Genomic DNA, 115343 nt, shown 5'->3' with positions numbered 1-115343 from the left:
GCCATGGTGCAATTAGGACTTCTCGGCTATGCCCTCGTCTATCTTTTTCAGATGCAACACCCCGCTCTGCTCTTTTTTGTCCTTTTGGGGATGGTGACGTTCGGAGCCTATACCGCCAAAAAGCGTGCACCTCTGGGCGAACACAGTTTCAAAATTGCTCTCTTTAGCCTCGGGGCCTCTTCAGGGATCGTCTTTTTATCAATGATGGCGTTCGGCGTTATTCATATAGTGCCTCATGAGATGATCCCGATCGGGGGGATGATTATCGGCAATGCATTGAATGTCTATTCTCAGAGTATCGAGCGGTTTCGTGCCGAGGTAAAAAATACGATTGAGACGATCGAGGGGATGGTCGCACTGGGTGCACCTCTAAAAGAGGCTCTATCATTTGCTTCAAAAGCCTCCGTTAAAGCCTCGATGATCCCGACACTCAATATGCTCCAAACGGTCGGGATCATCCATATTCCCGGGATTACGACGGGGATGCTCCTCGCCGGCGCCGATCCGCTCAAAGCGATCTCCTATCAGCTCGCCGTCATGTACATGATGGTCGCTGTGGCGCTACTATCAGCGGTATTTAGCGTGATGTTCTCCTATCGCCTGATTGTAGGTGCAGCGTTTGATAAAAGCAAAAGTTAATTTCTTTCCCATTATACTCTCCGCTCTTTATTAAGGGTTGTCATTGAAGCTTCATTGGTTAAATTATTGGATGATGATACACGCCGGACTTTTTTGGGTCATCATCTATTTTTGTATTTTCAAAATATTAGGCCACTATGAAGTGGAATGGGCAACACTGTTCCAATGGTGGTGGTGGAATTTATTTGCATATCTTTATGTCGCTTTTATGCACTTCATCACGATTAATAAAAAAAAGTTTTCCAAAAAATGATTTTTATACCGAATCGCTAAATCGTTTCGCTTTCGGATGAACAAAACAGAGCTTTTCCCATCCGCGATTCGGACGGATCAGTGTAACACGGTGTGCCGATACGGAGCGTGATAGTGCCACATAAAACTGCGAGGGGGCAAAGATCTCATTGGTCTCGATCACATAATCGGCTAAGCTCATCCCCTGCGATTTGTGGATCGTGATAGCAAAGGCTAACGTGATCGGAAACTGGCTGAGGCTGATGAGTTTCTCTTCGCTAGCCGTATTCCCTTTTTCAACCCACCGTGTTTTAATCGTGTCGACCCGCTCCACTTTGACACTCACTCCGTCAGATTTTTTCACCCAGATGACATCCTCCTCGATGGAGGTGATCATTCCCCGCTCACCGTTATAGTAATTCCATGCGTTGCGGGTAAAGAGGATCGGGGCACCCACTTTTAATGCCAATGCGGGTTCAATGCGGCTCTCAACCATAAACCGCTCGATATCGCGCTCCTGCATCTTCTTATCATGAATCGTCACATAGGTGGAGAGTTCGACGATATCACCGTGCAAATGTTCCAACTGGGAACGGTTGTGGTTCTGGGCACTGATATTTTTGCCGAACAACAACGTAACCGAACTCATATCTTCACTCAGCGGTTTCACCAATTCATCCAGTGCATTGATCGCCGCTTCATCGATGCGTGCATGACGCACCTGTTCCAAAAGGCTCAAAAACTCCGCCTCATGGGTACGGTATGACCCTTCCAAATGGATCGTCTCAAAACCGAAACGCTCCCAGCTCGGAGATTCAAACGCAAAGTAGATCGGCTCGATTCCCCTCGTCACAGGGGGGAGCTGTAAAAAGTCCCCCACGACGATAAGCCGTCCGCTAAATTCCGCCTGCAGCAATCGCAGACGGATCATATCCAGGAGTTGCGCACCTACCATCGAAATCTCATCGATGACGATGATCTGCATGGATCGGATCAGTTTGATGATTTTTTTAGCAGGCTCTAGTTTTCCGTTACGCTCAAGTTCCTGCTGAGAGTTCGCAATCCCCAAATCAAAAAAGCTGTGAAGTGTCTGCCCCCCGATGAGTGTCGCCGCCATCCCCGTCGAAGCAAGACGGGCTACCGATTTTCCCTTTTGGACCGCATCGTCGATCAGTGCGCGGGTCAACGTCGTTTTACCCGACCCCGCACCGCCGGTAATGAAGAGGTTGGACGTTTCTAAAATCTTTAACGCGTTTTCAACCATTTTCATCCTTTAGTACGACCACTCGTCCAAACGGCACATCTGCCAGTTGGGGTGCTATCCAAAGAACCTCGTACGGCGGTTCATAGAGGGGAAATTTACCATCCAGATCGGTAAAATACAAAAGAACTTTCGGACGCTGCATCCACGACTCTATGAGTTCGAATACCGCCCTAAAATCGGTCCCCCCTCCTCCGTTCAAAACATACTCGATATGTTCACCGTTTTCAAACCGTGTATGGCTTCGGATCCGATCATCACACACCAGAAGATCGATAGTGTACGAGCCGAACGTCTCCATAATCGACTCTACCTCGGCGATAAAGCATGAGAGCAGTACCTCATCCACCGATCCCGAGCTGTCGATCGCAATGGCGAGTTCCAAATGACGGGACGACGATCCCGGCAGATATATCCCCTCATAAAGAAGCTTTTTTGATGGCGGAACAAGGGTGTAATCGCTGATGTAATGCCCGCCGATACAATCGCGTAATTCGCTTCTCCAGTCGATCCGACTTTTTGAATGTATCCCGAATTGACGCGTAAATGCTTCACAGAGGGGATCGTCTTTTTCCATCGCTTCGCGTGTACGACGTTCACGCTGGGCACGCGAGAGTTTTTCATCGGCACTCTCGCCGTCGCGCCGATCATCCGAGTCCCGGTCATTTTGTTCCTGATCCAAAAACTCCATTGCAAGCTCAGCATAAATCTCTTCGGCACTGAGATTTCCAAACCGCTTGTCGTAGGTTATTTTAGCTGGAGGGGTAAAACCGTTGTCGATGAGGAGCGCATTGATTGCATAATCGCACGCCATTGACCACAGCCACGGACTCCGGTTTCCGCGCCGCAGCGTATGGGATAGCGCTTCATGCAATGCGCCGTTACACAAAATAAACAAACGCTCGTTACTGCTCAGAGGCTCAATATAGCCTTCACGGTACTCGATCGTGTTATCCCGCACGGCAAAGCTTTCAATGTTGTCATTGAGTACCATCTCCATCCCCGAAGCAATCGTCCCGAAAAACGGGTATTCGAGGAGAAGTTTGGCTTTAAGAGGAGAAAAATCGATCATAATAAATAAGCGTATGCCTCAACCCATTCGCCGAACGCATCGAGATGCTCCATCGCGACCCCTTGACGCTGAAGGTCTTGAATAATCATCACCGCAAACTCGTTTTTGAGTTTCAAACTATAGCGCAACAGATTGGAGAGCGCCTCATCCGAGGAGGATACCAAAACCCGCGATACCAGTGCTGATGAGAGAGCGTAGAGGGTGGAGAGATCCTCGCTCACCTCCGCATCTTCGCCTTTTAAAATCGCATCCACATCCGGAAGCTTATCCATAACCTGACAAAAACCTAAAAAATCTACAGCGGCATCTTCACCTACCGCACCGCCAATTGCTTCCAGCCACAACGTTTTGGATAATGAGCTGTTTACAATCGTATGCACCGCTTCCCAGCTGCGCGGCGTTGCAAAACTCCGCTCATTTTTCAGCGGATCAAATCCGAACAATGCGCTGTTTTTAAATCCGATGTAGGCGACGACTCTCTCATCGATCCCTCGGCTTAGTGCCCAATCACGCCAATCGGCGGCATTCACTTCCATCTCGATATGAACAAAACGGTTTGCCAGCGGAGAGGGAAGACGGTAGACGACCCCGCGATCCCCTTCACGGTTGCCCGCAGCGACAATCGCCCACCCCTCAGGCAGAGTATACTCCCCCACTTTACGATCTAAAATCAGCTGATAAGCCGATGCCTGTACCGCAGGGGCGGCTGAGTTGAGCTCGTCGAGAAAAAGGATCCCTCTCCCATCCCGAGGAAGAAACGACGGTGGGGCCCATAACGCACTGTGAGTGTCTCTCTCGTAAAACGGTATCCCTTTTAGATCGGTCGGATCCATCAACGACAGACGCAGATCGATACATTCGATGCCGTTTTCATGAGCGATTTGTTTGATGATGGACGATTTCCCGATTCCGGGTGCTCCCCATAAAAAGGTCGGTATCTTCGAATCAATCAACGATCGCATCGTCTCTATCGTATCTTTGGTTCGCATCAGCTCCATCCTATGTTGTGGGTTTGTATATATTTGCCGAAAGCCGGATTGGTTTTAACCCTCCGCTCAAATCGCTGGTCCAAAGAGAGTTGATAGAGTATCTCAATCGGAGTGGAGACATTAGCGGCGAGCGCCGATAAAACTTCGCTCTCTCCTCTTAAAAAGAGTATTTTGATGTTTTCCTGCGAAAGTGCGCTGTTCTTTGCCAACTGCATACTGAATCTTCCTGATTCAAAAAGCCGATCCAAAATCTCACGCTGAATTATTGGATTGGAAGCAAGTACGTCCAAGACATTCCCATCTTTTGATTCAAAAAGACGCTGCTGCATTGCCGGAGATAAAGAGGGGTTGGAAGCAAGATAAGAAGCATATTTACCGATTAATCGATCAAATCGGGTGTCGCATAGTACCGTATTGGACGCGATAAGATGAGGGTGGGAAGCTTCAAGAACATCCGCACCCTCTTTTGAGAGCGTCCTATTTTGCGAAAGAATTGTATTTACCTCTTCATCCCCCAACATCAGCAATTCATTTTCAAGTCCTAACGGTTCCCGATGTGCTAAAAGTTTGGCCCGCCCGCTCATCAACAAACGCAAAATCGGCTCAGAGGTGTCACTGTGAAGTGCCATTGCATCCAAAATTCCGGTTAATGACCGATCGGATGGATTTTTTAATTCACGTGATATAGGAGAGATGTCTGCAATTGCGTCGATCAAATCCGCATTTCCGTAGCGTTCGATCAGATGTGCCAGCCCGCTCATCGCATACTGAACATTATGATTTCGGTCCAAATCTTCATAAAAACGTCCGATAATCGATGCAGTCACATCACGGTTCATGTCATTATCAAATAATCCTTCATTCTGCCAATCGTAGAGTTTAAGCAGTTTGAAAAACAATGTATCCGAAATATAGGGGTTTTGCAAAAAATCAACAAGCCGTTCCTGATTTCGGGAAAGTTTAAGACTCATCAGCAACCGATTAGGCTCAATACTTCGGCAGAGCCATTCTTCAATAGTGGACAGTTCGACGATAGGGATCTGTTGCGTTTCATACAGATGTGCCAATTCTTCCTGTTCATAAGGGTTCATCATACGCCCTTCGATAATAAGGGCAACATCATGATTGCAGTGTTCCGCACGTTCGATTTTATGCAATTTCAATAGGGTATCAAATTCCTCCGCGTTTAATGCGCGGGTTTTCCCCAACAGTAAAATCGATTTTCCGGACAGCTCATTATAGTTCATAGCGCGCATTATAATCCATCAGCCTAAAAAAATTCAGCAACGCTATAATGTCGTTAATAGTTTAAAAGGATTTTAACGATGGATGACCTTTTTGCGGGGATTGCCGCCTACGACGCGGGAGATTATACAAAAGCACATGAAATTCTCTACCCGTTAGCCGCCTACAAACGTGATCCTGAAGCGCAGTTTCACATGGGAATGATCTATTTTTACGGCGAAGGGGTCGAAAAAGATATCGATAAAGCGATGGAATGGTGGAAAAAAGCAATGCGCAACGGGCATGTCGATGCTGCATATCGCCTCAGCGAAATAGCGACATCGACTAAAACGACTTTTTGAGCGTTAACGTTTAAAAATATGTTACAATGTATTCTGTCTTGCGCCCAAATAGGTATTTTCAAAAGGTATAAATCATGATAGATGCTCTGCAAGAACATCGGCTACATTATCAAGAAACTTTATTTAATGCGGTCAATCCTTATCACTACCGATTTACTCGATATCATGCCAATTATTCGGTTGTTTTAGCCTATATTTCAGAAGAAAGCGGGGATTTAACTGCCTGCGGCGACTATCTGAGAGGAAGCGATTCAATTATCTATTTCCGATCTAATTTTTGCGCCATTATCTTTGACAGTACCAATGAAGAACAAGGTATTAAAGCAGCGAACAATGTTTTCTCACGGGTTCAGGCCCGTTTCTTTTCCAAACATTTTTATATGACGGTTATCACTGCCACCGATGAGAAAAGCGAATTTCAAATGATTCATGACCTGTTTGACCTGATGTCCTATGCCCTTGAACATAATATGGATAATCTTGTACTCGATTCATCCCAAGTCATCTGACCCCTAAGAATCTTTAAGAAGTTAAAACCCGCTCAATTGAATAGCGCATATCCTCATCCAGACTGTCCATATTCCCTAGCATCCAATTTAGATATCCTTTATCCATATCCGCAATCTCGGTAAGTGTTTTGCCTTTATATTTTCCGAATTTTAATGCCCGGGTATAAAAAACGGGGGTTTTGGTCAATTCGACCATCTTGTCGATAGGATTTGCCCCCTCATAGCGTTCTTGAAGCCTTTTTCTTAGCTCGGTAAGAAACAGTTTTAACACCAATACGTCACCGATCGCATCATGCGCCTTAACTTCAATCCCCAAAGACTCGGCTTCATCCTGCTCGATTTTATATAAGCCTAAACGGTAACGAAAATATTGCAGACGATGTGACTCTTCTTCGTCAAACAGATGGCGTGCACACCGAAGTGTGTCGATCAGCCGCATTTGAGACGAAAAGTTTTCTTTCGTAAGCATTCCCAAATCAAACGGTGCATTATGAATGATCAGTACGTTATCAGACGTATTGAGTTCACATAATTTTTGAAAAGCGGATGTCTCACGGCATGAAGGTTTTCCTTCAATCATTTCCGGAGTAATACCGTGAACTTCCATCGCTCCGTAGCTTATGGCAACTTCCGTTGAACACATTTCGTTATAGACTTCAACGTTTTTGCCGTCCAGAACCATATACCCTAACTGAATGATTCGATCATCATCCCCGGCACCCGTCGTTTCCGTATCCAGTAAAATATATTTCGCCATTAATACTGGTTGTCTTCGTCTTCAAGGTCGAATTCATCGTAGTCGTCTTCGTCTTCATCCTCTTCGTCGAAGTAGTCGTCATCTTCATCCCCTTCGCCCTCACGCATGGACGTCAATTCGGTGTAAAGCTGCTCGGCCTCTTCTTCATCGATATCGCCGCTGTTAAGCTCTTTGAGTAAATCTTTGTATTCATCGCGAAGGGCCTGCATATCTTCAAGCTGCGCACGCTCTTCGACAGTTGCATCTTTTTGGGATGCAATGGATTCGAATATATCATCAATGTGTTCTTCAACATCAGGAATCAACTCGTTTTGTATCAAATGTTTTAATTGTGTAATATAGGCCATATTTAATCCTTCTTGCTTGTGATTTGCATATCTCATTATACTTCAAAAATGTGACAAAATTGCAATTAAAAAGAGAACGATTAAGAAGAAAAATTTGGATTTATAAGGGGTTGAAGAAAAAAAAGATGGTGCGGACGGGGGGATTTGAACCCCCACACACGTAATGCGCTACCACCTCAAGGTAGTGTGTCTACCGTTCCACCACGTCCGCGTAATTAAAAGGTGTCAGCCGAAGCTGACTATAGAAAAAGTCGAAACTTACGCTGCCAAATATGGGTTAGCGTAAAGAGCGATAAGAGCGATAACAAGTGTATAGATAACTTGTGCTTCGATCATTGCAAGAGCGATGAACATAGTAGTCATCAATTTACCGCCAAGACCCGGGTTACGAGCTGTACCAGCGATAGTTGCAGCAGCAGTGCTACCCATACCGATTGCTCCACCTAGTGCAGCCAAACCAAGACCAACACCGGCAGCGATCATAGAATACGCTTTCAATGTTTGGTTAGCAACATCCGCAGATGCAGCAGCTACAGCAGGTGCAGCTTCAACAGCAGTTTCAACAGCCGCTACCGCTTCATCAGCACCGAATACTGAAGCAACAAGAGCAAGCATAAGAAAAAATACTTTTTTCATGAGTAATCTCCAAAATTAAATCAAAGTCCGTTCGGATAGTGTCCCTACTTATCACTTTGTGGACGGAATTATAGTTTTAGAGAGCTAAAAAATTACTTAGCTCTCCCCAACCCGATCTTATTTCCTTTGAATTCAACGATTTCGACCATCAATTCGTCCCCTTCATTCACAACATCGCTTACACGGGAAACATGTCCGTCTGAGAGTTTAGAGATATGAATCAATCCGTCTACGCCGCCGGGAAGTTCAATAAAGGCACCGAAATCGACGATTTTTTTCACTTTACCTTTGACAACATCACCCACTTTGTATTCCACTTTTTCAACCGGAGTCGCGCCGCTGACGATCCCCTCGATATGGTCGCGCGCTCCGCGTAAACCGTCACGATTTTTTCCGGTCAGTTTGACGGAACCTTTTTTCTTATCGATATCAATCGTCACATCAAAACGCTCGATAATTTCACGGATCGTTTTTCCCGCCTGACCGATAATATCGCCGATAAAACTCGGATCGATATGGAAAAGATCGGTACTCGGCAATGTCCCCTCATTCAATTCGATCTTATCTTCGCTGCTGATCATAATATCGATAATGTGAGAGCGTGCCTCTTTGGCTTGATAAAGAGCCTCTTTGAGAACATCCAAATGGATGCCGCCCAGTTTGATATCCATTTGCATTGCGGTAATCCCGCCTTTAGAACCCGCTACTTTGAAATCGAGATCGCCGTCATGATCTTCAAGCCCCATAATATCGGTCAAAATCGCATGGCGTGAGCCCTCTTGCACCATTCCCATCGCAACACCTGCGATAGGATCGGCTACCTCGATGTCACCGGCTCGTAATGCCATATATCCGCCGCACACCGTCGCCATCGACGATGATCCGTTCGATTCTAAAACCTCGGAAACCAAACGGATCGTTTGGCCGTTACGGACACATGCTCCTTCCAAAGCACGTTTTGCCAGGTTACCATGCCCAAGTTCGCGGCGTCGCGGAGCACCGATCGGAGATGGTTCTCCGACACTGAATCCCGGAAAATTGTAATGAACCATAAATCCTTCATTTTGTGTCCCGCTGTCGGTCAAATTTTCAAACATCTGTGCATCTTTGGCTCCGCCGAGCGTCAATACGACTAAAGCCTGTGTCTGTCCGCGGGTAAACAATGCCGAAGCATGGGCACTCGGCAACACATTGGTTTCGATGCTAATCGGACGTACTTCATTCAATGCGCGGCCGTCGGCACGGACTTTCTCATCCAAAATCTGTGCACGCACCATAGATCGTTTTACCGATTCAATCGCTTTTTTAAGTTCATGTTCGTTCCACTCCGGCTTCTCTTTGAGAATCGTTTTACGAATAGTGCGCAACGCCGTAGAGCGCTCCGTTTTTGCCATTTGGTTGATTCCCCGTTTCAGATCGTCCGTATGCACACTTCGGACATATTCAATCATCTCGCCGCTTATTTCACTGACGATCGTTTGTAATTCAAAAGGGGGTTTCGCGTACGATTTAAATGCACTTTCATAAGCGCTGTTTGCTTCACTCAAAGCAATTTGTGCCGACGCAAGAATACGAATCAACTCGTCTTCGCTCATAGCATTTGATCTACGAACGGCTACAGACGGTGTGCTCATTGCCGGATCAACCAACGGATCAATGATTCCGATATCGAGTATTTCAACCTCATCGCTTCCGAGTGTCTGCATCTCGATCATCAGCATATCTTCTTTGCTTCCCGCCAGATACAAATCGAGGGTACTTTTTTGAAGCTGACTAAGTGTCGGATTGAAGACAATCTCGCCGTCAATTTTACCGACACGTACCGCACTCACCGAGTTAAAAATATCGATATCGGAAACGTATAATGCCGCTGATGCCGCATTGAGCGCCAATACCTGCAAATCGGCTTCACGATCGGCACTCAGTACCATTACTGTGATTTGCACCGGATTGGCAAATCCTTTCGGGAATAAAGGGCGTAATGATCTATCGACGATCCGTGACGTAAGTGTCTCGAAATCGCTCGGCTTGGTTTCACGCTTGATGAATCCTCCGGGAAACTTGCCTGCAGCGTAGCTTTTTTCAATATATTGAACCGTAAGGGGTAGAAAATCCTCATCGACGAAATCGGTCTCATCGATTACGACTGTCGCGAGTATAACCGTATCTCCGCATTTCAGCCATGCGGCACCGTTGGCTTGTGCAGCTACCTGATTAAAAGCGTACGCTTCGGTTTTGTTTTGTAAAGTTAATTCAACGTTATATTTCATTCATTCTCCATTTTTTTATCGCTTCATCGAAGAAGCACCGCCGACAACGTATTTCAAATCGTTGTCAATAAATCGCAAGCCTAGTCCTAAGAAAATATTTTGTGACTTCGGATTCAAGAAATCATCCCATCCGCCGTAAAGTTCAAGATGTTTCAACATTTGATACCGAACTTGCGCTTTAAGGTGTGCCCGTTCTGATCTATAATCATTGACAGAATTGAAATCAAACGCTTCGGCACTGAGTTTCAACTTATCGTGATTCATGAAATAATCAACCCCTATCCCGCCTGTTGATTCAATCGCCCCGAAGCGGAGTAATGTGTTATCAAACCGCTTACCGTATTGAAGTGAATAGAGGGTATCGCTTTTTTGATGTTTTTTCGGAGGATTATTGGCATCCGAATAGTCATCGGTACTGATTAAATCAAACATATAATAGGTTTCGGGATTCGGGAGATAATTGACACCTAAGTACACTTTTCCGTACTGATCACGCATCATGTAATCGGTATGCATTGCCACTTGCAATTCACTTGTCGTGAAGCTGCTCAACATTGAATCCACTTTACCGAAAGCCTCTTCTCCGCTTTTGAAGAATGATCCGGCTGACTCCAGTGTTGTTTTAAGTGTTGAGCGGTTTTCTGCCAAAATTGTACTGACATTATCTTCGATATTCGTAAATTTATCTACTGCCGTAGGGAGCTTGCTATCCAGCTGTGCCGTCAGTGAATTGATCCGTGCCATAATTTCCGGAAGATCTTTGTTAACCGTATCGGCCGTTTGAGTGAATCCGGCACCCATTGCTCTAAAATTTGCAATTGCCGCATGCAAATCATCTCTGTTTTCGACGATCACGCCATCGAGATTAACACCGACATTACGGAATGCGATAATAGCTTCCTGAATGGCTTGACGATGCTCATCATCCAAAATCGCATGGAAATCACGTAACAGAGATTCGAGCTCTTTTGCCGCCGCATTGACCGAATCACTGGTTTGATCAAATGAGGCAAACTGCTTGGATTGAGAAAGTGTCCCTCCGTCTGCTATTGAGGATGCTGAATCTCCCACAGTGATATTAAGGACTTTTGAGCCCAATAACGATTCTTGCGCGACAATAACCGATGAGTCAACCGGGATTTTAACCCCTTTGTCAATCATGAGCTGTAATTTGACCCGTTTGCCTTCTATCGTAATCTCTTCGACATCACCGATGGTGACTCCGTTCATTAGAACATGGGTATGTTTTTCAATTCCGGATGCATCATTAATATATGCTTGAATGACATATCCCTCGCTTCCCCATTTTCCGAGTGAAGTGACCTGAGTTGAAAGAAACAGCAAAGCACCGAGTGCCATAACGACAAAAAGACCGATTTTAGCTTCCAGTTTCATGAACGATCCCCTTATTAATTATCGGTGAGTTTATAGTTAAACTCTGATCCGCCGATCGGCTTTAAAACAACTGTTATAAAGATATACGAATCGTTGATGGAATCGCTTCCATTGGTATTCGTTAATATCGGCCGCCGGTTCTGAACATATCGGACACCAAAATCAAAGCACCGTTGAGAATAGAGCAAACCGACCTCGCTCCGTTTTAACAGAGCTTCTCGGTAATCGTATGCAACTTGTCCAAAGAATCGGTAATTGCGACTATACTGATACGCTGCATCTGCCGTCCAATAGGAAGCATAGACAGGTGTATCGTTACGAAGCTGATCTGTATAATAATGGCTTATGCCGGCCAAAAAAACTCCGTCATTATAGCGAATGGTGTTTTGTTCTTTCGTAATGCGATCGCGATCGTAATTATACGCCGTTTGATTGTAGTAAGAAATTGCTCCGGCAATCTCCAATTCTAACTCATTTTGCAGTTCACCATAATAGCTTCGCTGATCGTCATACCGAAAATTCTGCGAGAGTCTATCCACAAGAAGCTGCTTTCCGTTTTCAAAAAGATAATTGTTGATCCCTAGTGAAAGCGTATCGCTCGGTGCAGAAAGGTTATAAAATTCGCAAGGGTATCCGGCATATGACTCGCTCATATTACAGGAGTTACGATAGGTTTCATAGTATCCGCTGTAATATCGGCTCCCCGCTGCCGTATAGCTCACTAACGGGTTAAATACGTGAGTAATATTGTTGTCATACGATTTGACCAATGTCGATCCGATGCTTAATGTATGATCGAGCTGAGCATATTTGCCTTGTTCATACGTACTTCCCGATTCGCCGTTACGTTCATTGGCATAAAATCCGATCACTTTTGCAGAGGCGTTTGCCGTATAGCTGATATCGATGTAATCATCTAATATGGATGTCTGAAGTGTCGCAGGGATATTAAAATTTCCCTCAACGGCCCTTTTCCCGTTCGGCCGATAATAGTGTGTCGCTGCCGCATCTGCGCTGATTAGAAGATAATTGTCTAAAAAACTCTCCAGATAGCGGTGATACTGAAGGGTCGGAAGTGTTTGAATCGTCGTACCGTTGCTGGCCGAATTTAAATATTGATAATGTTTAAAATAGGCTCCGAAATAGTTATCTTCACTGCTGTAATAACCGTTAATGCGAGACATTACCTGATTCGCGGTGATATTTCTTGTTTCATCGCTTTGCTGTAAATTTAAGTAATCGACGTCATTCATCCATGAACCGTCGATATAAATCCCAGATTCTCCTTCGAGCGTTGAATCAAACCATTCCCTCAAAGGGGCGGAATGACGATACTTTACATCATACCCGTAATGCTTTGCGTGAGCTAAATCATTTTCAATTGCGTACCGGGACTGTTCTTTAAAATACCCCATTCGAATGGACCCTTGGGATGAGGGGGTATCCACAAAACGAAAATCGGTATAAAGTCCTGACCCCCGAGCGGTACGAATCTGCGGACGAAGTTCTAAATCCCACCAATTCTGAGGTGCAAAATATATCGGCTGCTGATAATAAAATCCTTCGGAACTTGACCATCCGAAGGTGGGAATCAATAATCCGCTTCTACGGGTAGAATCGGTAGGATATCCGAAATATGGGAGATAAAATACGGAGATATCTCCTATTTCCAAACGGGGGTTATAAAGATTTACCCACATTTTATCGGTATCATAATCGGCGCTGCTAAAACGAATTTTCCACAACGGATCGCTGGAATCGCATCCCGATATCGCACCGCTGGAAAGATCTATTAAATTTTTACACGCTTGCGCTTCAGACGTACTTACCCACAAACCGGTCGACTGGTCTATAGCAAAATAAGGGACCGAATAACGCGTTTCATCAAGAAAGTTTATTCTTGAGTATTCACTCATCACATGCTGTCCGTCTTTGAACACATTGACTGAGCCTTTCGCCTCCATGATGCTCGTATTGCGATCATATGTCACTTTATCGGCACTCATGATCTGATCTTGATATAAAGCTATCGGATTGCCTTGCGCCGTCGCTACCGATCCGTTGGAATCCATATTCGTTCCAAACAGTTCGACACGCTCATTTCCCAGCAATGCTGTTGAAGCGATCAGGCTTATCCAGTAAAACTTATGCATTGATTACCAATGTCCTTCCGGTGCGGTCGTGCCAGCTTCGATGATACGGGTCCAGCATTGCCCAGATAAATCCGAGATAAAAAAGAATTTCACTCACTATGCGAAAAACGCTCCGATTAAACGCACTCAAAAAATTCGGATTTGAAAGAGTCGAAATTTCAATTACACGAATTTTCATAATGATTTTTCCGATACTCGCACCGTACTGCATCGTAAAAAAAGTCTGATAAATGATTTTGATCGACATGTATTCCAATAAAAAACTGTTTGTTACCGCAATCATATTTTCCAATGTGTGGGCGGCAGCTATCGAGTCCCATAAAATAACGATCATAATTATCGACAAAAGAGTTTCATCGATTCCAAATGCAGCGGCACGCTGGCGTATCGAAGCGAGTTGCAGATGTTCCCGCTGTATTAGAGAATCGAGGCTTTCATCCATTATCTAAGGGCCTGATACGCAATATCGCTGCGAAGTTTTTTCCCCGCGAAATGGACCTGACCGCAGAGCATATAGGCACGATCACGCGCTTCTTTAATACTTTCGCCCACTCCGACGCACACCAGGACCCGACCGCCGGTAGCGTAGAGTTTCCCATCTTCGGCCGCTACACCCGCATAAGCGATATGAGTGTTTTGTGCAATCTCTGCGTGATGAATCTCATCGACGATAATTTCGGCGGGTTCGGAATTGTCATACGGATAATTACGGCTGGCCATCACAACGCCGACGGCATATTTGTCATAAAATTCGACGTTAAGGGTATCCAGCTGTTTCGTTGCCGCTTTATAAAAGAGTTCGCTTGCCGGCGTTTTCAAAAGCGGCATCAAAATCTCACACTCCGGATCACCGAAACGGACGTTGAACTCCAACGTGATCGGCTCACCGTTAACGATCATAAGCCCGATAAAAAGGACCCCCTCAAACGGTGCTCCCTCTTCCTGCATCCCTTTAAGGGTAGGACGGACAATCCGGTCTTTTACTTTTTCATAGATGACATCGTCTACAAGCGGTGTCGGGGCATAGGCACCCATTCCCCCCGTATTCGGCCCTTCATCATTATCCAAAAGACGTTTATGATCTTGCGCCGCAGGGAGGAGAATAAAGTCTTTCCCGTCACACAAAGCAAACATTGAAAGCTCGTACCCGTCCAAAAATTCTTCGACAACAACCCGTTTACCGGCATCACCGAATGATTTACCGCTGAGCATTTCAGAGACGGCGACTTTGGCTTCTTCATAACTCATCGCTATGATAACCCCTTTGCCCGCACATAACCCATCCGCTTTAACAACGATCGGAGGGGTCAACGATTCGATAAATTTGAATGCATCCCCGATATGATCGGTTTCGATGTAACGTGCTGTAGGAATGTTGTATTTCGCCAAAAAGTTTTTCATATAAACTTTTGAGCCCTCTAATTGTGCCGCCGCTTTTGAAGGACCGAAAATGACTAGCCCTTTTGCTTTAAACACATCTACCACACCGTCGCTAAGTGGTCCCTCAGGCCCTACGATAGTCAAATCTATTTTGTTATCCAATGCAAATTGCGCCAATTCGCCGTAATCTTTGATAGCGACATTTTGTCCCAACATTGTCGTCGCACCGTTGCCCGGGGCGAAAAAAAGTTCTGTTACCGCACTGTCTTGTTTCAGTACCCGCCCGATTGCAAACTCACGTCCGCCGCTACCGATTACCATTACGCGCATATATCACCTTGAAAAAAAATTTAATTATCTTATCTCAAACCCCAAACGGACTTTTAAATAAAACAAGTTTTGAGTCTAGATGGAGGGATTATTCCTCTATCATTCAATTAATAAAAAGCCCGGGCGGGCGTTTCGCAGTAGCTTTGGTTCTCAAAGCCGAAAAAAGCCACTCGAGCGTCTTTTCCGGCGGCAATCTCTCACGTAAAAATACGTTCAAACGAGACCACCGACACTCAAAGACGACTACGGCTGTGACTCCAAGAATATGTAGAACCCTCAAAATGCGATTACTCGCTTCGCCCAGAATTAATAATTATAACCCTAAAATCTTAAAAGGGTGATGAATTTTATCCCTCTACAGCGATTTGACGTGCCAAATCGACGGTAGCTTCAATACTCGGAACCTCACTAAGATACGATAACGTACCTGCAGGAAGGGCATTTTTAGTCGTTTCCCCGATGACAATGACATCATGGGTCGGAAGTATCTTATGATTTTGTAGAAAACATCGAATGGCTGAGGGGGAAGTAAAAATTAATACCCCCTCTTGTGATACCGGAAAATTACTCATTTCTTCGTTACAAACAGATTCATAAACAATCGCTTCATCTATCGTGATTCCTCTATGACGTGCACTCTCGACCCAATCAGACGCAACTACTTTAGGTCGGAGGTAGAGCCATTTCCCCCTCCGTTTTTTCGCACCTAAAATATCGGGGATAGAGTCTCCGTATCCATTCGCGACTTCCACATCAATCGCCCCGGCTTCACGGGCATTTTTCGCGGTCGATTCCGAGACACAAATGCATTTGAGTCTATTCCAGTCGGGTAGATAGTTTTGGAGCGACAAGACTCCCTGCTTTGAGGTAAAAACAACCCCTTCATAGTCGGAAAAATTGATGTCGGGAGATAAAAAACGGATAGTGAGGATAGGGATATGAATCACTCCCTCGTAGGGAGTTTTAGAGATCAGGTAGATGGGACGCAAATGCGTACCCCTTATTCCCACTCGATCGTTGCAGGCGGTTTTGAACTGATATCATAGACGACACGGTTGATTCCGTCGACTTCATTGATGATGCGGCGGCTGATACGTTCAAGCAATGTATGCGGAAGATGGGCAAATGTAGCCGTCATACCGTCAACCGCTTCGACGACACGGACACAAACCGTGTTGTCATAGGTACGGTTATCACCCATAACACCGACCGATTTTACGTTAAGAAGTACCGCAAATGCTTGCCATGTTTTGGTGTAGTAGCCGCTTGCTTTAAGTTCGTCGAGCAAAATAGCATCCGCTTCACGAAGCAAATTAAGATCCGGTTTATTGACCTCACCCATAATACGGATCCCGAGGCCCGGCCCCGGGAACGGATGACGGTTAACAAGTGAATCCGGAAGTCCCAGTTCAAGACCGAGTTTGCGTACTTCGTCTTTGAATAAATCACGAAGCGGTTCGATCAATTCGAAATCCATCCAATCGGGCAATCCACCGACATTATGATGCGATTTGATCGTAACGGATGGACCGTTTACCGAAACCGATTCGATAACGTCAGGGTACAATGTCCCCTGAGCGAGGAATTTGATTCCGTCGTGTTTTTTCGCTTCCGCTTCAAATACTTCGATAAACGTATGTCCGATAATTTTGCGTTTCGTCTCAGGATCGGTCACACCCGCAAGTTTACCGAGGAAAATTTCCGATGCATCGGCAACAACGAGAGGCACTTTGAGGTGAACTTTGAAAATATTTTCGACCGATTCACGTTCTCCTTTACGAAGTAGGCCGTTGTCAACGAAAACAGGGATAAGCTGGTCGCCGATCGCTTCGTATAACAATGCCGCAACAACCGAAGAGTCTACCCCGCCGCTAAGGGCACATAGTACTTTCCCCTCACCCACTTGGGCGCGGATTTTGACGATTTGCTCTTTAAGGAAATGGCCCATATCCCATTTTTCGGTGATGCCACAGATTTTGCGGGCAAAGTTGCGAAGCATCAAATACCCCTCTTCAGAGTGGTTGACTTCCGGATGGTACTGCATCGCATAGACCATTTTTTCTTCATTTGCGATTGCCGCATACGGAGAATTCGGAGAATAGGCAATCGGAACGAAACCTTCCGGCAATACGTCGACTTTATCCGAATGGCTCATCCATACCGTACGTTCATCTTCACACCCTTCAAAAAGAACAGAATGCTGCGTCATATCAATAGTCAGTTCCGCCTTCCCGTATTCGTGATGATCGCTTCGGATAACCGAACCGCCGAAATCGACCGCGATGCGCTGCATCCCGTAACAAATCCCAAGTACCGGAATACCGAGGGCATAAACCCCTTGATCTACTTCGTACGCATCTTTATTGTAAACCGAAGAGGGACCGCCGCTGAGAATGATCCCTTTCGGATTTTTAGCTTTGATGGCATCGATTTTTGTATGATACGGAAGAACTTCACAATAGACTTTGTCTTCGCGCAGACGACGGGCAATCAGCTGTGTGTATTGGGAACCGAAATCCAGAACGATAATATTGACATCTTTCACGGGTGAGCCTTTAGGTGCAAGATTGAATGATTTTAAGTGCAAAAGGATACTGTAAACTTGTTTAAGATTTAATACAAGAGCCGCCTCTAATAAAAAATATCCTGAATATATGCCCAAAAACGAGGAAGAGTCCTCCAAATTGTTTACTTATTTTCTTTACAATGGGAAGGTCTCTTAACACATAAGCCGAATGCTTTCAGACACTTTTTTCAATAAAGGAATTGCACTTATGCCAACCCCTATCCCATTAGACGGTATTGATCTCTCAACCCACCCTTTCGGATGGCTGTTGCTTTTTATTTTTATCGTCGGTTATTACTTCATCGCAACGGAGGAAAAATACCATATAGACAAGGCAAAACCCGCATTGTTTATCGGGACGTTAATGTATATTATGATCGGCGGGTTCTATGCCTTCTACGGACTGGATTTCATCCCATTCAAAAATGAAATCACCCATTTGGTCTTTGAAATCGCCCAAATTTTCTTTTTCCTCTATGTCGCTATGACGTTCGTCGAAGCACTGATCGAGAGGGGAGTATTCAATGCCCTGAAAGGAAAGCTGATTGCCAAGGGGTACAATTACCGCGAGCTCTTTTGGATTACAGGATTTCTTGCCTTTTTTCTCTCGCCGATAGCGGATAATCTGACAACGGCACTGATTCTATCGACCGTATTGGTGACGATTGAGAAAAAAAACAGAGCTTTTTTGATTCCCGGTGCCATTAATGTCGTAGTCGCTTCTAATGCCGGAGGAGCGTGGAGCCCGTTCGGAGACATTACAACTCTTATGGCGTGGACGGCGCAAAAAGGGGAATTCAGTGATTTCCTCTATCTTTTTCCGGCATCATTTTTAGGGTGGATTGTAACCGCCTATCTACTCAGCCGCTATGTCCCCGATTTTGGTCCGAACAAAGAGGGCAATCCGGGAACTGCGGATAAAATCGAAATTCTCAAAGGGGGCAAAATCGTTATCGCCATAGGTATAGCCACAATCGCAATTTCGGTTATCGCCAAACAAATGATGCAATTGCCTCCGATGTGGGGGATGCTGTTTGGACTTTCCGTCTTGCAGCTTTACATGTACTCGCTAAAACGCTACCATAAACAAGATGTCAATATATTCAGATCGATCAGTAAAATCGAGAACAATACCCTGCTCTTCTTCTTCGGTATTTTGGCAGCTGTGGGTGCCCTCTATTTCGCCGGATTTTTAGGATACGTTACTAAGCTTTATGATACCGTCAATCCGACCTATATCAATATCGGAGTCGGATTCGTCTCTGCAGTGATCGATAATGTTCCCGTCATGTCGGCGATATTGAAATCAAATCCCGCCATCGATTTTTCACAATGGATGCTTCTCACTCTGACCGTAGGGGTAGGAGGATCGCTCATCAGCTTCGGAAGTGCGGCAGGGGTGGGCGTAATGGGGAGAATGCACGGCATTTATACTTTTGCATCCCATATGAAACTGGCATGGACGGTACTCATAGGGTACATTGTTTCCATAGCGGTGTGGTATCTTCAGTTTATAGTTTTAGGTATTGATTAATAAATATGAATTCATTTATTGATGATTTACTTATTTGATAATATAATAGCGTATTGTGTTTTTTACAAGAGCAAAACACAATGGAAATTTTTTTCATTCTCCTTAATTCATAATTTCTGTACCTCTTTCTCCGATAAAAAAGTAGATACAGACATTATGCCTGTTGCACCGATACTTAATCAACCCTCGACAATATAGTGAACTCCGATCGACTCAGTTCTCTTTTGTGCTGAAGCCACTATGCTTTGAGCTGTTAACAAACGCAATTTCAACAGTCTTCCTACTTCACCCTCAAGCATCTCATTGATCGCTTCATACGCCGCGTTCAAACCATCGGGAGTCCGTTTGATCGAGACATTTTCCCACATAATCCGTCGTAAACGATCTTTTTTCTCTTTGTCCCCTTCTATTTCTAACGGCTCATCACCGATACAGAAATCTCCGCTGCAACTGTGAAGCGGATGTTCAAGAATCGACTCTGCCGCTTTTTTTGAAAAAACCAAACCTTCCAATAGCGAGTTGCTTGCCAGACGATTTGCCCCGTGTACTCCGGTCGAAGCCGCTTCTCCTGCGGCATAAAGCCCACTTATGCCCGGAACGCTTCCATCAAGATTCGTTTTGATTCCTCCGACGGCATAGTGAAAAGCGGGAGAAATCGGAACCCTCTCTTTAGGAAGATGAAATCCGAGATCATTGAGTGATTTATAAATATTCGGGAAACGCTCTTTAAAATATTCGCTCTCAAAATCCTCACATGAAAGATAAACCTGTTTGCCGCTACGCTGGCGGTAATCAAAAATAGCACGGCTGACGATATCACGGGGTGCCAACTCTCCGCGAGGATCGTATTCGAATAAAAAGCGATAGCCGTTTTCATCAACGACATGCGCTCCCTCACCTCTGAGCGCTTCGGATAGGAGCTGTTTACGCGCCCAGTCATTGGCGACAAATACGGTGGGATGAAACTGCATCATCTCCATCGATTCGAGTTCAATCCCTTTTTCGATACAGATGCCGTGAAGGTCCCCACTGATCGTAGAGGCATTCGTGTGAAATTCATACAGCGATCCCACTCCGCCGCTGGCAATAATGACATTATCTGAGAGAATCGTTTTGCGTTTCCCCTCGCTAAACACTTCCACACCGCAACATTGGTTGTTCTCAATCAGCAAATCAACAACCGTCGCATCACTGAGCATCGGGTGGGAATTTTGGTTGAGCAAAAAGAAATGAAGGTGTCTACCCGTCGCATCCCCTCCGGCATGAAGGATCCGGCTGCGCGAATGGGCTGCCTCTTTCGTATAGAGCAAATGTCCCTCATCGTCTTTATCAAACTCAAACCCGCGCTCAATCAGATCACGGATTACTCCCTGCGAGCTTTCGCTCATGAACTGTACAGCGGTTGCGTTGCACATTCCTGCCCCCGCATCCAGGGTATCTTGTACGTGAGAGGGGATATCCTGATCATTGTAGGCCGTCGTTACGCCGCCTTGTGCATAATAGGTATTGCACTCCCACGGGTTCGATTTATTGATGATTAATACTTTTAAATTTTTCGGCAATGCGATCGCCGCATACAAGCCGGCAACCCCCGAACCGATAATCACGACATCATAACGCAACGGTCGATTCCTTTGCCGCGGTTTGTTTCTCATAATAAGGAGGAGCTTTATAACCGCATCCGTTCAAAAATAGTATTACGGCAACAATGACGCTAAACAGATACATTTTTGACATTCTTCCCCCTTTTTCTTTAATGACGGATGTTATAATAGCTACCATAAATTATTCATTAAGAGTTTACCGATGATAGAGCAAATTCGGGGTCTCCCGCATCAAGCGGGGATCTATCAATATTTGGATGAGAAAGGGAGGATTCTCTATATCGGAAAAGCCAAAAACCTCTCCAAGCGGGTCAAAAGTTATTTCAATCTTACCCCTTCACTCAGCCCGAAAGCGACCCTCTCTTTACGCATTCAAAAAATGCTCTCCGAGACAGTAGGGCTGCACTATATTATTGTCGAAAACGAGCACGATGCCCTCATATTAGAAAATTCTCTTATTAAACAGCTCAAACCCAAATACAATATTTTGCTGCGCGATGATAAAACCTACCCTTATCTCTACGTCGATATGGATGAGACATATCCCCGTTTCGAACTCACCCGCAAAATAATCAAAGGGAAATCGATCCGCTATTTCGGCCCTTTTTCGGTGGGGGCGCGTGATATTCTCGACTCGCTTTACGAACTGCTCAAACTGGTTCAGAAAAAAAGTTGCCTAAAAGGGAAAAAAGGGTGCCTTTTTTACCAAATGGAACAATGTCTTGCCCCATGCGAGTTTCCAATCCCTCATGAAACCTATCTGCCAATGGTGACTCAGGGGATCGAATGGATCCAAAATAAACGTAAACTGATTAAGCAGCTCGAAGCAAAAATGGAATTTTATGCCGAATCGCTCCGCTTTGAAGAAGCACTCGTCTTACGGGACCGGATTGATCGAATTACCAAAAGCGAACTAACGTCTCAAATCGATCTGGCATCCACAGAAAATTACGATGTATTCGCCATTGCGCTGAACGAAGTACGTGCCTGCATACTCCGCCTTTTTATCCGTGAGGGCAAAGTAGCGTCTTCAACCCACGACTTTATCCCGATCACCCCTTATTTCTCGATTGATGAAGCATATGAGCGAACCTTGATCGGATTTTACGGAAATGAAAAACCTCCGATCATTGCCCCCATATTGACAGCACACCCGTTTGAATCGAACGATTGGGTGCAGGAACATCTCACAGAACTTTTCGGCAAGAAAGCCAAAATTGAAACGCCTCAGCGCGGAGCCAAAAAAGAGCTGATCGATTTAGCCCTCACCAATGCCAAAGAACTGCTGCGTACACCGCAGCCTACGAATGAACATCTCCTTCACTCTATCCAAGAGCTGCTAGCCCTTGACTCTCTCCCGAGACGGATTGAGGTGTTTGACAATTCCCACCACGGCGGTTCAGCCACCGTAGGCGCTATGATCGTCTATGAGAACGGCCGTTTTGACAAAAAAGCTTACCGTACCTATCATCTTCATGAGCGAGATGAATACGGGCAAATGAGAGAGATGCTCACACGCCGCATCGAAGCCTTTGAGAAAAATCCGCCGCCCGATTTGTGGGTGCTGGACGGAGGAGCGACATTGAGATCCCTCGCGACCGATCTGCTCGGTTCGCACGGTATCCATCTCGACGTTATCGCCATCAGTAAAGAAAAAATCGATGCCAAAGCTCATCGGGCCAAAGGTTCCGCCCGCGATATACTCCATTTTGCAGAAGAGCCTTTGCGTCTCGAAAGCTCGGACAAACGTCTTCAATTTATCCAAATGCTCCGTGACGAAGCCCACCGAAGTGCCATTACCTTTCACAAAAAAACAAAGCTCAAAATCGATCAAACCTCAAAACTTTTAGCGATTCACGGTATCAGCACACCGAAAATTCATCGGCTTCTTGATTATTTCGGAACATTTGACGCCATTGCAAAAAGTGATTTTAAAACCCTTTCCGAGCTTATCGGCGCAAAAGATGCCGAAAATATCCAAAAATATTACAGAGGTAACATATCTAAGTAATCTTTTATGGAGTTTATGCCATATTCCACAGATTATGTTTTCAACAGTTTTTTAGCAAAAGGGTCACATGATGCAAAAACCTACTCCAGTGGATGAAGAGTACTTATTCGATGGACGCGCAATTGTCAGTGAAACGGATCTTAAAGGGGTCATAACATTTGCCAATCGAAAATTCTGTGAAATTTCAGGCTATACCGTCAATGAACTGATAGGTGAACCTCACAATATCATACGCCACCCCGACATGCCCAAAGCAGCATTCGCTCAAATGTGGCAAACGATTCAATCGGGAGCTCTATGGCACGGTTTGGTCAAAAATCTCCGCAAAGACGGGCGATACTATTGGGTAGATACTGAAGTGACTCCCATTTACGATGAAAACGGAAAAGTTAAAGGATATATGGCGGCACGCAAACCGGCGTCACGCAAAAATATTGAAGAGACCGCGGCACTCTACCAAAAAATGATTGAGCAAGAGCAATAAGGGGGATGAGTGCTATTTTATAACCATAAACAGGAATTTATCGGAATCGATGCAGAGGGACTCAAACTCTTAAATTATGCAACATTGGAAGATTTGCTAAAGGTATGCGATGACGTAGCAGACCTATTTTCCAAAGAACCCGGATATATTCACAATTTTAAAAGTTTCGGATGGATAGATTTTTTGCTTCATGCCGACTCCGATGCACGCTCAGCCATTGTTCATGGTAACGGTCGCACCTTTTCGTGTACTTTGCAGGTAAATGACCTTTTTTTATGTGACGATCCCTCTGCTTCCGGCTATATCATCGATATGCTCCATATTCAATCGCTCAGCGGAGATGAAATCAAGCCTCACAGCATTCCTCCAAAAGCAAAATCGGATAGTAGACCTCCGGTTTTTGAAACTCCTATTCCTGCTGAGACGGCACCTTCCGTCTTACCGAATTACGATCATATCACCCCGACCCCGCTCAGTGAGCCGGGAGTTCTCGATGTTCCTTCATACAGCGAACAGGAAGTCGAAGAAGAACCGATTGAAGATTTATTTACAAAACTATCGCTTCAGCATGACGATGAAGATTTGGAAACAAAATATGTGATTCCGGAATCGACCTTCTCTGACAAGTCTGATATTAAAGCCGAACAGGAAGTTCCGCATCAAATATCTGAAGCCGTCAGTTTTAGCAAGGCGGAAAAAGAGTTTATTGATGCCTTAAAGGTTGACAAATCATACCGCTTTGATCCGAATGTTGCCGCTCAAGAGCTCGGTTTGCCTGTCGATTTGATCCAAGAGTTTATCGGCGACTTTATCCAACAAGCCCATGAGTTTAAAGAAGAACTTTTCGAAGTGGTTCTGAAAGGGGACATGAACAATCTAAAAATACTGTCCCATAAACTCAAAGGGGTAGCGGCAAATCTCCGTATCGAAGACGCTTTTGAAACACTCAGCAATATCAATACATCGAACGATCCGGTCGAAATTGAGGCCAACCTCAAATATTTTTACAGCATTATTTCAAAATTGGAAGGGAAAGAGAGTCCCGCAGCGGCAACCGATGAAACGGCTAACGATGAGGAGTTCCTTCTCCCTCCTGAGAAAGCGTTTGACTTTTCAGAAGACGAGCCGTCCAGCCCGCCTGATGATGATATTTATGCATTTGATTTCAAAAATGATGCGTTTGCGGTACCGGAAGAAGAACGCACTCCGGCCTCTTCGGCGGATGAAGATTTTGACGATATTTCGTTTCCTTCAGAAGCCGTTCTTGATCAAGAAATATCCGCGGAATCTGCCCGAGACGATGACATTTACACTTTCGATTTAAAAGACGATCATGAACCGTTCGTAATGGAAGAAGCGGTTCAAACGTCTTCCGAAAATAAAGAGGTCCCGACATATCTTTTAGAAGAAAAGTCAATTGAGGAAGAGCCTCTGCCGATTGAAGAGAGCAATCTAGAGGAAAGCAGCCCGGCAGTAGAACCTCCGCAAACTCTTCACTTTGACAAAATATCTATTGCCGGTCAGTTGGGCATTCAACTTGACTTTTTCGACGAATTGATCGAAGAATATAAACGTGATTCCCTCCGTGCCGGAAGCGAGATCAGTGCCGCTATCAGTGCATTCGACACCCATGCCTGGAAAAAAACGGCCGGTCAGCTTAAAGGGATCAGCGACAATCTGAGATTGAATGAAATTTCCGATGAATTGGCAATCTTGTCCCAAACAAACGATGCGCAGGAAGCAAACAAAGCTTCAAAACGGCTCAATAGCTTTCTTGAACAATTATAAGTCATAAGAATATACAGGAGACCCAATGCAACTAGGACTAAGAAATCGACTTCGCCTCATCAGTCTCTTACCGATCCTGATACTTTTTACCCTTGCGAGTTACTACGTTTATAATGCGTATATCAGCTACAAAGGGGCAGAAGAACTACAAATACGGTTAGAGGGGAATAAACAACTTAATGACTTGATTAACAACCTTTCCCGAGAACGCGGAATGACCGTTATGTATATGGGCAACGCTTCACCCGCAACTCTCAAATCCCTTCATGCCCAACGGGCCATTGTTGACCAAAAAATCGGGATTTATCAAGAGCATCTTGCACGTCTTGAACATACGAACGGGCCTGAAGCGGCAAAAGCTGCCGCTTTATCAAAACTCATAGTTGATCTGGAACGCGGTATCACTCAATCAAGGCCTTTAGTCGATGGCGGTACCGCTAATTTCGATAAAATTTTTACCGATTTGTACAGCAAATCCGAAGAGCAGCTTATCAATGAGCTAACCGACCTTGCGACCATCCACTTTGATGAAGAGGTCAACTCCCTCTCATCCAGCTATCTCTCATTGGTACGTGCAAACGAATACAGCAGTATCGAGCGTGACTACATCACCTATGTCCTCTCACGTGCGACTCCGCTGGCCGAAGAAGAACTGAACAAATGGGTTTCACTGATTGCCAAAGCCGATACCTTCAATCTTGAGGGAATGAATAACAAACCGATCCAATCAAAACTTCAAGCATCTCTCTACAGTGAAGACAACACCGACCTTTTTCTTGACATAACGACCGAACGTACCGCGATTCTGCAAGCCAGTACAACCGGAAAATACGAAACGCAATCGGGTATTTGGTTTGCAATGATTTCTGAAAAAATCGATGCGATTAATGATGCCGAAAAAATTCTGATCGATGCGATGGATGAGCGCGCTTCCATTGTCAAAAGCCAAGCGGTTCAAGTCCTTGCCATCGCCATCTCTATTTGGATACTCGGAGTTATCATCGCCATTTTGGGTTACTTCTTTTCGGCTGAGATCACAACCAATATTAAAAACCTCGAATCGGTTTTAAAACGGGTTGCCGAAGACACCCATGACAATGAAGCCGAAGCCTTAAGACACACCATCAATCTTGACACGGCGGCAGGAACGGCGCAGGCATATGCGCTACTGGAACGGATTATCGAACAGACGTTGAACGATAAACAATACGCGATGGAAGCGTCTGAAGCCAAATCAATGTTTTTGGCCAATATGTCCCATGAAATCCGTACTCCGCTGAACGGAATCGTCGGATTTACCGAACTTCTTAAAGATACCGAACTGCATGATGAGCAGCGCGAATTCATCGATATCATTGAAAAAAGTTCCGAGAATCTTCTCGAAATCATCAATAATATCCTTGACCTCTCAAAAATCGAAAGCAATAAGCTCGAAATCGAAGAGATTGTCTTTAATCCGATTGACGAATTTGAAAGTGCCGTTGAAGTGTACGGTGTACGTGCTTCCGAAAAACATATCGATCTTGCCTGTTACGTCGATCCGAGTTTGGAACGGCCGCTCAAAGGGGATCCGACCAAAATCAAAGAGGTTATCATCAACCTCCTTAGCAATGCGGTCAAATTTACCAACAGCGGCGGAGCTATCAGTGTCGATATCCGACGTATAGAGTGCGAGATTCTTAACCGGACACGTATCCGTTTCCAAGTCAAAGACAACGGTATAGGTGTGACCAGTGAGCAGCGTTCGCGCATTTTCGAAGCTTTCTCCCAAGCCGATACCTCTATTACCCGCAAATACGGCGGTACGGGGCTGGGTCTGACAATTTCAAGCCGTTTTGTCGAATTGATGGGAAGTAAACTCGATCTTGAAAGCGAGCCAGGCAACGGCACCAGCTTCTTTTTTACCCTAGAGTTTGAAGAGATTGAAACACTCAACGAATCGCTTAAAGGATCTTTTTCCAATATTAATGCAGTCATTTTGGAAAATCATTCGAAGAAAAAACTCCAAAATACCTATCTTAAAGAGTACCTTGACTACTTTGGAGTCAGCTACACAACGTTTCATGAGCAGAGTGAACTCAAAATGCTCGAACGTCAAGTTAATTATGATCTGCTGTTTGTAGATAATGACTATACCAACGATGAGGAGATGGCTGCTTACGCATCGTCCCAAGAGCAGCTGGTACTCATTACCAAATCGTTTTATATGAAAAAAATCGATTCGATGGGGATCGATATTTTCAAAGTGCTGTACGAACCGTTGAACAGCTCCAAAATTCGGACTACCCTCGATGCCTATGATGCGGAAGCATTCAGTAACCGCAAAATCAAAGTTTCACGCCGCAAAAAATTCGATGAGAAAAATTCCCGCTTTGCGGCAACCGCACTTGTGGCTGAAGATAATATCATCAACCAAAAACTGATCCGTCGAACACTCGAAGATCTCGGACTGGAAATTACAATTGCCAACAACGGTCTTGAAGCGTTTGAAAAACGTAAAAACGGCAGTTTTGACATCATATTTATGGATATTCAGATGCCGGTTCTTGACGGTATCGAAGCGACTCAGGAGATTTTAGATTTCGAAGAGGATTACGGACAAAACCATATTCCGATCATCGCTCTGACCGCCAATGCTCTCAAAGGGGATCGTGAACGGTTTATGAGTGCAGGGATGGACGAATACACAACCAAACCTCTGGTACGTTCGGAAATCATCTCGTTGCTCAACAACTTCCTCTCTCATAAAATTGTTGAAATCAATCCCGTTCCAAAATCAATCCATGAGATTGCAGCTCCGTCTGAAGAATCGCTGCCTCTGTCGAGCGAACCTGACATTCAGCCCGAGGTACACGAAGAACCCGTTCATGATTCCGAATTTCCGATTTTATCAGAAGAAGTAGAATCATCGGAACCTGCGGAGGAAGAAGGTCTCGTAGAATACGATGCCGATATTCTGATTGCTAAACAAAATGCCCTTGAATCAAAACTCTTTTGCCATATCCTTAACGATCTGGGGTATACCTATAAAAGTGTAGCCTCTGCAGATCAGCTCAAAGACGAGCTTCACAATCGTCACTATAAACTCGTTATGTTTGATAAAACGCTAAGCGGCTTACATCTCAAGGATCTGTATGATATAATCCATACTAAGAAAAGTGATACTTCTATCGTTATGCTGATTGATCCAAATGTTTCAGAAGAAGCTGATGACGCAATGTATGTTCACGAAATTATCAAAAACATTATCAACAAAGATCTTTTGCGTCTTGTTTTTGAAAAATTTATCTAAACAAATGGGGAAATTTTAAATGGATGAGAAGAAACTAAAAGTTCTTGCCGTTGATGATGATCTTATTAACCTCAAGCTGCTAAAAACGATGTTGATGAAAACCCCGAATGTTTCTGCTGTCGTAGAAGCAAAAAACGGTGCCGATGCGATCGGTATCCTAAAAACGCAGAATGACATCGATATTATCCTTCTCGATATTATCATGCCGGTGATGGGTGGAATTGAAATGCTTAAAGTGATACGCGCCGACGAATCGCTCCGACAGCTCCCCGTCATCGTCCTCACCACCGATGAAACCAAAAAAGGGGAAGCCTTGGAGTGCGGTGCAAACGGATTTTTGATGAAACCGGTCCGCGAAAAAGATGTCCTCACCAAAATTGCCCAACTCGCATTTTAAGCTTCACACGCGCGGTATCATCCGCACATAAAAATTTCTTTTTTACAGCTTCTGCCACGTCCTTTTATGAACCCGTATCGGTTCGGTGCTGAGATTATGATCCGTTACTGTCACGTCCAATAATATCATCGTATCTTTCCCCGTATTATCAGCTAATCTAGTGCAGGCATCATTAAATCCAACTACAACGGGATTACGAAATGAATAAGCTAACGATACATTCACATCGTAAGCGGATATTCCAGAAGCATCTTGCACCGTAATATTAAGATTGTTGAGACAATTCCCTCCCGTATGGTCAAATCCCTGTGCCCGCATCACGGCAAACTCGGTCGCACTGTCGGCTAACAGTTCCGCCTGCACCTTGAGATAGTTATCTCCGACCGATTTACTTCCAGTTGCAGAACTTCGAAGCAGCAATACCCCTCCAAGTGCTACCAGTACAACAATAACTATCGCCAGAATCATCGCAAATCCGGATCGTTTAGTAGCGTACATGCACTCTCCTTTCACGACAAATCTGTGATTCACGCGCATCCGTATCGTTTAATGAACTGTCCAAACCGCGTATACAAACCTTTAGCCTCCATACCAAACCTCTGTCTGAAACATTGGAATCGTTTTGAAAATCGGTTGCGTTGTAATCGGCATAAAAATGGGCGACATTTTGACCCAATATATTTTGATTTTGTGCCGCAGTATAACGTTCGCCCAACCACGGACGGAAGTTACTGTACATCGTAAAGTTGCCGTTATTTACCCGAAATGCGTACCCCGTCCGAAGCAGATATTTGCGATGTCCGTCCGTCGCATTGTTATCATCATTGAGTTGTATCACGGTTGATGAAATCGGATTGGCAACATTATCCATCCTGTGATAGCCACCTGTTCCACCCAACAAATTCCAGTTAAAGCGTGTACAAGTGTCGAGATCGACACTACCGGCATCATAAATAGCGGAATGACTTAAATCCGAACCGTTATTAAGACTAAGTGCCTGAATAATCGTATCGGCAGCGGTATAATTGGCATCCAAAGCCGTTAGCGTATTATTGGCACCCAATACGGTCTCTTCGCTCCATCCGGGACGCCCTCCTATTCCGCGTATACTGTCTTCATCAACTCCGATAAAGGCGACAGTATAATCGTTATTGTCGCCACTGACGGGAGGACCATAACAAGCCGCTGCGGCACCACCCCGATCAAGATTGACAATAGAGCTGCTGATACCATTTTCAAAGTATTTTGAAATCTGCTCCAATATCTGATCGGCCTCTGCAGCCCTTTGGGTGTACTGCTGCGTACGGTATATCCCATCATAATATTGGCGAACCGCTTCGAGTGCGAATCCACCCACGATGCCCAAAATCACAATGACAAAAAGTAATTCAATCATCGTAAATGCGGATCGTTTAGACTTCATCTAATTGCCTTTGTTCGATTTGAAAAACGAGAGGGTTATATTTACATCCGGGTTGTTAAACCGTGTAACAACACGTTTCAAATGGCTTATCGTATTTCCTGTATTCCCGGATGGGCTAGAGGGATTCATATTAGTAGATGATCCCAGTATCCACGTAGCCGTTTGGGTATTGCTTCCCGTTAACGGCGTTACAATAGAATCGACGTATGCTACGCTGTACGTTGCCGTAACATTGTATACTGTTCCGTTCGCCGCAGTGATTGAAATCGTCTCGCTTCCATTATTAAGCTGTTCAATCCCCCGGGAAATATTACCGTCTGCTTGTCCAGGATTATTTCCTGCTACCGCCGGAATGACAGATGGAGTTGCCGCCATGTTACACTTCATTGATGACGTGTTTTCATCCGACCCGATCCGATATCCACCGGTTCGAGAGCAGTTCAAGTCTTTCATACCGCTAATATTGAGAGGAGCCGATCCAGAAGCCAGATAGTTTCTGTCCCACCGTCCCTGAAACTTGTCCAATACCCATCCGCCCAAACGTTCCATCACGTCTTCGTCGATCATAACCCCTTTTGAAGCATTGTTGGCCACTGACATCATCGAGGGGATCGTTACGATACTGATCGCTATGATGACGATAGCAAACACCAGCTCGATCATCGTCATTCCAAAACGCATAGAGCCCCTCATCGGATCGCCGGAGCGTAATCTCGGGTACTTTTCCACACTCCTGCTCCATCGCTCGTAGACTTATTGGTTTTTGAACCGACATTTTGATCTTTTGAACTTCCGGTGGCCCCGACTGAGGGAACCACTGCGATGTTAAAACACGGATGGGTCGAGCAATCCGTGCCGGGATCGGCGTATGCAGATGCACTCGGTCCATACCATAGCCACGGTTTGGTCTTTATATGCGCTTTTGAACTGTACGGCGGTGTTTCCGCATTGAATTGATAAGACTCCATACCCGTACCGTTGGATATGCTTGAAACAGGCAGCGCCGTATGTGTAGCCGCAAGCACCGATGTTATATTGGCATCTCCGAACGTTACATCGTTATGCAAATGATTGATATACCACATACTCTCGTTTTTGCTGGGAGTCAATATGATTCCGTTAATTTTCGGTGCATTGAAAACTTCATACCATCCATTGGCGGAAAAGGGGACATTTCCAAATACTCGAATATCACGGGGAATAAATCGGCCGTAGACAAAAGTGGCATTCCCGATCAGTGTTCGGTTCTTATCGCCATAGACATTGTCCGCATCAACAATACTGACATTTACATCATTCCCGACACCGTTGGAACTGTTCACATCAAACGGAGAGACAACCACTCTCGGATCTCTGGAAAAATTAAACTTTGCCGCCAAAGGGTCATTAAAGACGATCGATGTACTTCCGCTTACAAAATTAGCATCCGCATTCGTTGCCCCAACCGTTTTCGGAACTAATCCCCGCGCTGTTGCAACAACCGAGGCAACATGCGGGGTAATGGTAATGGTTCTCTCATACAAATTATTGGCATAATTTTGCGTTAGCGCACCCTGCTTGTTTTGTGCCCGTATCGTCATAGGAATTCGAGCAGACATGTTCAAATCACTGGAGAGATAGGTAAAGGAGGGAGTGGCACCGTCATTATTGACAATCCTCCCTACCGAGATATTAAAATCATACGGGATAAACGTCACATTCCTATCTCCTTGAATGGTATATTCATTCTCTGTTATTCCCGTATCAGTTAGATCGACTGCCGCCCAATTACTATCTTTCAATTCCAATGTAAACTTTCCGACATCGCTATAGCGTATAGGAACTGCACCTGCACCATTACTAAAAGTTCCAGCCCCCGAAATCGTAATAGTCCCTTGGGTATTGACCGGATTTAACACGACGTTTGCATCCCTCTGCCACCATGTAGCAGGAGCACCGGCTAGATTAGCAACACTTTGATCATACTCTTGCGCGCTATTGCCATTATTGTCATATGCAATAACATTCAGACTATAATCCTCACCCGCTTTCATCTTAGCCACCGGGGCCGTAAAAGAAAAATGGTCAGGACGGATTGCGAAATTATCGGTCGAACAGCTCACTTTTCCGGCCATTCCGGCGATACATTGATAGCACCCATACGCGTTGTCAAAAGGGGCAGATGGGAGATTTCCGGCAGTATAGCTGTTCGACTGGCACGGAGGATTCGCCAAAGCGGGATTCATCCCGTGTGCCGCACCGCCCGCACACACATCTTGTGTCAATTGACCAAAAACATCTCCGATTTTATGATCTGCGTTCAAACACTGAGGAACCCCCAACAACACGGCTTGCGTGTTACTGTTGCTGCAACTGAAACTCGCGGCCTGAAAACTTGTCCCCCAGTCGACATAGTTCAATGCGATCCGTTTATCTCTCCCCGCCACCGCGCTGAGCAGCGCATTGGAGAGATCGATTGCGGGCGAAGGTTTCGTCGTGTCCCCATTGGCAAAATCGACATACGTATTGCGCGGCAACGATTCGATCTGCGTTAATTTTTCGCTATCCGAGAGCAAGCAGAGACTCGAATCTACCGGGAATAGATAGACCCTGTTTCCCGTCGGTACGGTATAAGGAGCGATCGCCCCCGCCGTATCGAGAGAGACAATGTTGAGCTGAAACGTTTTGTTGACGATCTTCGTCTTAATGGATCGATCGTTATCCGCTTCGGCAATCGACGTCTCTCGAGCGTCAAAACCGCTGGCCGGTATATTCTGTGCATACAAATACTGCCCCGCATCGGCAAGATTGGAAGAGGTTTGATCGACTGCCGCTCCGGTGAGCGCATTGTAGTACGTTGCATACATCTTGTTTTCAACTTTTACACTTTGCCCGTGTGTATCAGGATTGGATGCAATCTTCGTTTGAAACTGCATAAAGGCTGTCTCTCCCACCGCCATCGATGGAATAGAACATGCGATTTTAAACGGGCTTAAACCTACGGTACATAAACTTTTACAATCCGTATGCGAAGGGCCGTAATTACATACGACCGAATCTAAAATAGTTGTCGTATTATGATCCAATAAATCACCTAACGTCACCAATGGATTGGTGATATTGCCATCAATTTTTGTCAAATTGTTATCATCAAAATTATCATAAATAACAATGTTACTTGCCCCTTCATTTCCTGTATTTTTAATATTAGCCGTATAAGTAATCGTCTGATTTGATGTCACAGTCCCACTACTGTCTGTTGATTTTGCGATAGAGATAAACGGTTGATAGATGTCGGTGGCAAAAGCTATCAAATCAATTGTATAAAGATCCCCAACTGTACTTACTTGTATCCTTGTATTGTTCTGTGAATGATTCATGTAACTGCTGACATCAAAACGATCGATATCAATACCCAAATTATCTGTGAAATTTGGCGTCCTCGTAACATTATCAACTCCCAAATTTGTAATAGTAGAGTTAAAAACATTATTAAGCGGATTCGTCCCGTTTACAATATCTGTCAGAACACTAGAAGTATTCCATATTTTTAAATGTTCCCCAGTACTGTTTGAACCTAATTTATCCCCGTCAGCAACAAAAATAGCGAGAGAAGCGTTAATCGTTCCCCCCGATGGTGTCAAAAAGCCATTTACATTTATGTCTTGTACATCACCTGAATTTAAAACCCGATAACCGTGGAATACTGATACATTTTTAAGCTGTAATGTCCCTGTTATATCTTCATATATAACCAGCATTGCCCATCCACCAAGGCCACCCCATGTGGCAATTGTTCCTTCTGACGTACGGATATTTCCTACTGTATAACTACCGCTGCCTACTGCTTTAACATAATTTGTAACATTATAAAAACCACTATATAAATATCGTCTATCCTTTCCCCCGCTAATATCTGTAGGATAATCATAAAATACTTGTGCTGTCAAATTATAACTTGTACCATCCGGACGTCTAAAATAAACTGTATTGGCTTTACTCTTAGCATCATCATAAACAGCTGTATTATTAACACCTGTCCCGATTTTACTATTATCTGCACCACCTTCTAAATTTTTATTTACAATATGTCCTTGCCAATAAAGACCAGCCCACTTAACTGTACACCCAGCAGGTAAATCTAGAGATGAGCTAGACGAATTGAATGTCGTCACTCCATCTGATAGAACATCGATAAATTTCATGTTATAAGCGTTATTGCGATCAGTTGGTATAGATGTACTCACGTCCACGCCGTAAGCATTAGCTGCGACAGTATCTTTCCAAACAATAGTGTTACCCAATGTTGTCATATCACCATTCACATTCGTGCTATAATATGGTGTATTAAATGCTACTTCTGCACTATGTCCAAATGTAGTGCACACCATTACCATTCCAAATGTTGTCATCCACCGCAAAAAAAGTTTATTTATTTTCATTTCATCCTCCTCGGATTTTACGGCACTCAAAAACAGGGCTCGGTAGCACTGCTTATAGACCCGATACGCCCAATCGATTACTATCGACCATCATCCCTCTTTTCTTAAATATTATCGAGAGAGGACGCTATTTTTCGATTGTAGTGCTATGTTGATTAAAGCGCCATTAAAATGTGTTAATAATTATTTTAATATTCTCTTATTTTGTTTTTTTTCTAAAGCTCTTGACGTTTCGTTTTTGTGTGTTATAATCAAAATTCCTCTATTTTTATACCAAGGTGGTACCTAATCATGAATATCTCTCTCGTCGGACGCCACATCGAGCTCAGCGATGCCATCAAAGATCATCTGATGCACTCTATCGATACACTAACCAAATACCATCTCGACCTTATAAGCGTCAATGCCGTCGCCAGTGCAAATGAACGTAAAAAAGGGGTAACGATCGAATTTACGATCAATGTTGCCGGAAAAAATACTATTGTCATCACCCAACGCGACGACGATCTCTACGCCGCGATCGACATCGCGATCGACCGTGCCCAAAAAGCGCTTCGCCGTTTGCACGACCGACTCTCGGATCATAAAAACGAAGGGTTGAATGAAGCCAAATTAGCGGCATCCAATTCCATCGATCTCCATGCCGCAACCGAAGCGATGGAAGATGAAATCGTCCCTGCCGAACCGATCCTTTTTAAACCGCAAGAGGTAGCCGAAATATTAGAGAAGCTCAAAGAGAGCGGCAAAGTATTTGAAGTCTTTTATGATATCGACGGGAAAATGCGTGTTCTTTATAAACGTTCAGACGGGCGGTTCGGGCTTTATTAATGAGTTATCTTTCTTTTCTTTTTCATAAGAAAAGAAAATCGTCTCCGCAACAAATCGCTATCGGTACGCCTTCGCACTTCTGCGGGCGACCTCACTCTTTGTGTGTTGCGAAGACCTATTAATTTTTATCTAGCCAACTTTTCACTTCTCGAACTATTTTCTCATCTTCAGCAATATCCGCCCACCGGAACGCTTTACCGCTTTGGATGCTTCCATCCAGCAAATCGCCGCTTGAGCGGAATTTCAAATCGAGTGCCGCAATCTCAAAACCGCTGTTACATCTGCTAAATGATTCTAGTCTCTCATTCTTTCCGCTTTTATTGGTATAGAGATAACAATACCCCTGCAATCCGGTACGGCTCACCCGTCCGCGCAGCTGATGAAGCGTCGATAGCCCTAAACGCTCCGCCCCGACGATTACGACCGTAGAAAGGCGCGGAAGCGAGATCCCCACTTCGACGACCGTTGTAGCCAAAAGAATAGCCCCCTTCTCGCGAAATGCCATCAAAACCGCCTCTTTTTCCTTGTCTTTGCCGTGGGTAACGTAGACATTCTCGAAATTCTTTTCCCAATATCCCCGTGCTTCGTCAATACTTTGATAATCGATCATTTCGCTCTGTTCTACCAGCGGATAGACGATGAGAACTTGGTGATTTTGCTTTATCTCGGATCGGATATGATCCAACAAAGCGGAAAAATCGCTTTTATGAATGATGCGGGTCATGATATTTTTTGTAAACGGTGTCTGGACGATCAAACTCACGTCGATATGCGCCGAGTCGATCATCGCCTGCGTACGGGGAATCGGGGTGGCGGAAAATTGCAGATAGTGCGGCGAGGTGTCGTTATCGGTGAGGCGGGTAAGGGCATGGCGCTGAGCGGTGCCGAAACGGTGCTGTTCATCCACCATTACGAGACCCGCTTCAGGGAGCGGGCGATGAAGTAGTGCGTGAGTACCGATGATAAAATCAAACTCCTCCAACGGAGCTTTTTTCGTGGCATTGGTGACGAGAGCAATCCGCAGATTCGGCAGGTATTTTTGCGCCTCCTCATACAGCTGTGCGGCAAGAATCGTCGTCGGTGCCATCAAAATAGAGCGATAGGGGTGCATCAAAATGACCGAAGCCAGAATAACCATTGTTTTCCCCGATCCGACATCCCCGACGATCATCCGGCGTGCCGCATTTTCGCCCCGTAAATCAGATCCTATATCCGCTATCGCATTTTGCTGATCCGTTGTGAGTGCAAACGGGAGTGTTTTTATCCACTTTTTCACATCGCCGAGAGCGCGATACGACGTTTTGTGATAACGGCGTTTGAGACGGAGACGGCGCATATATTCAAACAGTTCGGCAAATTTAAGGGCATACGTCTGCACTTCACTCAAAGCTTTTGGGATGTCGGGAAAATGGATACCGTAAAGCTCACTGGCTATTTTCTCCGGAAGCCCGTCAGCGATGAGATTTTCAACGCTAACGTATTTCAGAATCAAACGACGCATCACATCGGCGCGAAGAGGCGTTTTATAGATCGGGACGAGGGAACCTACGGCGCTGATCTTCACCGGATGGACGATCGTCCATTTTCCCAGTTCCCACTGAGCTTTGCCGATGTAAAAAGCACGTTCGTGCTTAGGGAATTGATGGAGCATATAGGGCTTGGGGTGAAAAATTACCCCTTCGATCACACACTCCAGATTATGGGCAAAAAAAGTGATTTTAAGGGTTTTGGGGGTGCGGACAACATGCTCTACCCTCGCATCGATGACGCATGAAGCGTTATGAAAGAGTTCATGACTGAGACGGCGATCTTCAAAAGAAGCGGGGGCGATCAGAGAGAGTGCCGTAACACTTCCTACCCCTAAGCGGTGAAACTTTTCAGCGTCCTCACTTGGTAACAATAGCATAACTAAGATCGCGGATTTCGCCGTGACGCTTGATAAAATCGTTCACTTCATCAAGGGTAAGTGTGCGGATAAGCTCGAGTTCCTGAAGCGAATACCCGAGCGGTTTCCCCTGATAATATTCACTGAATGTCCGACCCAAACGCTGAGAAAGAGTCTCTACACGAAGCGGTTCGGAACCGAGCAAGAACTTGCGGGCTTGATCCAGCTCGCTTTGTGTCACTCCGTCACGGACAAATGTATCGATCACCTCGACTACCGTTTTTTTCGCTTCATCCTGCGATTCTAATTTCGTTTGAAGATATCCGCTGAAATAGGTATTGGTTTTCGCCACAGAGAGGCGTGAATAGGCAGAATAGGCAAGTCCGCGCTTAACCCGTATCTCTTCCATCAAACGGCTTCCGAATCCGCTGCTTCCTAAGATAAACATCGCGACACGCGCCTTATAAAACTCCGGATCACCCTCTTTCATCGCAAACGGCGCTCCGAAATAGAGATAAGCCTGCTCGGTTTGAGGGCGTTTGAGTAATGATTCTTTCGGCTCTTTACGCGGCTCATAATGACGTTCTTTACCGATTTTTCCCTTCTCCAATATACCAAGAAGAGATTGTGCTTTGTGCTTGGCATCGTTTAGTGAGATATCACCCCCCATGACGATGAGGGCATTGGAGAGAACCAAATGTTCTTTTTTAAATGCTTCGACATCACTTAGCTTAATCGCTTTAATACTCTCTTTGGTTCCGATATTTGGAACGGCCATCGGCGTCCCCTCGAAGAGTACCGCTTTTAGCTCATCGGATGCAACCGTATCAAAATCGGCCTCTTTGCGAGCGATGTCGCTGAGTGCCATCGTTTTGACTTTTTCGAGCGATTTTGCGGTGAAGTTCGGCTCGCGCAACTGCTCGCTTAAAAGAGAGAGCCCCGTATCAAACTCCTCTTTAAGGGATCCGAGTTCAATCACAAACGTCTCATTCCCTGCATTGCTGCTCAGTTGAATCGCACGGGCATCCAAAGCATCGGCAAAACCGACCGAACCCCGCTTTAGAGAACCCTCATTCAACATTTTGGCACTAAGACGTGCCAAACCGAAATGTTTCCCCTCATCGATACTGCCGCTGTGGGTGAATACAATCTGCATCGAGACGATCGGAAGCCGTTTGTCCTCTTCGTAGATAAAAGGGACTTTTGTCCCGTGAACGTCAATAAAATCCAATGTGCTTGCCATAAGTGCCTGCCCTGTTAATAACAAAATAAGAAAAAGTTTTTTAAAAGCGCGGCTTGCAGTGCGCGGGCTTTCCGCCGAGGAAAACTCAGCGTTAGCGTAGCCCATAGGGGCTTTGCTCCTTTGGCGTTTCAAGTTGATGTATTTCACTCAAATTTTTCCAAAATCTCATACGCCGTGTTACGAATTGCGGGAGTCTCTCCGATATCACGGATAAGTCGAATCATCTCCTCTTTCGCCATCCGAAACCCTGCCCCCGCACTGCGGACGACATTCTCTTCCATCATCGTCGAACCCAGATCGTTTGCACCGAACAAAAGTGCCATTTGCCCGATATAAGGCCCCTGCGTCACCCAAGAACTTTGGATGTTCGGGAAGTTATCCAAATAAAGGCGTGCAACCGCTAACAGTCTGAGATAGCGGTTGCTGGATTGTTTCTCAATTTCCGGATGTTCCTCCATCAATTGGGTATTTTGTCCCTGAAACGACCACATGATAAAAGCGCGGAATCCTCCGGTCTCATCCTGAAGATTACGAATCAAATTCCAATGCTCGATAATCTCTTCATCGGTCTCGACCGTTCCATACATCATCGTCGCCGTCGATTTAATACCCAGCTTATGCGCCTGGCGGTGGACATCCACCCAATCTAGCGAATCCATTTTTTTCGGAGCGATAATATCGCGTACTCGGTCGCTGAGAATCTCGGCTCCCGCACCCGGAATGGAGGCTAATCCTTTGGCATGAAGGCGTGAAAGACACTCCTGAATGGTGATATGGGAAACTTTGGCGATAAAATCAAGCTCGATCGAAGAAAATCCGTGGATAGTGATTTGAGGGTATTTGGTATGGATATGCTCTACCAGATCCTCATACCATTCGATTTTTAGCTTCGGGTGAACGCCCCCTTGAAACAAAATCTGGGTTCCGCCGATTTCGAGAAGTTCTTCGATCTTTTGATCGATCTCTTCAAACGTAAGAACATAAGCGTCTTCATCTTTTCCGTGGCGATAAAAGGCGCAAAATTTGCAGTCGACCCAGCAGACATTCGTATAGTTGATGTTACGATCGACGACGAACGTCGTAATACCGTCCGGGTGAAGCTCTTTTTTGCGAGCCGTCGCCATACGGCCGAGTTCTTTTAAATCCCCGTGACGGATAAGTTCTAAGGCTTGTTCTTTACTAAGGCGCATGATAGGTTATTTGTCTTTCGAAATAGCGTCTAAAACGCCGTTAATAAACTTAGGTGATTGTTCGCTTCCGAACGCTTTAGCCACTTCGATCGCTTCATTGATAATTACCGCCGAATCGAGTTCACCGAACATAATTTCATAACCGCCCAAGCGAAGAGTCGCCCTCTCAATCGAACCCAAACGATCAAAATCCCAGTCTTTGAGGTGTTTTACAATCGCTTCATCGATCTCTGAAAGGTGTTCCGTTACCCCTTTGAATAAATCGAGGGCAAAATCACGTTGTTTGTTACGGATCTTTTTTTCTTCGAGAATCTCATCACTGAAGTCGGCAATCGTTTGATTCCCCAAATCGTATGCGTACAAAAGACTGACAACCGCCATGCGGGCTTGATGACGCGTCGCCATTATGCGCCGATCTCAGCGTACAGATCAAGCATCTCGATAACAACGGTCATCGCCTCGAAACCTTTGTTCCCCGCCTTGGTTCCGGCACGCTCAATCGCCTGCTCGATCGTATCGGTCGTCAACAATCCGAAAGAGACCGGTTTTTTGTGTTTCAAACTCACCGTTGCAATCCCTTTTGTCGCTTCAGCCGACACATAATCAAAGTGAGGAGTCGAACCGCGGATAACCGCACCCAACGCACACACGGCGTCAAATTTACCGCTGCTTAAAAGCTGCTCGATCACCATCGGAAGCTCAAACGCGCCCGGTGCCAACACATGAGTCAAATCATCAGCGTTTCCGCCGTGGCGCGAATAGGCGTCTTTTGCCCCTTCGACAAGGCGGTCAACGATAAAATGGTTCCAGCGCGTACTGACGATAGCGACTTTTTTATCCGTGCGAACACGAAGTTGTCCTTCGATTAGTTTCATAAAATTAATTTCCTTTGACTGAATTGATTTGTAACAGCGTTTCACTTAACGCTTCGAGTTGTTCTAATTTTAGCATATTCGGCCCGTCACTCAAAGCGCAGATAGGATCGAAATGGGTTTCGAAGAAAAATCCGTCTACTCCGACGGCAGCCGCCGCCCGTGCCAAGTGAGGGACCATAGAGCTGTCCCCCCCCGTTTTGCCCGTCCCCGTCCCCGGCATCTGCACCGAATGGGTCGCATCGAAAATAACGGGGGCGAATTGACGCATGATGACGAGTGAGCGCATATCGACGACCAGATTTCCATATCCGAAGCTCGAGCCTCTCTCACACAGCAATACTCCGTATTTTTGAGACGCTTCAAAACTCAATTCGTCGCATCCGCGCGTTTTGAGTACTTTCATCACGGAATATTGCATATCGCCGGGCGTCATAAACTGCCCTTTTTTGATATTGACGATTTTATCGGTTTTCCCCGCCGCTACCAGCAAATCGGTTTGGCGGCATAAAAAAGCGGGAATTTGGAGCATATCGACCACTTCGGCAGCGATAGGAACCTGATAACTCTCATGGACATCGGTCACAATCTTGTAACCGAAATCATCTTTAACCTTTTGAAGAATCCGAAGCCCCTCTTCGATTCCCGGTCCGCGATAGCTGTCCAATGACGTACGGTTGGCTTTATCAAAACTCGATTTGAAATAAAAATCAAAACGCGGGTCATTTTGGTAGCGTTCGAGCGATTTGGCGATTTTAAAAATCGACTCTTCACTCTCGATGACACACGGTCCGGCTAAAAGTATCATAGGGCTTCCCTCGATGTTAATTGGTGTAATTGTACTGAGAAAAAATTAAAATCCCGTGTGGCATTGTGCTTTAGTTTTAGAGAGTCCATCCATCCCTTTGGTACATTGACGATGGAGAAGATAACGGTACCCTCTCATAATTACCGTTTTGATAAGGTACCCCGCAAATCCACTGAAACGAATCCGTCCAAAAAGAGAAATTGCGGCATATTTTCCCCCCAAAGCGACCATCATCCCCTCAATTTTCATCGATACACGGTCCATTTCCCGCCCCTCGATCAGTGCTAGGATATTTTTTCCCGCTTCGGTTCCGCTTTGTTCGGCGATCTGTGCCGTAGGGGGAAGAATCTTTCCGTCCGTACTTCGTATTTCGGCAATATCGCCGGCGGCAAATACCCCCTCGTACAACGGAACGCGAAGATACTCATCGATAATGAGCTGCGACTTTTTGTTTTTTTCGCTCTCTATCGTCGTCGTCAATGTCGATGCGATAATCCCTCCCGTAAAAATCATAAAATCGAAACAAATGCTCTCCTCGTTGTTTAAAATCAACGTATGCTCTTCCACCGAAGTAATACGGGAATGTCTAATGATTTTTACCCCGAGCCGGGTCAAACGCTCTGTCGCTTTTTGGATGAGATAAGGTTCCATCCCCTCCAAAACATTTTCATGAGGGATAATCAAAAAGATATGAATATTATCGCAGGTAAGGGTATTGTCCAGATGAAAAACACGAATATAATTTGCCATCTCCGCCGCAATCTCGACGCCGCTCAGTCCCCCTCCCCCGATCACCACATTAAAGGGTTCGCTGCACCATCCCCCCTCGCTTTCCATTCGATCATACAGACGCTGCTCAAACTGATGCTTAAAGGCAAGGGCACTCGGCAATGTTTTTACACCGTGGGAATGTTCACGCAGCCCCGGTACCGAAGTGTGAAAAGCGGTACGGCTTCCACTGCAGAGGAGGAGATAATCATACGGGTGGCAAGAACTTTGTCCGCCGGCACATTTGTGTTCAAAATCGATTTCGCGTATCGTATCTTTGATAAACGTTACGTGCTCGCCGTAGCTCAGACACAACGCGACCAAGTCGATCGTAACACGGGTCATACTGCATTCATTGGCGATAAGTTCATATGCTTCGGTTTGAAGATAATGATAGGGGTGCTGATCGATCAGAACAATATCACACTGACCGGAAGGGGCCAATGTTTGGAGTGCTTTTACCCCCGCATATCCCCCGCCTACGATAACGACGCGCTGACGTTTCATATTCACCCCTTTGGGGTATTAAGTATTTGATACGATTATAGCATAACGGAAATGGAGCAGACTACCGCCGAACTGAACGCCCATTGAAAATTATAGCCTCCTAACTCTCCCGTCACGTCGACTGTTTCACCGATAAAATAGAGCCCTTTGATTTTGGTACTCTCCATTGTTAAAGGATCGATCTCCTCGCACGCTACCCCGCCTCGGCACGCTTCAGCTTTTGAAAATCCGAATGTCCCCGAGGGAGCCATCGCATACTGACGGATACGGATCAGTTTTTCCCAATCTTGTGAATCCAAACGGTTGCACGCTTTATCTTCCAATCCCACAGCTTCCAAAAAGGCTTTCATAAACCGTTTCGGAAGAGGGATTGCCGTAGAGACACTTTTTTTCTCATATTTCAGGGTGTTTAGTTCGAAATCGGGGAGAAAATCGATCACGATTTCCCCTCTATGCCAATACAGCGATGCCGAAAGGACAACCAGTCCGCTGATCCCTTTGTGCGCAAAGAGCAAATCTTCATCGAGTGTTTTTCCCGCTACATGGATGCGGGCTGGGAAACTGATCCCGCTGAGCTCTTTCATCCAAAACTCTTTCGGCTGCAGTGTCAGTCCCACTAATGCCGGAGAAAAAGGTATTGTTTTAATATCGTAATGCTGTGCGATTTTCAACCCGATATCGCTCGCTCCGAGCTCTTTATAGCTCGCTCCCCCCGTTGCAACAACCACACGGCAGGCTTGAAATTTTCCTTTATCGGTCGTAACGACAAAAGGATTTTTCCCCTCTACGGAAAGAATTTTATGCCCCAATAATAAATCGGTCCCGGCAGCTTTGCCCAGTAAAATGGAGATCACCTCATCGGAACTTTTCGGGCAAAAATAGTACCGCTCTTTTCGGATTACGGGACGTAATCCGCCTGCTTTGAAATAGTCCAAAAGTTTTTTTTGCGAAAAAGTCGACAAAGCACTCAAGACCAATCTCTCATCGCCGAGAAAATGGGTCTCATCCACTTCGACATTCGTCAGATTGCATTTGCCACCGCCGCTGGCTTTAAGCTTCAGGGCAGGACGGTTATTCCCCTCGATGATGGCGATAGACAGGGAGCTGTTTTGACGGAGTTGCGCTGCACACATCAACCCGCTCGCCCCGGCTCCTAAAATGATAACATCGTAGTGTTTCATCGTTTAATCAGCCGCAATACCAGTAAAAATATCAGAACTCCTGCTGTTGAGAGGTTATCCCAAGTGATCGTTTTGTGGCTCATCAGATAGTGGACTACAATCAATACGACTGCAATATAGACGAGTCTATGCCACCCTTTGAAATTTGAAAAAAGTTTTTTCGTCGACGTAAGCGCCATCAACAAAAGGATGAGAAATGCCCCCATTCCAAAAGCGATAAACGGCTTTGTCGTCACTTCATGAATCAGGCCATCGAAATCAAACTGCTGATCAATTCCGATAAAAAGCAGTGCATGAATCAACGCGTAAAAAAAGGCGAACAGCCCCAAAAGACGACGGTATGAAAAGAGATTGATTTTCAAATAGCTTCGCAGCGGAGTAATCGTTAATGATAGTGCCAGCAGCCATAATGCACTCTCTCCGCTGAGATTGATTAAAAATTTTAACGGATCGTTAGGGAATTTTGTCAAACTCAGATGCACATATCCTTCGATAAAAAGTAAAATGTCATTGAGCCACACCGGATGAAACGCTGCGCTAAAACGAAACAGTGCAAAAACAATCGGAAGCAGTGCTCCGATCCAAATGATAATTCTCATCAACCCTCTTTTTTAATAAAACTTTTTCAAATCCATATTTTTATACAAATATGCCACATCATTTGCATAGCCGTTAAAAGCTAATGTATCCTGCTTAAAAAATTTCCCCAGTACCCGCTCTCTCTTTTGCGACCATCTCGGATGATCGACTAAGGGATTGACGTTGGCATAAAACCCGTACTCACTCGGAGCGATTTGGTTCCAGGTCGAACGGGTTTGATGTTCGCTAAGGGTGATTTTTACAATGCTTTTGATACTTTTAAACCCGTATTTCCACGGGACGACCAAACGGATCGGAGCACCGTTTTGCGGCAAAAGCTCTTTGCCGTAAAGCCCGACCGCCAAGATCGTCAGAGGATGCATCGCTTCATCGATCCGAAGCCCCTCGCGGTATGGAAACGGTATAGTACCAAAACTTTGTTTTTGTCCGGGAAACTGGGCGGGGTCAAAGAGTGTCTCAAATTCAACGTATTTGCTTTTTGATGTCAATCCCGCAGCTTTCAGCAACGATGAGAGGCTGAAACCGACCCATGGCACGACCATTGACCACCCCTCAACACAGCGGAAACGATAAATCCGCTCCTCAAGCGGTATCTTTTTTATCAGCTCATCGATATCGTACGTACGCCCCTTTTGTACCTCTCCGCCGACACTGAGTGTCCACGGACGGGTTTTAAGATTTTTGGACAGCTTGGCGGGGGACTCTTTATCGGTTCCGTACTCATAAAAATTATTGTAGGTGATAACCTGATCATAAGGTGTCAATTCCAGCGTACTTTTGCTTTTGGATTTTTCAAACCCTAATGCCGCCATCAGCGGTGATGCTCCGAGCAATGCGGCTGATGCCCCTAATTTCATTAAGGCTCTTCGCTCATGATAGACCGCTTCGGAGGTAATCTCGGAGGAATGGATCAAATCGTAATTATCTCGTCTAAGCATCTTCAACCTCCAGTTGGCTATAATTGCATTATATTATCCAAGGGTTGGTAAATGTCCAAAAAACTTCACATCGTGTCACTCGGTTGCACCAAAAATCTCGTCGATACCGAGGTAATGCTTGGGCGTCTCAAAGATTTCGAAATGACCGATGCGAGCGGTGAGGCGGATGTCATCATCGTCAATACGTGCGGATTTATCGATGCGGCCAAACAAGAATCGCTCAATACAATTTTCAATCTCGATGCGGGACGTAAAAAAGATTCCGTACTTGTCATGGCGGGATGCCTCTCTGAACGTTACAAAGAGGAGCTTTCCAAAGAACTCAGCGAAGTGGACATCTTTACGGGTGTCGGCGATTATGACAAAATCGATGAATTACTCGCCGCGAAACAGAGCCGTTTTACCCCAGAGGTTTATTTGATAGATGGAGCAGAGCGGGTTGTGACAGGATCGACGTACCACGCCTATATCAAACTAAGCGAGGGGTGTAATCAGCAATGCAGCTTCTGCGCTATCCCCTCGTTCAAAGGAAAACTCAATTCCCGTAATTTGGAGAGCATCGCCCATGAAGTCGAAACCCTTGTCGCCAAAGGGTACTATGATTTCAGCTTCGTTTCTCAAGACTCCAGTTCGTATCTGCGCGATCAAAACATTCAAGACGGACTTATCCATCTGATTAAGAGAATCGAGCTGATCGACGGTGTCAAAAGCGCCCGTATTTTGTATCTGTACCCTTCGACAACATCATTGAAACTGATCAAAGCAATCGGGGATTCGAAAGTGTTCCATAACTACTTCGATATGCCGATCCAGCACATCAACGACGAGATGCTGAAAATCATGAAACGGGGATTCGGAAAAGCCAAAACACTTGAGCTTCTGGGTGCCATGAAAGCATTGCCAAATGCCTTTATCCGTACCAGTTTCATCGTCGGGCATCCGCAGGAAACAGAAGCCATGTTCGAAGAGATGGCGGAGTTTTCGGCAACGTTTGGATTTGACCGTCTTAATGTCTTCAGCTACTCCGATGAGGAGGGGACGAGCGCTTATACGATGGAAGAGAAAATCCCTTCCAAAACCATCAACGCACGTGCCAAAAAACTGGGGAAAATTGCTTCGGATGTTGAGCTGTCCAGTCTGCAAAAGTTGGTCGGAACAGAAATTACACTTGTTATCGATGGAGAGAGTGACGAACACGAATTCCTCCTCAGCGCCCGCGCCCTCAATTGGGCACCCGATGTCGACGGTGAGATCTATGTCAATGACCGCGAAATCGAAGGTGAACTGGCCTTTGGAAAAATGTATCGTGCCCGCATCACCGAACTCGCCGAAAAACGGCCTCTGGCTACCGTAACGGGAAATGTCTAAACTTCTCCACCTTGATCGATTACGCGAGGGGAGAGTCCTCCTCGCATTCTCCGGGGGGGTCGATTCCACCGCCCTTTTTCACCTTTTACTCGAAAATAATATCGCTTTTGATATTGCTCACGTCAACTATCACACACGAGAAACAAGCGATGCCGAAGAAAAAAATGCCGAACGACTCGCAGCACGACATTCTCTTCAATGCTATGCCCATTCCTGCCGGCTAGGGGGGATCAATTTCGAACATCGCGCCCGAGAAGAACGGTACCGTTTTTTCGGCTATCTGATGAAAAAGCATGGCTATACCTATCTTCTCACCGCCCATCAGCTCAATGATCGTTTGGAATGGCTGATGATGCAAATTTGCCGAGGTTCAGGCTTGCCTGAAATGCTCGGCATACGTTCCCATGACTCACGTGACGGGATAGAAATTTTACGCCCTCTTTTGGAATGGGACCGCGACTCCATTGAAGCCTATCTGCATGAACGCAAAATTCCTCATCATATTGATGAGAGCAATGCGGATGAACGCTATACCCGCAATTTTTTTCGTCACCGCTACAGCACTCCGATAATGCGCGACTACCGTGACGCCATCCGACGAAGCTTCCGATATTTGGAAGAGGACAGTGAATCGTTGATCGAATCGATGGATTTCAAAACGGTGAATGAATTTGCGTATGCCGAAAATCCCACAAATATCCGATCACTTCTCTATGGGATTGACCGCTATTTTAAATCCCGCAGTTATCTGCTCAGCAAGCACGATAAAGAGGCGTTAAAGGGGGGGGGAGATCACATCATCGGAAGACGATTTATCGTCTCTATCGAAATGAAGTATACGTTTGTCGCCCCCTATGAGGCCAATGTCGTCATGGATAAAGGGTTTAAAGAAGAGTGCAGGAAACTAAAAATCGCAACCAAACTGCGAGGGTACCTTTTCGGTGTCCCCGAAGCCATGCGTGTTATGCGTCAATTAAAAGGCGCTCAAGAACTTCTTCGATCCGACTGACGCCGACGATTTCCAAAGCCCCTTTAACCTCGTCGGGAATATCGGCTAGATCGCGATCATAATTTTTCTGAGGGATAAGGGCTAGCTTCATCCCGGCACGATGAGCGGCAATCAGCTTCTCTTTGAGCCCGCCGATCGGAAGAACATTTCCGGTCAATGAAACTTCCCCTGTCATCGCGATATCGGCACGTACTTTTTTATTGGTCAAAATTGATGCGATGACGGTGGACATTGCAATCCCCGCACTCGGGCCGTCTTTAGGGGTAGCCCCGTCGGGAACGTGGACATGCAAGTCAAAGCGTTTATAGACCTCGCTTGCATCAACCGGAACATCACTCTCTCGCTCCGCAGGACTAAGAGGGATAATCGAGTGATCGACACTGATTTTCCCCTCATCGATCAAGGTTTTAACGACAGAGAGGGCGATACGGGCAGACTCTTTCATCACATCTCCCAAACTTCCCGTCAGCTGCAATACCCCTTTGCCGTTGATACGGATCGCTTCGATTTTAAGTACATCACCCCCGACAGCCGTCCAGGCTAGACCGTTTACTACACCGATTCGATCGACATGATCGGTACGGTCGATCTCAAATATCGTTTTTTCTAAAAACTCTTTAAGATTTTTCAAACTCACCGTTACTTTTTGGGTCGTCGGCTCTTCGAGAATCTTTTTCGCCGCTTTACGGACGATATCGGCGACACGGCGGCGAAGGTTACGAACCCCCGCTTCACGGGTATGTTTCTCGATCACTTCGGCTAATGCCGTTTTTGAGATAGAGAGTTCAGAGGTTTTTAATCCGTGTTTTTTCAGTTCCTGAGGAATCAGATACTGTTTGGCAATCTGAAATTTCTCCTGCGGCGTATACGAACTCACCGAGATAAACTCCATGCGATCGCGTAGCGGCCCGGGAATCTGACCTACATCGTTTGCTGTCGCGATAAAAATCGCTTTGGAAAGATCGAGGTTAAAGTTCAGATAATAGTCTCTGAAATGGGTATTTTGTTCCGGATCGAGAATCTCCAGCAATACTGCCGTCGGATCGCCGCGATGCGATTTTGCCACTTTATCGATCTCATCGAGGACGATGACGGGGTTCATCTTTTTAGCTTCGATTACCCCTTGAACAATGCGCCCCGGCATCGCACCGATATAGGTACGGCGGTGCCCGCGTAATTCGTTCACATCTTCCAATCCGCCCAAAGCAATCCGCACAAGGGGACGTTTAAGTGCCGTTGCAATAGAGTTGGCAAGTGAGGTCTTACCGACACCCGGAGGGCCTGCAAAACAAAGAATCGCACCGCGCCCCTCTTTATCGGCAATACCGCGAAGCTCAAGGAGTTCTTTGACCGAGAAAAATTCCAAGATCCGCTCTTTCGGTTTTTTCAATGAAAAGTGGTCTTTGTTGAGCTGATTTTCGACATCGTGAATATTAAGTGCTTTTTTCGCCTCTTCGCCGTACGGAATCTCAAGTACCCATTCGAGGTACGTCTGAATCATCCCCGCATCGGCACTGTCCGGATGCATCCGCGCAAAACGCTCCAGCTGTTTGTTGATCTCTTTGTACGCATCAGCGTGCATTTTATCTTTTTTGGCTTCGAGTTTTTTTCTAAATTCTTCGATCTCTTCGTCGCGGTGAGTATCGGTCCCCAACTCTTTTTGAATCTGCTTGAGCTGCTCTTTGAGAAAATACTCTTTGTTCACTTTTTCGATACGCGAATGGACTTTTGAACGGATCTCTTTTTGGAGTTTGTTCGCTTCGGTCTCTTCGATCAGCTCATCGATCAGCATCAAAAAACGCTTTTCAGGATCGCGTTCGATAAAGAGCTGATAGGCATTCTCTTTTTTAATCTTGATCGAACTGCAGATCAAATCGACGATACGGTTGTACTCATGATTCTCTTCGATCGTTCGGAGCAGATCAGGGGGAAAATAGTTACTCACCTGAGACAGGGCACGCACTTTTTCGCGCAGTACTTCTAAAATGGCGTCCATTTTAAGTTCATTCACACTTGTGGATTGAATCAAATCAACATGAGCACGCAGAGGGTTTTCATGTATCATCTCTGTAATATGTCCTCGAGCCAATCCCTGAAACAGAACTTTGATTCGACCGTCGGGTAATACGACTTTACGCATAATTGAGCCGATGACCCCCGCATCATAGATCGAATCACCTTCGCGTTCCCCTTCATGTTCAGGCTTCACAGGGCAAACGATCACGAGTGAATTATTCTCGATCGCTTCGGCAGCCGCCGCAATATTCTTTTCATCGTTCAAGAAAAGAGGAGAAATCATAAACGGGTATAGAAAAAGTTCATCCTCCGCAATAACAGGTAAATTAGTAGGAAAAGAGCTGTAATTACTAAGTTGCATTAAAAAACCTTATTCATAAAATTCACTCAAACCGTATACGGTTTTAGAAATGTGGAATCAAAAAATCGTACCAGCTGCCGTTATCTTGTTTTTTCGGTGATGCCGTACTCTCATTATCATCCATAGAGACGACGCTGCGAGTTTTCGGAATCATAAAAGCATACCAGCTGCTGGTACCGTCCCCTTCAAACATCTCCCGATACCAAGGGACCTCGGCACGGACGATATTTTTAGAATCAATCCATGTTACCGGTGCAATTGTACGATAAGAGCCTGCCGCCTTTGGTTTTCCCAAACGCTCATAGAGCTCTGCAATTTGTTCATTAAGGACTCCTCGAGCCAGTTGTAATTGTGTCTCCATCGAATGAACCAACGGCAAATACATTGAGTTCGGATAACTTCTTTTAAACGTTTCAACGCTGTTCAAGGTTTCATCGATCAACCCTTGATCGCGTCCCGGATTCGGGAGGGCTAAGAATTTTGCTTTAATCTTCAAAAATTCAGCATATTCACGCCCTTCAGGGGTGGCATAACGGCGGATATATTCATCCAAAAAATGCTCGCTTAACAAATACTCTTCATGTGCCATATGCGCTTGTGCCATAATCATAGTTGCTTCGGATAAAAACGGTGAACTGATATGTTCACTTTGCAGTGAACTAAAATAGCTGTCAGCTCTTTCCAAATTACCGTTGGAAACGGCCGTTACCATCTTTTCATACCAATATTCCGCAGGTTTATTAAACTCTTCGAGGTCTTTACTACCGCATCCGGTAAGCAGAATAAGTGTCGTTATTGCGATTAACCATGTTCTAATCATTGATAAAACCTACGCTCTTATTGAAATTATCGGCTATTTTACCGTAAAGAGATTAAACACCCCTGCATTAAGTTGAAACTTTTTACTTTACTGTGTTAAAATCAGACCATTGAATGATAGAAGAAGGTAATTTATGCAGTTTGATTTAAAACTTCCCCTCCTCGGCTTTGAAACGGTTTCGAAAATGGAACTCCAAAAAATTGATGAGATTTTTTTCCGTCTGGAAAGCATAGGCGAAGGACCTTCTTTTACCCTTATCAGCCCATTTGCTTTACGCGAATATTCTTTTGACATCCCCTCTTCTCTTCAGGCCTTAATGGGAATCACCCCTGAAAGCAATCTACTGATCTATAATATTATGATCTTGCAAACCCCGATTGAAAAATCGACGATAAATTTTGTCGCCCCCTTGATTTTCAATACCGACAATCAGACTATGGCTCAGATCATTGTTGATAACCGTTCCGATTTCGGAATTGCCGAACCGATCAAAAACTATCTCAAAAGTTCTACCGATGAGTAGGTCTGTCACTTTTATCGGCAACGGGAAAATGGCGCTTGCCTTAGCAAAAGGGCTGTCTACAACCCATAGCATTGAAGTGATAGGACGAACTACGGAAGCTGTGGAGCGTTTTGAAGCTTCCCTTGGAGTAGCTATTACCAAAACCCTCTACCAAAATGCCGACATAAACAACAAAAATATTATCATTTGTGTCAAACCGGCTAATCTCAGTGAAATAGCCCCTTTGTTAAAAGGGAAAGCCGAAGCCCTTTATTCCGTCCTCGCGGGAACGACATTGGAATCTCTTAAATCGGTCGATGCCCACCATTATTGCCGTGCCATGCCTAATCTTGCGGCAGAAACAGGTGCTTCTATGACCTCTTTGGTCGGAGATACGGCAATAAAAACATTTGCGCTGGAACTTTTCGGCACCATCGGCAGCGTCCTTTGGCTGAGTAACGAAAAAGAACTCGACATTGCAACCGCACTTGCAGGAAGCGGGCCGGCGTATTTAGCGCTTATTGCGGAGGCTCTGTGTGACGGCGCGGTACGCGAAGGGCTGAAACGAGATGATGCGATGACCTTGATGCGCGGGCTGTTCGACGGGTTCGGACGCCTTATTCAAACAACCCACCCCGCACTTTTAAAAGATAATGTCATGAGTCCGGGCGGAACCACGGCTGCAGGATACGGAGCACTTGAAAAAGGAAAAGTTCGTGAAGGATGCATGGAAGCGATACGCTGTGCTCATGAGAGGGCTAAAAAGCTCTAAAACGTTTATTTTTCCTCTTTTTTATTATGCACTTTCATCGTAAAACTGGAGCGTATTTCATCCCCGTCCCTCTCAAAATGGATCGGGAAATTAACGCCGATTACCCATTCACTTTTATTGATATTGTCTAAAAAATTGTAAAAACTTTGCGGGGACGTAATTTTCGAAGTCGCGTTTACTTCATACACCCTAAACGTCCCGTTGCTATCCTTCGTCGTTACTTCCGTCAAATACAAATCGGTAAACTCTTTTTTATAAAGGCGTTCAAAGCGTCCAGGGTCAAACGTTTTCTCAAAAGCCCCGATGGTATGGCGATTTTGTGCCTGAAGGTCTTTCAGGCGGTTATTGGTATTGTCAAAGCGGTTTTGAGCCAATTCCAGCTGTTGAAACTCTTTTTTGCTCTCCAAGCGAAGAGAACGGTACTCTTTCCCTTTCGGAATCAACAATAAAAATGAAAATGCAATGACACCGATCAGCAAAAAGAGCGAAAGTATGACAACCAATAACGTCTGACGCTTCATTTGATCTCCTCTACCGTCTCATCATCCAGATAGTTGGACGAAACAAAACGGTACCATCCGTTTTCGATCGGATAAAAACTCGTATAGCTGCGGTTAAAAATCGATCGCAACGGCGCATGAAGCATATATTCATAGGTATCTTTATTCGGAGTCATACCGTAAAGAATCAGCGACTTTTCTTCCAATTCAGCGCGTGAGAGAGTAATATCTTCCGGTACAAGGTCAAAAAGGTTTCGGATACTCTCTTTCATGACGGCATTGCTTGTTGTCACCTGCTCGACGATTTTCGCCTCTTTCTCAATCGTTTTGATCTGCTCTTGCATTACTTCAACAGAACGTTTGATCGATTTCTCTTTAAGTGCAACATTTTTTCGCTCGTTTACAAAATCATACGTTTTGTATTCAAGAAAAACATAGGTTCCGACCAGCATCGCAATCGTTACCGCAAAAAAGAAAAGGACGAGACGCAACTCACCGCTGATCAGCCGTTTTTTACGGGGAGCAATAAAACTGTACTTCACAGTTCTTCCTCTTCAGCCATAGCTAACGCTATAACCTCATCAGCAACATCAATATGTCGTATCGATACATTCAAGAAAAGTTCTTCTTCGAGATATTGTTTCAGTTCAGCACCGCTTCCGTAGGCATCGGCAATGAAAATCGTCTCAACAAAACGGTCATTACAATGTTCTCCCCTGTAAAACCGTGCCAATGTCCGCTGAATCAACTCAAACCGGCGATAGTCATTATTAAACATATCCATCTCTTGTTTGATTTCACTGCCGCGCGGGAAAACAATACGCTTTTCTTCAAAGGTCGGTTCATCCTCGCTAAATTCTACAATCTCATCAAGATTGTCCAAATCCTCTATTTCACTCAAATCATCCAGCTCTTCGAGAATATCCAGATCATCCAGCGATTCTATGTCATCTAAGCTGATCCCCTTGTCTATCTCGTCCTCTTCTTTAATTCCGACGGCAAAGCCCATAGTGCTGCTTTCATCTTCAAGGGTCAGCGTGTTTTTTTCCTGCATCGGATAATGGTGTGCATATTCGAGCTTCCCGTCTTCGAAAAAAGCGACACTGAATGAATCTTTTTGGGCCAACGCATAGAGGGCAAATCCGCCATGTACTTTATCTTTGAAAAAATGTTCTAAAACGGAAAAAGGGGAAAAGATAAAATCAAGTCCGATACTTTTGTATTCCGTTTGAAGCGAATCCAGTTCTCTCATCGAACTGTACAAAAGCCAATCTTCATTTTGGCAGAGGGTTTTTGCGCCGCTTATCTCTTCCATCTCCTCGTCCAGATGGTTCCTGCATCCGGGCAGTGCTCCTTGTTTTACGGCAGGATTCAATACTGCGACGTAATGAAGCGGAGATTCGTCAAGGTATTTGCCAAGATACGAACGGATCTCGTCTAGTGCTGATTTGCCCTCAAATTTTCGGCTCTGTTTATTAAGAAGCTTCCTTTTCTTTTGAACAACCACACGAACGTCATGCGCTCCTCCGTCTTGAACAATAGCGACGAAAATTTTTCGGTAAAACCGTTCTATCACTTAGAGTCCTCATGAGTTTGGCATAACGGATGCGATTGCAGGTAATGCTCCATTTTCAAAGCATTCCCGAGTTTGGTATAAATCTGTGTGGTCGCCATGCTTGCATGCCCCAATAATTCACTAACATCGGCAATACGTGCTCCGTTGTTTAACAACTCGGTCGCATATGTATGCCGCAATTGATGAGGAGTCACTTTCAGTCCAACCTTTGCAAATGCCTTAATAATGGTATATCTTAGACTATTTTCGCTTAATTTTTCACCTTTAAGTTCAAAAACATACTCTCGTGAAGGGTTGATCTTCTGATATTCCTGTACCATTGTACGAATATTATCCATCATCGGAATATCGCGTTCTTTAGACCCTTTTCCATGGATACGTGACCATCCTTCCGAGATATCCGAAAGACGCAAGTGGGTAAGTTCGGAGATACGAAGTCCCATGGTATACAGAAGTGTAATCGCCAATGCAGCTTGCGGTTCGGCATATTGCAGTGCATGGAGAATTTGTTCATGTGTAATTGGTTTCGGCAGAGTTTTAGGTGTTTTAATACTCTCATCACCTCTCAGTTCAACCGTTTTCCCTTGTGAGCGAAGATATTTGACGAAGCTGCGTATAGCACTGAGTTTGGCGGCAATCGATTTGGCTTTAAGAGAAGATATTTTTAAACGCAGCGGCATCAGATTGATGGAAAGGAGATTGCTGCTTGCATCCATTTCTGCAAAGGTGAGCATTTCATCGATAGCATCATTGTAACTTCGAATCGTCAGGGGAGAATAACCTCGTATCGTATCCAGGTATTTTAAAAACGCTTCTTTTTGTCGATAAAGTTCATTCATCTGCATCACGACCTAAAGAACATGCTCCATCAGCTTTGCTTTGATAAGAGCCTTTGCCGCTTCCATCTCCAACCCACCCAGATCGATCGGCTCGGAGGCATAAAAATCCAACCTTCCGAACGGTTTTGGAACGGTAAATCGATCCCAGCTCGGAAGCTGCCAAAATGTGGAAGGGACACAGCTGTATACGATCACTTTGGCATTGCGTTTTTGCGCCATAACTACGACACCGTCGCTCATCTCATGGCGCGGTCCCTTAGGTCCGTCAGGGGTGATTCCGATATCATACCCTTCCGAGAGCGATTTAAGCCCTTGAATAAGAACCTTGGCTCCGCCGCGAGTTGTTGAGCCGTGAATGGTTCCCAGTTTGAAATAGCGCATTATACGGGCGATAATCTGGCCGTCGAAATGATCGGATATCAAAACATTGGCCTTCGGATTGCGACGGAACTGATAGTAGAGATACGGCTGCATCAAGAGATCGCCGTGCCAAAAAGCAAAAATGACCGGTTCATTCGGGATACTCATCGGGAGATGAAACCGTTTTCGATTGGTAAGGTAGATAAGACGGATTAACAGCGTCCCGATCGGAGGGATAAGCCATAAAGCCAAAGCACGTAAAAAACGTTTACGCAATGATCTCTCCGTATTGAACCGATCGTGAGACCTCGGTGATTTTTACACGTGCGATCTTGCCGAGCCACTCTTCACTCCCTTTGACCTTTATCATGATATTGTTATCACTCCGTCCGGCAACATACCCGTCTGAGCGCAATTCTTCAAAATAGACATCATATTCTTTTCCCAACAATCCTGCACTGATGGAATCGAGAATCGTGTCCTGATAGGCTTGAAGGGTGCTCAGTCTAAATGAACCAAGTTCCGAGTCTACGACGTTCGTAAAACTTTCCGCCTCCGTAAGAGGACGGGGAGAGTATTTAAAACTAAATACCTGCTCAAACCGTACCTCTTTCATCACATCGAGGGTATCTTCGAAATCGGCATCACTCTCACCGGGGAACGCAACGATGATATCGGTACTGATACTGACATCAGGAACGAGTTCGCGCAGTTTGCGGGCACGGTTCAAGAACCATTCTTTGGTATATCCCCGTTTCATCGCTTTGAGAATATCGGTCGATCCGCTTTGCAACGGCATGTGCATCGATTTGCAGATTTTCGGATTCCGGGCAAACTCTTCGAGAAATTCATCGTCCATGTGAAACGGATGAGGAGAGGTGAATCGGATACGCTCCAATCCCTCCACCGCACTTACACGTCGAAGCAATTCAGTGAAGTTCATTTTGTCGTTTACGTCTGAAAAACGGCGCCCGTAGTTGTTGACGTTTTGACCGAGGAGAAAAACCTCTTTGGCTCCGTTCTCTACCGCTTTTCGTACTTCGGCAACAATCAAATCGGGCGGAATCGATATCTCATCTCCACGGGTTTTAGGGACAATACAAAAAGTACACTGCTTGTCGCAGCCGATGGAGATGTTGATATAGGCTTTATAAGGGCTGCTGCGGAAATCTTTAAACGCAAATTGAGATTCATCGTAATCGATCTCGACTTCGACTGCACGATCACGATGAAGGACATCGGCAATTTTAGAAACATTGCGGGCACCGAGGACAAAATTGACATAAGGGGCACGCTTGATAATCTCTTTACCCAGATGGGATGCCGTACATCCGCATACACCGATTTTGGCATCTGCTTTTTTGAGTTTGTTAAAGACACCGAGTTCGGAAAAAAGTTTGTGAACCGGTTTTTCGCGTACCGAACAGGTATTGATGAGGATCAGATCGGCCGAAGCCGCGTCATCGGTGAGTTCGTACCCCTCATGGGCATTCAACTCAGCGATCATATGCTCGGAATCGCGCACATTCATAGCACATCCGAGTGTCTCGATAAAAAGTTTCTTACTCATTCAACTACTTTCATCTACTGTGACTTATAAAGCACGCAAGCGTGCGTGAGCTCTCTGCTGAAGAGAACACAGTGTTAACGTAGCAAAAGGAATAAAATCCCTTTTGCGTTCAAAACTATAATATATGAACCTCATACATGTATTCATTTGCAGAGAGTCCGTATTTCACTTCACGCATGTAAAAACTTTTCCCTTCTCCCTCGAAATGGTCTTGAAGTGCAAGAAGGTCTTTGTGTGAGTTTTCACGGTCGAAATAGAGGATAGAAGAGTTGCTTTTCTCTACCATTTCGGTAATTTTTTTGAGATCGATTTTTTTTGGTTTTGAGTCATGTTCGCTGCGGGCGAGTTTGAGTTCCATTCTGTTTCCCTTTTTAGTTTTTAGAGTTCTTGATATTAGGGGGATTATAGCGGTGATATGATAAATATCCTATTAAGAGAAATTTATGTATAATACATACTCCTTCATAAAAAAGCTTTCCCAACCCAACCCAATTTTTTATGAGTTACCAACAATCAAGAGGATAATACTGTGGAAAATATTTTAGATATTATTGAATCTATCGCAAACGAAAAAGGGCTTAATCCGGATCGTGTTCAAGAGGCGATTAAAACCTCGTTTATCCAAACCGCCAAACGAATAATTAATCCAACTTTTGCTTTTGAAGCTGATATTGACGATCGTACCAAACAGGTTAGGCTACGACAAATCATTACCGTCGTTGCCGACGATGCTCCGGAACTTGAGGGTGAAGAGGCGGGCGCGTATATGGGTATTACCGCAGCATTGGAAATCGATGACGAAGCGGAAATCGGCGATCAGCTCCAAATGGAACACGACATCGAAAGCTACGGACGAAGCGCGTTTGCCACCTTGCACCGAGAAATCGAATTTCATATCCAGCGCCTTGTTGAAAACGAGCTTTACGACAAATACAAAAGTAAAATCAATCAAATCGTATCCGGCCGCGTTACCCGTGTAGACAGCGACCAAAATACCACCATCGAAATTGATGAGATCCGTGCGGTATTGCCGATGAAAAGCCGTATCAAAGGTGAAAAATTCAAAGTCGGCGATGTTGTGAGTGCCATCGTTCGCCGTGTCCACGTTGACAAAAGCAACGGTATTTCGATGGAGCTCTCACGAACCGCTCCGAAATTTCTCGAAGAGCTTTTGGCATTGGAAGTTCCTGAGATCAAAGACGGCATCGTCGTTATCGAAAAATGCGCCCGTATTCCGGGTGAGCGTGCGAAAATCGCCCTCTACACCAACCGACCTCAAATCGATCCGATCGGTGCAACCGTCGGGGTACGCGGTGTCCGTATCAACGCGGTAAGCGAAGAGCTGTGCGGTGAAAACATCGACTGTGTCGAATACAGTTCGTCTCCCGAACTTTTCATCTCCCGTGCGATGTCTCCTGCCATTATCAGTGCCGTTGTCGTAACTGAAAATGAAGGCGAAGAGAAAAAAGCGGTTGTTACCCTCCCAAGCGACCAAAAATCCAAAGCAATCGGGAAAAGCGGTATCAACATCCGTTTAGCATCAATGCTAACAGGATATACAATCGAGCTGAATGAAGTGGGCGGAAGCGCTCAAATGGGTGAAAAAGCTCAGGAAGAGAAAAAAGAGGGGCTTAGCTCGCTCGAAGCGCTTTTTGGAAACTAGTCCTTTCCGGACTTTTTCCATTCCTAAATATCAAATACTCTCTTTCTTTTCTTTTTCACAAGAAAAGAAACAAAAGAAAATCGCCCCCTCAACAAAACGCTTTCAATCGCTTTGGCACTTCTGCCAGCGATTGGGCTATATGTGAGTTTCGGGGGCATTATTTAATAAAATTCCCGTGATCCAATACCTAGAGCCGTTTCGAAGGCAGCAGTGCCGGAAGAAACGAGCGTTCTTGGGTCACGGTATGCTCTTTTGGTACTTTTCTAGCACAAAGAGAAAAGTACATTATCGCTTCACAAACGGATTTAACTTCAATAGTACCGCATCGGCAATCTGATTGCCGATAAGCGCCAAAAATGCACTCATCATCAAAATCCCCATTATCACCGGATAGTCCCGACTCATTGCACTCAGATAAAACAGCTGCCCCATCCCCTCAATTCCGAAAATCGATTCAAGTATCACCGATCCGCCGATAAGGCCAGGCAACGATAAACCCAACATCGTTACAATGGGAGGAAGAAGATTGGGAAGTATGTAATAGCGGATTATTTTACCTTCTCCGATTCCCCGCGAACGGGCAAAATAGATATAGTCACTTTTGAGGATTTCAATCGTCAAAGAGCGGATATAAAGGGCTAAACTCCCCACCCCGACAAAAACCATAACTGCAATCGGCAGTGTCAAATGCCACGCCATATCACTATAATACCCTATTCCCTCCGGCGGTTCGAGCGAATGTATCCCAGCAATCGGAAACCATCCTAACGCTACGCTAAGAACCATCATCGCTACCAAAGCCAGATAATACGATGGCATAGCAAAACTGAGCAGTGAAAATTGGCTGATAATCGTATCCGTTTTCTTACCATACGAGAGTGCCGCTTTAATCCCCATCCCTAATGAGAGAACAAATGTCAAAGTCAAAGCAATCATATTCATCCACAAGGTCACAGGCAGTCTATCGGCTACTACATTAGAGACTTGCGCTCCGCTGACGAATGAAATACCGAAGTTGAGGGTAACCAAATTGTCTACCCAATCGGCGTATTGCTTCAGCAGAGGCTTATCCAATCCGTAAACCGCACGCAGCTGCGAGATAGCTTCAGGGGTCATATTGGGATTCAGTTCACCACCCATAAAACTGTTGGGTGCCATATGGATTGCCCCGAAGGAGAGAACAGAGATCAAGAACAGCATTAAAAACGTATAGAGCAATGAATGGAAAAAATATTTCATAAAATGATTATAGCGAAAGAGGGAAAGATACAAGAAGGGTTCACCCCCGAGAGGGTGAGAAGCAAAAAAAACTCTTAGAAGTTAAGAGTCAAGTAAGCTTGTACAGTGTCGTAACGATCACCGGTATTTTGATCGTCAGCATCTGTAGAGATATAAGCCAAAGTCGCATCCAACGGTCCGAACGATTTAGTTGCAGTAACTGCAATTTCTTTCATATCGACATTGTCTTTTCCACCAACCGCTTGGTTGACCACATTCGTATCATCGATTGATACATCTGTATAGTATGCGCCAAGTTTAGCAAGACCTGCATCGTACTCAGCCGTTACGTTCCAAGAACGAGCATCCGGAGCACCAACGTATCCGTAGTTCCACCATGCTTCAGTGTACAATTTAGATTGAGCAGCACCAAGGTTATTTGTTGCAACGTTAGCAATTTTCAATACACCGTCTGAATCTGCTTTTGAATATGCAGCAGAAACTTTTAGATTTTGAACACCTTCATATCCAAGTTTGAATGCATATGCAGATGAATTATCGTTTGATCCGATTCCATCCAATGTTGATTCAATGTTACCTTTTGGTGACATATTTGCATATTGTGCACCGATTTTTACACCTTTAACCAATTGGCAATCGATGTCTGCTTGCAACCAGTAAGTATCAGCAACGTCAACAACGTTGTAGTACCATGCTTGGAATGTAAGAGGTTTGAAAGAGTTGTTTACCAATGCTGCTGCATACGCGCCGTCACTAGCAAATGTATCGAAGTTTGCACCAGCACCTACGATACCATCGATTCCAACAGCAGGAGTGTTGCTAGGAACACCATTCAATGAGTATGCTCCAATAGCATTAACACCATTTCCTTTTCCTACCCATGCACCTACTAGAGTTGTATCAGGGATGTCTTGGTTGATAAGAACCGCTGCGTCAAATGTGTTTGTCGCGATAGACCATTTTTCAGAGAAAGCAAATGGAGTATCTAGCTCCATGCGTCCAAGTTTTGCCGTAGTTTTCCCAAGAGTTGCAGCAACCCACATTTCACTGATCCATGCTTGGTCATCAACTTGAGCACCAAAAGATGAACCGTTTGCTTTCGCATCATGTGCACCTGTCCATGTGTTGCTTACAAGGTTGTTTTCAAGACCAAGAGTACTAACAGCAATACCTTTAACGCCGAAAGAGACACCTTTTGTCAAATCACCTGTTACACCAAGAGTAAGAGCTGTATCCGCTGCACTTGCTGCTTTGTCAAACAGACCACTTTGTTTATTACCACTGCCATCTAGATAATCAGCATTGTTTGTGTTGTAATAAAGTTTAGCATCACCGCTAACTTTTACATTATCGATTGCGAATGCGCTCGCTCCGAGCAACACTGCTGCTGCAAGACTCATTTTAACTAACTTCATTGATTCTCCTTAAGTTAAGCTTGACCTATGTTTTTGTTTCGTCGAGGTTAATTGTAACCCCGCTATTCTTAAACAATGCTGTAAAAAAATAATTTTGTTTTCTGTCCGTTTACTAAATGCAAACCCCTTAATTAGGGAATGTGACAATTTTGTCACTTTTAATACTCACCTATTTTTAGACACTATCATGTAAATTCTATGTTATAGTACGAACTAATCTGAAAAATTCAACCTTAATAGAGGAAATACCATGCGCCATTCTCTTAGCTTATCCATTGCCCTGTTGATACTCAGCGGCTGTGCCGCCAATCATATGGGAGTAACGCCGTCACAAAACACAAATCTGCAAGCCGTCTCTCCCAGCACTACCGCCGCCAGTGAAGGGGGAATAATGCAGCGTTCTCTCGACATCTGGCTCAAAGAGGAGTGGAACCCTATGATGGCAAACGAACCTACGGTGAATACCAAGCAACAAAGCGACGGCACAGTGATAACGACCAAAACCGAACCGACTAAAATGTCTGTTACCACACAAACTTCCGACGGTAAAACGGTTCAAAAAATGACAAACGCCACACAGATTACGACTACCATGAAAGCTCCCGACGGCACCGTCACAACTAAAACCGAAGTTGTCCCTCTGGATGAAGACAATACGCCGTTTACCCTGCAAAAATACGCCGATAAATGGAAATCCTATTTGGAAAAGAAAGAGAAGATGAATGAGGGAAAACCGAAAGAGCCGTCTCATATCGAAAAAATAAATGGTATGCCGGTTATCGGCAAGTAACGTTTCGTAACACAATATACTTTTCTATTTAGCCAGAAAAGTACCAAAAGAACATACCGTGATCCAAGAACGCTCGTTCCTCTCGGCACTACTGCCTCCGGAACGGCTCTTGGTGTTGGATCACGGAATTCTTTATTCAATAAATATGCCCCCGAAACTCACATAGAGCCCAATCGCTGGCAGAAGTGCCAAAGCGATTGGAAGCGTTTTGTTGAGAGGGCGATTTTCTTTTGCATACTTTTCTTTTTCATAAGAAAAGTATATTCACCATTACTTGTTTGCATCCCAAACAAAAACACTTTTTCCTTCAGCATTTTTCTCTACCGCAGCCATACCCATGATGTTATAGCCCGCATCGACATAATGAACTTCACCGCTGACCCCGCTTGAGAGATCGCTAAGCAGGTACATTGCCGAGTTTCCGACCTCTTCGATCGTCACGTTTTTGCGTAACGGTGCATTGGATTCGTTCCAGTTAAGGATTTGTTTGAAATCGCCGATACCGCTGGCCGCCAGGGTTTTAATAGGACCCGCACTGATCGCGTTTACACGTTGCCCTTTGGATGCACCGAGTTCTACCGCCATATAGCGTACGGTTGATTCCAACGCCGCTTTTGCGACACCCATGACATTGTAGTTCGGGATATATTTCGGTCCGCCGAGGTAGCTGAGGGTAATAATAGACGCGCCCGGAGCCAATACGCTCTCTAAGCGGTTCGTTAAGTCGATCAAAGAATAGACGGAGACATCCATAGCGATTTGAAACGCACTTTTTGACGTTTTCATAAACCCTTCGGTCAATGCTTCTTTCGGTGCGAATGCAACCGAGTGAACCAAAAAGTCGATTTCTCCGAAATCAGCCGCTACTTTCGCTGCGATCGCCTCCATATCAGCCTCATCGGATACATCCAATTTATAGACCGGAGAGTTGTCAAAACTTGCCGCTATCGGTTCTACCCGTTTTTGCAGTGCTTCATTAAGATAGGTAAACGCCATTTGCGCCCCTTGTTTGTGAAGCGCTTGTGCGATACCGTATGCGATCGATTTATCGTTGGCAAGTCCTACGATTAACCCTTTTTTCCCTTGCATTAACATCTATTATTCTCCTTTTTCTGTGTTTAATTCCACTGCTTGTGCGATCATATCGCAAAAATCGTTGGCACTGAGTGCCGCTGAGCCTACAAGAACGCCGTCAACGTTTTCCAAGGCCATAATTTCACCCGCATTGTCCACTTTGACACTCCCCCCGTATAAAAGAGGCGCAGTCGTTTTCATTCTTAACGCTCCGTGTAAAAGCTCTATATCGCTATTTGAAGGGGTCAGCCCCGTACCGATAGCCCATACCGGTTCATAGGCAAGAACCAGATCCGAATAGGTCAGATCAATCCCTTCAAACTGCTTTTCTATATAGGCCATGAGAGCTTCATGTCCCTGTTCTCTAATCTCTAAAGGTTCACCGACACAGTAAACGATCAAAAATCCCTGTTCGGCAAAAAACCGGAATTTAGCCGCTATCTGCTCTTGCGTCTCACCGAGGATATGACGGCGTTCGGAGTGACCGATCAGAATCGTCTTGATTCCGAACTCTTCGAGCTGCTCCAATGCTATCTCTCCGGTAAAGGCGCCGTTTTTTACCGGATAGCCGTTTTGGACTCCGATCAATACGTTGCGGGGATCATGCTCCAATGCCGTAAACGGAGGAAATACGATAATCGTATCGGTGATATCGTTTGCACTTACAAATGACTCTACTACAGCCATATAGGCACGTGTCTCTTGACGTGTTTTGTTCGCTTTAAAGTTGGCACACAATATCATGACATTCTCCTTTTTATTTCAACAACGGTTTAACTCCGGGAAGAATTTTCCCTTCAAGCAACTCCAGTGATGCTCCGCCTCCGGTAGAGATAAAGGTAATCTCTTCATCCAACCCGACACGTTGAACCAAATCAGCCGTATCGCCTCCGCCGACGACGCTCGTCGCATAGGAATCGGCGACAAAATGGGCAATTTTATTGGATCCGCGTGCATATCGATCCATCTCATAAACTCCCATCGGCCCGTTCCATAGGATCGTCTGAACATCACCGAGTACCTGACGATACAGTCTTACAGTCGCAGGCCCGATATCGAGTCCCATCCATCCTGAAGGGATCTCTTGAACGCTGCAAAGACGGCTGGCGGAATCAGGGGCAAATTTTTCTGCCGCAACGACATCTACCGGCAAATAAAACTTGACTCCCAACCGTTTCGCTTCTTCCATGATTTTGAGAGCTTCAGGAATCAAATCGTCTTCAACAAGGGAATTTCCGACGTCATGCCCCAACGCTTTGAGAAATGTGAAGGCCATCCCCCCGCCGATCAGCATTTTATCCACTTTCGGCAGCAGGTTTATCAATGCTTCAAGCTTCCCTGAAACTTTGCTTCCGCCGACAATCGCGGCAAACGGTCTTACAGGATGCTCTAGTAAAGTTCCGAAAAATTGAATCTCTTTTTGAAGCAAGAAACCGGCTGCTTTATGTGCATTATCAAAATGTGCAGTTATCCCCTCAACCGAAGCATGAGCACGGTGGCTGACACCGAATGCGTCATTAATATACACTTCTGCCATCGAAGCCAATGCAGCACTTAAATCAGGGTCATTTTTCGTCTCCCCTTTTTCAAAACGGAGGTTCTCCAGAAGCAATACTTCTCCGTTTTTAAGCTCGTGAGCAAGTTTTAACGCACTCTCTCCGACAACGTCATCCGCCACCTGAACATCAATTTTAAGAAGCTGATGCAACCGACGGGCTATAGGTGCAAGTGAATATTTTTCATCCGGTTCCCCTTTAGGACGTCCGAAGTGTGATGCCAAAATAATTGCACATTTTTGATCAAGACAATAATTGATTGTTGCTAGTGCTGAGCGGATTCGTCTGTCATCGGTAATATTGCCGTAATCGTCCATCGGAACGTTAAAATCACATCGAATAAATACTTTCTTGCCGTGGATGTCACACTCTTTGATACCGAGTAACTGCATTTTTTTCCTTCTTACTGTAAGATTAAAATTAAATTCAGACTATTTTTACTGTTTTGTAATAAACAATGCCATTTCGATAAGACGGTTGGAATAACCCCATTCATTATCATACCACGCCATGATTTTGACCATATTTCCATCGACGACCTGTATCAAGTCATCTGCCACTGTGGCACTGAAAGGTGATCCGACAAAATCCTGCGAAACACGATAACGCTCATCTACTTCCAAAATTCCCTTCAAACTGCCCTCGGCATACGATTTAAAAAGGTTACTCAGTTCCTCTTTGGAAGTAGAACGGCTGATGAGAACATTCAAATCGACCATCGACACATCCGCTGTCGGAACCCGTACGCTTTGACCGTGCAGCTTGCCCTCTAACGACGGCAGTACCAGACTGATAGCCTTTGCCGCACCGGTAGTCGTCGGGATCATATTAAGCGCCGCAGCACGGGAACGTCTCATATCGCTTCCGTGCGCCGAGTCAATAATCGCCTGGCCGTTGGTATAGGCATGAACCGTCGTCATCAGCCCTTTTTCGATGCCGTATGTTTCATCAAGGATTTTTGCAATCGGTCCTAAGCAATTGGTCGTACACGATGCGTTCGAAATAATATTTTCCCCCGCATACAAATGCTCATTGACTCCCAATACAAAAGTAGGGATCGCACTGTCCTGAGTCGGGGCGGACAAAATAACTTTTTTCACCCCTTTTTCCAAATGGTGTTTTGTCAAGGCCCCCGTTAGAAACAAACCGCTGCACTCAAAAACGACATCCGCTCCCAGTGAGGCAAAATCCAGATTCTCAGGGTTCTTTTCAGAAAAAATCCGTACCTTTTGACCGGCGATTTGCAGGTAGTCATCTCCTATTATCGCCGCATCGATTCCGAATTGGCCGTGTACCGAATCATTTTGCAATAAGTAAAGCATCATCTCGACTGAAGCCATGTCGTTTATGGCGACAAGCTCAACATCGGTGCGCATGGCGATAAGACGGGTAACACAGCGACCTATGCGACCGAATCCGTTTAATGCAATCTTCAACGCCATTACCATAATCCTACAAACACAAAATAGGGGATGATTTTACCAAAAATCGGTTATAATTTCGATTAAAAGAAGTTAAGGCTTATGAAGCTTGCACTCTACGGCGGAAGTTTCGATCCGCCGCATGCCGGACACGTTGCTGTTGTAGAAGAAGCTTTACGTGTTTTGCCGATAGACAGACTCATCGTCGTTCCGGCATCACGAAATCCGTTCAAGCCTTCCGTCACGGTTGACGGTGCCGTTCGTTTCGAGTGGCTGAAAGAGATTTTTAAACCCTACGAGAGAGTAGTTATCAGCGATTTTGAAATTGCTCATGACCGCAGCGTTTATACGATTGAAACCGTTAAACATTTCGCTCCGTTTTGCGATGAACTCTACCTCATCATCGGAGCGGACAATCTCGAAAAACTGTCTCACTGGCACAATTTTGATGAACTCGATGCAATGGTGCATTGGGTTGTTGCTGATCGGGATGGGATATCCATCCCGGAAAATATGATTCGGCTTACTACCCATGTGCCGATCAGCTCAACCGATTTTCGTTCTTCCTATGTCACATTAGGATTGGACCCGAAGATCGAACAAAAAATTATTACCTATTATAAGGAACATCTGTGAATCCACGAATTGAAAAAATCAGCGCGATCTTAGACCAAAACAAAGCCGAAGCAATCGAAGTATTCGATCTTCAAGGTGGCGATTACTTCGCTGACTACGTTGTTATCGCCTCATCATTAGGGGAACGCCATACGCTGGCACTTCTCGATCATCTCAAAAAAGGGCTAAAGCCTGAAGAGCAGTTTTTGTATGTTGATGAGAGCGGAGACTGGGTCGCTATCGATCTAGGCGATATTCTCGTTCACATCCTCACCCCACAATACCGTGTCAAATACGATTTGGAAAGCTTCTTGGGTGAGATTGCCGCACGAAAAAATAAAGCATAACCGTCATTTTTGACGCTATGTTTGAACTAAAAAAGCTTATATCCTCTTTCATCTACCCTTTTCCGATCTTTTTGATCTCTAGTGCCCTTGCCTTATACCTTTTGCAAAGAGGAAATAGACGACGAGCCAAAATTCTATTTGTCTTCTCTTTCGCTTGGATTACTATTTTGTCCTATCCCCCATTTTCGGCACTGCTGCTCAAACCTCTTGAAAATGCTTATCCCAAAGTACAGCTGCATTCTCCGTTTCCGCGCTATATTCATGTTCTCGGAAACGGCCATACTTCGAGTCAAAACATTCCGCTCTCATCTGAGCTGAGCCTTACATCATTGGCACGCGTCAACGAAGGAATATTGCTCTATAAAAGTCATCCGGGTATGAAATTGATTTTTAGCGGATACGGGGGAGGAGACAGTGTCAGCAATGCCCGAAAAAATTCCCAACTGGCAATCGCACTCGGCGTCAATTCCAATGATATAGTTATTCTGGAAGAAGCAAAGGATACTGCGGAAGAAGCGATAGCGGTTAAAAAGATTGTCGGATCGCAGCCGCTTATTCTTGTGACATCAGCTTCCCATATGGTTCGGGCATCATCTATTTTTCGTAAAAACGGTATTTGTGTTATTGAAGCCCCAACTGATTTTCTCGTCAAAAAAGAAGATACCCTATGGCAGTTTCCCTCATCAGGCGGATTGCGTCGCTCAGAATGTGCATTTCATGAATATTTAGGTTTATTGTGGGAGAAGTTAAAAGGAAGTCTCTAAAAATGAAAGATGGTGCGCCCGAAGGAATTCGAATCCCTGACCGCCGGTACCGCAAACCGGTGCTCTATCCAGCTGAGCTACGGACGCATCTTTTTAAAGAGAACGAAATTATAGCTAACAAACCTTATAACTATCTGAGTTGATTAATTTTTAGAACAAATTCCACTTCCGCTTTTGACAAACGAAGCTCTTTGGCAATCGCATCGATTTCTATCCCCTGATTATAACGGCTAATGACTTTTTCATCGTCGAGCCCGCTGATCGATGTTGGAAGCGAAAGGTTTCGGATACGTTCTTCTAAATAACGGAGACGATTTTCGGTTTTCTCTTTGTACCCGCCAAAGCTCTCTTCAATATGGGTAAGGGACTCTAATATCGGAACCGAAAGTTCATTGACTTCTCGTCCGAGCTCCGCATGAAGCGACGTTTGCTCACGCGGTACGCTCTCTTGCAAAGAGGTAATAATCTCAAGCTCCTGTTTGAGCCGTTTGTCCATCATGAACAGTTCGCGGTGCAAATCTTCCACTACTTTCGCAATTGAGCGGATCTGTGTAGAGACTTCACTCTCTTTAGTGACTACATAATAGATCAGTCCCACGACCACAACGGCCAGAGCAACCAATGCTATCTCGATAGAGTGATTCATTCAAGCCCTTTCATTTGACGAATCATAACACGTTCGCACGCTGTCATATAATACCCCCATGCCTCTTTGTCCCGAACATGGATATTTTCTATTTTTGCCAACGACGGCTCAACTGCTTCGAAATAGAGGGCGATTTCCCGTTTCGGAAACGTTGCGATTTCCATTCTTCCGTAATAATGTTTTCCGACCTCTAAAGAATCCGAGCTGAGTTTAAAATGTTCCAGCCCGATACTATCAATGAGCCCTTTGGACGAAAGTTCAAGACGGTTTATTTTCCCGTTGCTCAGAAGCATCTCAATTTTTTCCATCTTACGATACAACTCAGCCATAATATTGAGCATCAAAGCGTTCGTTTCATCCAACTCTCCGCGAACCTTGACATGTTTTATCCCCTGCGTGATCGAATTTTCTTCCGCTACCCCGATTAAATTAAATTCATGTTCAAATTTCTCATTGTTGTCAAGCACCTCTTCGTATGCCAAATCGATTGTCGCCTGTACTAATCTTATATCGCTCATACTGCCACCTTATCTAAAATAATCAATCCGATAAACACAAATCCCAAATAGCCGTTTACGGTAAAGAATGCACGGTCTATCTGAGTAAAATCACGACGGACAAGAATATGCTCATACGTCAACATCAATGCTGAAAACAACACCGCACCGGATGCAAACATCCCTAGAGCGGCTTTATGTACAAAAATCGCCCAGAAGACAACCGTTAGAACGTGAAAAAAAGCCGAAATTTTCAATGTTGCCTGAGAGCCGTATTTAGAAGGGATCGAATGAAGATTGTTCGTTTTATCAAACTCCATATCCTGCAATGAATACAGCAGATCAAATCCCGCAACCCAAAATACGACGCCGATACTCAGCCAGAGCGACCATTGCGGAACGGTGCCGAGTACCGCTATAGCCCCCGCTATCGGAGCCAGCCCCAGCGATATACCCAATACGATATGTGCCATCGAACTGAACCGTTTGAAAAACGAATAGCTGAACAAAACGATCAACACCGGAAAGCTGAGATAAAATGCCAAATCGTTGATAAAATAGGCTACTGCCATAAAAACAAGCGCATTGACCGCCGTAAAAATGGCAATCGATGCACCGTCAAGCCGTCCGTCGACACTGGGCCGCCCCGATGTGCGCGGATTATGAATGTCAAAAGAGCGGTCGATATATCGGTTAAAACCCATCGCCGCATTTCGGGCACTTATGGCTGCAAAAGCACCTAACAAAAGGAGCTTGAACCCGAACCATCCCTCTGCAGCAACTATCATAGCTATGAAGATGAAAGGAAGCGAAAATATACTGTGCTGAAACATTACCAGCTCATTAAAATCTTGCAGTCTTTTCCTCAAACGATTCACAGCATCCCTTTAGCAATCAAATGGCTTTTATTTTATCGTAAATACTCTTTAAGGGTACCTTATCAAACAGCTTCTCTGCCCTGCTGGGGTCCTCATTAGAAGTTCATACACCCCTTTTGGGGTAGCTTGTGCCCTATTGGGTATAATTGTCTTCATGAAACAATTAGCGCTTATCGGCTCGACAGCATCAGGAAAGAGTGATCTTGCCCTCAAACTTGCAGAAAAATATAATGCGTTGATCCTCTCAATCGACTCTCTCAGTATCTATAAAGAGATCGATATTGCCTCCGCAAAGCCTACAAAAGGCGAATTAGCCAAAATTGAGCACTTCGGGGTTGATCGTCTGAATCCTGATGAAAATGCCAGCGTTATGACCTTTATCGATGAGTATAACCGTATTTGCGATCAGGCGATACTGAATGATAAAAACGTTATCATTGTCGGCGGAAGCAGTTTTTATCTCAAAAGTATGATTGAGGGGTTATCCGAAATTCCCGATTTTTCATCCGATACGCTCCTAAAAACTAAAGAGATGCTCTGCGATCTCTCGGAGTGCCATAAACTGCTAAGCAGCGTCGATCCTATCAGCATGGGAAAAATTGCTCCTAGCGATGCCTACCGTATCGAGAAGATGCTTTTGATCTATCTGGAGACGCAAACAGCTCCAAGCGAATGGTTTCGTACAAATCCCCCTTCGCCGATCATCACAGAGTGCCCCGTATTGCATTTGGATATCGATCGTACGTTGTTGAGGGATAGAATTGCTCTGCGGACCCGGAAAATGGTAGATGCGGGATTAATTGATGAAGTGGCCGAACTGGAACGAAAATACGGAAGAGTACCGAATAGCATGAAAGCTATCGGCATTATTGAAACACTAGAATACCTAGATGGAAAGATTTCAAAGCCTGAGCTAATAGAACTCGTTAGTATCCATACGGGACAGCTGGCAAAGCGTCAGCAGACATTTAATATTCACCAGTTTACTCTAAGAGCAAGCGCTTCGTCCCACGAACTGGAAAACATTGCGGATTCGATTTTAAAACAGCGCTAGTGCGTCTTTAGCCAGTTTGCCCCATGCGGAATTTTTGTCCGCTTTGATACTCGCGTTAAACGCATCACGTGCTTCACGTTTGCGCCCTAGTTTTTGCTCAATCGCACCGATAAGATACTGCTGTCGGGCACGTTTTTCCGTATTAAGTTTTTGTTTGTTTAACGTTTTTAATACATTTAGAGCATCCGTGTCTTTACCTAGATTTTGATACGACTGTGCCAATGTGAACTCGATATAAGGGCTTTGTGTATAGCTCTTTGTCCGTTCCTGCAACGTAATGACTTTGCGTGAATATGTCTGTGTCATCGCCTCGTCTTTGCGTTTCAGCCCTAAACTCACCATTTGGGTATAGCGTTCAATATCGGTAAAATCATTCGGAAAAACGCCTTCGATTGATTTGATATTGCGAATCATTGCATCGCTGTCCCCTACACGTTGAGCGGCATCAAACATGATACGATAAATCTCATTGAGAGGCGGATTCTTTTGTACCCCCAAAAGGGTGATCAGCTCTTCTCCTCCCTTGCTCGCCGCTTTATATTCTCCTAACCCGAACTGCGTTTTTACCATTCTAAAGAGCCAAATCTGCCGTTCGGCTACAGAATTAGATTTCAGATGACTCTGCGCTATTTTCTTAGCCGTCGGATATTGTGCTGTTTTCAATGCACAGTTAAATAGCGATTCATCCCACTCCGGAAGAAGTTTAATTTTATACATTTTCTGGAATTTCATCGCATCGGCGCATTTTCCCTCTTTTAAAAGGGACTTTTCAAATCCGATAGCGCTTTTTGAAATCAGCTGATTGGTTTCGGGATACTCGGTCGAATCCAATCGATAAAGATCACTCTCAATGTCCAATACCTCTTTGTATTTTTTCTCTTTAAGCAATAGCTGTGCTTTTTTATACAGCGCTTTTCGTCCGACACTGTCGTCTCCGTAGCGATCGATCAAGTCGTTGTATTTCTTGATCTCTTCCGTCGTATTGGTATCCCCTTCATTAAAAAAGAGGCCGTCTTTTGCCCGTCTTACCTCTTCGGCATAATCACCGTATTTGAAACTTTCTAAATATTCGTTAAAGCGCTTTAATGCTTCGCCCCGCTTTCCGGCTTTTGCTAATTGGAGCCCGAGATTTTTAAGCAATAGCTGATAATTATCCGACTTCTTATCACTTTTGTTCAATAGCGCTTCCGTGAGTCTGGCAGCCGTTTTAGGATCTTTTTTATCCATAAAGGAAGTGGCCATATTTATCGCGTCATCTGTTACTTCACTGAAATAATCAGGATTCACCGTTATGATTTTATCAACATACTGTGCCGCTTTTTGAACATCTCCGCTCATTAGTTCACTCTGGGCGAGTTTAAATGCCGCTTTGGACGCAATGGCTACGTCTGTTGTTGACGAGAGTGCTTTTTTATAATATTGCGCCGCTTTTTTCGGTTCTCCGTTCGTCTCCAGCTGCTCTGCCTTATAAATCATTCCTTGCGGAGCAAACGGACTGTCGCCTTGCTCATCAAACAGCCTGTCAAAGAAATAATCGGCATCGGTTATTTGTCCGATCTTACTGTAGGCGTTGGCCGTATAGGTCAAAACCTCCGCAAGTCCAGGATCGGACGAAAATTCCCGTAAAAAACGTTTGGATAATGCCAAAACTTTTTCAAATTCCCCCAGCTGATGGTATGAGCGGATTTGATAGAGCATCAGCTCATTTTTGAAAACTGTATTCGGATATTCTTTTAGAGTATTTTCGGCACGGTCAATGACTTTGATATAATTTTTTGCCGCATACGCTTTCTTCATCTCCATATAATCGGTGACATCTTGTACCCGCGTAATTTTGATCGGATTACCTTTTAGGTCTAGCCCGCCGACAAAGGGAGGGGGACTTTTTGCAATTTTGATCGGGAAATTAATTGCGGTTGCCGAGGATGAAGAAAGACTAATAAGGGGAAGATTACTTTGATATCCGACAATATTCCAATGAAATGCTTTTTTCGCATCATTTTGATATGTCTCTTTCGTTTTTGTCAGATTAAAGAGGACCGGAATAAGTTTGATTTTTGATTTTGGAAGTACGGTAATCGTATAACCATTCGATGTTGTTGAAGAGGATACTAACAGTTGTCCGTTATCGATAGGAGAAAAATTTTGTTTAGGCGGTGTCGGAAGATAACACTCAATCCGCTTTGTTTCACCGAATTCATCGTCCATTGCTTTACACGCAAAGGGGACAGTATGACGAAGATGAAGAATACTAAATTTTTCACCCTCTTCTTTGCCGCTTTGAATAGAGAGTTCAAGTCCGAAGAGGGGAAGACAAAGGGATAAAATAATCCAGAACTTCAATCCTTCCCCTTTTGTTTCCTTTTAATAGCCGCTATTATACACGAATAGCGTAATAACTTTCAACAAAGGGTTTACCGCAAATACGGCAAAAATCGTTCCGACCGCCGCAAGACCGATAATGGTTCTAAGGGAGAGGGAGGCATTCATAAAATAATATTTCTCATATCCCACTCTCGGCTCTTTCATAAACATGAAAACGATGAGTTTTAAATAATAGTACCCGGCGATTGCCGAGTTAAGCGCCATAATAAGTGCCAACACGGTGTATCCGGCACTTACCGCCGCTCCGATCATGTACATTTTACCCCAGAAGAGACCAAACGGAGGAATCCCTGCGAGTGAAAGCATAAAGAGCCCCATCATTACCGCACCCATCGGCATCGTTTTGATCATTCCCGAGAATTTTTCGTACGGATGATCCGAACTTTGTCCCGGTAAAAGATTTTTCTGACGGTTTACCCACAGCATGGTAAATGCACCGAGATTGGTAAAGCTGAACAATGCCCAATATAAAAAGAGGCCGGTATTGGCTTGGGTCGTACCGATCAAAATAGCCGACATTACAAAACCGGCATGACTGATCGAACTGTACGCCAGCATCCGTTTGACATCGGTTTGAACCAACGCCCAGATATTTGATGCGGTCATCGTTACGACAACCCCGATATACAAGATCACTTGAAGCCATACGATACCGCTGTGAACCAAGAATTCAAACAAGCGCATCGCCACGACAAATGCCGCAATCTTAGGAACAATCGACATGTATCCGGCAAGTGCCGCAGATGAACCCTCATAAACGTCCGGCGTCCATGTATGAAACGGAACCATTGAAAGCTTAAATCCGAATGCCGCAATCATAAACGCCATTGCAAGCAATACAAAACCTATGTTTCTGTAGTGATCTTCCGCCAATATCGTTGCGATTTGGTTAATCTCAACCGAACCGCTGATCGCATAAAGGATCATGGAACCGAACGCGTAAAAACCTGCTGCTAAAGCACCCATGGTAAAATATTTTACCGCCGCTTCAAACGATTTTGAGCGGTTGTGCAATGCGATCAATGTATACAGTGCCAATGATGCGGTCTCAAGTCCGACAAAAATCAAAATAAGATTGTCGGTTGCAACCATAAACTGAAATCCCGCAATCATAAACAAGAACAGAGCGAAATATTCCGGATAGTTGTACTCGTGGAATCGTTTTGACGTTAAAGCCAATGGGATAAATAACATCGATCCGACAACGATAATAATCTGAGACAGAATAGCGATCCCGTCCATCAGCATGACATCAAAGAATCCTAACACCGTCCCGTTTTTGATAAATACACCGGCGAAATCGACCAATGCACCCAAATCGAGAAGCAAAAAGAGAAGACTGACCATAACGTATAGCGTTTTGTTCAATCCACCTTTCACCATATCAATGACTAAAATACCCAATGCACCGACGATAGCAATGAGCATCGGAGCCAACGTCGCTAAATTAAGCGACGCCAGAGAAACATGAATCGGCTCTAACATTAGTTCGCCTCCTTCATAGAAATAATCCCGTTTTTACCTGATAGATCAGGGATGCGCTCTTTCGCTTCAGGACTTTGCGCTTTATCGTGCATAAGCTGAATCACCGATTCAACACTGTTATTAATCGGCTCTAAAACCGGTTTCGGATAAACCCCTAGCCAGATAGCGACGATAACCAAAGGAATCAATCCTAAAAGCTCTGTACGATTGACATCTTTTAGATGGCGGTTAGCTTCATTCGTTACAGGGCCGAAAAAGGCTTTTTTATACGCTGAAAGCATATAGATCGCACCGACGATAATCGCTACCCCAGCCGTCAACGTCAACATATGAGATTGTTTGTAAAAGCCTAAAAGACTTAAAAACTCCCCGACGAAGTTGATCGTAAGCGGCAATCCGACCGATGCCATCATCATAATTCCGAAAATAGTCGCATAACGCGGCATTACGGATGCAAGACCACCGAACTCTGACATCAGTTTTGTATGGCGACGATCGTAGATAACACCCACAAGCAAGAACAGAGCACCGGAAACGACCCCGTGAGCGAGCATCAAGAATACCGATCCGCTCACCCCCTCAACGTTCAATGCGAAAGTTCCGAGGATAATAACCCCCATGTGGGATACCGAACTGTACGCAACGACTTGTTTAATATCTTCTTGCGCATACGCTACCATCGCCGTATAAATAATCATGATGATCGCAATGATTGCGATAGGGAACATGAAAAATACCGATGCATCCGGGAACAACGGCAAAGAGAAACGGACAAACGCATAGGTTCCCATTTTAAGCAAAATTGCCGCAAGGATAACCGAACCGATGGTCGGTGCCTGACCGTGCGCATACGGAAGCCATGTATGAAACGGGAACATCGGAACTTTGATCGCAAAACCGAGGAAAAATGCCGCAAACAGCCACAATTGGAAGTTTTCCGGCAAAATCAAACGGTACCATTCAAGGATCGAGAAGCTCCATTGACCGGTCGCTTGGTAATAAAAATAGGCCATAAACAGCATACCGACCAACATCACCAACGACCCTGTAAAGGTGTAGAGGAAAAACTTGATCGACGCATAAATACGTAGCGGTCCGCCCCATGCACCGATGATGTAGAGCATCGGAACCAAAGAGAGTTCCCAGAATACGTAAAAGACAATCGCATCCAAAGCCGCAAAAACACCCACCATTGTCATCTCAAGGAACAACAACGTGATAATCAAATCTTTTATACGGCGTTTTTCGGTCAATGACGCGATGCCGATCAACGTGAAAAACGTTGAAAGAATGATGATAAAGAGCGAAATTCCATCAACACCGAGAAGGTAATTAATACCAAACGCCGGAATCAACGGCATAGACTCCATAAACTGCATTCCCGAAATCATCGGATCGTATGCATACCACAACCACAAAGAGAGGACAAACTCGATGAATGCTACGGCGATACCGTAGGCTCTCATACTATCTTTTGTGACGACAAATCCAAGCATTGCTGCCAATGCAGGGAAGAAAATTAAAAGTGTTAAAATATGATCTATCATCATTACTCCTTAAGCGCCAAACACGTTGTACCCAACGTTAAAGGCAACGGCTAGTGTCATTAGTACAACCAAACCGACAACCATCCAACGAAGCATAGATGAAAGATTTCCGTTTTGGATATCGCGTGTATTCTCACCCGTTTTGTAAATTGCATTGGCAATCGCATCGACGGTTGCATCGACGATTTTAAGATCGATCTGTTTCCATGCGATTTTAGAAAGTTCAAGATACGGCTTCGAAAAAACCTCGTCATAGATTTTTGGAATGTAATATTGATTCCACAACAATTTGTAGCCAAAGCTTTTTTCCATTTTAGACGTTCCATCCGGTACACTGTTCCAGTTGCTGTATTTTTTGTACGCAAAAAGAATGGCAAGGATAACAAACAGCTGCGTTCCGATCGTCATAATCCAAAACGTCGTTGCGCTGTGAACATGGTACTGCGTCGATGGAAGAAGATTGATCACCAATTGGTAGTAGGTCATTTTAAACGAACCTGCAATAATTGCCAGTACAAGCAACGGCGACATCGCCACCAACATAAATTTATACGCCTCATGAGGATGGATACCGAAAAGTTTATAGCGCTCTTCCCCGTGGAAGATCAACGCGACAAGACGGAATGAATAAAATGCGGTCAACCCTGCCGTCAACAACAATACCGTATAAATAACATAATGATGCTCAACAAACCCGACTTCTAAAATCAAATCTTTTGAGAAGAATCCGGCGAACGGATAGATACCCGCTAACGCAACCGAAGCGAGGGTCATCATAACGAATGTCCCTTTCATCACTTTGCGCAATCCCCCCATTTTGAACGGGTCAAGCTCATCGTGCATTGCGTGCATGACGTTACCGGCACCGAGGAACAAGAGCGCTTTGAAAAATGCGTGTGCCATAAGGTGGAACAATGCAACCCAATACGCTCCCAATCCGGCTGCTACGAACATATAGCCGAGTTGTGACAATGTAGAATACGCAATGATACGTTTCATATCACGGTTAACCAATGCCATCGATGCCGCAAAAAGGGCAACGAATGCACCGAGGCTCGCGATAAAGATACCGACGTTCGGAATCAGATCGTAAATCGGATTTGCACGGACAACAAGGTATACCCCTGCGGTAACCATGGTTGCGGCATGGATCAGCGCGGAAACCGGAGTCGGACCTTCCATCGCATCGGCAAGCCATGTGTGTAACGGAAACTGTGCCGATTTACCCATAGCACCGATGAATAGGAAAATACCGATCCACGTAATAATTACCGGCTGAAGATTACCGACTTCGGCAAATACGACATCGTACTGCAATGAACCGACGTTCCAGTAAATCAAGAAAATACCGATCAACATCCCAAGGTCGGCGATACGGTTCATAATGAACGCTTCGTTTGCCGCCCATGTTGCCGATTCTTTGTGATACCAGAATCCGATGAGCCCCCATGAACAAAGACCGACCCCTTCCCATCCGATGAAAAGACCTGCGAAATTGTCACTCATAACGAGTACCATCATCGAGAATACGAATGCCGAAAGCCATGCAAAGAAACGGTTAAACCCTTTGTCGTGGTCCATATATCCGATGGAATAAACGTGTACAACGGTTGAAACGATCGTAACAACCATCATCATGACCACGCTTACCTGATCAACAACAAATCCGAACGGGATATACAAATCACCCGTCGCCATCCACGTCATCATCTCAACGTGTACGGTATGGCCTCCCATGACATAATTGAGCAAAATAGCACTGCTTACAAACGACGTAAATAACAGACCTGAGGCTACGTACCCCGTAATGCTTGATTTTGGTGTCGCTGTGAACAATGCCGAAAACAATGATCCGACCAACGGAGCGAAGAGTGCAATATATAAATAAAGTTCCATAGCTTATCCTCGCATTGAATTCATTTGATCTAGGTCGATCTTACCGGTACGTTTGTACCATACGATGAGAAGACCCAATCCGATTGCCACTTCAGATGCCGCAATCGCGATAATAAAGAACGCAAACATTTGACCGCTCAAATCCCCGATATAATGAGAAATAGCAGCGAATGCGATATTGGTTGCATTTAGCAAAATCTCTGTTGCAAAAAAGAGCATCAAAAGATTTTTGCGGCGCATAACCCCGATCAAACCGATCGAGAACAATATGCTTGATAAAACAAGATAATGGCTCAGTGTAACTTCCATCAGTGGTGCCCCCCTGCTTGTACTTCTTCTTCGGTCATATCATCCATTGTGCTGATCTCTTCTTCCGCCATCAATGTCAACGATTTGTCCATTTTCTTCCCTGCCAAAATAATTCCGCCGATCATTGCGACAAGCAGCATGACCGCCGCGACTTCAAACGGAACGAGGTATTTGGTAAACAAAACCATACCGACGGCTTGAGAGTTTCCGATATTCTCTTGGATCGGATAAAGTGCTTGAATATTATTCGAAACGATCGGTGCGACGAAAATAGCAACGACCATGACCGCCGCTAAAACGCCTAGGACAAAAACGATTTGCGGGTTAGTCCGTTTTTCAACTACGTCGCGGGTCGTATCGAAAAACATCATCCCGAACGCATAGAGCGCCATAACGGCTCCGGTATAAACGATAATTTGGATTGCACCTAAAAAGTCGGCACCCAAAATAAAGAAAAATGCCGAAATAAAAATCATCCCAGCCGCCATTGCGGTGATAGCATACAGTGCTTGAGACGTCATCACGGTGATGGTAAACATCACAATGGTGAGGGCTGCAAACAGATAAAAAGCGATAGCTTCAAACATTCCTACTCCTTAATACGCCAGCGGGGTCTTTTTGACCGACGCGTCGCTTCCTGGGATAATGGCACCAAAGCCTGGGTATTCCGCCTGTTCGCCTGCTTTAAGCAAATCAAGCGGGGTGAGCATATCGTCTTTGATCACGAAATGGGCCCGTTGTTCCGACGCATTTTCATAACGTTGTCCGTGAACGATTGCAAGCTCAGGACACACTTCGGCACAATAACCGCAGAAAATACAACGCCCGAGGTTGATACTGTACTCGGTTACTTCTTTACGGCTGTTCTCATCGATGCGCGTATCCATACGGATACAATCGGAAATACAGATTTTTTCGCACAATCCGCATCCGATACAGCGCTCATACCCCGACTCCCACAAACGCAAAAGTTTGTGTACTGCACGATAACGTGGCCCGATCGGCAGTTTTTCTTTCGGATATTGAACGGTATGGATATCAAATTTGATCATCTCGCGCAATACGACCCACAGCCCTACAAAGAGCTCGCCGCGCAACGCACGTTTGAGCACTTGTTTAAACTTGTCCCATCCGCTTTCCGGATAGGCTTCAATATCGACGTAATAATAAGCGCTGTGTTCACTTACATTTCGATCTGTAAATACTTCTTCATGATGCATAGCACAACCCCCTTAGAACATCATCACGATACCGGTGACAACAATGTTGATCACCGCAATCGGCATTAAAACTTTCCAGCACAACCACATCAACTGGTCAGGTCGGATATCCGGCCATGCTGCACGTGTCCAGAGGAAAAAGAAAAAGAAAAACGCTACTTTGAGAAGCAACTGAATGGCTCCCGCAATCGTACCGTCGCCAAAACCGCCCAAAAAGATGATGGCGATTACAAACGAAATAAAGAACATATTCGCATATTCACCGATGAAGAACATCCCCCAGCGCATACCCGAATACTCCGTACCGAAACCGTCAATGATCTCGTGATCGTTCGCAACGAGGTGAAACGGAGTACGTCCGGTTTCGGCAAATGCAGCAATCCAAAAAAGGATAAATGCCACAGGCTGCGACCAGACGATCCAGTTTCCGATTCCGCCGGCTTGATAGTTGTTGATATCGATCAACGACAATGACCCGACCATCATAAGCGGCGCCAACAGTGAAAGCCCTGAAATAACTTCATACGAGATGAAGATGGCGGCACTACGTGCAGCCGAGATCAGTGACCATTTGTTCGCCGATGCCATCCCCCCGAGCAACGGCCCGTACAAACCGATTGCCATAACCCCTAGTACGTAGAGGATACCGACATTGATATCGGCAACGATCGGATGCACTGTGTATCCGAATACCGTAAATTGTGGCCAAAACGGGATTGCCGCAGAAGCCATAAACGCCGTTGCCGCCGTAATGACCGGAGCAATTTTAAAAATCGGCTTAACTACGTTTTGCGGGATGATGTCCTCTTTGGTAAAGAGTTTAATCCCGTCCGCCGCAACTTGAAGCAAACCGAACGGCCCGACGTGCATCGGTCCCAAACGGCGTTGCATAAACGCCAGCACTTTACGCTCGAAATAGGTTCCAAGACCCGCAAGCGCAGAGAAAATTAATAAGATGACAACGATTTTAACGATCGTTTCTATAATGAATGCTACATCCATGCTTTACACCTTTTGAATTGATACGCACGCAAAACGGTAACCGTCAAACAGTGCTTCAGAGTTGATAGCGGTATCGAATGTCGGGAGATATGTAATATCTCCTCCGATCTTACCGTCAGCTATTACATTGACACTCAGCTCGCCATGTGCTGTTTTAACACGCAATGCATCCCCTTCGCTCCAGCCGTTCGTCTGCATCGCCGTATGCGAAGCGTATAAACCACCTTTTGCGTTAAGTTGATGCGATGCTGCCGTAAACGCGGAAAACTGCAACACCGGATTTGCCAAATAGACCACATTCTCACGAATGGCCGCATTTGGATTCAACGGTTGAACACTCTCATCGCCCCCGCTGTTTACGGCAATGTTTTCCAATACATACCCGCGGACTTCTTCACCGGCATTGGTGTAATAGTTCGGCAATGTATCAAAAGAGAGTGCTTTAAATCCGTTTTTCACCGGAAGCTGTGCCGTATAATCAACGGTATACTTCGCAGTTATGCCCAATGCATTGGCGATATCATTGAGTACGTATCCGCCGTAGCCGAGTGCCGCATTGGTCGGATTAACCCGCTTGTCGATGCCGGTCAATGTCCCTTCCTGCTGGTTCAGAGCCGGCATATCCAAATCGCCGTTCCCTAATGCGCTAAGGGTGAAATCACCGCGTGTGTTATAGCCGATGGTATAGCTTCCGCGCGACGAATCCAGATCACAAATCAACGCCGCACCCAATGTATTTGCAAGATTCGGAATCATTGTAACACTGAACGGAGTGTATTTTTCGATCAATGCGACGAGACGGGCGCAGTTTGCCGCATTCGGATGGGTATAAAGATCCGGTCCGACCATAAGGGCGAATTTTTCTTTTTTCGCCAAATATTTTTCCAAGGTCTCAGCGAATTTTTCCGGCGCGTTCAAAAGCCCGAAAAGGGCATTGTCATCGACTTCAACCTCTTTGGAAACTTTTTTCTTGATTGTTTTGGTAACTTCTTCGCTTACCTCTTCCTCAACACCGGTCTCTTCGTTAAGCACTTTTTTCGTTACCGTTTCAGTCACTTTTTCATCAACGCTCTCTTCGATCGTTACGGTTTTGGTCGAATGGAACCCTGCCAAATACTCCGTAACGGCTGACGGCATTGCCGCTTTGTCACCGAAAAGATCCAGCATCAAATACAATGCCGCCTCTTCCATCATCGGAGCGTGATTGAACTGGGTAATGTTTTTAGACATATCTTGAATCACCGGATCGTTGATCGGATGGAAATAAAGCCCTGAGCCTTTATTCATGCTCAGTGCATTGTTCATCGCAAAACGTGCATTCGGGTTATCGGTTTTAAGAGCACTTCCGATGGATACGACGAAGTCGGCTTCATGAACCTGTTTCAAATCGCCGCCGTAAAGTGATGTCTTACTGATTGCACTGTAACTGCCCAAAAAGTTTTTCAACGCCAATGCTTCGCTGTTCACCAGGCGATATCCGTATTTCTCTTTGAGACGTTGAAGAATCATTGCTTCTTCGTTGGTAATGGTAGAGGTAAAGGCAATCGTATCGGCTTTTTTAAACGCTTCGATCGCTTTATCGAATGCCGCTTTGTCTTTGCTCACATCACGATTTTCGAAATCGTACCCGTAGCGTCCTGCACCGCACAGTGATACATAGTTCCACTCGTTTTTGACACGGTAGATTTTAGATTCCGGATTGCTGATACTGGTGTGTTTGATATCGTAGCTGAGCTGACATCCCGCAGAACAGTGGGCACACGTTGCAGGGATTTGTTTGTGCTCCCATGCATTGGAAGTGTATTGATAATCACTGCTCACCAACGCACCGACCGGACATACCGACGTACATTCACCGCAGTTGGTACAATCGAGTGTGTCCCCGCCGTTTGGAGCGATCAGCGATTTGTTAAGTTTGTTCCACATCGCATAGGCGTCTTTCGGCATCATCGCTTTGTATTCGCCGTGAATCGCATCACTGCCGCGCGCAACCGTGCTGAGAGCCGCATCACCGATCATATCTTTACATACGGTAATACAACGTTCACACATGATACACAGTGCCGGATCGTAGTGAATCAATCCCCAATCCTGCGCCGGTTTGTGGGTATCTTTAATCGCATAGTTTTGTGAGTCTACGCCGACTTCTAAGGTGTAATTTTGAAGTTCGCATTCACCTGACTGGTCACAGACACCGCACTCTAGAGGATGGTTTACGTCGTAAACTTCCATAATCGCTCTGCGTTCTTCGAGGATATTCGGAGTCGTTGTCGTAATCTCCATCCCCTCTTTTGCTTTTGCATTACACGCATAGACCTGTTTGCCGTCTGCTTCGACCAAACAAATACGACATGCCAGTGTCGGCGAACATCGTGTCAAATAACAGATCGCCGGGATAAATATCCCGTTTGCCCGTGCCGCATTAAGGATATATTCACCCTCTTGCGTCTGGACAGTGCGGCCGTCTATGGTAATCGTGATTTCGTTCATGATTCGCTCCCCATCCTCATAATTTTCACCTTTTCAAAACGGTATTGCTCATTTAAACCGCCGAATCCGACATCGTATGCCGGAACCAATGCAATGGTCCCTTTCATCGCAGAATCGAGTTTAAAAATCCGCTCTTGGGTGCTGTGAGGAAATTCAATGCGAATTTTATCACCATCACCGATTTTTGCGGCAGCGGCAAACTGTGCCGAACCGCGCAATATTGCCTCTTTTTCGAGCTGTTCGGTTCGAGCCGTGTAGGTATTAAACTGATTGACCGGGTTGCAGCGGTATACGACCGTACCGTTGAACTCAGGTAAATCATCAATCTCTTCTAGTTTCCCGTCAGCTTCTACATCGCGATTTTCTAGGACATACCCGCGGTTATCTTCGCCCAATGCACTGTAAAAATTCCCCAAATCATCAAACGATGATCCGTTAAACCCTTTTGATTCCGGAAGCTGTGCGGTATAGTCGATCGTATTGTGAGCCGATAGTCCAAGAGCATTTGCCAAATCGTTTAACGTATACCCATCGAATGCGACTGCAACATTGGTCGGAAGCACTTGGTGATTGATACTGACGAATGTCCCCTCCTGAGAGTTAAGAGACGGCAATTTCAACATCGCTTCATCAAATGAGCCCATGGTATACGAACCCGCCGCATTGTATCCGACAACATTTTCGCCGTTGTTGTCAGCATCCAGATCACAGATCAATGAAACACCGATCGTATTGACACTCGGTGCGATTACAACAACCGAAAACTCCGTATAGGTTTCGATCATTGCGCACAAACGGGAAATATTCGCTGCGCGTTTATGAGTGAGGACGTCGCTTCCGATCACCAATGTTTTGCGTTTGGCTCTCGCAAACGTTTTGGCCATACGGGCATACTCTTCATCACCGATATTACTCTCGGCGCATAGATACCCTTCGTCAAGACCTTCGAAAAAATGGCGTGTTTCATCGCTTACATCCGCATTTTCCAGAAGCGTTTTTGCAAGCATCGCAACAACACCCTCTTCGGTACCCACTTCGTATTTGACGTACTGCGTCACGACATTTTGAAGAAGATCGTCTTCGATCGGATGCATATAGACGACTTTCGCACCGTTATGGCGGGCAGCCGTCGTCATTGCATAACGAACCATAGGATTGTCGGTCGTTACACGCCCGCCGAAAACGATGATACCGTCGCTTTGTTTAATCGCATCCAAACTTCCGCCGAAACCGGTTTTTCCACTGATCGATGCATATGCGTTCATAAAGTTTTGATACGCACGCGCCTCTTCATTGTAAAGTTTTAGACCCAATTTCTCTTTGAGGCTTTGAAGGATCATCGCCTCTTCATTGGTGATCAATGAACTAAAACGGATAGCGTCCGCATTTTTGATCGCATCAACCGCTTTAGCGAATTGTGCTTCGTCTTTGGTTCCCTCTACGTTGAAATCGAATCCGAATCGTCCCGCTCCGCACAGTGTCGTATGCTCGAAATCATTTGTGACACGGTAGATTTTATCTTTGGCGCCTGTCAAGTTTGACGTGTGGCGCACTTCGTACATCAATGAACATCCTGCCGAACAATGAACACAGGTTGCAGGGATCTGGCTAAGTTCCCATGCATTGGCACTGTACTGAAAGTTTGAGCTTACCAACGCACCCACAGGACATACCGCGATACATTCGCCGCAGAACGTACAATCGAGTGCATCGCTGTTTTTCGGAATAACCGATGATTTGTACCCGCCGAATTGCAATTCGATCGCGTCATCACCGATGATTTCGTTACAGACATGGACACATTTTTCACACAAAATACAAAGAGACGGATCGTAGTTGATCAGTCCCCAGTGCTCGATTTTACGATGCTGATCTTTTGCACTGAAATGCTGAGAAGAGACACCGAACTCCAACGTTTTGTTTTGTAGGTCGCATGCACCCGATTTATCGCACACACCGCACTCTAACGGATGATTAACATCGTAAAGACGCATAATGTTCGTTCGCTCAGTCTTGAGACGATCCGAATCGATCACTACCGCCAACCCTTCGGTCGGCGGAGTTTGGCAGCTGAGAATCAAGCCGTCCGTTTTGTCGGTCTCTACCACACATAATCGGCATGATGCACACGGAGTCGTTTTTTCCAAATAACACATCGTCGGGATATAGAATCCCGCTTTCCGTGCCGCTTGGAGAATCGTCTCCCCTTTGTTTGCTATGACGGGCTGGCCGTTAATCGTAAAATTGATCATCCATCCCTCCTTAGTGTGCTACCATCGCAATGTAATAACAGCGCATACAGCGTTCTGCTTCCGCGAGTGCTTCTTCTTGGGTAAACCCGTATTTAACCTCACGGTTATTGTCTTTGCGTTCATCGACCGTAAGAACTTCGCTGTGTTGGCGCGCTAGTCCCGGAAGCCAACCTTGAATCTTCTCTTTTTTGTTATAGACTTTGAGTTTACGGAGGTGATCTTCCATAATCTCATCATTCGTCAAAGTAATTTCTCCGCTGGTGACATAGCGTGACATGACCGATGCGGCACGCTTTGCCTGACCGACCGCATTAACGATCGTCATCGGACCGTATTCACAGTCTCCCGCCGCAAAGATCCCTTTGCGTGAGGTCATGTAATCTTTCCCGTTCGTTTTGATCGTCGCCCAAGAGGTACGTTCAATTTCCCACTCTTCAGGGAGCAGTTTCAAATCAGCACTTTGGGATACGGCAGGGATCAGATAATCACACTCCATCTCAAAGCTCGCACCCTCGACTTTCTCGAGTGTCGGACGACCGCCGTTCGGATCCGGGACGAGTTCGAAACGATCAATAACAAGTGATTTGAGAACATCGTTCTCATCGTTCATCTTTGCGACCGCCGAGTGAAAAATAAACTCTACGCCCTCTTCGACCGCTTCGTGATACTCTTCATACGTCGTATTTTTGATAATCGTCGCTTCATCACGGCGATACAGCATGACGACTTTTGCGGCATTCGCACGGATGGCGCAGCGGACTACGTCCATTGAGGTAAATCCACCCCCGACGCATACAAGCGTTTTTCCGGTCAAATCGACAAAATCCGTAGGCAACATATGACGTTTCTGATCCGCTTCAGGAACCATAATGTCGTATTTCACTTGGAGATTGACTTTATCCAAAAAGTCGATCGCTCCCCAATAACCCTGAATTTCAGGACGTTCATTATCACAATAGACTTTTTTCGAAATACGGGTCCCCGTCGCCACCAACGTCGCATCATAGTCGTTTTCGAATTGACGCATCATATCGGCGGTCACTTTCGTATTGGTGATAAAATTCACCCCAAGACTTCGTACCGCTTCAATATCTTGATTGTACTTATCGATCGGCATACGGTATTCCGGAACCCCGACCGCTACTTCACCGCCGAGAACCGGAAGCTCTTCGTAGACATCGACATCGATTCCGTCCAATGCAAGATAATACGCACCCGTAAGCCCTGCAGGACCTGCACCGATAACCGCTACTTTTTTGCCGATTGAAGGCTTTTTCTCACTCGGATGAAAAAATCCGAAACCGTGATCGGTCTCATAATCGGCACCCAGACGTTTAAGTTCCATGATCGAAATCGGCTCGTCAAGGTTGGTACGTCGGCACTCCGTCTCACACGGATGAGGACAGACACGTCCACACGTATGCGCAAGCGGCATCGTTTGGCGGGTCGCCATCAATGAATCGTCAAATCGCAAATCGCGAACACCCTCGATATAGGCCGGAATGTCGACATGTGCCGGACATGCGTCCATACACGGCGCCGTGATTTTGGCAATATAGCTGGTATCTTCCAAATGATAATGTTTTGACGGTTTTTGGTTGTTGATGCAATCCATAAAATCCGACTCGAAATGGGTCATCAGATCAAGAAGCGGATTCGGAACCGTTTTACCGATCTCACATTTAGAAGTTTCCTGCATCGTTCTTGAAACCTCTTTGAGATGCTCCATATCCGATACTGATCCCTCACCGCGAGCGATTTTATCGAGAAGGTCGTATAAAATACGTCCGCCCCATCGTCCCGGTGCACAACGCCCGCACGCTTCGGAATAGACCTGATACTGCGCCGCGTATTCTGTTGCCAAACGAACCACGTCGACATCAGGATTAAAAAGCGCTACGCCGTCCCAGCCGATAAACGCTTTGGAATGGGCGTGTTCATTGTATTCCAACGGAAGGTTATAAGCAGAATTTTCCCAAGCATCGTCATTTTTGCCGATGTTGTTGATTTGCTCACCCCGCCACGTGGAGAAATAGACTTTACTCACAACGGTTCCTTATTTCTTGACCACAATGGTCCAGTCGGCTTCGTTGAATTTCAACGAATTCATGAGTTCGCACCCAAGCTCTTTAACCAAATCAGCCGATTGTTGTACGGGGCTAAAATCACCGATCTCAAACAAGAAAATCACAACTTCGCCGCTTACTGCTTCATTTTTGATGATCTCGGACATGCGGCCTGCAAAATTTTCTTTTAAATGACGTAAATCGTAACGTTTCACTGCATGCTCCTTTTAGCGGTCTACTTCACCGAAGACGATGTTAGTCGTCCCGATGATAGATACAACGTCCGGAATGTAGTGACCCGGCAGTAAGTCGGTCAAAATCCCTGTGTGCCAGAACGACGGCGCACGGAGTTTTAGACGGTACGGATAAGCTCCACCCTGGCTGTTAATGAAATAGCCAAGTTCCCCCTTCGGAGATTCGGTCGCAACATACACTTCGCCTACCGGAGGACGCATCCCTTGCGTTACCAAGACGAAATGCTGCATCAACGAGTAGTTTTGGGTCATGATATCGATTTTCGGAGCCGAGATATATTGCGGCGCATGCGCCATCAACTCCGGCCCAGTCCCCTCATACATATCGAGTACTTGGTACAAGATTTTCGCCGATTCACGCATCTCTGCCATATAAAGTTTATAACGTGCGTAGTTATCCCCTTTATCGGAAACCGGAACGTTGAAATCGACTTCGTCATAAAGCTCATACGGCTCTTCTTTGCGGATATCCCATTCAACACCCGATGCACGAAGCATAATTCCTGAACAGCCCCAGCTTTGAGCCATCTCTTTAGAGATTACACCGACGTTTTCCATACGCATTTTCCAGATACGGTTGGTATCCAAAAGGTCTTCGTAGTCTTTGATGTTTTCCGGCAATTTATCCAAGAATTTACGCAAATCAGGGATGAAATTATCCGGCAAATCAAGAGGAACACCGCCGATACGAACTGCCGCATGGGTCAAACGCGCACCGCAGTAGTCTTCGATCAAATCCATCAAATATTCGCGTTCGCGGAATGCGAACAAAAATACCGTCATCGCACCGATATCGAGTGCCGTAGTCGCCAACCAGAAAAGGTGAGACATAAGACGGTTAGTCTCTAGGAGCATCATGCGGATAACTTTTGCACGGCGAGGAACATCAAGCCCGATCAGTCTCTCAACCGCAAGTGCAAACCCATAGTTATTTGAACTCGACGCGATGTAGTCCATACGGTCCGTTGTCGGCATGAACTCATTGTAGATCATGTTTTCCGCCATCTTCTCCATACCGCGGTGAAGGTATCCGATATCCGGATGGGCTTTGGTGATCTGCTCTTGCTGCAAATGGAGCATCAAACGCAATTGTCCGTGAGCTGAAGGATGCTGAGGACCGAAATTGAGAATCAATTCATTGTCGGCACGGTCAAACGTAATATTTTCGAAAAAAGGTCTTAATCTATTGGATTGTTGCATACATGATCCTTAACGGTCGCGATCAGAGATCACGACACTCTTCTCTGCGTCAAATTTTTCGATGAGGAACACACCGTCGCTCTCTTGGTAACATAGCGGAGTATCCGGTTCACCTTGACTGATGTCGGAACCGCGTGGAACTTCGTGTCCCAAACGGGCAAAACGCTCGGTATCGTATCTATCAACCCGTGCACTGTCGCGGATTTCCGGCCCGATAATATCACGGGCCTCTTTACCGAAGAGTTTGTCCACCTCGTACCATTGGGCGAACTCATCCCCTTGAAGCGGATACGTTTTACGCAATGGAAAGCCTTCCCAATCGTCCGGCATCAAAATACGTTTCATGTACGGATGGTTGTTGATGACGACACCGAACATATCGTACATTTCACGCTCTGACCAATCAGCCGAACGGAATAAAGACGAGACACTTTGAATCGATTCTTTCTCGTCTATTTTGCATTTGATACGGACACGTTTGCGTTTGTTCATACTGAGCATTTGATAGAAAATTTCGAATTTTCCCTCTTGCGCCAGCCAATCGATTGCACTTAGTTCGGAGAGCTGGTTATACCCGAGCTCATTTTTCATCATTTCAATGACACCGTAGTTATCAGCGGCATTGATAATTACCACCATTTGTCCTACTTGGATATAAGCATCCAATACGTCAAATGAAGCTTTGATCGCTTCCAAATCATGAGCAAATACTTCGTCTTCACTTACATCGATCTTCGCTACCTGCGGGGCAACCCAATAGCGGTCGGTGTAGTAGGGTTTTTTCTGTACGTCGTCTTTAGGGGTGTAAGCTCTCATTACATCAGCCTTTTCGGTTTTTGCGCACGCGATGCGCTTTCACGTCGGATTTTTTGCTGCAACAGCAATACCGCATATTGCAAAGTTTCCGGGCGCGGAGCACATCCCGGAAGGTACAAGTCTACAGGGATGACGCGGTCTACCCCTTGAACGGTAGCGTAAGTATTAAACATACCGCCGGTGTTCGCACACGAACCCATAGAGATAACCCATTTAGGCTCCGTCATTTGATCGTAGAGACGACGAATAAATTCCGCATGTTTTTTCGTTAGCGTTCCCGCAACAACCATCAGCTCGGCTTGACGCGGAGAAGCCCGGAAAATCGTACCGAAACGGTCGAAGTCATACCGTGACGCACCCGATGCCATCATTTCGATACCGCAGCACGCCAAACCGTACGTCAATGCCCAAAGTGAATTCGAGCGTCCCCAGTTGACCACTTTGTCGATGGTCGTCAATGCGACGGGAAGTCCGCCGTCTTTTAAGTAATTTACTTGATGTTGTGCCATTCGAGAGCCCCCTTCTTCCACGCGTAAACGAAACCGATTGCCAACAATAAGATGAACATCATCATCTCGACAAATCCGAACCAACCCAAGAGTTTAAAATCGATTGCCCACGGAAACATGAAAACAATCTCAACATCAAACAACAAGAACAACAATGCGAACAGATAAAACTGTGTCGAAATACGGTTCGGCTGTTTTGTCACTTCCGGTCCGCATTCGTAGACGGTCATTTTAAGTTTTTCTGTGTCTTTAGCCGCTAATGCGCGGCTGGCTAAACGTGCAATGACGGTTGTGGCATAAAATGCACCAAACGTCAACACGAACAGTACAAATACCCCGAAATAAGGATTTGCTGTGTTGTAATGCTCCATAGTTCCGACCTTTATTATGGTTGATGGCATATCCCGTTACGAAGCAGTTTTCCGTCACGGTATACGGTTTTTATAAAAACAGTTGTTGCACTATAACAAAAAGAGAATTAAACAAACCCTTATCGATCCGATATTTAGACGACTCTGTCACGATTAGAAACATCGCTGTATTGGGTTTTGGAGATAAATGTTATATTTCGTAACATAATTAGAAAATTATTTTCGTTTAGTATCAAAACGGAACAATTCTATACGTATTTGTAGAAATTTGAGCATATAGAAAAGAACTCTATATGCTACTTATTGAAGCATTGTATTAATTTTTCTCTTGAAGCATTCTATCCAACGTCGCAAACACACCGTCGCTTGCATGTTCCATCTCTTCAAAAACTTTGACAAACCGTTCAGATCCGACACTCTCTGTTTTCATCAAATCGAAAATCTTATGGGTCGAGTTATGGACAACCGAATGAGGTGTTTCAAGTGCCGAATAGCTTGGCGTTTTCTTGAAGAAATCAGCACCTTCACCTTCATAGTACCATTTACCTAGTCGGCAATTATGGTGATCGACAAAATTAAACTGCTCTTTTCTGGTGATTGCGGAGAGATACGTATTGACTTTCCAGACAATATGATCGAGTTTCGCCAAACTCATAAAAATTCTCTCAGCCGTATGTTCGGTGCTGGCAAAGGTTTCACGCATCATCTGCGCATTATGATCCATATTGGCATTAAAGCTTCCGATCGATTCATTGGAGTCTGCAATGCTTTCTTGTACCTGATCAAATTTTTCACCGATCGTCGTTACGTCCTGTTTCATCGATTGTAATGAAATATTGATCTCGCTGATCGCTTTATCGGTTCGATCGGCAAGTTTGCGCACTTCATCGGCAACAACGGCGAACCCCCGCCCGTGCTCGCCGGCACGGGCCGCTTCAATCGCCGCATTAAGAGCCAAGAGATTCGTTTGATCGGAGATATCTTTAATCAATACCAATATACTTGCCACGTCCTGAGCCCGATCAGAGAGTGCTTTTACCGTATCCATAGACTCCAGTGCCAAATGGTTTAGCCCCTCTAACGTATGTGAAATTCCGGAGGCCTTTTGCCCGAGTTCAACGATATTTTCTAAAAGTGCGGTAGATTGCGCGATATTCTCTTTTGAAGAGGCAACGGAAGAGGCCATATTCCCCTGAACATCGACAAGATTTTTCTTAAGCTGCTCATTTTGATAGGTCATGATCATCGATGCGTTTTCACAACGATGCCGTTCATCCTCTTTCGCGATTTTTGCTTCACATTCTTGGAGCTTTCTTGCAAGTTCTTGATTCTCATCTCGTAGTGCAGTATTCTCTTTTTGCAATACTGAGAGTTCTTCTTTCAACTCTGTATCATCACTAAACCAACCCATTTTCATCCCTTTTCGAGGCATTAATTCGTCATTTTTGATGATTATACTCTGAGTTGATCTAATTATTATTGACAGAGATTAAATTGGTAAATTAATGTAATATTTTTGTGATGCTTTTAGCGATTGATGAATCCCATCGATTTTTCCCCTTCAAAACTGCCGGAACGCTCTTTTTGAATTTCGGCAATAAAATCTTCGAGTCTGAAAGTTCCCTCACTTCGAGCCGCAACCTGATATGCCGTATTTTTGACGATCAGATTAATCTGCCCACCGGTGAGAGGATACGAAGCAAGTTTTTCTACGTTAAAACCTTTTTCGTACGGTGCATTTTTCGGAAGCATCATGTTCCATAAAGTAACACGCTGTTTTTGATCCGGTTTTTTGAATTCGATTTTGTAATTAAAGCGGCGTGAAAATGCCTGATCGATATTCTCCAGCAAGTTGGTCGTTGCAATCAAAATCCCCTGAAACTTCTCGATCTGCTCCAGGAAAATATTTTGCATCTGATTATGCATCTGATCGGCGGATGATCCGATCCCGGCTGAACGTGCCGAGAGAAATTGGTCGGCTTCATTCAAAAGCAAAATCGGCTCAGTCTTCGTTTGACGTGTCAAATCGGCATATGTATCAAAAATTTTCCGTACATTTTTTTCGGATTCGCCGACATACATCGAGAGAATTTTAGAGCAGTCGAAACTGAGCACCTGCCGTTTCAGAGACCGGGATAAAGAGTGCGCCGTAAGGGTTTTCCCGGTCCCCGGAGGGCCGTAGAAAATGATCCGTGCGTCAATCCCCGCTTTTTTATCTTTGACCCCCCATTCATGAAGCCGCGCGATCACTTCGCGGTCCAACTGACGCATGAGATTGGAGAGGGTCTGTTCGGTTGATGGGTTTAGGACAACATTTTCTAATGATGTCGTCGGTTCGATCAGCTCAAAAATTTCCTGCTCTTTAATCAGCATGTCGAGTTTGAGTTTGCGTACTTTTTTCTTTTTCTGCGGGTGCATGATCGATTGCAGCACCTCATCGACGATGTAAAATGCTCTGCTGATTCCGCCGAACGGATTGAGCATCTCCTCATAATCGATCACCTCTTCGTTGATGAGACGGGAACCGTCTTCGAGAAGGGCACGATTTTTGATCCGCTCGTAATCGTCAAAACTGATCAAATCGATAAGGGTGTTCATCTCCCGCAGATTCCCCTCGGTCGCACTGTATTCTTCTTTGAGAAGAGCAAGAAAAATAACCTGCTCTTTCGGCTCTAATTTTTTTTGTTTGAAAAAGCGGTCGAGCACAACATCGAGCGACGTTTGGGCAATCCGCTCGTCGATCCGCTTTTCGAGAAGATCAAGTTTATTCTGAATACGGTTGATACCCAGTGAGTGTTCGTTACCGCTATGGCGTATGATCGACATTTTCTGATACAGTTCGATTCGAAAAAACTGATCCTGCAAATACTCCAGATGATCGGCATAGGGTTTGATGTCCGGCAGTGTCATCTCTAACGAGCCTTCTTCGAGAAGCTTCATAAATACTGATGTCACGGCGACGGGCGTGTTATAAAGTTCCAGATGGGATAGCTCGCTGATTTTAAGCGGCGTGAATGAGTGATGGGTGATCCATCCGAGTTCAAGCAGGGTCTTTACCTCACCGAAATGTCCGAGATACGAATAGTCATCGGAACCGTAGAGTTCTTGGAGCAGTTCGGCGACGATCACATCTTCCTGGGACTGTAAAAATTTGCGGGTAAGAAGCTGCAAAATTTTTGCCTCTTCTACCGTACATTTGAGCTGCGAAAAGATATGAGTCTCTTCAATGATTTTATTTTCTAGAAAATCGATAAGGTATTTCAATAGTTTCCTTGTTTTAATACTCGTTTGAGTACTTTGCCGGTAGCAGTCTTTGGAAGTGATTCTACCACGGTAATGGTTTTAGGGATTTTAAACAATGCCAAATGTTCTTTGAGCTGAGCTTTGATAAAGGCGGGAGTCGTCGTCTCATACCCCTCTTCCAACTCGACAAAAGCAATCGGAACTTCCCCGCTGTGAGGATCGCTCACACCGATGACGGCAGCGAGCTTGATATGCGGGAGCAGCATAAGGTGTTCTTCGATCTGTCGCGGATAGATATTGATCCCTTTAGAGATGATCAGATCTTTGATCCGATCGACGATATAAATATACCCCTCTTCGTCGATTTTAGCGATATCACCGGTGCGGAGCCATCCGTTTTGTATCGTCTCCGCCGTCGCGGTCGGATTGTTTAGATACCCCTGCATAACGCACTCGCCCCTCACGATCAGTTCTCCCGCTTCCCCGCATGGGAGCTCTTCCATCTCGTCATTGACGATTTTTACTTCGTATCCGTACAGCGGCAGCCCGACGGAAAGGGTTTTTTGTTTTTCGAGCAGATTGACGGCTACCGCCGGAGAACATTCGCTGAGACCGTAACCCTCCAACATCACGGCTCGTTTAAAAAGCGACCGAAACCGGGTCAGGGTATCTTCGCTCAGAGCCGAACCGCCTGAGATAAAACAGCGGACAGAATTAAACCATAGAAAATACCACGGCAATCTTGCACGGATCAGGGCGTTATATATGTCGGGAACTCCCATAAAAATAGTTACTCTCTTTAGAAGCGTCTGCCGAACAATATTGCTAAAGGGCAAAATGGAGGGGATAATGACAAAAGAGGCCCGCATAAAAAACGGAAGTATTACCATGATCGCAAACGTAAACGAGTGAAACATTGGAAGATAGACAATGAAACGGTCTTTCGGGCTTAGATCAAACCGTTCCTGCGCGGCGACGAGGTTGGAGAAAAGGTTGCGATTGCTGATCATGGCCCCTTTAGGGTGTCCCGTCGTCCCGGACGTATAAAAAATGACCGCCGTATCATCCAACTTTGCTGGTGAGGGCGAGTGGTGATGCACATGATCGGCAACCATCTCACCCAATAGCAGATGTTTTGCATCTTCAAACGGCGCCTTATCTATCCAAATCGTATGTTCAATCGATGCAACATCATCGCGCAGCCCACGTACCTCTTGAGCGAGCTTGAAAGCAGTAATCACCGCTTTGGCACCGCAATCACCCAGAATATAGCGGTATTCTTCATTTTTGAGCATCGTGTTAATCGGTACGCTGATCGCTCCGAGTTTGCTGATGGCAAAAATACTTTGGACGAATTCGACACTGTTGGGACAAATCAGGGCTATCTTATCCCCTCTCCCGACACCGATCACTTCAAGCGCACGGGCAGTTCTATCGACATTCTCTAAAAATCTCTGATACGAATAACGTTCATTATCAATGAAAATAACGTTTTTACGGGGATTCTCTTTTGCGACGCCGTAAAGCATCGCATAAAAATTTTCATACGGGTAGTGAATCAAAAGCGATACCCGATTCCGGCAGTAACGAGGTAGGCTCGGGCATTGGTAAATTCACCGTTAATCGAACTGTTATGCACTGAGCGGTCTTTTTTCATATCGATCAGTCCAGCCAAACCGATGTCCCAATGTTCATCCATTTTATACCGTCCGCCCAACGATACAATGAGTGCATCCGCATCAGGAAGCTCGTACCCCAACGTCGCTTCGGGAACCGGGGTTTGATCGTATGCCAAGCCCGCCATCGCCGTCCATTGGTCAATTTTTTGGGTAATCCCTAGACGATACGTATTGGTATCCTCCCAGTTTTTAGCAATCGGTGTCCCAAAAGCAACCGTTGCAGCATTCATGGTCCCATCATAATCAAAATCAAGTGTTTTATAAGCCGACCAGTATGTTCTCTCAAACACTGCTTCGATAGTCGTCCCCGTGTCAAAAGTATACGCAGCCGCAAGATTTAATGCTGCGGGAATCGGAACCGCAACACTGGCTGATCCGCTATAAGCAGCGTGTGCAGGATGAATAGATGGAAGATAATTTAAATCAGCCTCCCCCTCTACCGTCAAATTGACTTTTGAACGGTATGTCGCCGCCAAAGAGAGTTCTTTGAGAGGCTTATACACAAGAGCGATATTGTACCCGATATCAATTGAGTCCCCTTCGAGATTGCGGCTGATATAGCTCGGAGTTCCCGTATCGCTTTTAACGACTCCGTCCGATCTAACAATTCTCAATCCGGCACCAAAACTCACACTATCACTGATAGGCACAGCAAAAGAGGGATTAACCTCTATCGTTTTTAATGTAAATTCTTTTGCACTCGCTTTTGCGGCAGGATAATCCCACCGTTTCGACAATCCTGCGGGGGCTACGATGCTAAACCCGACACGTGCGCCGCTGTCTCCTAATTTTTTGGAACTGAAATGGAGAGTCGGAACCAAGAAATCTTCTTTTTTTGAACTGTAATTGCCCGTCGAACCTGAAAAATCGATTCCGCTTAATCCGATATAGGTTGCATCCACTTCAAGCAGATTGGCATCGTCGTTATAGACCATCGCCGCCGGATTATAATATGCCGCGTCGGCTCCGTGCACATTGGCAACATACGCGGCGCTGAGTGCCGTAGCATTGATCGAGTTCTCAGGGATTTTGTATCCCGCAGCCGATAACGCCGCTGAAAGTGCAACAGAGAGTACCAAACTTCTCTTCATGGTCTACCTTTGTAGTGAATATAGCAGCGCGATCTCCTGCGCCCAAATCGTCTCATCGATTGTCTCAAGCACCAAAGGGATATCATCCATTCTTGGATCGTTCATGATAAATCCGAACGGCTCGACCCCGATTTTTCCTTTGCCGATCGAGTCGTGCCGGTCGACATGACTTCCCAAATCGGGTTTGGAATCGTTGATGTGCATCCCTTTAAGGTACTTAAATCCTACAATTGTATCGAACTCTTTCCACGTTGCATCATACGCCGCGCGCGTTCGGATATCGTAACCTGCGGTAAACATATGGCACGTATCGATACACACACCGACGCGGGATTTGTCCTCTATACGCTCTATAATGGCACTTAGATGCTCAAATCTCCACCCCAAATTGGACCCCTGGCCCGCCGTATTTTCGATTACCAAAGTGACACCGTTTGTAACACTGAGTGTTTCATTCATACTCGACGCGATACGCTCAATGCACTCCTCTTCGCTGATTTGTTTCAAATGGCTTCCCGGATGGAAGTTCAAACGGTCAAGTCCCAGTTGCATACAGCGTCGCGTTTCATCGATAAACGCTTCGAGCGATTTTTGCCGTTTGTCCTCTTCGGGATGACCGAGATTGATCAAATACGAATCGTGCGGCAATACGTGCTTTGGAAGAATACCGCTTTTGGCGAGGTTGTCTTTAAAAAGTCCTATCGTCTCATCATCGAGGGGCTTTGCCGCCCACTGTTTTTGGTTTTTGGTAAAAAGGGCGAAAGCCTTTGCCCCGATCGCCATTGCATTGAGCGGAGCGTTAAAAACACCGCCGCTGGCAGAGACGTGGGCACCTACATATTTATTCGACATTATTTTTTTCCTTTTCTATGTGCTGCATCTGTTTTTCAATTTTTCGAATGATTTTTTCTTCTATACTTTCGTTCAAGTACTTTAACCAAGTAACTTTTATATTTATTGGTTTATCTTCTATTTCGCCCCTAATAATCTGACAAACACTTTTCCAGAAATCTAGTTCCTCCAATAGTGGAAAATATACACCCCATCCAACTTGATCATAACGTATCAAAAGAGTCTTCACTACAGAACGAAAGTGCTGATTTTTGACATGATACAAAGTTTCAACAAAATCCTCCGGATTCAGATTTTGAAATACTGGCAAACGGTAAAGAATATCATTTCTTGTTTCTGAAAGCATTTCCATGAACATGCTAATATTATTCTCTTCCAAATATTTTAAAAGCCTTTCACCTTGCGCTGACAAATCTTCGTACATTGTCTCTTTGGCTTTCTCTAAAAGATAATTTTTTACCTCTTTAAACTCATCCATTTCTTCATTCTGATATCCCAATCCAAATCCAGATTGCTCAATACGAAAATCATCCACAGTATAGATATCATCCCAATTTTTACGATTGCGATCAATATATTCCTTCATAGTTTGAACAATATCAGCCTCTGTATTTTGATACAATCTATTTGCACTTAAGCGCAATAATATTCCTGTGATGTGCATCACGATTTCAGCATCTGAGTACTCATTTCGTTCTAGCTTATCGAGTGTACTTTTTAATGCTATTTGAAATTCTTCTTCTTCAAGTTCTCGAAAGTACCATAAATTGAGCCATTCTTCGCGTTCTTCTCTAAAAAAATAGCGGCTTCTATTGAGATCATCCGTGATTCGTTCAGACGCTAATATACCTAACGTAAAAAAATCAATCCAACTTTCCATAGACAATAATAATTCATACGATAAAAAACTGTATTTATGAAAAACTTTTTCGATCGGTGTTAATTTATCATCAGATTTTTCTTCGTTCAACATTCTACCTACACGCAGCATTGTCATCTCTTGAAGTGTTTGGATGTCAAGCTTTCCACTTTTTATCTCAAATGTAAAAACAAAGAAATTTTGAATGATTTCTGTCATCAATTCAGCATGATTTTTAAATTTTGGCTCAAAATAATTTATCAATCGATCAAAATCCAATAACCCTTGTCTGAGACTTCTTAGATTGTTATATCCGGCAGTTTCATAAACTGATTTAATAACAGATTGATTGTTTTGAAGTATCTCTTTAGAATGTTTCAATCCATTTAAAAATGAAGAAAACACAGTGTCAAAATCTTGCTCTATTTGAAATGTTTTACCGATTGTTTTTTCTTTGAAAAGGATATATTTTTCATCATCTTTTAACTTGTCTTCATCAGCAAGCAGAATGACTTTTTGTTTATGTGTCTCAGTTAATTCATTAATGTAACCATGCAATTCTAATAATTCTATACCTGTACGTTCCAAATCATCAAAAATGAAAATTGCGTTCTGATTGCCTTCTTGTTTTAAAGCCCAACCCATTGGCATATCAGATAAATTAATGCCTGTGAATTTTTTTAAAACTTGACCCACTACTCTTGCTGTCACGCTTACATCATGCGTATCATCAATGTTAAATAGTTTTAATAGAACTTTTTTGTGAATATCCTCTTTAGATTTCAATCCAAATAAACTTACTTTGACGATATTTTTTGAATCTTGGTATTTCTCAGTTACCTGATTAATAAAAAAGGTCTTTCCACTTCCCCATTTTCCAGAAAGCAATACAGCATATTCAGGTTGATCCAATGCAATGTAGTACTCTAAAAAATCTTTTATATGATGATTTACTGCAGTGTTTTGTGTCAAAAGTTCACCCTAATTTATCTTGCCATTTAAAGATTTCCAAAATACGAATCGTTTGTTCGTCTTTAATTTCATAAACGATGGTGTATCCACAGTAGATAAGATCACGTACATTCTCATCCTCCGCATACAACGATACTCTTCCCATCATCGGCTGAGTCTTTAAAAGCTCAAACTTAGTATCTATTTCATGTTGAAAATCGAGGGCGGCGGAACGTTTATCGAGGGCGATAAAACGGAGAATATTTTGAAGTTGGATAGTAAACTTTCGGTTGCGGACAATCCGGATTACACACTCTTCCAAAAGGCTTCCATATCGCTTTTGTACTCCTCTTCAGAAAGAGTATCATCGGACTTTCGCGCACTCTCTACCCGTGCACGGGCGTCATCCATAGATGAGACGATAAACGAAGGATTCTTTTCTAAATGTGCAACTGCTTTTTCAAGAAACTGCACTATTGACTCTGATGAATGGTGAAAGAAATTTTCAACCGCAGGATTGTTAATCTGCACACTTAACATAGCTCCCTCCTTCTGTCATAATTCTCACTATTATATCATAATCGCTGTATTCTCTCCGCCGCCTCTACGAGTACCTCGAGCGGTTTAGAGTAACAAAAGCGGACCATATTTTTCCCCGCATCGTCGTGGTAAAATGCCCGTCCCGGAACCGATGCAATACCTGTTCTCTCCAAAATTTCCATCGCTTTTTCAAAATCATCATTTCCTGCCACAGCACTCACATCGGTCATGACGTAATACGCCCCTTTCGGTATGCTCGGAGTCAGCCCCGCATCGCGCAACGCATCGCAGAAGAGATCACGCTTATGCTCGTGGAGTCGGGCAAGCTCGGTGTAATACTCATCTTCAAGTTCTTCCAACCCAACCGCCGCACCGATCTGTAACGGTGCAGGGGCACAGACGTAGATCAGATCGTTGAGCTGCGCCATAGCCTCGATGACATGGATCGGAGCGATCGCGTACCCCAGCCGCCACCCGGTGATACTGAACACTTTTGAAAAGCCGGAGAGGACAACACACCGTTCTTTGAGGCTCGGCACACTGAGTGCGCTGATATGCACCGCATCCCCGTATAAAAAGTGCTCGTACATCTCATCGGCGAAAATAATCAAATCGTGTCTCTCCGCAAAAGCTCCAATCATCTCCAACTCTTCACGCGTATAGACTTTACCGCTCGGATTGGCGGGATTGCAGATCACCATCGCACGGGTTTTTGGAGTTACAACTGCTTCCAACGCATTTATGTCAAGGCTCCATTCGGGAGCTTCCAGACGGACAAACGTCGGTACAATGCCAAGAGATGTCAATGTGGAGCGGTGGTAACCGTAGTAGGGTTCGAACAGTATCACCTCATCACCGGGATTGAGCAGTGCCATACACGCCGTATAAAATGCCCCCGTCGCACCGTCTGAGACCAGTACCTGCTCAGGAGCAATTTCGACATCGTAAAAGCGTTTCATTTTCGAGGCTATTGCGTTTCTCAATCGCGGCAGCCCTTCGGTCGGGGTATAGATGTTAATCCCCTCCTTCATCGCCCCATACGCTCCCTCGATTACTTCACGGGGAACGTCTAGATCGCATACCCCCTGCGCCATATTGATTCCGCCCAGTGCGTTGCACGCTTTTGTCATAGAGCGGATATGGGATTGTTCTACATTGCCGCTGCGTTTGCTCAGTTTCATAAAAGGCTCTCCGTTAATAAAAACGAAATTATAACTTATCGCCCAAAACCCTTATAAGCACAGCCAGTAAAACACCCCCCGAAAGAACCGACAGAAAAGCTCCGATCTGCCATAGAGCATTAATCCCTGTTCCCATTGCCGCGGCGATCATTACCAACCCGGCTACGGCAAAACCCCACTGAATATCAGCCAATTTGGCAGGGAGAAGCTGATGGAGCATCGGCACTTCCCGCTCATCGACATAAGGGGCATAGCGCTCAAACCATACCAAAAACGGGACGATCTTATACAGATGTGCCGTGATCAAAAATCCCAGAAACCCTGCCGTCAAAAACCAAAATGAGATCATATGAGCTTTTTCGCTTCCCGATACGATCCCGTATACTCCCGATCCGACGGAGAGTGCCAAAGCGATAAACGCAACGGAAACCGAGCGTTCCCATATATCGCTGTAGACCCTTTTCCTGGAGGTAAATATCAAATATACCCGAAACATATAGTACATCACCGACCCGATCCCCAGCCAAAGAGCCACATATTCGAGTATCTCTATCTGCAATACCGAAGCAAACAGCATCATCCCTACCGCTATGACCATCGTATAAAAACTGACCGTATAATCGTTATCGCTCACCCGATTGCAGGCACCGAACATCGGAAGCAACACCGTACTCACTCCCATGATGTTGATCATAACGTATCCGCCGAACACGGCAAAAATATGCCCCATACGCCAGTGTGTCGGATCGACGGGGATGATCCCGCCGTATCCCAAAGCCATCATCATCCCGATCATCAAACCGATTCCTAAAAACAGGGTACTCCACTGCATCGAACGAGTAACTGCCGTACGGCGGCGACTGAATCGAAGGGTAATAAAGAGATTAAAAGCAAAAATCGCCAGCGCACAAAGAATCAATCCGCCGCCGATACCCAGCCAAAAAGGGTTGTAGATAAATCCGATCACCAGTACAACCGTCCCCGCGCCCAGCAAGGGTCCTATCCAGGCGAATACTTTCGGGTATCGGTGATGAACTTCCGCAACCACGACCGACAACTGAGCCATCGCGCCTATAATGCTCATCATCACAAAACCGATCATATAAGCATGCACCCATCCGATCACTCTGAAATCGCGCAAACCGATATCGCTCTGCAAAAAAAATAAAAAAATCATGGAAGCTATATTAAACAGGACCGCCGCCACAAAATAGGGGGCGATCAGACGCAGCGGCAAGGAAAAGCCGGGAGAAACGTTCATACAACCCCTTTTTTACAGCGATTGTAGCTTAGTTATTCACGGAAGAGATTGATTATCGTCAAGATCGCTGATTTTGATAATAAAACCGTTTACACGGTCTTTAAAGTAGGTTTCATCCGTTTTGAGCCGATAGACGATGTCCCTTTTGTCGTCTCGAATGTACTGTGTCCGTGCCCCTCCGCACTGCTCGGACGTATTGATCCCGCCGAAAATCGGCTCGGCCAATAAAATGCGTCGGAGCGTATCTTTCGGATAATCAGGTGAAAGATACTCGCGGACAAACGCCTCTTCGCTCATACACCCCGCGTTAACGCAGACCTTATCGTCTATCGATATCTTCTCTACCGCGACACCGGCGGTAAACAGTTCAGCTTCGACCCTCTCGCCGCTGGAGCGGATGTACCCCGTATCGGCAAATTTGAGTTTCGGCGTTTTCATGACGATCAGTTTAGGCTTGCTGATTTCGTAGTGTTTTTGCGCACACCCTCCGATAAAGAGGGCTGCTAGACTAACCCATAGGATAAAGAATTTTTGCATGTACCTCATCCAGTTTTTGTAATATTTCAGGGCTTAGAGTCACATTCATCGCCCCAAGGCTTGCATCCAACTGCTCAGGCGTTGTCGCTCCGATAATCGTAGAGGCGACAAAATCGAACTGCTTGCTCCACGCGATCGCCATCGTCACCGGATGCAGTCCCGCTTCATGCGCGATACGCAGATATTCCTGCGTCGACGCCAATGTTTTATCGTTCATAAACCGTGCCGCCATCAGACGCTGACGTTTGTTGCTTGATTTCACATAGTCGCTAAAGCGTCCGTGAGCATTAATGTCCTGATTGTATTTCCCGCTGAGCACCCCGCCCGCCAGAGGCGAATACGGCAATAAAGAAACCTTCTCTTCGCGGCACAATGCGCCGATCTCGGTTAAATCCCGACGGTTAAGAAGCGAAAAGTTGTTTTGGATCGACTCGAAACGGGCCAGTTTTTCGTATTTGGAAACCATCAGCGATTTCATCGTCCCGCGCGCGCTGTCGTTGGAAGTACCGATATAGCGTACCTTGCCGCTTTGCACCAAAGCATCGAACGCCCGCATCGATTCTTCGATGGGGACAACCGTATCGGGCCAGTGCATCTGATACAGATCGATGTAATCGGTGTCCAGACGTTTAAGAGAGCCCTCGATTGCCCGAACGATGTGAAAGCGATCAATCGCCGTATACCCGTGACGGATCGGAGGGACGAACCATCCCGATGCCGCCCCTGCCACTTTGGATGCGAGGATGATGCTCTCGCGCGGTTTCGTTTTCAGCCAACGACCGACCATCTCCTCGGTCAATCCGGCAAGCTTCTCTTCGGGGGGGACGGGATACAGTTCGGCCGTATCGAAAAAATTCACCCCGGCTTCATACGCCTTATCCATAATTTTAAATGCCGTTTTTTCATCGCATTGAGACCCGAATGTCATCGTTCCCATACAAATCGGCGATACGCGCAGCCCGCTGCGACCAATATAGCGATATTCCATAAATTCTCTTTTTAAAGTAATAAATTTGTAATGCTATTCTACCTTTTTTGAGCTACAATTAAGTCAATCAAATTTTAACGGGAGAAAACCGTGTTAAATACTATCCGTGAAGCACAAAAACAATTTCAACTACTTCATCAGCTGCTCAATTTGCCTATGAATCGTGATACAGAATATTTCACACAGCTCAGTATAGAGAGTGAAGAGGCTTATGTTCTTATGAATGCGGGAATGTGCATCAATACATCGGTATGCCGTGAATGTGCCGAACACCGTGATTTTATCCGCTCTATTCTGGAGATACTGAGCGAACTTGAGATCAACGCATCTGCAGCAAATACGTATGCGGCAAAACTCAACGAATATTCCGAGCGTGTCAGCAAAATACTCAAAAACATCGCCGTTGTTCTTGCTTCCTGATACCAATCCTAGAGGTCATAGCCAACCGTTCACTTATTCGTTATAATCCTTTTAATGGATAAAAAACTGATAAGCGATTTTTTTCATCTCAATCTCCCCCGCGACATGGAGCAATGTATTGAACTCTTTGCCATCTTCGGAGGATACGATACGCCGATCGATGCCGATGCACCGATCGAATCGCTTATCACACAGCATATACTTGAGCCGTTCGAGCTTCATCGGGAACGCTTTCTCTCATCTCTTCAAGACAACCCCCTGTATCTGAATCTTCTGCATGCCATAGCCGTCGGAGACCGACGCCAGGGGTCGGCTTACCGCCGTGCCCGTATCGGCAAAGAGCGGGGAAACGAAGCTTTTGAGTTTTTACGCTACAGCGGATATCTGACATTGGAGCGTTCGCGCGAAATGCCCCTGGAGCGCGCCCATCCGAAACAACGGTTTAAAAAAGAGATCGAACATCATAAAATTTCGCACAAATATCGGTTTAAATTCCCTTTTTTGCGCTTTTGGTTTGCGTTTGTGGAACCTTTTTCCAAATCGATTCAAGAGGGAAACTATCTCCCCTTTTTTGCCCATTTTCATGAGCGTTTCAACGCTTTTGTCGGTTTTACCTTCGAAGAATTATGTGATCTGTATATCCGAGAAATACTGGCGCCGCGGTTTAAAAACGATCTACTCGATTCTGGAAGCTACTGGAACCGTGAAGTGGAGATTGATCTGCTTACTGAGACAATGGAGGGGGAGACATGGGTCGGGGAGTGCAAATGGACGAACCACAAGGTGAACAAAAAAGAGCTTCGTCATCTCGAAGAGAAATGTGTCAAACTCTCTATTGCACCGGATAGGATCTTTCTCTTCACCAAGCGAGGGTTTTCAAACGAACTGAATGATTTGAAGGATAAACGGCTCTTCCGCTTTAGTGCGGAAGATTTAAGCGTTTTAACTGACCGCCCGTAATGCGCCGTACGCCTCTTGGAGAAGCTGGAATTTTTCGGTGTATTTATTGATGATTTTAGGATTTTTGCTCTGTACTCGATCCGGGTGATACCGTTTTGCCAGCATTCGGTACCGTTTTTTCAAATCTTCCGGTGTGGATCCCATCGGTATTTCGAAAATCGCATGGTAGCGGATCATTTTATCGATTGCATCGTTTCCGAATCCCCACCCTTTGTAGTTTCCGTAAAGCCGGCTCATAAATTCGTCATCGTATTGGTAGTTGATCGTAAAATGGAGAACTTCTCGGCGGTTAAGCGTTTTCTCAAGGCGTGCTTTAGCGGCAGCGGTACTGACATCGATAAAAATATCATCGTCTGTCGAGCTTGTCACTAAATTGGAAAGCTGCTGTTTGAGATAGCGCATCACCCAGCGGTTCGGACTCAAAAGGGTAAATTGTACACAACCCGAATTGTAGGCATATACTTCGATATCCACTTTTTCACTCTCACGGAAAGGAACTTCAATCCGGACGGCGGCCGTGCGGCACCGTTTGAGCGATCGGCTGTAAAACGAACTGGTCAGTTCATTGGCTTTTGTAAAACGCTCGCTCAATGTCTCCAAAAACTCCTCTTTTTGATCGGAAGAATTTTCGTTGTTGAGGACCAGAACACCGTTATCCAAAAACAGTGTGTTATGGATGTGATGGTCGAAAAACTCCTCCATCCACGACTCTTCGAGCGTATTAGAGCTCCCTTGAACAAAGATAGCGTTATTGCGTAAAACAACTTTCACGGCAACCCCCGTTAGTGATTCTTACCTTCACTAAAGCAAAAGGAGTTCCACTCTTTTTTTTTAAGACCACCAAAAAGACACTTTATTTTTTTACAGTTCTTCATTCTATCTTCAAGGAGTCTCTATGTCTTATGCGACTAAGCGATATTGGTTCTACGCCTTTGTCACCCTGTTTACCTTTGTTGTGCCGTTTATCACGCTCAATGAAAACCATCTGTTACTTCTCTCGTTTGAGAAACTCCAGTTCCATTTTATGGGATTGGCATACGATGTCAACGAATTTTACATTATGCCGTTTTTGCTAATGTTTTTGTTTATCGGCATTTTTGCCCTCACCTCCATCTTGGGTAGAGCGTGGTGCGGATGGGGATGCCCTCAGACTATTTTTCGAACCATTTATCGGGATCTGATTCAAGGAACACTCCTTGATTTGAGAAACAATGCGAACAAACAAAAGCGGATGGATACCTCACCTCTTGAGAATAAACTCAAAATTGTTGTCGGATTTTTGCTCTGGACGTTAATCGCCACAACCGCATCGACCAATTTCATCTGGTATTTTGTTCCGCCTGAAGATTTTTTCACCTACATGTACCATCCCGAAGAACACCTATTTATCATTATCTTTATTGCGACGACTGCAGCATTTTTGATCTACGATATTGTATGGATGCAGGAGAGTTTTTGTACCTACCTGTGCCCTTATTCACGTATTCAAACCGTCCTGTACGATGATAATACCAAACACGTCGTCTATAACCACAATCGCGGCGGTTTGATTTACCAAAACAATCAAAAGCAGATTACGGATAGTAAACAGTGGATAGGAACAGAAGAGTGTACCACCTGTGAAGCCTGTGTCAAAGTATGTCCGACCCACATTGATATACGTCAAGGACTACAGTTAGAGTGTATCAACTGCCTCGGATGCGCCGATGCCTGTACTGCTGTTATGGGCAAACTGGGTAAAAAATCACTGATCGAGTGGGGAAGCCAAAAATCTATTTTTCATGACATAAAGTGCTCTATTTTTTCAAAACGCAATATGATGTATTTCGTCGCTATGGCTGGATCTTTGATTTTTGCGGCAGCATTTGCATCGGAACAAGAGCGGGTGTTGGTCAATATCAATAAACCAAACGAACTCTACAAAGTGCAGGAGGGTATCGTGAGCAACAACTATATTGTTAACATTCACAACACCCAAAAACAAACCTATACCTATGATGTCAAAGTGGAAGATAAAAACTTCCGTATCGATAGCTTTGAAGCGCTAACCCTCAAACCGGACGGAATGCGAAAACGGATATTGGTGATCTCGACAAATCAAAACTTGTCCCAGTCGGATCGAAGAGACACCGCGTTGAAAGTCAAACTGATGATCTTTGCAAAAGAAGATCCGAAAATCTCTGTCGTAAAAGAGATTTCGTTTATCTATCCGCGAACTCAGTGATAGAGCGCCATCGAGAGGGTAAACACGCTCCCCTCCCGAACCTTGCTCTCTACCTCTATTTTTCCTCCGAAGCTTTTTTCGATTATCATTTTGCATAAATAGAGCCCGATTCCGCTCCCTTGCGATTTTGTCGTAACATAGGGCTCAAATATCTTTCCGAGCACATCGCTTGGGATCCCGCTCCCGTTATCTTCGAGTCTAATCATTGCTTCGCTTCCATTACGGTTGCTGCGAAGGATAATCTTTGGTTCACTAACCCCTCTCAATGCATCCGACGCATTGGAGATCAACGCCAAAAGTACCTGTGACAGCTCATTCTTTTTCCCAAAAACAATTACCTCTTCATCACAAGCAACAACCTCCAATACAATTCCCTTGCTCTTCAAATCGGGAGCAATGACGGCAACGCTGTTGCGGATCGCTTCGGTGAGGGAAAAAGGTTCTTTCACTTTGTCAGGGGTATAAAACTCTTTGAAATCATCAATCGTCTTGGATAAAAACTGCAGTTGTTCCTGAGCCGAAGCGATTTTCTTATCAAAATATGCATCGTCAAGCGTACGGTTTTCATATCGACTTTTCAAATTCATCAACAGGTAGGAGAGGTTGTTGAGGGGTTGACGAAACTGGTGGGTGATATTAGCGATCATCTCACCGCTTTTTGCCATTTTTGACTGTTGAAACAGCATATTTTGATGATCGAGTGCCTGATTTTTGAAAAGATTGTATTTGTACGAAATAGAGATCGTAAACAACACCGCTTCCACTGCAAACGCCGCCAATACAATATCGATATAACCGTGTTCTACGTACACCTGTTTGAGCTGAAACACAAACAACAAAATACACAGCAGTGACCATCCGATGACGTAAACGATCGTCGGTTTAAATCCTGATCGGAGGTTAAATACGATTGAGAGAAACAAAATCGCATAAACTACCGTATAGGGGAGATACTCAAAAAGGATATAGTGATAAAAGGCGGTTAAAATGACAACATTGAGCAAGAGGGTATTGATAACCAACTCTTTAAAATTAGTAATCTTTGGGATCAAATTGCCCTCATGAAACGTTATCGCAAAAATAACGGCACTAAGCGTTGCTAGCAGAAGAAATATCTCTTGACTAAACGCTGATAGCGAAAAAAGATGACTGTATACACTGATGTACCCCAATGAAAAGACCTGCATTGCACAATAGCTGATATACATAATCTCTTTGGAATAAACATAGCGTACCAACGTATAGACGATACTCATCAGTAAAATGCCGAACGTTGCACCGTAGGCTAAGTGGGTGAACGCTTCAGCACTCAATTTTATATCCCGTCCCCGAGAGGTTTGAAATAAGATTTGGAGGAAGTTTGGCTTTGAGATTTTTCATCAGGGTTTTAAGCGCGTCATTGCTCATCGCACTCTCTCGCCAAACATGGTTTTCGATCTCGCTATAGGTGACATAGCGGTTTTTGTATTTGAGGAGCAGACTCAGTATCTGAAGCTCTTTTGTCCGTAAAGCAACAATGTCACCATCGCGGACAAGAGTCTGATTGTACGTGTCAAAATAGGTATTTTCCGGAAGGTTGATGATATTAGAATCTTTATGGTGGATACTTTCGATACATTGTCGCAACGCTTCTTTAAAAGCGCTCTCCTGTACCGGTTTAATCAGGTATTTGACTAACTGCAACTCGATTGCCTGAAGAAGATAGGTTGTGTCACTGTACGCGCTAATGACAATAATCTGCGTCTCTTTATTCTCTTTACGGATTTGTTTGATAAACTCTAAGCCGTTTAGTTTAGGCATCTGAATATCGGTAATGATGATTTCGGGATGAACCTCCCGATAGAGCTTTAATCCTTCAAAAGCATCCGAAGCGGCATGAACATGATCGAAGTAGTTTTCAAGGTATTCAATCCCGTTTTCACGTGCCACATCATCATCTTCTACATATAAAACATGAAGATTTTTTGTGGCTGATTTTTCCATATCGTTATTGCTTAACAATCTCTCCGTAACACTCCGGACGGCGGTCGCGGATCAACCCCCAATAGTGGCGGTGTTCACGAATCGATGCTGGATCGATCTCGCTGTAGAGTATCTCTTCGCGATTCCGAGAAGCTTCGGCGACTTTCGCACCCGTATGGTCGGTGATAAACGAACTACCGTAAAACGTGAGGGTACAGCTCTCGCCGACCTCTTCTCCGATACGATTTGCCGCAATCACTGGGATGATGTTTGCCGCAGAGTGTCCCATCTGTACCCGCTGCCAATGCGACGCCGAATCAACGCCGATCTCCGGCTCAGATCCGATAGCCGTCGGATAGAAAATCATATCGGCACCCAACAGTGTGAGGGAGCGCGCCGTCTCAGGGAACCACTGATCCCAGCAAATCCCTACGCCGACATTACCGTAGCGGGTTTCCCATACTTTAAAACCCGTATCCCCCGGTTCAAAGTAAAATTTCTCTTCGTATCCCGGACCGTCGGGAATATGGGTCTTACGGTAATTTTCCATTACGGTGCCGTCCGCATCGATCATCACGAGAGAGTTGAAATAACGCTCACCGTCGCGCTCAAAATAGCTGATCGGCAATACGACACCCAGTTCTTTGGCCAACGCACTAAAATGTGCGATCAGCGGATTATTCTCAAGCGGTTGTGCCCATGCAAAATATTTATCGTCCATATCTTTGCAAAAGTAATATCCCTCAAACAATTCGGGGATCAAAATAATATTGGCACCGTTACGCGCCGCGTCACGCACCATCGATTCCGCTTTTGCAACATTGGAAGCTTTATCTTCGCTCATCTGCATCTGTATCGCCGCGACTTTAACCATTCCCCGCTCCTCACTTACTTTCTGTTGCGCAATTATAGCATTGCTGTAATACGGCAAAGAAAACTTTAGTCTCAAAATCTTATCAATTTTTAATTCATTCAGTGATATTCTAAATATACTAGAAATTATCAAGGAGGATGATATGAAAGTAAATTCACTATCAAATGCGCTTCCGCAGATGAATACGGAAACTTCAAATCGTGATAAAACGCTTGAGAAAATCGCTACAGCCGTTGAACTCAAATTAGAAGACAGTTCGTCACGGACTATTGCCGATATGATGCAGAATCAAATTTCTTCATTATCGCAGGGGTTAATGAACGCCAATGACGGAATTGCCATGTTGCAGATTGCTGACGGGGCACTGAGCAGCCTTTCGGATCAGACACAAACATTGAACGATTTAAGTGTCCGCAATAACAGCGCTATCCTCAACAGTGCCGATAAGCAAGCGTTAAACAGTCAGTTTCAGCGTACCCTCTCATCGATGCAAAACATTGTTAACACGACAAGCTACAACGGCAATCCTCTTTTTAACAACAATTTTTCTATCTCGATCGGTGAGGGCACCCTTTCGGCATCTATTGCGAATGTTTCTCCGAAAGGGCTGAGTATTGATAACCAAGAAGGGATCAACCAATATGCCCAAACGCTTGCATCAGCCCAAAGCGATGTCGGATCGGCAACCAACAATTTTATCAGCAGTACAAATGTACTGTTGCAGCAAATAACCGATACGGCGGCAGCGAAAAGCCAAATCGCGGATACGGATATGGCAAAACAAGTGAGTGAGTTTCAGCAAAGCAATAATCAGATCAGTGCAGGCTTGCTTGCGATGGCACACCAAACGGACACAATGCGTCAATCGATGGCACGCCTTTTAGGCTAAAGAAAGAGGTAGCGGATATAAAATCCGGTATCGCAAGAAGACTCGGATTTACATCCGGTCTTTTGCTTGGATTCCGAGCAATGAGAGCCCTGTTTTGATAGAGAGAGCAACGACAAGAAGAAGTTTAAGAAGTTTTGCTTCGTCTTCCGTTCCGATAATACGGGTATCGTAATAAAATTTATGCAATCTTCCCGCTAAAACTTTAAGATAGTCAGGAAGCTTTTGCGCTTGGCGCGATTCGAAAGCGTCATCGATGATTTCTGGTAACAACAGCGCTTCAAACAACAATCCGTCGGCATCGCTACTCAGTCCATACAAATGTGATCCCATAATCTCATCCATATTTTTTTCGCTTTTTGAAATCAATGTCTGAATACGGGCATGCGCATATTGGATATAGTAGATCGGGTTGGAACTGTCCTGACGTTTGAGTTCTTCGATATCGAACTCGAGCGCCGTGTCGCACTTTTTAGAGGCGAACATAAAGCGCAGCGCTTCCGCACCGATCTCTTCGACGACATCGCTCATCAAAATAACAGTTCCGGCACGTTTGGACATCTTAAACGGTTCACCGTCTTTAAGAAGACTCACCATCTGCGAAAGGAGTACTTCCAGCTTGGAAGAATCGTAGCCCAAAAAGGTAATTGCCGCTTTCACACGGGCGATATAACCGTGGTGATCCGCTCCCCAGATATTGATATAATCATCATATCCGCGCTCGAACTTTTGGTTATGGTAGATAATATCCCCAGCAAGGTAGGTAGGTCGGCCGTCTTCACGGACAACGACCCGATCGTGGTCATCGCCGAGGTCGGATGAGCGGATAAAGGTTTTGCCTTCATTCACATAAACACCCTCGCCCATTTTTGCCATGACACGGTCCCATTCGCTGTACAGCGATGCTTCTCCGACAAATGTATCAAAGTGGACATTGATCGCGGCCAGATCATCTACGATAAGGGCCAAAATTTTGTCTTTTGCCCACAATGCCAGTTCTTTTTGACGGCTCTCATCACGCAGAGCTTCTTCGCCGAAAAGCTCTACAACTTCTCGTGCCAAATCGCTCAGATACTCGCCCCGGTAATATTTCTCAGGCCATTCGACACTCTCGCCGAGGAGACTGCTTCGCCCTTCAAGCTGAAGGGAGACACCGAGTAAATCGATCTGATTTCCCGCATCGTTAACGTAGTATTCCGCCGTGATATCGTAGCCTAAATGACGCCCGAGACGCAGCATCGTATCGCCGTACACCGCACCGCGGGCATGACCGATGTGAAGCGGTCCCGTCGGGTTGGCACTTACGAATTCCAAAAGGATCGTCCCTTTTTTATCGCTGCTTCCAAATTCATCGCCGTGGCTCAATGCCCATGAAGCATACTCATCCAAAAATGCTTCGGAGAGACGAAAATTAATATAGCCCTGAACCGATTCTACGGCACTAAACATCGACTCATCCGCGAACGACCCTGCAATCTCTTCGGCAATGAGCATAGGAGATTTTCGTAATTCTTTGGCTAGTGAAAAAGCGATAGGGGTAGCGAAGTGACCGAAAGAACGATCTTTCGGTTTTTCGAGGATAACGTCAGCATTGAATTTATCGCGCAACAGCGCATTGACTCGCTGTTTCAAGAATTACGCTTGTGTCGTAGTTTTAGGAGCTTCTGCCGTCGTAGATGCTGATGCATCGACTTGCTTAGGAGCTTCAGTCGGAGTAGTTGTAGCTACCGGTTCTTCTTCTTTCATCTCTTTTTTGAAATTACGGATACCTTGTCCGATCCCTTTTGCAAGGTCGGGAATTTTTTTCGCACCAAATAACAAAATAACAATCCCGAAAATCAATAATAATTCGGTTCCGCTTGGCATACTCATGATTAGAGTTCCTTCTGTAGAAAATTAAGTGGGGAAGTATAACGTATTTCGATAAATACGCCAAAGTTTTTATTACGAGGCTTCCCAGGTTTGAACAAATTCATTAATTTGAAATGTCGGTATCTTCATCCGTGCCGCTTTTGCTATGGAAACCAAAATTTCCGCCGCTTCTTCAAGGTTGTCATTGACGATTAAAAAATCATATTCGCTAATCCGCTGAACTTCCCGTTTTGCCATTTCAATACGTCCGAGGATGACCTCTTCGCTGTCGGTAGAACGGTTATACAACCGTCGTTTTAACTCTTCCAGTGAAGGGGTGGTAATAAAGACCGATGTTGTAATGTCGCTTAGCCGATTTTGTACCGCGTCGTGCCCCTGCACGTCGATATCAAAAATAACGAGTTTTCCTTCTTTAAGCGCTTTTTTAACCGGTCCTAACGATGTTCCGTAATAATTGCCGTGAACGACTGCATATTCCAAAAACATCTCATCTTCTATATCGCGCTTAAACTCTTCTACACCCACGAAATAATAGTGAACACCGTCCACTTCACCTTCTCGGATAGGGCGTGTCGTCGTTGAAATCGAAAAATAGATTGGACCGATCTGATCTTTAATTTTCTGAATCAATGAACTTTTGCCGGCGCCGCTTGGCCCTGATAAAACGAGTATCGCTCCGCTTTGACGATTCATGCACCGTTCCCGAAATTGATGTTAATACTGATATTCATCCCTTTGAGGGATTTGGAGACGTTTTCATTCGATAACGCTTTAAGAAGTGCCTGTAGCGCTTCAACGCCCTCTGCATGTGAGGCAACTGGCTCGGCTTCCTCAATTTCATCAGTAAATTCTGCGTACGGTGATGATTCGTTCAATACTTCATCCAGCGCCTCAGCCGCAAGTGATGATCCCCCTTTTGCAACCAAAACAGGTTCATCCTCTTCTTCTACCTCTTCACCTACCGCTATTTTAAGTTCCCGCTCGTCAAGCATGTCCAACTCATCAAAACTCCCCGTATCCATCAGGTTCTCTTCTTCTGTCGACATCAATTCTTCCATCATCTCATCATTCAAACTAAGGTCAAAATCATCTGTTTCCAATTCTCGTTCCAATTCTTCGCTTTCTAATCCGCCAACGGCATCTTCAATCTTTGATTCTAAATCACCCAGTTCATCATCATCCATAAGCATAGACTCATCCATCTCTTCCAATCCCGAGAGATCAAAAGAAGTTGCGTCATTCATGTCCGACAGCCCATCATCTTCAGGCAATTCTAATTCACCAAGTGCATCGTCTTCACCCATTGACAAAAGTTCATCTTCGTCTGATAATCCGCTGCTTTCTTCTAATGGTTCAGGAAGCTCAAGATCGCCGAACTCATCGTCCTCTGAAAGATCATTTTTCGGCACTTCTTCATCACTAGGTATTTCATTCTCTTCTATATCATCAAAGCCTAAGAGTTCTTCTTCCTCTTTTTCCTCATCAATAATATTTGCATCATCTAAAGAGAAATCATCTTCCAACTCTATCGGTACTCCGATCTCCTCATCAGGGAGACTGATCGGAGCGCTTCCTTCTACCGAAAACTCGTCATCCATAGTCAGATCATCTTCT

At 45.1% G+C, this 115343-nt stretch carries 108 protein-coding genes, 2 tRNA genes and 1 pseudogene (2 of these 111 cut by a window edge); 24 read left to right on the top strand and 87 right to left on the bottom strand.

Going from position 1 to position 115343, the window contains the following annotated elements:
• Positions 1-639, top strand: the 3' portion of a protein-coding gene (locus tag SULKU_RS01775; RefSeq protein WP_013459211.1) for an ABC transporter permease. The gene continues 108 nt to the left of window position 1, outside the view; only the last 639 of its 747 coding nucleotides appear in the window; its start codon lies off the left edge, out of view; it ends in the stop codon at positions 637-639.
• A 256-nt stretch (positions 640-895) separates the two neighbouring features.
• Here SULKU_RS01775 and SULKU_RS01765 read toward each other — a convergent pair whose 3' ends face one another.
• Genes SULKU_RS01765 through SULKU_RS01750 form a run of 4 tightly spaced genes read right to left on the bottom strand, consistent with a single transcriptional unit; the run spans position 896 to position 5439 of the window.
• Positions 896-2134, bottom strand: coding sequence for an ATP-dependent DNA helicase (locus SULKU_RS01765; RefSeq protein WP_013459210.1), 1239 nt, complete (start codon positions 2132-2134; stop codon positions 896-898).
• Positions 2127-3203, bottom strand: a complete 1077-nt coding sequence (locus SULKU_RS01760) for a vWA domain-containing protein (protein WP_013459209.1) — start codon at positions 3201-3203, stop codon at positions 2127-2129. The genes SULKU_RS01765 and SULKU_RS01760 overlap by 8 nt, the downstream gene beginning before the upstream one ends.
• On the bottom strand, positions 3200-4192 hold the full coding sequence (locus SULKU_RS01755; protein ID WP_013459208.1) for an AAA family ATPase: 993 nt from the start codon (positions 4190-4192) through the stop codon (positions 3200-3202). The genes SULKU_RS01760 and SULKU_RS01755 overlap by 4 nt, the downstream gene beginning before the upstream one ends.
• Positions 4192-5439 (bottom strand): hypothetical protein, encoded by a 1248-nt coding sequence (locus tag SULKU_RS01750; protein ID WP_151174217.1) that lies wholly within the window; start codon positions 5437-5439, stop codon positions 4192-4194. Before SULKU_RS01750 ends, SULKU_RS01755 begins: the two co-directional genes overlap by 1 nt.
• A gap of 78 nt (positions 5440-5517) precedes the next feature.
• Here SULKU_RS01750 and SULKU_RS01745 point away from each other — a divergent pair, with 78 nt between their 5' ends.
• Positions 5518-5778, top strand: coding sequence for a tetratricopeptide repeat protein (locus SULKU_RS01745; RefSeq protein ID WP_013459206.1), 261 nt, complete (start codon positions 5518-5520; stop codon positions 5776-5778).
• A gap of 74 nt (positions 5779-5852) precedes the next feature.
• Positions 5853-6287, top strand: coding sequence for a hypothetical protein (locus SULKU_RS01740; RefSeq protein ID WP_013459205.1), 435 nt, complete (start codon positions 5853-5855; stop codon positions 6285-6287).
• Between the two features lie 13 nt (positions 6288-6300).
• On the opposite strand, the gene SULKU_RS01735 is transcribed toward SULKU_RS01740, so the two are convergent.
• The 11 genes from SULKU_RS01735 to guaA all read right to left on the bottom strand — a co-directional run bounded on the left by SULKU_RS01735 (position 6301) and on the right by guaA (position 18100).
• Positions 6301-7044, bottom strand: a complete 744-nt coding sequence (locus SULKU_RS01735) for a 3'-5' exonuclease (RefSeq protein WP_013459204.1) — start codon at positions 7042-7044, stop codon at positions 6301-6303.
• The gene (locus tag SULKU_RS01730; RefSeq protein ID WP_013459203.1) at positions 7044-7391 is read right to left on the bottom strand and encodes a hypothetical protein; all 348 of its coding nucleotides are present in this window, start codon (positions 7389-7391) and stop codon (positions 7044-7046) included. Before SULKU_RS01730 ends, SULKU_RS01735 begins: the two co-directional genes overlap by 1 nt.
• A gap of 126 nt (positions 7392-7517) precedes the next feature.
• A tRNA-Leu gene (locus tag SULKU_RS01725) sits at positions 7518-7602 on the bottom strand.
• A 47-nt stretch (positions 7603-7649) separates the two neighbouring features.
• The gene (locus SULKU_RS01720) at positions 7650-8027 is read right to left on the bottom strand and encodes a F0F1 ATP synthase subunit C (protein WP_013459202.1); all 378 of its coding nucleotides are present in this window, start codon (positions 8025-8027) and stop codon (positions 7650-7652) included.
• A 92-nt stretch (positions 8028-8119) separates the two neighbouring features.
• Positions 8120-10297 carry a polyribonucleotide nucleotidyltransferase gene (locus tag SULKU_RS01715; protein ID WP_013459201.1) on the bottom strand — a complete coding sequence of 726 codons (2178 nt, stop codon included), beginning with the start codon at positions 10295-10297 and terminating at the stop codon, positions 8120-8122.
• A 15-nt stretch (positions 10298-10312) separates the two neighbouring features.
• On the bottom strand, positions 10313-11692 hold the full coding sequence (locus SULKU_RS14190; RefSeq protein WP_013459200.1) for an MlaD family protein: 1380 nt from the start codon (positions 11690-11692) through the stop codon (positions 10313-10315).
• A gap of 14 nt (positions 11693-11706) precedes the next feature.
• Positions 11707-13845 carry an LPS-assembly protein LptD gene (locus SULKU_RS01705; protein WP_013459199.1) on the bottom strand — a complete coding sequence of 713 codons (2139 nt, stop codon included), beginning with the start codon at positions 13843-13845 and terminating at the stop codon, positions 11707-11709.
• The gene (locus SULKU_RS01700; RefSeq protein ID WP_013459198.1) at positions 13838-14287 is read right to left on the bottom strand and encodes an RDD family protein; all 450 of its coding nucleotides are present in this window, start codon (positions 14285-14287) and stop codon (positions 13838-13840) included. The genes SULKU_RS01705 and SULKU_RS01700 overlap by 8 nt, the downstream gene beginning before the upstream one ends.
• The gene (gene purD, locus SULKU_RS01695) at positions 14287-15555 is read right to left on the bottom strand and encodes a phosphoribosylamine--glycine ligase (RefSeq protein ID WP_013459197.1); all 1269 of its coding nucleotides are present in this window, start codon (positions 15553-15555) and stop codon (positions 14287-14289) included. Before purD ends, SULKU_RS01700 begins: the two co-directional genes overlap by 1 nt.
• 347 nt (positions 15556-15902) lie before the next feature.
• On the bottom strand, positions 15903-16544 hold the full coding sequence (locus SULKU_RS01690; protein ID WP_013459196.1) for a uroporphyrinogen-III synthase: 642 nt from the start codon (positions 16542-16544) through the stop codon (positions 15903-15905).
• A gap of 11 nt (positions 16545-16555) precedes the next feature.
• Positions 16556-18100: a glutamine-hydrolyzing GMP synthase gene (guaA, locus tag SULKU_RS01685; protein ID WP_013459195.1), complete on the bottom strand. Its 1545-nt coding sequence runs from the start codon at positions 18098-18100 to the stop codon at positions 16556-16558.
• Positions 18101-18329: 229 nt separating this feature from the next.
• Between guaA and nhaD the strand changes: the two genes are divergently transcribed.
• Positions 18330-19655, top strand: coding sequence for a sodium:proton antiporter NhaD (nhaD, locus tag SULKU_RS01680; RefSeq protein ID WP_013459194.1), 1326 nt, complete (start codon positions 18330-18332; stop codon positions 19653-19655).
• 179 nt (positions 19656-19834) lie between these two features.
• Here the strand turns inward: nhaD and nadB are convergent, their stop codons facing one another.
• Both nadB and SULKU_RS15255 read right to left on the bottom strand, forming a co-directional pair.
• A complete protein-coding gene (gene nadB, locus SULKU_RS01675) occupies positions 19835-21277 on the bottom strand; it encodes an L-aspartate oxidase (protein WP_013459193.1) in 1443 nt (480 codons plus the stop codon).
• Entirely contained in the window at positions 21267-21392 is a 126-nt protein-coding gene (locus SULKU_RS15255) for a lipoprotein (RefSeq protein WP_013459192.1), read from the bottom strand. Before SULKU_RS15255 ends, nadB begins: the two co-directional genes overlap by 11 nt.
• 69 nt (positions 21393-21461) lie before the next feature.
• Between SULKU_RS15255 and uvrC the strand changes: the two genes are divergently transcribed.
• From uvrC to SULKU_RS01650, 5 genes are all read left to right on the top strand, one after another.
• Positions 21462-23270: an excinuclease ABC subunit UvrC gene (gene uvrC / locus SULKU_RS01670; RefSeq protein WP_013459191.1), complete on the top strand. Its 1809-nt coding sequence runs from the start codon at positions 21462-21464 to the stop codon at positions 23268-23270.
• A gap of 70 nt (positions 23271-23340) precedes the next feature.
• Entirely contained in the window at positions 23341-23754 is a 414-nt protein-coding gene (locus SULKU_RS01665) for a PAS domain-containing protein (RefSeq protein ID WP_041666712.1), read from the top strand.
• Between the two features lie 9 nt (positions 23755-23763).
• Complete coding sequence (locus tag SULKU_RS01660; protein ID WP_013459189.1) at positions 23764-25542, top strand: hypothetical protein; 1779 nt, start codon at positions 23764-23766, stop codon at positions 25540-25542.
• Between the two features lie 25 nt (positions 25543-25567).
• Positions 25568-28834 carry an ATP-binding protein gene (locus SULKU_RS01655; RefSeq protein ID WP_013459188.1) on the top strand — a complete coding sequence of 1089 codons (3267 nt, stop codon included), beginning with the start codon at positions 25568-25570 and terminating at the stop codon, positions 28832-28834.
• A gap of 19 nt (positions 28835-28853) precedes the next feature.
• Positions 28854-29231 carry a response regulator gene (locus SULKU_RS01650; RefSeq protein ID WP_013459187.1) on the top strand — a complete coding sequence of 126 codons (378 nt, stop codon included), beginning with the start codon at positions 28854-28856 and terminating at the stop codon, positions 29229-29231.
• A 42-nt stretch (positions 29232-29273) separates the two neighbouring features.
• Here the strand turns inward: SULKU_RS01650 and SULKU_RS01645 are convergent, their stop codons facing one another.
• Genes SULKU_RS01645 through SULKU_RS01630 form a run of 4 tightly spaced genes read right to left on the bottom strand, consistent with a single transcriptional unit; the run spans position 29274 to position 33947 of the window.
• Positions 29274-29729: a hypothetical protein gene (locus SULKU_RS01645; RefSeq protein WP_013459186.1), complete on the bottom strand. Its 456-nt coding sequence runs from the start codon at positions 29727-29729 to the stop codon at positions 29274-29276.
• Positions 29716-30654, bottom strand: a complete 939-nt coding sequence (locus SULKU_RS01640; protein ID WP_013459185.1) for a type II secretion system protein — start codon at positions 30652-30654, stop codon at positions 29716-29718. The genes SULKU_RS01645 and SULKU_RS01640 overlap by 14 nt, the downstream gene beginning before the upstream one ends.
• On the bottom strand, positions 30655-31335 hold the full coding sequence (locus SULKU_RS01635; protein WP_013459184.1) for a hypothetical protein: 681 nt from the start codon (positions 31333-31335) through the stop codon (positions 30655-30657).
• An 8-nt stretch (positions 31336-31343) separates the two neighbouring features.
• Complete coding sequence (locus SULKU_RS01630) at positions 31344-33947, bottom strand: hypothetical protein (RefSeq protein ID WP_172633593.1); 2604 nt, start codon at positions 33945-33947, stop codon at positions 31344-31346.
• A 1419-nt stretch (positions 33948-35366) separates the two neighbouring features.
• Here SULKU_RS01630 and hpf point away from each other — a divergent pair.
• Entirely contained in the window at positions 35367-35903 is a 537-nt protein-coding gene (gene hpf / locus SULKU_RS01625; RefSeq protein ID WP_013459182.1) for a ribosome hibernation-promoting factor, HPF/YfiA family, read from the top strand.
• A gap of 118 nt (positions 35904-36021) precedes the next feature.
• Here hpf and recG read toward each other — a convergent pair whose 3' ends face one another.
• Genes recG through msrP form a run of 10 tightly spaced genes read right to left on the bottom strand, consistent with a single transcriptional unit; the run spans position 36022 to position 45895 of the window.
• Positions 36022-37809 (bottom strand): ATP-dependent DNA helicase RecG, encoded by a 1788-nt coding sequence (gene recG, locus SULKU_RS01620; protein ID WP_013459181.1) that lies wholly within the window; start codon positions 37807-37809, stop codon positions 36022-36024.
• Positions 37790-39136: a M16 family metallopeptidase gene (locus tag SULKU_RS01615; RefSeq protein ID WP_013459180.1), complete on the bottom strand. Its 1347-nt coding sequence runs from the start codon at positions 39134-39136 to the stop codon at positions 37790-37792. Before SULKU_RS01615 ends, recG begins: the two co-directional genes overlap by 20 nt.
• A 38-nt stretch (positions 39137-39174) precedes the next feature.
• Entirely contained in the window at positions 39175-40221 is a 1047-nt protein-coding gene (locus SULKU_RS01610) for a dehypoxanthine futalosine cyclase (RefSeq protein ID WP_013459179.1), read from the bottom strand.
• Between the two features lie 6 nt (positions 40222-40227).
• Positions 40228-40626, bottom strand: coding sequence for a transcription antitermination factor NusB (gene nusB / locus SULKU_RS01605; protein WP_013459178.1), 399 nt, complete (start codon positions 40624-40626; stop codon positions 40228-40230).
• Positions 40626-41096 (bottom strand): 6,7-dimethyl-8-ribityllumazine synthase, encoded by a 471-nt coding sequence (gene ribH / locus SULKU_RS01600; protein WP_013459177.1) that lies wholly within the window; start codon positions 41094-41096, stop codon positions 40626-40628. Before ribH ends, nusB begins: the two co-directional genes overlap by 1 nt.
• A gap of 4 nt (positions 41097-41100) precedes the next feature.
• Positions 41101-41901: a 3-deoxy-8-phosphooctulonate synthase gene (gene kdsA, locus SULKU_RS01595; protein ID WP_013459176.1), complete on the bottom strand. Its 801-nt coding sequence runs from the start codon at positions 41899-41901 to the stop codon at positions 41101-41103.
• Positions 41902-41946: 45 nt separating this feature from the next.
• Complete coding sequence (locus SULKU_RS01590) at positions 41947-43176, bottom strand: NAD(P)/FAD-dependent oxidoreductase (RefSeq protein WP_013459175.1); 1230 nt, start codon at positions 43174-43176, stop codon at positions 41947-41949.
• Positions 43177-43211: 35 nt separating this feature from the next.
• Positions 43212-44357, bottom strand: a complete 1146-nt coding sequence (locus tag SULKU_RS01585) for a BaiN/RdsA family NAD(P)/FAD-dependent oxidoreductase (RefSeq protein WP_013459174.1) — start codon at positions 44355-44357, stop codon at positions 43212-43214.
• Positions 44354-44956, bottom strand: a complete 603-nt coding sequence (locus SULKU_RS01580) for a protein-methionine-sulfoxide reductase heme-binding subunit MsrQ (protein ID WP_013459173.1) — start codon at positions 44954-44956, stop codon at positions 44354-44356. Before SULKU_RS01580 ends, SULKU_RS01585 begins: the two co-directional genes overlap by 4 nt.
• A 12-nt stretch (positions 44957-44968) precedes the next feature.
• A complete protein-coding gene (gene msrP / locus SULKU_RS01575; RefSeq protein WP_013459172.1) occupies positions 44969-45895 on the bottom strand; it encodes a protein-methionine-sulfoxide reductase catalytic subunit MsrP in 927 nt (308 codons plus the stop codon).
• A 51-nt stretch (positions 45896-45946) separates the two neighbouring features.
• On the opposite strand from msrP, the gene rimO reads away from it, so the two are divergent.
• Together rimO and tilS are read left to right on the top strand one after the other, a co-directional pair.
• On the top strand, positions 45947-47263 hold the full coding sequence (gene rimO / locus SULKU_RS01570; RefSeq protein ID WP_013459171.1) for a 30S ribosomal protein S12 methylthiotransferase RimO: 1317 nt from the start codon (positions 45947-45949) through the stop codon (positions 47261-47263).
• Entirely contained in the window at positions 47256-48272 is a 1017-nt protein-coding gene (gene tilS, locus SULKU_RS01565) for a tRNA lysidine(34) synthetase TilS (protein WP_013459170.1), read from the top strand. Before rimO ends, tilS begins: the two co-directional genes overlap by 8 nt.
• On the opposite strand, the gene lon is transcribed toward tilS, so the two are convergent.
• Complete coding sequence (gene lon, locus SULKU_RS01560) at positions 48226-50649, bottom strand: endopeptidase La (RefSeq protein WP_013459169.1); 2424 nt, start codon at positions 50647-50649, stop codon at positions 48226-48228. The genes tilS and lon overlap by 47 nt on opposite strands.
• A 43-nt stretch (positions 50650-50692) precedes the next feature.
• Positions 50693-51469, bottom strand: coding sequence for an outer membrane protein assembly factor BamD (locus tag SULKU_RS01555; RefSeq protein ID WP_013459168.1), 777 nt, complete (start codon positions 51467-51469; stop codon positions 50693-50695).
• A 133-nt stretch (positions 51470-51602) separates the two neighbouring features.
• Here SULKU_RS01555 and fliW point away from each other — a divergent pair, with 133 nt between their 5' ends.
• Together fliW and SULKU_RS01545 are read left to right on the top strand one after the other, a co-directional pair.
• The gene (gene fliW, locus SULKU_RS01550; RefSeq protein ID WP_013459167.1) at positions 51603-51992 is read left to right on the top strand and encodes a flagellar assembly protein FliW; all 390 of its coding nucleotides are present in this window, start codon (positions 51603-51605) and stop codon (positions 51990-51992) included.
• Entirely contained in the window at positions 51985-52743 is a 759-nt protein-coding gene (locus tag SULKU_RS01545) for a pyrroline-5-carboxylate reductase (RefSeq protein ID WP_013459166.1), read from the top strand. Before fliW ends, SULKU_RS01545 begins: the two co-directional genes overlap by 8 nt.
• A 5-nt stretch (positions 52744-52748) precedes the next feature.
• Here the strand turns inward: SULKU_RS01545 and SULKU_RS01540 are convergent, their stop codons facing one another.
• The 7 genes from SULKU_RS01540 to SULKU_RS01510 all read right to left on the bottom strand — a co-directional run bounded on the left by SULKU_RS01540 (position 52749) and on the right by SULKU_RS01510 (position 57946).
• Positions 52749-53264 (bottom strand): hypothetical protein, encoded by a 516-nt coding sequence (locus SULKU_RS01540; protein ID WP_013459165.1) that lies wholly within the window; start codon positions 53262-53264, stop codon positions 52749-52751.
• Entirely contained in the window at positions 53261-53785 is a 525-nt protein-coding gene (locus SULKU_RS01535) for a hypothetical protein (protein ID WP_013459164.1), read from the bottom strand. The genes SULKU_RS01540 and SULKU_RS01535 overlap by 4 nt, the downstream gene beginning before the upstream one ends.
• Positions 53782-54819, bottom strand: coding sequence for a hypothetical protein (locus tag SULKU_RS01530; protein ID WP_013459163.1), 1038 nt, complete (start codon positions 54817-54819; stop codon positions 53782-53784). The genes SULKU_RS01535 and SULKU_RS01530 overlap by 4 nt, the downstream gene beginning before the upstream one ends.
• Positions 54816-55658: a tyrosine-type recombinase/integrase gene (locus SULKU_RS01525; RefSeq protein ID WP_041666852.1), complete on the bottom strand. Its 843-nt coding sequence runs from the start codon at positions 55656-55658 to the stop codon at positions 54816-54818. The genes SULKU_RS01530 and SULKU_RS01525 overlap by 4 nt, the downstream gene beginning before the upstream one ends.
• A gap of 12 nt (positions 55659-55670) precedes the next feature.
• A complete protein-coding gene (locus SULKU_RS01520) occupies positions 55671-56294 on the bottom strand; it encodes a lysophospholipid acyltransferase family protein (RefSeq protein WP_013459161.1) in 624 nt (207 codons plus the stop codon).
• A complete protein-coding gene (gene miaB / locus SULKU_RS01515; protein WP_013459160.1) occupies positions 56287-57588 on the bottom strand; it encodes a tRNA (N6-isopentenyl adenosine(37)-C2)-methylthiotransferase MiaB in 1302 nt (433 codons plus the stop codon). Before miaB ends, SULKU_RS01520 begins: the two co-directional genes overlap by 8 nt.
• A 115-nt stretch (positions 57589-57703) precedes the next feature.
• Positions 57704-57946, bottom strand: a complete 243-nt coding sequence (locus SULKU_RS01510) for an HP0268 family nuclease (protein WP_013459159.1) — start codon at positions 57944-57946, stop codon at positions 57704-57706.
• A 171-nt stretch (positions 57947-58117) separates the two neighbouring features.
• Here SULKU_RS01510 and nusA point away from each other — a divergent pair, with 171 nt between their 5' ends.
• Complete coding sequence (gene nusA / locus SULKU_RS01505; RefSeq protein WP_013459158.1) at positions 58118-59251, top strand: transcription termination factor NusA; 1134 nt, start codon at positions 58118-58120, stop codon at positions 59249-59251.
• Between the two features lie 285 nt (positions 59252-59536).
• Here nusA and SULKU_RS01500 read toward each other — a convergent pair whose 3' ends face one another.
• Positions 59537-60490: an ABC transporter permease gene (locus tag SULKU_RS01500; protein ID WP_041666851.1), complete on the bottom strand. Its 954-nt coding sequence runs from the start codon at positions 60488-60490 to the stop codon at positions 59537-59539.
• Between the two features lie 74 nt (positions 60491-60564).
• Positions 60565-61905, bottom strand: a complete 1341-nt coding sequence (locus SULKU_RS01495; RefSeq protein WP_013459156.1) for an OprD family outer membrane porin — start codon at positions 61903-61905, stop codon at positions 60565-60567.
• A gap of 250 nt (positions 61906-62155) precedes the next feature.
• Here SULKU_RS01495 and SULKU_RS01490 point away from each other — a divergent pair, with 250 nt between their 5' ends.
• Complete coding sequence (locus SULKU_RS01490) at positions 62156-62695, top strand: hypothetical protein (protein ID WP_013459155.1); 540 nt, start codon at positions 62156-62158, stop codon at positions 62693-62695.
• A 270-nt stretch (positions 62696-62965) separates the two neighbouring features.
• Here the strand turns inward: SULKU_RS01490 and fabI are convergent, their stop codons facing one another.
• From fabI to gap, 4 genes are read right to left on the bottom strand one after another with little or no spacing between them, the layout of a single operon-like run.
• Positions 62966-63790, bottom strand: a complete 825-nt coding sequence (fabI, locus tag SULKU_RS01485; protein ID WP_013459154.1) for an enoyl-ACP reductase FabI — start codon at positions 63788-63790, stop codon at positions 62966-62968.
• A gap of 3 nt (positions 63791-63793) precedes the next feature.
• On the bottom strand, positions 63794-64513 hold the full coding sequence (locus SULKU_RS01480; protein WP_013459153.1) for a triose-phosphate isomerase: 720 nt from the start codon (positions 64511-64513) through the stop codon (positions 63794-63796).
• A gap of 13 nt (positions 64514-64526) precedes the next feature.
• Positions 64527-65717 carry a phosphoglycerate kinase gene (locus SULKU_RS01475; protein ID WP_013459152.1) on the bottom strand — a complete coding sequence of 397 codons (1191 nt, stop codon included), beginning with the start codon at positions 65715-65717 and terminating at the stop codon, positions 64527-64529.
• A gap of 45 nt (positions 65718-65762) precedes the next feature.
• On the bottom strand, positions 65763-66767 hold the full coding sequence (gene gap / locus SULKU_RS01470; RefSeq protein WP_013459151.1) for a type I glyceraldehyde-3-phosphate dehydrogenase: 1005 nt from the start codon (positions 66765-66767) through the stop codon (positions 65763-65765).
• Between the two features lie 81 nt (positions 66768-66848).
• Here gap and nadD point away from each other — a divergent pair, with 81 nt between their 5' ends.
• From nadD to SULKU_RS01455, 3 genes are all read left to right on the top strand, one after another.
• Positions 66849-67382, top strand: coding sequence for a nicotinate (nicotinamide) nucleotide adenylyltransferase (nadD, locus tag SULKU_RS01465; protein ID WP_013459150.1), 534 nt, complete (start codon positions 66849-66851; stop codon positions 67380-67382).
• A complete protein-coding gene (gene rsfS / locus SULKU_RS01460; protein ID WP_013459149.1) occupies positions 67379-67708 on the top strand; it encodes a ribosome silencing factor in 330 nt (109 codons plus the stop codon). The genes nadD and rsfS overlap by 4 nt, the downstream gene beginning before the upstream one ends.
• 167 nt (positions 67709-67875) lie before the next feature.
• On the top strand, positions 67876-68472 hold the full coding sequence (locus tag SULKU_RS01455; RefSeq protein ID WP_245535154.1) for an ElyC/SanA/YdcF family protein: 597 nt from the start codon (positions 67876-67878) through the stop codon (positions 68470-68472).
• Between the two features lie 10 nt (positions 68473-68482).
• Here the strand turns inward: SULKU_RS01455 and SULKU_RS01450 are convergent.
• The 4 genes from SULKU_RS01450 to mqnP all read right to left on the bottom strand — a co-directional run bounded on the left by SULKU_RS01450 (position 68483) and on the right by mqnP (position 70493).
• A tRNA-Arg gene (locus SULKU_RS01450) sits at positions 68483-68559 on the bottom strand.
• A gap of 43 nt (positions 68560-68602) precedes the next feature.
• Complete coding sequence (locus SULKU_RS01445; RefSeq protein ID WP_013459147.1) at positions 68603-69118, bottom strand: hypothetical protein; 516 nt, start codon at positions 69116-69118, stop codon at positions 68603-68605.
• Positions 69115-69636 carry a hypothetical protein gene (locus SULKU_RS01440; RefSeq protein WP_013459146.1) on the bottom strand — a complete coding sequence of 174 codons (522 nt, stop codon included), beginning with the start codon at positions 69634-69636 and terminating at the stop codon, positions 69115-69117. Before SULKU_RS01440 ends, SULKU_RS01445 begins: the two co-directional genes overlap by 4 nt.
• Positions 69633-70493: a menaquinone biosynthesis prenyltransferase MqnP gene (mqnP, locus tag SULKU_RS01435; RefSeq protein WP_041666710.1), complete on the bottom strand. Its 861-nt coding sequence runs from the start codon at positions 70491-70493 to the stop codon at positions 69633-69635. The genes SULKU_RS01440 and mqnP overlap by 4 nt, the downstream gene beginning before the upstream one ends.
• 154 nt (positions 70494-70647) lie before the next feature.
• Here mqnP and miaA point away from each other — a divergent pair, with 154 nt between their 5' ends.
• Positions 70648-71547: a tRNA (adenosine(37)-N6)-dimethylallyltransferase MiaA gene (miaA, locus tag SULKU_RS01430; RefSeq protein ID WP_013459144.1), complete on the top strand. Its 900-nt coding sequence runs from the start codon at positions 70648-70650 to the stop codon at positions 71545-71547.
• Here the strand turns inward: miaA and SULKU_RS01425 are convergent.
• The 29 genes and pseudogenes from SULKU_RS01425 to SULKU_RS01290 form a co-directional block, all read right to left on the bottom strand.
• On the bottom strand, positions 71533-73890 hold the full coding sequence (locus SULKU_RS01425; protein ID WP_013459143.1) for a tetratricopeptide repeat protein: 2358 nt from the start codon (positions 73888-73890) through the stop codon (positions 71533-71535). The genes miaA and SULKU_RS01425 overlap by 15 nt on opposite strands.
• A 21-nt stretch (positions 73891-73911) precedes the next feature.
• The gene (gene nuoN, locus SULKU_RS01420; protein ID WP_013459142.1) at positions 73912-75417 is read right to left on the bottom strand and encodes an NADH-quinone oxidoreductase subunit NuoN; all 1506 of its coding nucleotides are present in this window, start codon (positions 75415-75417) and stop codon (positions 73912-73914) included.
• Positions 75417-76964 carry an NADH-quinone oxidoreductase subunit M gene (locus SULKU_RS01415; protein ID WP_013459141.1) on the bottom strand — a complete coding sequence of 516 codons (1548 nt, stop codon included), beginning with the start codon at positions 76962-76964 and terminating at the stop codon, positions 75417-75419. Before SULKU_RS01415 ends, nuoN begins: the two co-directional genes overlap by 1 nt.
• Before the next feature lie 9 nt (positions 76965-76973).
• Positions 76974-78860 carry an NADH-quinone oxidoreductase subunit L gene (gene nuoL, locus SULKU_RS01410; protein WP_013459140.1) on the bottom strand — a complete coding sequence of 629 codons (1887 nt, stop codon included), beginning with the start codon at positions 78858-78860 and terminating at the stop codon, positions 76974-76976.
• A gap of 3 nt (positions 78861-78863) precedes the next feature.
• Positions 78864-79169, bottom strand: a complete 306-nt coding sequence (nuoK, locus tag SULKU_RS01405) for an NADH-quinone oxidoreductase subunit NuoK (protein WP_013459139.1) — start codon at positions 79167-79169, stop codon at positions 78864-78866.
• A complete protein-coding gene (locus SULKU_RS01400) occupies positions 79169-79756 on the bottom strand; it encodes an NADH-quinone oxidoreductase subunit J (protein ID WP_013459138.1) in 588 nt (195 codons plus the stop codon). The genes nuoK and SULKU_RS01400 overlap by 1 nt, the downstream gene beginning before the upstream one ends.
• A gap of 9 nt (positions 79757-79765) precedes the next feature.
• Complete coding sequence (gene nuoI / locus SULKU_RS01395) at positions 79766-80389, bottom strand: NADH-quinone oxidoreductase subunit NuoI (protein WP_013459137.1); 624 nt, start codon at positions 80387-80389, stop codon at positions 79766-79768.
• 12 nt (positions 80390-80401) lie between these two features.
• Positions 80402-81391: an NADH-quinone oxidoreductase subunit NuoH gene (gene nuoH / locus SULKU_RS01390; RefSeq protein WP_013459136.1), complete on the bottom strand. Its 990-nt coding sequence runs from the start codon at positions 81389-81391 to the stop codon at positions 80402-80404.
• Between the two features lie 3 nt (positions 81392-81394).
• Positions 81395-83881 carry an NADH-quinone oxidoreductase subunit G gene (locus SULKU_RS01385; RefSeq protein WP_013459135.1) on the bottom strand — a complete coding sequence of 829 codons (2487 nt, stop codon included), beginning with the start codon at positions 83879-83881 and terminating at the stop codon, positions 81395-81397.
• Positions 83878-86133, bottom strand: coding sequence for a 2Fe-2S iron-sulfur cluster-binding protein (locus tag SULKU_RS01380; RefSeq protein WP_013459134.1), 2256 nt, complete (start codon positions 86131-86133; stop codon positions 83878-83880). The genes SULKU_RS01385 and SULKU_RS01380 overlap by 4 nt, the downstream gene beginning before the upstream one ends.
• Before the next feature lie 10 nt (positions 86134-86143).
• Positions 86144-88180, bottom strand: coding sequence for an FAD-dependent oxidoreductase (locus SULKU_RS01375; RefSeq protein WP_013459133.1), 2037 nt, complete (start codon positions 88178-88180; stop codon positions 86144-86146).
• Between the two features lie 9 nt (positions 88181-88189).
• On the bottom strand, positions 88190-88414 hold the full coding sequence (locus SULKU_RS01370) for an NADH-ubiquinone oxidoreductase subunit E family protein (protein ID WP_013459132.1): 225 nt from the start codon (positions 88412-88414) through the stop codon (positions 88190-88192).
• A 12-nt stretch (positions 88415-88426) separates the two neighbouring features.
• Complete coding sequence (nuoD, locus tag SULKU_RS01365) at positions 88427-89653, bottom strand: NADH dehydrogenase (quinone) subunit D (protein WP_013459131.1); 1227 nt, start codon at positions 89651-89653, stop codon at positions 88427-88429.
• 9 nt (positions 89654-89662) lie between these two features.
• Positions 89663-90469, bottom strand: a complete 807-nt coding sequence (locus SULKU_RS01360; RefSeq protein WP_013459130.1) for an NADH-quinone oxidoreductase subunit C — start codon at positions 90467-90469, stop codon at positions 89663-89665.
• Positions 90469-90978, bottom strand: coding sequence for a NuoB/complex I 20 kDa subunit family protein (locus SULKU_RS01355; protein ID WP_013459129.1), 510 nt, complete (start codon positions 90976-90978; stop codon positions 90469-90471). Before SULKU_RS01355 ends, SULKU_RS01360 begins: the two co-directional genes overlap by 1 nt.
• On the bottom strand, positions 90960-91349 hold the full coding sequence (locus tag SULKU_RS01350; protein WP_013459128.1) for an NAD(P)H-quinone oxidoreductase subunit 3: 390 nt from the start codon (positions 91347-91349) through the stop codon (positions 90960-90962). The genes SULKU_RS01355 and SULKU_RS01350 overlap by 19 nt, the downstream gene beginning before the upstream one ends.
• Positions 91350-91665: 316 nt before the next feature.
• Positions 91666-92004, bottom strand: coding sequence for a CZB domain-containing protein (locus tag SULKU_RS15415; RefSeq protein ID WP_245535165.1), 339 nt, complete (start codon positions 92002-92004; stop codon positions 91666-91668).
• Between the two features lie 99 nt (positions 92005-92103).
• Positions 92104-92535 (bottom strand): annotated as a pseudogene (locus SULKU_RS15410) (methyl-accepting chemotaxis protein); the annotation flags it as partial.
• Between the two features lie 341 nt (positions 92536-92876).
• Entirely contained in the window at positions 92877-94613 is a 1737-nt protein-coding gene (locus SULKU_RS01340; protein WP_013459126.1) for an ATP-binding protein, read from the bottom strand.
• Positions 94610-96154 (bottom strand): long-chain-fatty-acid--CoA ligase, encoded by a 1545-nt coding sequence (locus SULKU_RS01335; RefSeq protein WP_013459125.1) that lies wholly within the window; start codon positions 96152-96154, stop codon positions 94610-94612. Before SULKU_RS01335 ends, SULKU_RS01340 begins: the two co-directional genes overlap by 4 nt.
• Positions 96151-97362 (bottom strand): OmpP1/FadL family transporter, encoded by a 1212-nt coding sequence (locus SULKU_RS01330; RefSeq protein ID WP_013459124.1) that lies wholly within the window; start codon positions 97360-97362, stop codon positions 96151-96153. Before SULKU_RS01330 ends, SULKU_RS01335 begins: the two co-directional genes overlap by 4 nt.
• A gap of 3 nt (positions 97363-97365) precedes the next feature.
• Positions 97366-98214 carry a deoxyribonuclease IV gene (gene nfo / locus SULKU_RS01325; RefSeq protein ID WP_013459123.1) on the bottom strand — a complete coding sequence of 283 codons (849 nt, stop codon included), beginning with the start codon at positions 98212-98214 and terminating at the stop codon, positions 97366-97368.
• Complete coding sequence (locus tag SULKU_RS01320; RefSeq protein ID WP_013459122.1) at positions 98204-100045, bottom strand: P-loop NTPase fold protein; 1842 nt, start codon at positions 100043-100045, stop codon at positions 98204-98206. The genes nfo and SULKU_RS01320 overlap by 11 nt, the downstream gene beginning before the upstream one ends.
• A 4-nt stretch (positions 100046-100049) precedes the next feature.
• Positions 100050-100346 (bottom strand): type II toxin-antitoxin system RelE/ParE family toxin, encoded by a 297-nt coding sequence (locus SULKU_RS01315; RefSeq protein ID WP_013459121.1) that lies wholly within the window; start codon positions 100344-100346, stop codon positions 100050-100052.
• Complete coding sequence (locus SULKU_RS01310) at positions 100331-100564, bottom strand: hypothetical protein (RefSeq protein WP_013459120.1); 234 nt, start codon at positions 100562-100564, stop codon at positions 100331-100333. The genes SULKU_RS01315 and SULKU_RS01310 overlap by 16 nt, the downstream gene beginning before the upstream one ends.
• Before the next feature lie 35 nt (positions 100565-100599).
• A complete protein-coding gene (locus SULKU_RS01305; RefSeq protein WP_013459119.1) occupies positions 100600-101745 on the bottom strand; it encodes a pyridoxal phosphate-dependent aminotransferase in 1146 nt (381 codons plus the stop codon).
• A gap of 28 nt (positions 101746-101773) precedes the next feature.
• The gene (locus SULKU_RS01300; RefSeq protein ID WP_013459118.1) at positions 101774-103006 is read right to left on the bottom strand and encodes a hypothetical protein; all 1233 of its coding nucleotides are present in this window, start codon (positions 103004-103006) and stop codon (positions 101774-101776) included.
• Positions 103007-103042: 36 nt separating this feature from the next.
• The gene (locus SULKU_RS01295) at positions 103043-103543 is read right to left on the bottom strand and encodes a lipoprotein (RefSeq protein ID WP_013459117.1); all 501 of its coding nucleotides are present in this window, start codon (positions 103541-103543) and stop codon (positions 103043-103045) included.
• Entirely contained in the window at positions 103515-104531 is a 1017-nt protein-coding gene (locus SULKU_RS01290) for an aldo/keto reductase (RefSeq protein ID WP_013459116.1), read from the bottom strand. Before SULKU_RS01290 ends, SULKU_RS01295 begins: the two co-directional genes overlap by 29 nt.
• A 156-nt stretch (positions 104532-104687) precedes the next feature.
• On the opposite strand from SULKU_RS01290, the gene SULKU_RS01285 reads away from it, so the two are divergent.
• Together SULKU_RS01285 and SULKU_RS01280 are read left to right on the top strand one after the other, a co-directional pair.
• Positions 104688-104951, top strand: coding sequence for a hypothetical protein (locus SULKU_RS01285; protein ID WP_151174215.1), 264 nt, complete (start codon positions 104688-104690; stop codon positions 104949-104951).
• A gap of 54 nt (positions 104952-105005) precedes the next feature.
• Positions 105006-105911, top strand: a complete 906-nt coding sequence (locus tag SULKU_RS01280; RefSeq protein ID WP_013459114.1) for a DUF234 domain-containing protein — start codon at positions 105006-105008, stop codon at positions 105909-105911.
• On the opposite strand, the gene SULKU_RS01275 is transcribed toward SULKU_RS01280, so the two are convergent.
• Positions 105894-106682, bottom strand: a complete 789-nt coding sequence (locus SULKU_RS01275; protein WP_013459113.1) for a J domain-containing protein — start codon at positions 106680-106682, stop codon at positions 105894-105896. The two genes, SULKU_RS01280 and SULKU_RS01275, sit on opposite strands and share 18 nt — an antisense overlap.
• A gap of 124 nt (positions 106683-106806) precedes the next feature.
• Between SULKU_RS01275 and ccoG the strand changes: the two genes are divergently transcribed.
• A complete protein-coding gene (ccoG, locus tag SULKU_RS01270; protein WP_013459112.1) occupies positions 106807-108135 on the top strand; it encodes a cytochrome c oxidase accessory protein CcoG in 1329 nt (442 codons plus the stop codon).
• Here ccoG and SULKU_RS01265 read toward each other — a convergent pair.
• Genes SULKU_RS01265 through aguB form a run of 3 tightly spaced genes read right to left on the bottom strand, consistent with a single transcriptional unit; the run spans position 108129 to position 110971 of the window.
• Complete coding sequence (locus tag SULKU_RS01265) at positions 108129-109448, bottom strand: sensor histidine kinase (protein WP_013459111.1); 1320 nt, start codon at positions 109446-109448, stop codon at positions 108129-108131. The genes ccoG and SULKU_RS01265 overlap by 7 nt on opposite strands.
• Positions 109438-110118: a response regulator transcription factor gene (locus tag SULKU_RS01260; protein ID WP_013459110.1), complete on the bottom strand. Its 681-nt coding sequence runs from the start codon at positions 110116-110118 to the stop codon at positions 109438-109440. The genes SULKU_RS01265 and SULKU_RS01260 overlap by 11 nt, the downstream gene beginning before the upstream one ends.
• A gap of 4 nt (positions 110119-110122) precedes the next feature.
• Positions 110123-110971, bottom strand: coding sequence for an N-carbamoylputrescine amidase (gene aguB, locus SULKU_RS01255; RefSeq protein ID WP_013459109.1), 849 nt, complete (start codon positions 110969-110971; stop codon positions 110123-110125).
• A gap of 142 nt (positions 110972-111113) precedes the next feature.
• Between aguB and SULKU_RS01250 the strand changes: the two genes are divergently transcribed.
• Positions 111114-111860, top strand: a complete 747-nt coding sequence (locus SULKU_RS01250) for a flagellin (protein WP_013459108.1) — start codon at positions 111114-111116, stop codon at positions 111858-111860.
• A 48-nt stretch (positions 111861-111908) separates the two neighbouring features.
• On the opposite strand, the gene argS is transcribed toward SULKU_RS01250, so the two are convergent.
• The 4 genes from argS to SULKU_RS01230 form a co-directional block, all read right to left on the bottom strand.
• The gene (gene argS / locus SULKU_RS01245) at positions 111909-113489 is read right to left on the bottom strand and encodes an arginine--tRNA ligase (protein ID WP_013459107.1); all 1581 of its coding nucleotides are present in this window, start codon (positions 113487-113489) and stop codon (positions 111909-111911) included.
• Between the two features lie 3 nt (positions 113490-113492).
• A complete protein-coding gene (locus SULKU_RS01240) occupies positions 113493-113729 on the bottom strand; it encodes a twin-arginine translocase TatA/TatE family subunit (protein ID WP_013459106.1) in 237 nt (78 codons plus the stop codon).
• A 72-nt stretch (positions 113730-113801) separates the two neighbouring features.
• Positions 113802-114422: a guanylate kinase gene (gene gmk / locus SULKU_RS01235; RefSeq protein WP_013459105.1), complete on the bottom strand. Its 621-nt coding sequence runs from the start codon at positions 114420-114422 to the stop codon at positions 113802-113804.
• A protein-coding gene (locus SULKU_RS01230) for a hypothetical protein (RefSeq protein ID WP_013459104.1) crosses the window boundary here: on the bottom strand, positions 114419-115343 show its 3' portion. It continues 560 nt past the right edge of the window; the window shows 925 of its 1485 coding nt (coding positions 561-1485); its start codon lies beyond the right edge, outside the window; its stop codon occupies positions 114419-114421. Before SULKU_RS01230 ends, gmk begins: the two co-directional genes overlap by 4 nt.

The organism is Sulfuricurvum kujiense DSM 16994, from assembly GCF_000183725.1.
Classification (GTDB): Bacteria; Campylobacterota; Campylobacteria; order Campylobacterales; family Sulfurimonadaceae; genus Sulfuricurvum; species Sulfuricurvum kujiense.
Note: the sequence above shows the minus strand (reverse complement) of the source record. Positions and strands in the feature narration are given on the sequence as shown.

Excerpts from the sequence above, each read along its gene's own strand:
- SULKU_RS01765 (WP_013459210.1), bottom strand. The coding sequence starts at position 2,134 with ATGGTTGAAAACGCGTTAAAGATTTTAGAAACGTCCAACCTCTTCATT.
- SULKU_RS01760 (WP_013459209.1), bottom strand. The coding sequence starts at position 3,203 with ATGATCGATTTTTCTCCTCTTAAAGCCAAACTTCTCCTCGAATACCCG.
- SULKU_RS01755 (WP_013459208.1), bottom strand. The coding sequence starts at position 4,192 with ATGCGAACCAAAGATACGATAGAGACGATGCGATCGTTGATTGATTCG.
- SULKU_RS01750 (WP_151174217.1), bottom strand. The coding sequence starts at position 5,439 with ATGAACTATAATGAGCTGTCCGGAAAATCGATTTTACTGTTGGGGAAA.
- SULKU_RS01745 (WP_013459206.1), top strand. The coding sequence starts at position 5,518 with ATGGATGACCTTTTTGCGGGGATTGCCGCCTACGACGCGGGAGATTAT.
- SULKU_RS01740 (WP_013459205.1), top strand. The coding sequence starts at position 5,853 with ATGATAGATGCTCTGCAAGAACATCGGCTACATTATCAAGAAACTTTA.
- SULKU_RS01735 (WP_013459204.1), bottom strand. The coding sequence starts at position 7,044 with ATGGCGAAATATATTTTACTGGATACGGAAACGACGGGTGCCGGGGAT.
- SULKU_RS01730 (WP_013459203.1), bottom strand. The coding sequence starts at position 7,391 with ATGGCCTATATTACACAATTAAAACATTTGATACAAAACGAGTTGATT.
- SULKU_RS01720 (WP_013459202.1), bottom strand. The coding sequence starts at position 8,027 with ATGAAAAAAGTATTTTTTCTTATGCTTGCTCTTGTTGCTTCAGTATTC.
- SULKU_RS01715 (WP_013459201.1), bottom strand. The coding sequence starts at position 10,297 with ATGAAATATAACGTTGAATTAACTTTACAAAACAAAACCGAAGCGTAC.
- SULKU_RS14190 (WP_013459200.1), bottom strand. The coding sequence starts at position 11,692 with ATGAAACTGGAAGCTAAAATCGGTCTTTTTGTCGTTATGGCACTCGGT.
- SULKU_RS01705 (WP_013459199.1), bottom strand. The coding sequence starts at position 13,845 with ATGCATAAGTTTTACTGGATAAGCCTGATCGCTTCAACAGCATTGCTG.
- SULKU_RS01700 (WP_013459198.1), bottom strand. The coding sequence starts at position 14,287 with ATGGATGAAAGCCTCGATTCTCTAATACAGCGGGAACATCTGCAACTC.
- purD (WP_013459197.1), bottom strand. The coding sequence starts at position 15,555 with ATGCGCGTAATGGTAATCGGTAGCGGCGGACGTGAGTTTGCAATCGGG.
- nhaD (WP_013459194.1), top strand. The coding sequence starts at position 18,330 with ATGCCAACCCCTATCCCATTAGACGGTATTGATCTCTCAACCCACCCT.
- SULKU_RS15255 (WP_013459192.1), bottom strand. The coding sequence starts at position 21,392 with ATGTCAAAAATGTATCTGTTTAGCGTCATTGTTGCCGTAATACTATTT.
- uvrC (WP_013459191.1), top strand. The coding sequence starts at position 21,462 with ATGATAGAGCAAATTCGGGGTCTCCCGCATCAAGCGGGGATCTATCAA.
- SULKU_RS01665 (WP_041666712.1), top strand. The coding sequence starts at position 23,341 with ATGCAAAAACCTACTCCAGTGGATGAAGAGTACTTATTCGATGGACGC.
- SULKU_RS01655 (WP_013459188.1), top strand. The coding sequence starts at position 25,568 with ATGCAACTAGGACTAAGAAATCGACTTCGCCTCATCAGTCTCTTACCG.
- SULKU_RS01650 (WP_013459187.1), top strand. The coding sequence starts at position 28,854 with ATGGATGAGAAGAAACTAAAAGTTCTTGCCGTTGATGATGATCTTATT.
- SULKU_RS01645 (WP_013459186.1), bottom strand. The coding sequence starts at position 29,729 with ATGTACGCTACTAAACGATCCGGATTTGCGATGATTCTGGCGATAGTT.
- SULKU_RS01640 (WP_013459185.1), bottom strand. The coding sequence starts at position 30,654 with ATGAAGTCTAAACGATCCGCATTTACGATGATTGAATTACTTTTTGTC.
- SULKU_RS01635 (WP_013459184.1), bottom strand. The coding sequence starts at position 31,335 with ATGCGTTTTGGAATGACGATGATCGAGCTGGTGTTTGCTATCGTCATC.
- hpf (WP_013459182.1), top strand. The coding sequence starts at position 35,367 with ATGAATATCTCTCTCGTCGGACGCCACATCGAGCTCAGCGATGCCATC.
- recG (WP_013459181.1), bottom strand. The coding sequence starts at position 37,809 with ATGCTATTGTTACCAAGTGAGGACGCTGAAAAGTTTCACCGCTTAGGG.
- SULKU_RS01615 (WP_013459180.1), bottom strand. The coding sequence starts at position 39,136 with ATGGGCTACGCTAACGCTGAGTTTTCCTCGGCGGAAAGCCCGCGCACT.
- SULKU_RS01610 (WP_013459179.1), bottom strand. The coding sequence starts at position 40,221 with ATGCGCCTTAGTAAAGAACAAGCCTTAGAACTTATCCGTCACGGGGAT.
- nusB (WP_013459178.1), bottom strand. The coding sequence starts at position 40,626 with ATGGCGACGCGTCATCAAGCCCGCATGGCGGTTGTCAGTCTTTTGTAC.
- ribH (WP_013459177.1), bottom strand. The coding sequence starts at position 41,096 with ATGAAACTAATCGAAGGACAACTTCGTGTTCGCACGGATAAAAAAGTC.
- kdsA (WP_013459176.1), bottom strand. The coding sequence starts at position 41,901 with ATGATACTTTTAGCCGGACCGTGTGTCATCGAGAGTGAAGAGTCGATT.
- SULKU_RS01590 (WP_013459175.1), bottom strand. The coding sequence starts at position 43,176 with ATGAAACGTCAGCGCGTCGTTATCGTAGGCGGGGGATATGCGGGGGTA.
- SULKU_RS01585 (WP_013459174.1), bottom strand. The coding sequence starts at position 44,357 with ATGAAACACTACGATGTTATCATTTTAGGAGCCGGGGCGAGCGGGTTG.
- SULKU_RS01580 (WP_013459173.1), bottom strand. The coding sequence starts at position 44,956 with ATGAGAATTATCATTTGGATCGGAGCACTGCTTCCGATTGTTTTTGCA.
- msrP (WP_013459172.1), bottom strand. The coding sequence starts at position 45,895 with ATGCTTAGACGAGATAATTACGATTTGATCCATTCCTCCGAGATTACC.
- rimO (WP_013459171.1), top strand. The coding sequence starts at position 45,947 with ATGTCCAAAAAACTTCACATCGTGTCACTCGGTTGCACCAAAAATCTC.
- tilS (WP_013459170.1), top strand. The coding sequence starts at position 47,256 with ATGTCTAAACTTCTCCACCTTGATCGATTACGCGAGGGGAGAGTCCTC.
- lon (WP_013459169.1), bottom strand. The coding sequence starts at position 50,649 with ATGCAACTTAGTAATTACAGCTCTTTTCCTACTAATTTACCTGTTATT.
- SULKU_RS01555 (WP_013459168.1), bottom strand. The coding sequence starts at position 51,469 with ATGATTAGAACATGGTTAATCGCAATAACGACACTTATTCTGCTTACC.
- fliW (WP_013459167.1), top strand. The coding sequence starts at position 51,603 with ATGCAGTTTGATTTAAAACTTCCCCTCCTCGGCTTTGAAACGGTTTCG.
- SULKU_RS01545 (WP_013459166.1), top strand. The coding sequence starts at position 51,985 with ATGAGTAGGTCTGTCACTTTTATCGGCAACGGGAAAATGGCGCTTGCC.
- SULKU_RS01540 (WP_013459165.1), bottom strand. The coding sequence starts at position 53,264 with ATGAAGCGTCAGACGTTATTGGTTGTCATACTTTCGCTCTTTTTGCTG.
- SULKU_RS01525 (WP_041666852.1), bottom strand. The coding sequence starts at position 55,658 with ATGAATGAACTTTATCGACAAAAAGAAGCGTTTTTAAAATACCTGGAT.
- miaB (WP_013459160.1), bottom strand. The coding sequence starts at position 57,588 with ATGAGTAAGAAACTTTTTATCGAGACACTCGGATGTGCTATGAATGTG.
- SULKU_RS01510 (WP_013459159.1), bottom strand. The coding sequence starts at position 57,946 with ATGGAACTCAAACTCGCCCGCAGCGAACATGACTCAAAACCAAAAAAA.
- SULKU_RS01500 (WP_041666851.1), bottom strand. The coding sequence starts at position 60,490 with ATGAAATATTTTTTCCATTCATTGCTCTATACGTTTTTAATGCTGTTC.
- SULKU_RS01495 (WP_013459156.1), bottom strand. The coding sequence starts at position 61,905 with ATGAAGTTAGTTAAAATGAGTCTTGCAGCAGCAGTGTTGCTCGGAGCG.
- SULKU_RS01490 (WP_013459155.1), top strand. The coding sequence starts at position 62,156 with ATGCGCCATTCTCTTAGCTTATCCATTGCCCTGTTGATACTCAGCGGC.
- fabI (WP_013459154.1), bottom strand. The coding sequence starts at position 63,790 with ATGTTAATGCAAGGGAAAAAAGGGTTAATCGTAGGACTTGCCAACGAT.
- SULKU_RS01480 (WP_013459153.1), bottom strand. The coding sequence starts at position 64,513 with ATGATATTGTGTGCCAACTTTAAAGCGAACAAAACACGTCAAGAGACA.
- SULKU_RS01475 (WP_013459152.1), bottom strand. The coding sequence starts at position 65,717 with ATGCAGTTACTCGGTATCAAAGAGTGTGACATCCACGGCAAGAAAGTA.
- gap (WP_013459151.1), bottom strand. The coding sequence starts at position 66,767 with ATGGCGTTGAAGATTGCATTAAACGGATTCGGTCGCATAGGTCGCTGT.
- nadD (WP_013459150.1), top strand. The coding sequence starts at position 66,849 with ATGAAGCTTGCACTCTACGGCGGAAGTTTCGATCCGCCGCATGCCGGA.
- SULKU_RS01445 (WP_013459147.1), bottom strand. The coding sequence starts at position 69,118 with ATGAATCACTCTATCGAGATAGCATTGGTTGCTCTGGCCGTTGTGGTC.
- SULKU_RS01440 (WP_013459146.1), bottom strand. The coding sequence starts at position 69,636 with ATGAGCGATATAAGATTAGTACAGGCGACAATCGATTTGGCATACGAA.
- miaA (WP_013459144.1), top strand. The coding sequence starts at position 70,648 with ATGAAACAATTAGCGCTTATCGGCTCGACAGCATCAGGAAAGAGTGAT.
- nuoN (WP_013459142.1), bottom strand. The coding sequence starts at position 75,417 with ATGTTAGAGCCGATTCATGTTTCTCTGGCGTCGCTTAATTTAGCGACG.
- SULKU_RS01415 (WP_013459141.1), bottom strand. The coding sequence starts at position 76,964 with ATGATAGATCATATTTTAACACTTTTAATTTTCTTCCCTGCATTGGCA.
- nuoL (WP_013459140.1), bottom strand. The coding sequence starts at position 78,860 with ATGGAACTTTATTTATATATTGCACTCTTCGCTCCGTTGGTCGGATCA.
- nuoK (WP_013459139.1), bottom strand. The coding sequence starts at position 79,169 with ATGGAAGTTACACTGAGCCATTATCTTGTTTTATCAAGCATATTGTTC.
- SULKU_RS01400 (WP_013459138.1), bottom strand. The coding sequence starts at position 79,756 with ATGTTTGAAGCTATCGCTTTTTATCTGTTTGCAGCCCTCACCATTGTG.
- nuoI (WP_013459137.1), bottom strand. The coding sequence starts at position 80,389 with ATGCATCATGAAGAAGTATTTACAGATCGAAATGTAAGTGAACACAGC.
- nuoH (WP_013459136.1), bottom strand. The coding sequence starts at position 81,391 with ATGGATGTAGCATTCATTATAGAAACGATCGTTAAAATCGTTGTCATC.
- SULKU_RS01385 (WP_013459135.1), bottom strand. The coding sequence starts at position 83,881 with ATGAACGAAATCACGATTACCATAGACGGCCGCACTGTCCAGACGCAA.
- SULKU_RS01380 (WP_013459134.1), bottom strand. The coding sequence starts at position 86,133 with ATGATCAATTTTACGATTAACGGCCAGCCCGTCATAGCAAACAAAGGG.
- nuoD (WP_013459131.1), bottom strand. The coding sequence starts at position 89,653 with ATGCAACAATCCAATAGATTAAGACCTTTTTTCGAAAATATTACGTTT.
- SULKU_RS01360 (WP_013459130.1), bottom strand. The coding sequence starts at position 90,469 with ATGAGAGCTTACACCCCTAAAGACGACGTACAGAAAAAACCCTACTAC.
- SULKU_RS01355 (WP_013459129.1), bottom strand. The coding sequence starts at position 90,978 with ATGGCACAACATCAAGTAAATTACTTAAAAGACGGCGGACTTCCCGTC.
- SULKU_RS01350 (WP_013459128.1), bottom strand. The coding sequence starts at position 91,349 with ATGGAGCATTACAACACAGCAAATCCTTATTTCGGGGTATTTGTACTG.
- SULKU_RS15415 (WP_245535165.1), bottom strand. The coding sequence starts at position 92,004 with ATGAGTTTGGCGAAACTCGATCATATTGTCTGGAAAGTCAATACGTAT.
- SULKU_RS01330 (WP_013459124.1), bottom strand. The coding sequence starts at position 97,362 with ATGAAGAGAAGTTTGGTACTCTCTGTTGCACTTTCAGCGGCGTTATCG.
- nfo (WP_013459123.1), bottom strand. The coding sequence starts at position 98,214 with ATGTCGAATAAATATGTAGGTGCCCACGTCTCTGCCAGCGGCGGTGTT.
- SULKU_RS01310 (WP_013459120.1), bottom strand. The coding sequence starts at position 100,564 with ATGTTAAGTGTGCAGATTAACAATCCTGCGGTTGAAAATTTCTTTCAC.
- SULKU_RS01305 (WP_013459119.1), bottom strand. The coding sequence starts at position 101,745 with ATGAAACTGAGCAAACGCAGCGGCAATGTAGAACAATCCCATATCCGC.
- SULKU_RS01300 (WP_013459118.1), bottom strand. The coding sequence starts at position 103,006 with ATGAACGTTTCTCCCGGCTTTTCCTTGCCGCTGCGTCTGATCGCCCCC.
- SULKU_RS01295 (WP_013459117.1), bottom strand. The coding sequence starts at position 103,543 with ATGCAAAAATTCTTTATCCTATGGGTTAGTCTAGCAGCCCTCTTTATC.
- SULKU_RS01290 (WP_013459116.1), bottom strand. The coding sequence starts at position 104,531 with ATGGAATATCGCTATATTGGTCGCAGCGGGCTGCGCGTATCGCCGATT.
- SULKU_RS01285 (WP_151174215.1), top strand. The coding sequence starts at position 104,688 with ATGAATCGTGATACAGAATATTTCACACAGCTCAGTATAGAGAGTGAA.
- SULKU_RS01280 (WP_013459114.1), top strand. The coding sequence starts at position 105,006 with ATGGATAAAAAACTGATAAGCGATTTTTTTCATCTCAATCTCCCCCGC.
- ccoG (WP_013459112.1), top strand. The coding sequence starts at position 106,807 with ATGTCTTATGCGACTAAGCGATATTGGTTCTACGCCTTTGTCACCCTG.
- SULKU_RS01260 (WP_013459110.1), bottom strand. The coding sequence starts at position 110,118 with ATGGAAAAATCAGCCACAAAAAATCTTCATGTTTTATATGTAGAAGAT.
- aguB (WP_013459109.1), bottom strand. The coding sequence starts at position 110,971 with ATGGTTAAAGTCGCGGCGATACAGATGCAGATGAGCGAAGATAAAGCT.
- SULKU_RS01250 (WP_013459108.1), top strand. The coding sequence starts at position 111,114 with ATGAAAGTAAATTCACTATCAAATGCGCTTCCGCAGATGAATACGGAA.
- SULKU_RS01240 (WP_013459106.1), bottom strand. The coding sequence starts at position 113,729 with ATGAGTATGCCAAGCGGAACCGAATTATTATTGATTTTCGGGATTGTT.
- gmk (WP_013459105.1), bottom strand. The coding sequence starts at position 114,422 with ATGAATCGTCAAAGCGGAGCGATACTCGTTTTATCAGGGCCAAGCGGC.